Genomic DNA, 92,615 nt, shown 5'->3' on the forward strand with positions numbered 1-92,615 from the left:
AGTTAAAATCTGTTCTTTACTTATTTTAAAAAGTAGTTTTTTACCGCCCCTGCCACCATTGGCATTATCAACTTTTAACCACTCATATTTATTTGAATTTCTAGTTACCGCAAGTCTTAAAGCTCCCTCGCTTACATTATAAACTTGTGCAGCTTCTTTGGTTTCTAAAAAATACATTTATTTTAAACCTTGCGGAAGCTCATTAATAATGCCAAGTTCTAAGAGTTTTTCAAATACGGCTTTAGTATTACCTTTGGTGTTGCGTTCTCCTGTTAATTCTCCATTAATAACCTTAAATAAAGTGATATAATGTAAATTATGTTGTTTAGCAAAAGCCCTAATGTTAATACTATGATTTTTAAAGTATTGCTTCAACATTGATTTTCCTTTATTACTTTAATTTTTTTATAAATAATTGATATTTTTTGCTAAAATATTATTTATAAAATAATTTAAATATTGTAAGTAATTTTACTTAAAAAGTCAAGTATTTTTACATAAATATAATTTTTTTTATAAAGGTTTTTAAAAATCATGGAAGAAAAAGAACAATTGCTTCAAGAAATGATAAGTTTTTACAGGGTTAAAGATAAATATGAACTAGCTAAATATTTTAAACTTTCGAGAGAATCTGCCAATAATTGGCCTAGTAGGCTAAGTAGAAAACAAGTTTTGATTTATGAGAAAGATAAAGAAATCAAAAATTCAAGTAAAAATACTCAAGAACAAGCAATAGATGAAAATATTATTTTGATTCCATTTTACAAAGATAATTCTGTTTCGGCTGGCTTTGGTTCTATAAATTATGAAAGTTCCATTCAATATATCCCTTTTAATAAACAAGAATTAAGACTTATGTTTAATATTCAGGGATTTTTAAAAATAGGTATTATTCCTGTAATAGGCGATAGTATGACTCCCACAATTAAAGAAGGTGAAATGATAGTTTTTCAAGATGATGGATCTATGATTGAAGGAGGAATTTATGTAGTTGAATATCAAAGTGAAGTTTTTGTAAAAAGATTAAGAAAGAGACCTTTATCTTTAATTAGCGATAATAAAGATTATCCGCCTATTACTATCAAAGAAGATGAAGAGATAAAAGTTATAGGTAGAGTAGTTGGAACTTATGAATTAAATTATAGGAGATTGTAGAATGAATAAAATAAAATATATTTTAGGTTTATGGCTTTTGATATTATCTGGATGTAAAGAAAATGAATACAATACAGATACCAAGATAGCTGATATCCAAAACGATATTCATAAAAGTTTTTTTGATAAAACTTATTCTGATAAAGCAGAATTTTACACTAAAATGGAAAAAGCTATTAGTGAAAATATTAGAATCGGAGATCTTATAATTCAAGCTGCTAAAAATACCACAATAGATAAAATTGATCCATCACAATTTAAAGAGTGTGTTTTCTTTGAGGTATGGAATATAAAAAATCCTCAAAGTGCATCTTATGATCTTGCAGCTAAAAGATGTCAAACATTATTTACTTTAGAGTATAACAAAGATATTAAATACTACGATCCTAGCTTTGTAATGGCAAATTTTAAAGATTTAAAAACAGCAGAAAATATTTTAGCAGAAAAAGCAATCAAAGAAGAATTATCTAAGTCGTTTGATTCAACTGATATTAAGAGCTATAAATTTATTGATGGAAAATATCAAATTCTTAATAATGGTAAATATATTTATATTATTCAGACATTTAAAGCAAAAGATGCTATTTTAGGAGATTATACCCAAAATGCACATGTTGTTTTAACAAACAAAGGGAATGTAGCGAGGATAGATTTAAACCAAAATAAGAATTTTAATCTAACTTATATTAATTAAATTTGTAATTTTAAGTTTAAGCTTTATAGAAAAATAAAATTACACCAAAAAGTGTATTTTTATTTTTCTGTGGTGTATTTTTATTTTTCCGCCGACAAAATCCTATTCTGAAATTAAAAATAAAAACGTCATAAGACAAAGCTATGAAGAATCTTGCGGTGCTTCATCTTTAGCAACACTTATCAATATACTTGATGATAAAAAATTAAGCGAACTAGATCTTTTAAAAACCATGAGTGGGCAAAAACTATATACAGATATGGTAAGTTTTGCAGACTTAAATGATGCGGTTAAAAAACTAGGCTATGAAAGCAAATCTTATAGGATAGATAGAAAGAGTTTAGAAAAACTTGCAGGAATTCCTATTTTAGTAAAGATTGAAGATGATCCACGTTTCCCACATTTTGTGGTGATTATAAATCATAGGGGTGATTTTTTACAAGTGCTTGATCCAAGTTATGGAGAATATATCAGTTCTAAAAGACAATTTTTTAGTGTATGGGATAGATATAAAAAAGGAGGATATGCTTTAATCATTGCTCCTAAAAAGAAATTAAAAGAATACAAGCTTAATATACCTAAATCTTTGAATTTTGAAATTGAACCTTTTGGATTTTAATATCAAAATATTAAAATCCTTTAATCAAAAACTCAAACCCTAGTTTGTCCTATAAGATTATTTAATCTATCCATTATAGATCCAACATAAGAATTGATACTTTCACTGCTTGCTTTCCAGCCGTTAGCTTTTACTTGATTAAACTGATTATCAAACCAAGCTCCACCATAACCTATGTGATTTTGCCATTTAATTCCTTTTTCCATTGCATAAATATCTGCGTCAAACCAACCATCTTGTGCGTATCCTTTTAATAAACTTGCAAAATCAACTTTGCCTGTCATGATGTCATCTAAGGAAGCTAATGATCCATCAAAGCTTTCTTTAGCCATAGTTGCTTGATAACTTTCTATTTTAGGATTTAAAGTAGCACTATCTTCTCTTAGTGGCACACCTGTAGATTTTAAAAAACTCATAAATAAATCTTCTTTAGTATAAGTTCCATCTTCATTTTTTGGATAAAATGACATATCAGGATTAAAAGTATCTCTTGCACTGTCTTGATCTAAATTTTGAGTTTGCATACTTTGAGGAGTAAAATTTAATGGCTGCAATCCTGTATTGATACTTGCAATTGTTCCTAATTGTTCCATTTCATCGTATTGCTCTTGGGTGTTGTAATAATTTGTAATTTGCAATTTATCATAATTTTTTGGCATAACACCTATGGTTTTGTCATTACTAGAATAACTTACACCTTTAGGTAAACTATTTAAATCTGCTTCACTAAAACTTGTTTTATTGGTATCGTTAAAAGTATGATTTATAATTTGATTAAATTGATTATAGTATTGTTTAATAGTATTTGCCATATCTATATTATCATAATATTTATCCACACCTAGATATTCTTTTATTTTTGCATTATAAAAGTTATTTTCAGCTACCCTCTCTATCTCATCCAAAGTAGATTTATGTATCTTAAAATCTTTTGGTAATCCTGCAGCCTCATTAAAATCTTCTCCCATATAACCATCTTTATCTACACTATAACCATAGGCTGTATTGGTAGAAGTATTATTACTTATATCTGCTTGTTTGAATTTTAAAGTATAAATAGAGTTTTTAAATTCACTAGATATATCATAATTAGGAGAATTTGTTTTAGTGTAATAGTTTTTATTGATATTATTATTAGTAGAATTTAATACTTCACTTCTTATTAAAGTTTGTGAATTTTTATTTTCTATTTCATTTAACTTAGTGACATTTTGTTTTAAGAAAGTATTGGCAAAATTTATTTTTGAATTTTCTTTACTTTCTTTATTGGCTTTTGCTTGTGAAAGTATAGAGCCATAGTTTGAGTTATCATTGATGCTAAAGATACTCATATTTATTCCTTTGATTTTAGAATTGTTCTGCCTTCAAATCTAAATATCTTATAAATAAATATAAGCAAGAAGTGTTCCACTTTGGATAAGTGGAACGAGAAATAATTTAGTATTGATTTTTGAAATCTTTTAAAACATCATAAGCAGGACTTCCTGCATAAGCCCAAATGTTTGTGCCTGAACCATATTTGCTGGAAAAATATTGTAAATAATAATCTTTTTGATTATTAACATAGCGGTATTTAGCTATGATATAGCCACCGGAGTATCCTAAAGATTTGGCAACTACATCTGAGTTTTGATTAATACTATTATCCATTGCAACATAAGCAGTAGAGCTTAAAGAACCTGCATCATAATCAAAAGCACTATCTCTTTTAAAATAATACCCACCCTTAACATCTTTCATCTCATTCAGACTAAGAACTTTAACACCTGCACTATTATCACTGAGTGCACCATTACTGACTTTAGCTAAAAAATCATCCCCAAAGGCAGAACTTGCCAATAAAGCACCTAAAGCTGTAACGCTAAATAATTTTTTGATCATGACTTCTCCTTTTTGTTAAAGTGTATTTATTTTATCACGATTGATTGTTTAATCAAATTTTTAAAAGTTCTATTTTGTAGAGATTTGAATAATGTTTATAATGAATTTTAGCGTTTTAAAAGTTTTTTATTTTTTAATATGTTTTAATGATGATTGTGTAAATTGGTAATAAATTAAAAACTTAAAAAATCATTCATTCCTTAAAGTATCTAAAACATTGATTTGAGTTGCTTTTTTGGCCGGATAAAAAGACGATAAAGCGATAATAAGTAAAGCCCCTATAATCGTCAAAGTAAAATCCATAACCGACAAATCAAGCGGTAATTTACTCGTCCCATAAACATCAGCCGGTAAGGTAACGATATCGAAATTTCCTAGAAGCCACAAAGCAATAAAAGCAAGTAAAATACCCACTATCATACCACTACCGCCTATAAGCATCCCTAAGGCAAAAAAACTTTTTTTAACCTCTGCTTTGCTTGCGCCTAAAGCAAATAAAAGAGCGATTTCGCTACGACGATTCATAACGATCATTAAAAGAGAACTGACTATATTTAAACTTGCAACCAAGATAATCAGCATCAAAACTATAAAAAGTGCTCTTTTTTCAAGCTTTAAAGCTGAAAAGAAATTTTTATTTTGCTCCCACCATCCTATAACGATATAATCATCTTTTAAATAATTTTTTATTTTTTCCACATCTTTAAAAGCATCATCACTATAAACATGTATTCCATCATAACCTTGATTTTCATTCATTCCAAGAACTTTTCTTAAGGCTTTAACATCAGTATACATATAAGCTTTATCATAAAAAGCAAGTCCAGAAGTAAAACGAGCTTTTACTTTAAAACGTTTAGTTTGCGGGATCAAAGAAAATCCGCTAGGATTAAAATTTGAAAAAATAAGTGAAATCATATCGTTTTTACGTAAGCCATACTCATCCACCAAAGCCGATCCTAAAAGGATATCAAAACCGCTTAAATTTTGATCTTTAATAGCCTTAGCAACGATTTCATTGATCTTAATTTCATCTTTAAAATTGACACCAAAAAGCACCCCGCCTTCAAAGCGATTGTCCCCTTTGGCAACAACTTGAGTGCTGATATAAGGACTAAAAAGCAATTTTGGAAATTGCTTTTTAAGTTCATTAACCAACTCATCATCAACAGGAGCATAAAATTTTGACACAATGGTAATAGGATAATTCATCACAAAAAAACGTTTTTCAAATTCCTTATCAAAACCATTCATGATGGCCATTGCCACAAGCAAAACACAAAGTCCTACACACACTCCTAAAAATGCTAAAAGCATAGATAGATTGATAAAAGGTTGCTCTTTATCAAATCTTAAATATTTAAAAAGTAAATATTTTAAAACGCTTTTATTCAAGCTAAAATTCCTTGTTTTGGACCACTTTTTCCATGGCATTCTTTAAATTTTTTGCCACTTCCACAAGGACAAGGTGAATTTCTAGGAACTTTTTTAAATTCAGGCTCATCAAGCCCATCTTCACTTACTCCAATCTCTACAGAATTTTCAAGAATTTTTTCATTTTCTTTACTCGCTGTATTTTCTAGATCTTTAGCTTCTTCTTGAGTAAATTTAACACTAAAAAGAAGTTTTATACTATCAAATTTGATACGATTCACAAGCTCTAAAAAGAGATTGTAGCTCTCTTTTTTATATTCCACCAAAGGATCTTTTTGATTGTATCCACGAAGACCTATACCTGTTTTTAAAATATCCATTTGATACAAATGCTCTCTCCAAGCATTGTCCAAAACTTGCAAATACAAAATACGCTCGATATTGTGTAATTCTTTTTCATCTAATTTTTCCATTTTTTGATGATAAGATTTTTCTAAAATTTCACTTAATTTATCTTGCATTTCAATGGCATTGAGATTTTCAAAATCGCTTTCTTTGATTTCAGTAGAACATTCATCAAAAATTTTACTTTTCAAAGTTTCAAAATTAAACTCAGTATTATTTTCATCGATCATAAGCTCACTCATCACACTAGCACTATACTCGGCAATATTTTGAGAAATCTTAGCTTTTATATCATACTCTTCATCTAACAATTCATTGCGATAACGATAAATAGTTTTTCTTTGCTCATTAGCCACATCGTCATATTCTAACAAATGCTTTCTGCTTTCAAAATGCAAACTCTCCACTTTTTTTTGTGCATTTTCAACCGCTCTTGTTACAAAAGGAGATTCTATATGCTCACCCTCTTTTATACCCAAGCGATCCATGATCCCTTTCATTCTGTCGCCACCAAAAATTCTTAATAAATTATCCTCTACACTAAGATAAAAACGGCTGATTCCAGGATCACCTTGACGCCCCGCACGGCCACGAAGTTGGTTATCTATGCGACGACTTTCATGCCTTTCAGTTCCTATGATATAAAGCCCTCCTAAAGCTCTAACTTCATCATCTATTTTGATATCAACCCCACGTCCTGCCATATTTGTTGCTATAGTAACAGCACCTTTTTTTCCAGCATCTTGGATAATCAAAGCCTCTTGCTCATGATTTTTAGCATTTAAAACATGGTGTGGAATTCTTTCTTTTACAAGCATTTCATGAAAAACTTCACTTCTTTCTATGCTTGCTGTTCCTATAAGAACAGGTTGTCCTTTTTTGTTGGCTTGTTTGATCTCTTCAATGACAGCTTTAAATTTTTCATTTTGAGTTTTATAAATTAGATCATCTTTATCTTGTCTTTTGATAGGAATATTTGTTGGAATTGAAATAACATCCAAATTGTAAATTTGTGAAAATTCTGTCGCCTCAGTTTGTGCCGTTCCTGTCATACCTGCAAGCTTATTATACATTCTAAAATAATTTTGGAAAGTAATATCAGCTAAAGTTTGGCTTTCTTCTTGAATTTTTACATTTTCTTTAGCCTCTAAAGCTTGATGAAGTCCTTCGCTAAAACGACGTCCTTCGCTTAGACGCCCTGTAAATTCATCAACGATAATAACTTCTTTATTTCTAACAACATAGTGTATATCTTTTTCAAAAAGATTGTGTGCCTTTAAAGCTTGATCAAGTTGATGTGCCAAAATAGCATTGTCAAGACTATATAAATTCTCCACTCCAAAAAGCTTTTCAGCCTTAGCAATTCCTGCTTCTGTGATCAAGATATTTCTATTTTTTTCATCCACTACAAAATCACCTTCAGGCTTAGCAGGAGGCAATACCGCTTCACCTCTTTCCATTTTTTTTGCCACTTCATTGGCTTTTATATAACCATCTAAAGTTCTATTAGTAGGCCCACTAATAATCAAAGGAGTTCTTGCTTCATCGATTAAAATACTATCTACTTCATCTACAATTACAAAATTATGCCCTCTTTGAACCTTTTCAGCCTTTGAAAATTTCATATTATCACGCAAATAATCAAAGCCAAATTCATTATTTGTCCCATAAGTAATATCGCAATCATAAGCTTTTTTATGCTCTAAGTCATTATTTTCAGATGAAAGCACAACCCCGACACTAAAACCTAAGAAGTTATAAATCGCACTCATTTGCTCTGCATCTCTTTTAGCTAAATAATCATTCACAGTTACAACATGAACGCCTTTTCCACTCATAGCATTTAAAACAACAGGCAAAGTCGCCACAAGGGTTTTTCCCTCCCCTGTTTTCATTTCTGCAATCTTACCTTCGTGCAAAACCATACCGCCGATTAATTGCACATCAAAATGACGCATATTTAAAGTTCTTTTACCTACTTCTCTTACTATGGCAAAAACATCATTTAAGATTTCATTTTCTTCTTTTTCACCCTTAATGATTTGCTCTTTAAATTTTAAAAATTCAGCTTTAAGCTCTTCATCGCTTAAATTTTGATATTTAGGCTCAAGCATATTAATCTGTGCCACTCGTTTAAAATATTTTTTTATTTCGCGATCATTTTTTGTTCCAAATATGGCTCTTAAAGCATTTAAAAACATTTTTAAAACCTTTTGCTAAAATTTCAAGCTATCATTATAGCTATTGTTTAATTAAAGTTAGCTAGAATTAATAAAAAATTTTAAGGAAAATAATGAAAAAAATTTTTATATTTTTTTTAATTGCTGTAGTTAAAATTTGGGCTATTGATCTTGATTTTAACACCTATTCAAGCGATTTTACTCAGCTAGTTAAATCCAAAAATTCAACACTTCGTTATAGCGGACATTTTATCATAAGCAAAGATAAAGCATTTTGGGAATATACCGCACCCAATAAAAAAGAAATTTATATCAATAAAAATCGAGTTGCGATCATAGAACATGATTTAGAACAAGTGATCTTTTCAAAACTCGATAACATACCTAATCTTAATCAAATTTTTAAAAATGCTAAACAAATTTCAAAAAATAAACTTTTAGCAAAATATGAAAAAATTGATTACACTCTTATTTTAGATCAAGATAAAATTCAGTCTATTTCTTATAAAGATGAATTTGAAAATGACGTAACAATAACCTTAAGCAATCAAATCAAAAATCCTAAAATTGATCCTAAAATTTTTGAATTTAAAATTCCAAAAAATTACGACATCGTTCAATAAGAAATTATTGAACGTGGCTTAAATTATTATCTAATTTCAAATCAAAACCCATATCTGAATTTTCTTTAGAGATATTATTGCTTGTATTTTTTTCTTTAAAAATTTGTGGTGGATTTTTGATCAAGTCTTGTTTGATTTTTTCCTCAAGTTCTGAAGGATTGATCTTAGGGATATTAAGAGAATCGGGACTGATTTCACCATCATCTTTTTTATCTTCATTATCATCGTCAAAAAGTTGCCCTATTTGCTTTGCTTCAGGTATATTAGGAACGCTGATATTATTTGGAGTTTTAACCTGTGGAACTTCAGGGATGCTTAAATTTTCCAAAACTTTTTTTACTTCATCGCTTGTATTATTTTTTTTAGCTTCTGTGCTCTCTAAAAATCTTTTAAATTCTTCTAAATCAAATTTTTCAACCCCGCTTAAAGATAAAATATAAATATCATCAATATTCATTTTATATTTTTTCTCTATAAATTTTTTCAAAACTTTTTTAAAATTATCCTTGCCAATTTCAGTAAAGATATCCTCATAAAAAAAGCCAGAAATAACAGTATTGATAGAATCAATAAGCTTAAGTTCATTTTCTTTTAAATTTTCTCCTTCAAAATCCAAAGAAATTTCAATCTTTTTTAAAACATTAGCGCCGCTTTTAGAATACAAATCTGTTCTTAACTTAGATATTTCAAGACTTTGTGCATTTAAATTTAAACATAAAAAAATACAAAAAAATACCTTTTTCATTATTTTTCCTTAATGGCTTATATTTTCTAATTCTAGATCAAAAAACAAATGATTTTTGTAAAAATCAATCACATTAACATCAAATTTTAAAATATTTTCAAAATAATTTTCAAATTTTACACCCTTAGTGTAATAAATTTTTAAAGTATCAGGATTGATCGCTCTTGATAATGCCACATAAAGTTGTCCATTTTCAAAAATATGATCTATATCACAAACTAATTTTTCAATACTCATGCCTTGAGATTTATGTATGGTAATAGCATAGGCTAATTTTATAGGGAATTGACTCACACTTGCTAGAGTATTGATAATTAACTCCCCATTATTTTGCTCGATTTCCTCCATAAAAAAAACATAAGGTTCAAGCATGATGTTAATCCCATTATTTTTTATGATACTGATATAAATTTTATCCTCATCATAAATAATATCTTCAATCACTCCTTGCTCTCCATTATAATAATTTTTATCCCAATTATTGATACAAAAAATAACGCGAGCTCCGATTTTAATCTTAAGCTCCTCTAAGATATTTAAACTCTTAATCCAATTTTGTAATTTATCATCTTCTAATTCTTTATTTTCTTTTTGAATTTTAGCCTTAAAACTTACCAAAGGAGTTATTAAACGATCGAGTTTGTTTTCATTGATTTCATTAGCTTTTTTATTAACCCCACAAAGCAAAGTATAATCATCTTCTAATTTTTCTAGTTCCTTTGTATCAATGCACATTTGCTTAAATTGCTCGATGATATTCTCATTTAAAAAACCTTGTCTTATCAAGGATAAATTTTTATAAAATTCTAAATTTTGAGTTCTTTTAGGCTGTGAGAGTTTAACATTTTTAAAATTTAAGTCTTTCCAAAAAAAAGAAGAAAAAGCATAGCAAGAATTTAAAAAAAGAGTCTCTTTTTTTTCTTTAATCACAGGGGGTAATTGAAAAAAATCCCCTACGACTAAAATTTTTCCATCGAATCTTGAATTTTTAATTCTAAAACCTATCATTTCAAAAATATTAGCACTCACCATAGAAATTTCATCGATAATAATAAGATCAATTTTTTTTAAATTCTCATTTAATTTAGCGATTTTTTCTTTTTGTTTGCGATCAAAAACACTAAGCGCCATCATATCTTCACAATAACCCAAACAAAAAAAACTATGCAGAGTAACGCCACCTATATTAAAGGCAGAAAGCGCACTAGAACCTAAAGCAACTACAAATTTACCTTGCTTTCTGTAAGATCTCATTAGATTATTGGTTAAAAAGCTCTTTCCAACCCCAGCGCCACCGCTTAGAAAAACATTGTCATTAGCTAAAATTTTTTCTAGTTTATCAAGCATTATATTTCCTTAGCTTTAATTATAACGATTTTTTGTAAAAGGTTGATTATGCGATATATTTTAGTTTTTTCTCTATTGTTTTTTACAGCTTGCTCCTTTAAAAACCTTACAAATCATTTTAAAGAAAATAAAACAAATTCACATTATGCTAAATTGGAATTTGAACAAAGTGTTGATATATTGCCAAAATTTAATCAAAACATCAGCTTTAACGCTAAAGATTATAAAAAAATGTTTTTTAAACCTTGGCATTCTTCTTTTAAAAACTATAAAAATCAAAATTTATTTTGGGCTTTTCCTATTTATCTTAACCCAAAAAATAAATATTATTTTTTTAATAAACAAGAAATTCCTATCTCTTGGTTTGAAAAACAAATCGATAATGCGAATATAAAAAATATAGGCAAGTTAAATCAAAAGGCTTTAATTATACAAAATACCCTACTTAAAAATATCCCTACCCAAAAAGCAATACTTAAAAATCCTTTTTTAGAAAATGAAGGCTTTCCATTTGATTACGCAAATGATGCGATTTTAAATATCGCTACGCCTGTTTTAATCTCTCATTATACAAAAGATAAACGATACGCTTTTGTATTGAGTGAAGCCGGAATTGGTTTTGTAGAAAGTCAAAATTTAGAGACATTTTCCAACTCTAGAGCAAAAATTTATGAGAAACTCCACTTTATAACGCCACTCAAAGAAAAAGAAGCGGTTTTTAGCAAAGATCATCATTTTTTCTTTGAGACTAGAATCGGTGCTATTTATCCGTATTATAAACAAGATAAAAAATATTTTTATGGAAAGATTGGCTCTAAAAAATATAAAATTTTAAAAAAGGATGTTGCTAAATTTCCTTTAAAATTAAACGATGCTAATTTAAAAAATCAATTAAATCAAATGCTTGGTTTGCCTTATAGTTGGGGTGGATATAATTTAGAAAGGGATTGTTCTTTATTTACTCGTGATGTATTTTCAGCTTTTGGGCTTTATTTACCAAGAAATTCAAGTGCGCAAAAAAATGCTTTTTATCATTTTGATATCAGCATGTTAAACAATAATCAAAAAAAGGATTTTTTAAATCGATTTGGAAAAGCTTATACAACCTTGCTCTACATCCCAGGACACATTATGCTTTATGCTGGAAAAATTACGGATAATAACATAGTAATACATAATATATGGGGGCTTAGAAAAGGAAAAACTCAAAGACTTATTATAGGAGAAAGTGTAATCACTTCTTTAGAGATAGGAAAAAAAGAAATTCTTGAAAAAAATTTATTACTTTCAAGGCTTAAAGAGGTAAGCTTCATCAGTTTAAGTCAAAAAGAAACCGATGAGATAAATAAGTATTTAGCCAAAGATTTATCTAATCGATAAATCTTTTATTTAAATCATGAAAATATTCTATACGCCTATCTCTTAAAAATGGCCACCAACGCCTTACATTTTCACTTCTTGTTTTATCGATCTCTATAACCTTAACGCATTCGTTTTCATTGTCCAACAAGCAAAGCTCTTCTCCTTGAGGTCCAAAAATAAAAGAATTCCCCCAAAATCTTATTCCATCCTCTATTCGGCTTGCGTCTTTTTCAAATCCAACACGATTAATCGCAGCCACAAATAAACCATTAGCAATAGCATGTCCTTTTTGAACCCCTAGCCAAGCGCCAAGTTGCTTTTGCTTTTCTTCTTCCTCATCCTTATCAAACCATCCAATAGCCGTAGGATAAATAAGAATTTCAGCCCCTTGCAAAGCCATCAATCTTGCAGCTTCAGGGTACCATTGATCCCAGCAAATCAATACTCCAAGCTTGCCCACGCTCGTTTGAATTGGTTTAAAACCTAAATCACCTGGCGTAAAATAAAATTTTTCATAAAAGCAAGGATCATCAGGTATATGCATTTTTCGGTATTTTCCAGCTATACTGCCATCTTTTTCAAAAACAACAGCTGTATTATGATAAAGTCCTGCGCTACGTTTTTCAAATAATGAGGTTAATAAAACTATATTGTGCTTTTTGGCTACACTTGACCAAAACTCAATATCTTTTTCATAATCATTGGCGTAATCAAAATAAGCAACATTTTCACTTTGGCAAAAATATTCACTTTGATGAAGTTCTCCTAAGCATATAAGCTCAGCTCCCTTTTTTACTGCCTCTTCTATAAATTCGCAAGTTTTTTGTATTGTTTGTTCTTTATTGGAATGAAATTTTTGTTGCACAAGAGCTATTTTCATTGTCTTTGCCTTTCTTGTTCTTGATCATCATAAGGATCTAAATGAATTTGTATATCCCATTTTTCATCTTCAAACATCAAACGCACATTATTTTCAATCTCGTCTGAAATTTTGTGCGCATTTAAAAGCGAAATTATAGGACAAAAAACCAAATGCACACTTAAATAATTACAATTTGGCGTCCTTCTTGTTTTTAACTCATGATAAGAAATAATCTCTGGATGCCTAGAAATTAAAATACAAATTTGATCAACTTGTTCTTTTGGCAAGGCTTGATCCATTAAAAATGATAAAGCTTTTTTGATAATTTTAAAAGCAGAAAAAGCCGTATAAAGGCTGATTACTATCCCAAAAATAGCATCGATAATATATAAATTTGTAAAATAAATCAGCACTAAAGCAAGCAAGGTGCAAATATTGGTTAAAAAATCACTCCTATAATGCAGGGCATCACTTTCAACGATTAAACTTTTTGTTTTTTTTGCCACATAATTTAAAAAAAGAATAAGAAAAAAGGTTACAATAATGGCAAAAATCATTACAAAGATACTTGAATTTAAATCAATGATTTCTTTTTTGTAATAAATTTTTAAAATACTTTCATAAAAGATAAAAATACCCACACCTACGATAAAACCACCCTCAAGAAGTCCCATTAAAGCTTCGATTTTGGAAAAGCCAAAATTATAATTTTCATTTGCTCTTTGCGCACTCTTTTTTAAAGCCAAAAAATTAAACGCAGAAATTGCAAAATCCATTAAAGAATCAATCGCACTTGAAAGCACTGCAACCGATCCACTCATTAAACCAACTACAAATTTAACACAAGCTAAACCAAGGGCACAAACACTTGCAATAATAGTGGCTTTTTTTTGCAAACTCATCTTAAACCCTTGAAACGATTTTGACAAGAACAATGCAAAGAGCCATTTTGACGCACAAATACTCTCGCATCTACACCCACAATCTTTCGATCAGGCAAAGCCTTAGAAAGCCTTTCAATTACGATATTATCGTTATCATCTTTATATAATGGAACAATTAAAGCATTGTTGACAAAAACAAAGTTTGCATAAGTAGCACCCATTCTACGATTATCATAAAAAAAAGGCTTAGGCAATGGTAATGGCAATAAATTAAATCCTGTTTTTTCAAGCTCTTCTTGCATTTTCTTTAAAGGTAAAAAATGTTCATCTTTTTCATCTTCACAAACGCAATGTGCTATCGTATTTTTATCGATAAATCGAGCCAAAATATCCACATGAGAATCTGTATCATCTCCTTTGATAAAACCATTTTCTAACCAAATAATATGTTTTAATCCAAAAATTTCTTTTAATTTTTGATCGATTTGGGTTTTATCAAGATGGGAGTTTCTATTTGTATTTAAAAGACAATTTGTCGTCGTAAGCATAGCGCCATCGCCATTAAAATCAATACTTCCACCCTCTAAGATCATATCGATTTTTTCAAGTTTTTCTTTAAATTTTATATCAAAAAGTTTAGAATTTACAGCATTATCTAATTCACTTTGAAATTTATTTCCCCAAGCATTAAAAGTAAAATCAAGAGCTTGTAAACGATCATCCTTTAAAATATCTATAGGACCAAAATCCCTTATCCATGTATCATTTGTATCACATTTAAAAAATTCAACGTTTTTTATATCCTTAAAAGAGATAAAATCTTGATCTTGCGGAGCAATCAATAAAACTTTTTGAAATTGACTCACAACCCTTACAAATTCATGATAGCTTTTTAAAATTTCATCTAAATAAGGCTTCCAATCTGTTTTTTCATGTGGCAAAGAAAGGATTAAATATTCTTGCTCACTCCATTCTGGAATTGATTTTATCATTACATACCCTTATTGATTAAAAAATTTAATTGTGTTTTTGAAATAAATTTAAGAAAGTAGCCCAAAAAAGGGCTAAAAATTATTTAAAAAAGATTTTCATTTTGCCGTTATTTAAAACGAGTTTGCCATTTTCATTTGAAATTTTAAAAGTTCCATTGAAATTAGAAAGAAAAGAATTTTCAAAATTCATAACATCCATAGGATGGCAAAGCATTTGAGTTGATGCAGCACGATCTCCGTTGATTTTTATAGCATCGCCATTATTAGCGTATGATCCAAAAAAGCGATTACAACCCGCATAACCGTAAAATTTATCTTTATCAAAGCTAATATTTGGAGTTTCTTCAGCATTCTTAGGGTCAAATGTTTTTCCATCAACAACTATTTTTTCTATTTTTAATTGCTGATTTTGTACTAATTTATTTTGAGTGTTTGCATCAGAAGACACTGAAGTGCTTGCACAACCAGCAAAACAAGCAGCTGCTAAAGTCATTTGTAAAGTTTTTTTCATCTTTTATCCTTTAAATTTGAAATTGCTTTAATTCATTATCAAGATTATGACATACTATTTTTAACTCATCAGCAACTTGAAGTAAAATTTTTGAAATTTCTTCATTTTTTTCACTCGCTTCAACATTTTCTTCCATTCTCATTAACAAATCTTGTATATTTTCTTGACTTGCTTTTATTTTTTGGCTGCATTGATGCACAAGATTCTTTGCATCTTGATTGCAAAATTTAACCTCATTTGCACTATTGGCTAATAAATTAGTATCTTCGTTTAAAGAATAAATTTTTTTAGAATTATCCTTAAGCTCATTAGCCACTTTTTCTATGCTAATTAATAATTCTTTTGTGATAGTTGCAACACTATTTAAAAATTCTTCACTGTTATTTGCAAGCAATCTTATATCTTCAGCAATAACAGAAAATCCTTTGCCATAAGCTCCAGCTCTTGCAGATTCTATGCTCGCATTTAAAGATAAAAGATTTGTTTTATCAGCGATTTCATTCATCATTTGAGTAGCTTTTTGTATATTTTTTGCCTGTTCAACCATATCCGAAATTTTCTTAGCCAAGCTATTTTCACTTTCAGCAAGATCCGTCACTTTTTGTGCCACTGAAAATAATGACTTAAGCATTTGCTCTAATAACTCATAAGATTTATCATTTGCAGTGTTTGCATCGCTTGATAAATTAGCTAATTCTCTTAAATCAGAACCTATATTATTACCAAGATGAAAGCTTGAATCAATTTTTTTGTGATTTAATTCTGTAATTTCATTTAAAGAAGTTGCATTTGAATTTAAAAGAGTGCTTTGGTGTTCTATATTTTTAGAACTCAAACTCGCTTCACTTACAGCTTTATGAGTTTTTTCAATAAATTGATTGATGTATCCACAAGCGGTTGCGATTTCATCATGCCCTTTAATACGAATTCGTGCTTTTAAATTTCCACTGCCTTGAGCCAACTCCTTAGCATGATTTAAAAGCTCTAATATAGGACGTCCCACAACGATTTTTAGTATAAAAAGCACAAAAGCTAAAGTGAGTATTAGAGCAATAGTAAAAATTACAATATAAGCTTGACTTGTTTTTGAGATATCTTTTTCTACATTTTCTAAAGAATGGTATACATCCATAACTCCTATTACGCTACCTTCTTTTACATTTGCATGACAAGTTATGCATGTTTTATTTGCAATCAAGGGGCGAACAAGCCTTAAATGATCTATCCCTTTAATATTTTGCTTTAAGGAAATCAAACTAGGATTAGAAAATTCATCTAAAATAACATTTTCATTAGAAATCAAAGGATTTTTGATATCAAAAAGTTCTATTGTGTCTTTTGATGGATAAATTTTTATATCACTAATCCCTTCAATTCTTTTAGCATGTTCGATTGCCTCTTGAATTTTTTCTGGATCACCCAAATTCATAGCCATTCTCATCGTTTGAAAAACTAAATTGCTAACTGTATTAAGATTTTCTTTGCTGATTTGATTAGCTGTCTTTCTAAAATCAAAACTAACGATAATTTGCATTATCACAAAACTGAACAACAAAACAGCAAAAATTGCTGAAGAGACTTTAAATCCAATGGTTTTAAACATTTTAAACTGCTTTCATAAGTAAAATATTATAAACCATTGTACTTAAAATTATTTAAATTAAATTAAATAATATTTTAATTGTCAATAAATTTTAATGCAAGAAATGTCTCACTCCAGTAAAATAAAGAGCCATAGCATATTCATCTGCAGCTTTTATCACTTCATCATCCCTTATACTTCCGCCAGGTTCAATTATAGCTTTAACTCCAACTTTACTTGCTTCATCTATACTATCTCTAAATGGAAAGAAAGCTTCACTTGCTAAAACACAACCTTGCAAATCAAGCCCCATTTCATTAGCCTTAGCAATAGCAGCTTTTGCTGCATCAATTCTGCTCGTCATTCCCATACCTATGGCCACCATAGCTCCATTTTTAACATAAACAACATTATTTGATTTTGTAAATGCAGCAATTTTCATGGCAATTTCTAAATCTTGAAGTTCTTCCTTACTCGCTTCTCTTTTTGAAACAAGTTTGGCATTTTTAAATTCATCATTGCCCACTTCATCGCTATTTTGATACACAAATCCACCATCTATATGTTTAAAATCATACGCATCAAAACTACGCACTAAATAAGGATTTTCTTGAGTGAAAATTTTAATACGTTTCTTACCCTCAAATACCCCCAAAGCCTCTTTGCTTACATTTGCAGCGATTATCACTTCAACATAAATTTCATTTATTTTTTCAGCCAAAGTTTTATCAAGTGTTCCATTGATCGCAACCACTCCACCATAAGCACTTACATTATCACATTTCAATGCGCTAATATAGCTTTGCAAAAGATTTTCTTTGATTGCAAAACCGCAAGGATTTCCATGTTTTACTATTGTAACTGCTGGAGAATCGCCAAAACTACTGGCTAAATTTAAAGCCGCATTGATATCAGTAAGATTGTTAAAACTAGCTTCGCCTTTAAGGGCTTTAAAATTGGTACTAAAAAAGGAGTCAAACTCATATAAAGCGCCTTTTTGATGAGGATTTTCTCCATATTTGGTATCAAAAACTTTTTGTCCTACTATAAACTTACTTGCTCCAAAACCCCCATTAAAACGTTCATTCATATAATTTGCTATATAAGAATCATAATTTGCCGTATGTTCATAAGCTTTTATCATTAAATTTAAACGGAAATTTTCATCATTTTTTCCACTTTTTAAAGCCTCAATCACCTCTTCATAATCAAGTGGATTACAAATCACCATCACATCTTTATAATTTTTTGCTGCAGATCTAATCATCGCAGGTCCGCCTATATCGATATTTTCTATGATTTCATCAAAATCATCACTCATAATAGTAGTCTTTTTAAAAGGATATAAATTCACACACACCAAATCAATACCTAAAATTTCATTTTCTTTAGCTTGTTTAACATGATTTTCATCATTTCTTTTATGTAAAATTCCCCCATGAATTTTAGGATGCAAGGTTTTTACTCGCCCTTCAAAAAGCTCAGGACTTTTTGTAAAATCACTCACTTCTACAACTTTTATCCCATTTTCTTTTAAAATTTTAAAAGTTCCACCCGTTGAAAGAAGCTCAAAACCTAAATTTTCAAGCTCTTTAGCAAATTCTACTATACCTTCTTTATCACTAACGCTAAGCAATGCTCTCATTTTTTCTCCTTAAATTGCTCATAATTTAATTAATTTATTTTAATATTTAAAGAATAAAAACTAATTTTCCAAATGCTTTTTGATTCTTTCATAGGCTTCGTTTATTTTTTGGAATTTTTCTACTCCTTTTTTGATTTCTTTTTCGCTAACATTATTTGCATTTAAAATATCAGGATGATATTTTTTCGCTAAATTTCGGTATTGTTTTTTTACAGCATTGATATCAGCATTTTTTGGTAATTCTAAAATTTCAAAAGCCTCATCTAGACTTATTTGTTGTTTAGAAGTGTTTAAATTTGAAAAATTATTGATAAAATTCTCTAACTCATTCTGACTTATATCAAAAGCCTGTGCAATTTGTCCTAAAATTTCTTTCTTTTTAGGGTTAAATTCTGCATCAACAAAAGCCATAAAAACAAGCACTCTAAGTACGTTAAAACGCTCACTTTTTGGCAAAGGAACTTCTCTTAAAAAGTCTTTTGCAACCTCAAAAGCATCGTTTAAATTTTCTTTATGCTCATTAAAACTTGCTTTTAAAAATTCTCTTTCTCGCCTATCTTTTGTATTTGCATCTAAAATTTGAGTGATCATATCGGCTTCATCTTGACTGATTCTACCATCACTTTTTGCAATTTTTGCCAAAAGTGCAATCACATAATAATTCATCCTTCTTTTAATTTCATCCATTCTTTCTTCAACCACTCCACGCATAAAGCCTTTTGCAAAACCTTTAACACCGCGTGCGGTAGAATTAAAAAAATCCTGTTTTTCCCAAGTTTTATAATACCAATAAAAAACCAAGATAACTAAAATGATTAAAATTAAACTCATTGAATTTGCTCTTTAAAACTTTCAAAATAAAGATTTTCAAGCTCCTTTTTACTTAAGTTAATCTCATCGAGTCTAAAACAATCCTCATCAGTACTTACGCCTAATTTGTGAGCTTTTATCTTAAATTCTTGAATTAATTGCAAAAATTGTTCTTCACATACTTCATCAACGCCTACTATAACACGACTAAAGCTTTCATCAAAAATCATTTTTTTATCACTAAAGCCACTTTCTAAAATCGCACCTTTTTTAGATATAGCACACATTTTTGCCAAAGTTATAGCAATACCACCCACTCCTACACTATTTGCACATTCAAGCAAGGATTCTTGATTTGCTTTATAAAGAAAATCCCAAAGCATTAATTCTGCTTTATAATCTATATTTTTAAGATTTCCTGCTACTTTTTTATCTTGAATTTTCATCACTAAAGAACCGGCAAAATGACCTAAAGTTTCTCCTAGAAGATAGATTCTAATTCCAGCCTTATCAAAATTTGCTTTTAAAACGCGATTAGAATTTTCTAAAACGCCAACATTTACAATCGTAGGACTTGGATAAATACTCACCCCTTCTGTTTCATTATATAAAGAGACATTACCGCTAACGACTGGAGTATTTAATTCTTTACAAGCTTCCTTAATGCCTTCACATCCTTGCGCAAATTGCCACATCACTTCAGGATTTTGTGGATTTCCATAATTTAAACAATCACTAATCGCTAAAGGCTTAGCTCCTGTACAAGCTACTTTTCTTCCAGCGCTTGCTACAGCAGCACTTGCACCCACTTTTGGATCGATATAATTTAAACGAGAATTGCATTCTATAGCCATTGCTATAGCTGCATTGTTTTCTTTCACGCGTATAACACTCGCGCCTAATTTTCCATCGGCTTTAATTGTATTCGTTTGCACACTTGAATCAAATTGATCATAAATAAAAGCCTTATCATTAACATTTTCATTTTTTATCATCTGAATAAATAAATCTTGTATATCATTTTTTAATTCAAATTGATAATCTTTAATACTATCTAGATATTTTGGCTTACTTATTAGACGATCTAAAATAGGTGCTTTTTCACTTAAAGGCTCAATAGGTATCATTCCCACAAGCTCATTATTCCAAAAAAGCTCCATATTTCCCGTATCTGTTACTTCACCAATCACAACAGCATCTAAATCCCATTTTTTAAAAATTTCTATAACTTGATTTTCGCAACCTTTTTTTGCACAAATAAGCATTCTTTCTTGAGATTCACTAAGCATCAATTCATAAGGCGTCATACCACTTTCACGCATAGGAGTTTTTTCAAGATAAAGCTTCATTCCACTTCCGCTTCGTCCTGCCATTTCAAAAGAACTTGAAGTAAGTCCAGCGGCTCCCATATCTTGAATTCCTACAATCAAATCACTTTTAAAAAGCTCTAAACACGCTTCCATTAAAAGTTTTTCACTGAAAGGATCTCCTATTTGTACTGTTGGTCTTAAGCTTTTATTTTGCTCATTAAAGCTATCACTAGCCATAACAGCACCACCAAGCCCATCTCTACCCGTTTTTGATCCCACATAAATTACAGGATTTCCTACCCCTTCAGCTTTAGCATAAAAAATATCTTCTTGTTTACAAATCCCTAATGCAAATGCATTGACTAAAATATTTCCATTAAAACATTCATCAAAAGAGCACTCTCCACCTATAGTTGGAACACCCATACAATTTCCATAATGAGAAATCCCGCTTACAACACCTTTTACAAGATATTTTTGATGATTTCCATATTTTTCATCATAAATATTTCCAAATTTTAAAGAATTAAGTCCAGCAACAACTCTTGCACCCATAGTAAAAACATCGCGTAAAATTCCACCTACTCCAGTTGCTGCCCCCGCAAAAGGTTCAATAAAGCTAGGATGATTATGACTTTCAACCTTAAAAACCGCTGCCATATCTTGACCGATATCAATTACCCCGGCGTTTTCACCAGGACCTTGGATTACCCAAGGGGCTTTGGTTGGAAAACCATTAAGGTATTTTTTACTTGATTTATAAGAGCAATGCTCACTCCACATAGCAGAAATAACGCCTAATTCAAGTAAATTAGGTTCTCGTCCAAGAATTTCTAAAATTTGATCATATTCTTCATCGCTGATTTTATGTGCTTTTATAATTTCTTTATCCATTTTATTACCTTTCATTTTCCTAAACAAAAATTACTAAACATTTCATCTAAAATCTCATCTCTTTCAAAATCTTTAGTAAATTTAGAAAGTTCACCTATTGCCAAATTTAATTCAAATGCAAAAAGCTCTAAAGAACTTTCTTGTAAAAGATCTTTTGCTCTTGATATAGCCTCGCTTGCAATTTTACAAGAATTAATTAACTCTAAAGAACTTACCATGGTATCTTCAGCATCAAAAGAATCGAGATATTTTTCTAATTCTTCTTTAAGCAAATTAATATCATTTTGAGCACTAAGTTTTATAAAATCAATCTTCTGACTATTTTCAAAAACCTCACACAAGTCAGTTTTGTTTAAAATCCAAAATACTTTTTTATCACTATTTTGCAATAAATTATAAATTTCTAAATCTTCTTTATCTTCTTTCCTAGAAGAATCAAAAACAGCTAAAATAATATCCGCATCTTTTAAACTTTTTTTGCTTAATTCCACGCCTATTTGTTCTATTTCATCTTTACTTTCCCTAATACCTGCTGTATCGATAATACGAAGCAAATAAGAACCTAATTTAAAATTTTCTTCTATAGTATCGCGAGTTGTTCCCGCTATATCTGAAACTATGGCTCTTTTATAAGAAAGTAAAGCATTTAAAAGAGAAGATTTTCCAACATTTGGCTTACCTACTATAGCTATTTTAAAACCTTCTATAAGTCCTTTTTTACTTTGAGAAATTGTATAAATTTCTCTTAAAATTTTAGCATTATCTTGACACATAAGATTAATTTGCTCCAACAAATTAGGTGGCAAATCATCATCAGCATAGTCAATACTTGTTTCCACAAAAGCCAAAGTTTTAACCAAATCAGTGCGAATTTTTTCTAAAAGTTCTCCTAAATCACCTCGCATATTTCTTGCGATAACTTTAGCTGCAAGAGCAGACTTTGAAACGATTAAATCTTGTATATTTAAAGCCTTTAAAGGAGTCATTTTTCCATTTAAACACGCTCTTTTGCTGAATTCTCCAGCTTGAGCCAATCTAGCTCCTAAATTTACAAGTTCATCAAGCAAAATTTCACTCACGCTAAAACCACCATGAGTTTGAAATTCTACTATATCTTCACCTGTAAAGCTAAAAGGGGCTTTAAAATATATAAGTATAGCCTCATCTAAAAATTCATCTTTGTGATTATAAAGCTTAATAAAAGTAGCATAACGCGGAATCAATTCTTTTCTTTTGCTTATTTTTAATGCAATTTCTAAAGCTCTTTCTCCACTTAATCTTATAATGGAAATCGAACCTATTCCGTGTGCTGTTGCAATTGCTACTATAGTATCATTCATCTTTTTTCAAAAAATCATTTATAACTATAAATCTTTGATCATTATTTTGCTTAATACCTACATATTTATGCGGAAATTCACTTCTTAGTCTCTCTAGGGCAATTTTAATCAAAACACCATCCAATGGCTTTGTTTGACCGCTTCCATAAATTTTAATTTTTTCAACAACACTTTGAAGATAACCTTGCATACCTTGAATTTGATCCTCTAAAAAATGAGATATTTCAAGACGCACTAAAAGATTATATCTTGAATTAATCCAGCTATGCAAAAGATAAGAAATAGCTTTATAACGATGAGCTTCTTTTCCGATAAGCAAAGCTGCATCTTCACCATCTAAATGGATAAAAATGCTTTCTTCATTATACATTTTTAATTCTTTTAAAGAAATATTAAAACAAGTAGAATTAAGTAATTTTTCAAGTTGAATTTTAATTTCATCTAAAATATTTTGTATATTTCTAGTATCTTTGCTTTCACGATGAAAACTATCAAAAATCTTGTCTTCTTTTACAATATAACTTTCTTTAGGTTTTGTATTTTCTATTTTAGCATTTTTAATATTCTCTTTTTTTTCTTCCGCTTTTTCACAAAATTTTTTTTCTCGAATTTTATTCGTTTGAGAATTATTTTTTGGATGTTTTTTAAATTGTTTTTTCTTACTTTCAACCTCAATAATAATATTTTTACGACCAAAGCCTAAAAAACCTTTTTTAGGAAGTTGCACAATAGTATATTCTAGATCAACAACTGAACAATCTAGACTTTTAGAAGCTTCAATCAATGCTTCTTCAAGATCTTTAGCTTCGACTCTCATTTTTTTTGCACTCCATTTTACTTTTTATGATGCTCTTTAGCAAAAATTTTATTGATAATTAGTTGCTGGATAAAAGAACAAAGGTTGTTAACAAACCAATAAAGAGTAAGTCCTGCAGGGAAAGTTACAAAAAAGAAAGTAAATATCACAGGTAAAAATTTCATAATCTTAGCCTGCATAGGATCTTGAATTGTCATCGGCGTAACGAGTTGTTGTACAAACATTGTCGCTCCCATTAAAATCGGAAGAACAAAATAAGGATCCATAACTGATAAATCATGTATCCAAAATATCCAAGGCGCAGCTTTTAATTCAATAGCATTTAATAATACGCGATAAATTGCAAAGAAAATCGGAATTTGTAAAAGGATAGGCAAACATCCACTCATAGGATTTGCGCCGTGTTTTTTATAAAGTTCCATCATATGAATATTCATTTTTTGAGGATCGCCCTTATAGCGTTCTCTTAGCTCTTTCATTTTTGGAGCCAAATCTTTTAATTTATTCATAGAAATCATAGATTTGTAAGTTAAAGGGAATAAAATAAGACGGATAATTAATACCATTACAACTATAGACCAACCCCAATTCCCTATGTGGTTATGCAAGAAATTTAAAAATACAAACATTGGTTTTGCAATAAAGGTAAACCAACCATATTCAACCACAGCCTCAAGACGAGGATCTATACTTTCTAATATAGCATGCTCTTTAGAACCTATATAACCGCCTGCTTCAAATTTATTATCACTAGAAGCAAAAACTAAAGGATTTTCATGAGTATCTTTTCCTATGGTCACGCTTAAAGGTTTTTCAAAATTATAAAAAAATGTAGCATAATACCTATCAAACGCTGATATCATCCAAATATTTTGCATATTCTCTTCTTTATCCACTTTTCCATCTTCAAAAGTATGGATAGTTTCTTTATCATTCATAGCCAATGCCCCATGCACTGTATAAGTATCAACCGCTACATCAGGGCGAGAACCTGGGCTTATAAAATAATGACTGTTTTTATTAAGACTAACTTCGATTTTATAATTTCCTAAAGGATAAAAAGTGATATTTTTTTCAACAATCAAACCAGAGGAAAGTTTCTGAGTAAGTTTTATAGCTTTGCTACCATTTTCATCTACAAAAAGCTCTTTAAGATCTGAACTATAAGGCGTTTTAAAAGCCTCAGCATTAATAGCTTCATCACCAAAACGCATCTCTAAAGGATAAGGAAAGCTATTTTTAGGAACTAAATTAATAAATTCACCATTTTCATTTTGATATTTTTTATCTTTAAGATAAAAACTTGAAATTCTACCCAAAGCATCAATTTTAGCCTCAAAATGATCGCTTTTAACATCAGCTATAATCTGATTTTGTAAAGCATTCTCTTGAATTTCTACAGGTTGAGCGTTATGCTTTGGTGCATTAAATTGTGAATTGGTTTCAACTTTTGTGATATTTTGATTTAATTTAGGAGGATTTTTTGGTATAAAAAAATAATCATACACAATAAAAAATAAAAAAGAAAGTACTACAGCTAAAAGCACACGTTTTTGCTGAAAAAAATTATTTGTATTATTCACTAGCTTATCCTTTTAAATATAATTTTGACAAAATAAAAAGTTTTATCATTATAGGGTATGTAAAAATAGCAAAGTTTTTTTTGCGATAAAAAAATCGGCTTAAAGCAAAAATTGTAAGAAGTTATTTTTTTTGTGATTTTTGGATAATCAAATCCACCTTTAAAAAAAGGATTACATTTTAAAATTCTCACAAAGGTGAGATAAAAAGCTGAAAAAAAATCTTTTTTTTGAAACTGCCAATAGGCGTATTCCGAACAAGAAGGATGAAATCTACATACAGAAGGCTTAAGTGGGCTTAAAAATTTTTGATAAAATAACAACAATTTTAAACATGCTATTTTAAACATTGTAGCTTTTTCAAACCCCATTTTAAGCTTCTCTCTAATTTAGAAAAAGAAAATTGAGTGATTTCACTTTTTGCGACAAAAATATACTTTCCATTATAAATTTCTGTTTCGATTTGAGAAAATAAAGCTCTTAAAATACGCTTGGAACGATTTCTAATCACTGCTTTTCCAACTTTTTTACTTGCAACAACTGCCACTTTTTGCTCATTGCATTTGAGATAAAAAATAATAATACCATCGCAATACCATTTTTTTCCCAATTTATATACAGCTGAAAATTCTTCATTTTTGCTGATTTTTTCAAAAAATTTCACACAGCGAGTCTTTTTCTACCTTTAGCACGTCTTGCATTGATTACCTTGCGACCATTCTTGCTTTTCATTCTTACGCGAAAACCATGAGTGCGTTTTCTTGGAGTACCATGTGGTTGATAAGTTCTTTTCATTGTTAAAATTTCCTTAATTTTATTTTTGAAAATAAAGAATAAAAGTAAATTATACCTCAATCTTACTTATAAATTGCTTTTATAAATAAGATTAATTTTTTTTTGCTAAATTTTTAAAAATAATTCAATATTTTTAAATTTATGATTAAAAATTAATGTTTAAGTTTGTATTCAATGATAAGAAGTTTATACTATTTAAAAGCTATGGGATATAATTTTACAGATAAACCTAGTCATATTCAACCAAAAATAAAAAATTTTGAAAATTTAAGATCAAATATACAAAAATGCAATCTATGTCATTTTTCAAAATTCCGTCGTTTTACTTTAATGGAAAATCAATTAAAACCGGTTAATTTAATGATCTTAGATACCTTTGGACAAAAGATTGAAAATGAAAATGGTTATATCTTAGAATCAAAAAAAGGTAAAACATTACAAAGTTACATTTATAATATCTTAGGGCTTAAAAAAGAGCAATTTTATTTTTCATATCTTTTGAAATGTTTTTCTAATGGAAAATTTGATGATTTTTCGCTACAATCTTGCTTACCATTTTTTTGGAATGAGGTAGAACTGCTTCAACCCAAATTCGTTCTTTGTTTAGGAGAATATGCTTTCAATAGCTTAGGATTTTCTGATTTTAACGCCCTAAGAGGAGAAATTTTCACCCATAAAAATTTCTTTTTTATGGCAAGTTTTAATCTTGAATTTATAGAAAAAAATCCAAGTTATAAAAAAGACTTTATGGAAGATCTAAAAAAAATTAAAGGATTTTTATGAAAAAAATATTATTGATCTTGGGATTATGTTTTTGCTTTCTTGCAGCTAGAGAGCAACGATTAGTAGATATACCACCTTCTGAAAATTTTTATCCCAATCTAAGCACTCAAGAATGCGGGATAAATTGCCTTTTTGATCTTTTAGAATCCAGACTTTATCTTAGTTTTTTAAGCGAATTTAGCGATCAAAAAGATCAATTTTTATCCAACGTTTATGCAAAACTTTTAAATTCTATTACAGATTTTGATCAGGCTGTGCAAAAAATTACAGCAGTAAAACTAGCTATTATTATTCCAGAAAAAACGATTAAAAGCTATTCTAGCACCATTGTAAATTCTAGCATTGCTTATCTTTTAAGACAAAGAGCAGATATTAAAGTTAAAGTATTTTTAATAGGCACAGAAGATGAAAACAAAATACGCCAAACCTTTGACCAAATAGAAACCCAAGGCTATCAATATATTATTGCAGCTTTTACTTTAAAGGGCGCTTCTGCCCTTAAAGACTATTCTAAAAATATGAAAATATTTATCCCAACTCTTCATAAAAATTTTGCCCCAAATTTAAATCAAAATATAATTTTTGGTAGTATAGATTATGATGCTCAAATTATGGCTCTTTTGCAAAAAGCTAACTCAGATATAGCAATTTTTGGAGATAATTCCATATTATCAGATAACTTAAATACGCGTATATTACTCGATAGTAAAAATCAAAACGCAAGAATTTATAAAGTTGATGGAGAAAAGCTTGATTTTTATAAATTACTAAGATCTCAAGGAAGTCTCAATCAAGCTTCTATTTTTTTCAATACACCTTTAGTAAAAACAGCGCTTACAAGTTCTCAATTACGCGTTTATAATATATATCCTTATGTATTATTATCTACCCAGATTAATTACAATCCTGCATTTTTGAATCTTACTCAAGAAGCTGATAGAAAAAATTTTATTATTGCAAATTCCATTAACAATCATGACGATAATTTATCTTATTTAAATGAAATTTTCAACCAAAATATAGATTATAATTGGGTAGCTTACGCAACAGGCATAGGAGTTGATTATTTTTATACCAATTTCTTAAACCAAGAAAGTAAAAGTATTTTTGATGAAAAAATTGAAGGCTCGCAGGTTTTATATAAAGTCCATCTGATGCAAAGTGTTAAATCAAATTTTGAAGAATTAAAATAATTCTTCAAAAAGCTTTTTGATTTCTGGCTCCATTCTGGCAGGTTTTTCTTTTTTAATATAAGCAAGAGTCCCAATAAGTTTAAAAATCTTGTCTTGATCCTTATAAATTTCTTGCAAAATTTCCACAGAAGCGTTTTTAATTTCTAAAATTTTTGTTTCAACTTCGATCATATCTCCAAGCTTAGCGGGTTTTATAAAATTACAATTTGCTTTTATAAGCAAAAAATGCCCATTAATAGCATCAAATATCAAAGCTTTTTTAGAAAATAAAACTTCACTTCTAGCTCTTTCGCAAAATTTTAAATAATTACTATGATAGACCACTCCACCAGCATCTGTATCTTCATAATAAACTCTTATTTTCATTCTAATCCTTTTTTTATATCTAAGTTTTTATTTTACCAAGAAAGATAAAAAGTAAAAAATTTTAATCAAATTTTACACCTTCTCTTTGAGAATAAATAAATCTTATGCTTAAATGATTTACCTACCTTTGATTTATTCTTCATTGATACTTTTCTCCTTCATATTTCTCATCGCTTCTTACAAAAAAATTACCATTTATAAAATAATGTAAAGAAGATCCAACTCCGACACCTTTGTAGCTTATACTTGTAAATCCTCTTCTTTCATTTCCAAATAAACCATAATTTGTTTGACTAAACATAAATCTAGTATAATTTTTGCCCTTGCAAAACATAATAAGCACTCATACCCATATAAGGTTTTACTTTTTTATAATTTTCTTCTCCCATATATTCTTTAAGTTTATCTTCATAATAAGCAAATTCAAGTTTATCTTTGAAACCAAAATTAGCTTTGCCTTTATATCTATAATCACTACGATAATATTTACAACCACTAGAAAGAAAAGATTTGAGGAAATAATTTATCAATAGCTTCAGAATCTTCTCCTGATTTTAATTGCCCCACTTTAGTTCTAAATTTATCATTGTCTCCTAATTCACTTCTTTTCTTCTCTATTTCTAATATCTCTTCTCTTACTTTTCTATCAAAAACATAAAATCTACCATAATTTTTTGAAAGAATTTCTAATTCTTTTTCTTCTTTGCTTTTTATTAAAGCGCAAGAGTTTAAAAATACTAAAGCTAAAATTACTAAAATGATTTTCATTTATAGTCCTTGGTTTTTAAGAATATAATAAGTTGCATAAATTTTTATGGTTCTTGATTGTATTTTTATAAATAATCAGAGCGCTTTTTTTATATCTCTTTTTAGATATTTTCGCTTTTTTCTAAAACTGCAAAATACTCCATTTCAAGTGTTTCTAACTCTTCTTGCGCCTTTTGCAATTCCTCATAAAGTTTATTAATACCTATATTTTGATAAACACTAGGATTTGACAAATCTTTATTCAATTGCTCAATTTTTTTTTCAATGATTTCTATTTTTTCTGGATGATTATTTAAAATTTCATTTTCTTTATAGCTTAATTTTTGGTTTTTTTTCTCTTTTTGATTGCTGTTTGAAATTGATTCAAGACTTAAGGTGAAATTATCAAATTCGTGTAATTCTTTTTCATTTTCAAGATATTCTGTATAAAGAGTGTGTAAAATATTGATCGAAGAATTTCCCTCAAAAGCGTAAATTTTATTTGCAATCTTATCAACAAAATATCTATCATGAGATACAAATAAAATCGCCCCTTCAAAATTTAACAAATACTCTTCTAAAATATTAATCGTTGAGATATCTAAATCATTAGTTGGCTCATCAAGTACTAAAATATCATAAGTTTGAGTAAAAAGTAAAGCCAAAGCTACTCGATTTTTCTCTCCTCCACTTAATACAGAAACATTTTTATCTAAAAATTCTTTAGGAAATAAAAAATTTTTCAAATACCCATAAACGTGCATATTTTTATCTCTTACTTGAACCCTATCTCCACCATTGGGGCAAAAAATCTCAAGTAAAGTTTTATCTGAATTTACCAAATCTCTAGCTTGATCAAAATACCCTATCTTAATTTCCCCTCTTTTAATCTCTCCATCATCTTGCTTAATTTGCCCTAAAAGCATTTTTAAAAAAGTAGATTTTCCACAACCATTTTTTCCCACTATGGCTATACGCTCTCCTTGTAAAATACGAGCCGAAAAATCTCTAAAAAGTATTTTATCTTCTATGCTTTTACTTACCTTTTTAATCTCAAATAACATTTTTTTTCGATTCATTACTTTATCAGTATTAAAATTAAGCGTAGATCTTGAAATTTCAAGTCTTAAGCGTTTTATAGCTCCTGGATTTTTTTTAGCTTCCTCTCGCATTTTTAGAATGCGCTCTTTTCTTCCCTCATTTCTTTTTAGCCTTGCTTTAACACCACGCCTTAACCATTCTTCTTCACTTTTTAATTGCTTCAATAAGGTCTCATGGCTCTTAGTAAGACTTTCTAAAATTTGTGCCTTTCTTTCAAGATAATTTGCATATCCTCCTTTAAAAACACTTAATTTTCCATTTTCAATTTCTACACACTTATCAGCAATAGCATCAATAAAATAACGATCATGTGAAATAAAAATAACACACATTTTAGATTCTTTTAGCAAATCCTCTAAAAAACTCGTCATATAAACATCTAAATGATTTGTTGGTTCATCGAGCAATAAAATATCAGGATTTTTTAATATAAGTATACAAAGCCCTACCCTACGTATTTCACCACCACTTAATGTACACACTAAACGATCAATGTATTTTAATAAATCAAATTCTTTTAAAACACGATTTATCTTAGCTTCTATGTTCCAAGCATCTTTGCTTTCTATTAAAGCCATAATCAAATCCATTTGTTTTAAATATTCTTTATTTTCTGGATTTTTTTCTAATTTTAAATAGAGTTTTTTATACTCTTCTAAAGCGGTATAAATTTCTGAAAGCTCCTGTTTAATAGCATCTCCAACACTTAAATTTGCATGAAAATTTACATTTTGAGAAAGCATTGCGATACTTTTTCCATTTTGTCTTATAACGCGACCACTATCTAAATTTAAAACACCAAAAAGCACCTTTAAAAAAGTGGATTTTCCTTCTCCATTTTTACCAATAATCGCTATTTTTTCACCATCATTAGCACTAAAATTCGCTTCATTTAAAACAATTTTTTCATCAAATCTTTTATTTGCATCAATTAAGTCAATAAGCGCCATTATAATATTTCCTAGAAAAATAAATCAAATATTGAAAATAATAAATTAGAGCCAAATCTCTTTAGCTTGGGCATTAATCTTGTATTTTTTTAACTCTTTAATAATTTCATCTATAAATTCTTTATTGCCAGTATCTAAAAAAATTTCCGGACTACCGCTAGATTTTAATAAAAAATACTTCACATCAAAAGATTTTAAAGTTTGCTTTAAACAAAACACTGAATAGATATCATTTTTGTCTATAATAAGTTGATAATATTTACTTTTTTCTTTTAAATCACTAGTATCAACATCAATATAAAGATTAAATTGCTCTGCCGCAGGAGTGAAATTTTTACTTGGCCATTTAGCGAGTTCTTCTTGCCAAGTAAAATTCTTATTATTATTTTGTTTGTTATCTTTTTCTATATTTGCATTATGAACAATTTCAGGAATAAAATTTGAATTTGCTTTAAATTTATAAATTAATATCAAAACCACTATAAGCAAACTAAGAAACAATACGCTTAAAATGCTTATAGTTAGATATTTTTTTATCATTAAGCCAATTGATCTCTTATGATATCACCTAAGGTGATTTTATCATTATCATTTATCTCATTTAAAACTTCGCGTTCTTTTATTTTGACTAAATTTTTAACACTTAAACGAATTCTATTTCTCTTTTCATCCATGAAAACAATAGCTGCTTCAATTTCATCATCTATTTTTAAATTTTCTAAAGTCGAAATACTAATATCTTCTTTATGAATAAGTGCATCAACATTTTGACTAAGTTCTACAAAAATGCCAAAATCTTTAATATCGCGAATTTTTCCTTTAACAATATCTCCAACTTTATGATTTTTGGAATATTCTTGAACAGGAGACTCACAAAGTTCTTTCATACTAAGAGAAATTTTTTGATTTTCTGTGTCTATTTTGATAATTTTTACTTTAATTTTATCACCGACTTTAAATTTATCTTTACATTTCTCGGTTCTTGACCAAGAAGCATCTTCATTGTGCAATAAGCCCTCAATCATACCAAGATTTACAAATGCCCCAAAAGCAGTTATTAAAGTAACTTCACCTTCCAAAATATCCGATAATTTATATTTTTTCAAAAATTCATCAAAAGGTTTTAAAAGTAAATTTCTTAACGAAACTCTTAAACGTCTTTCTTCAGAATTGATCTCGATAACCTCTACATCAATTTCTTGTCCTTTGCTTATATAATCTTTTGGATTTTTAATATTCTTATCCCAAGAAATTTCACTGATATGCAAAAACCCTTCGATATCATTACCCAAATCTACAAAAGCTCCATAAGGTTCTATATTCGAAACGACAACTTTAATCGTATCACCCACCTCAAGACTATCTTTTATTTCGCTCCAAGGATCAGGCAAGGCTGCTTTAATGGATAAAGAAAGGTGTTTACGTTCTTTATTATAACTTATAACTTTAACTGGAACTTTATCGCCCTCTTTGTAAAAAAGACTTGGATTTACTGGGCCCTTATAAGAAATTTCACTATAGTGAACCAATCCATCAATTCCACCTACATCAACAAACATACCATAGGTGGTGATTTTTTTAACTAAACCCTCAATCACTCCTTGTTCTTGAACGATATTACTGATCAACTCTTTGCGTTTTTTTCTTTCATCGTCTAAAGTTTTCTTTCTAGAAACAATGATGCTTTGTTCTTCATGATCGATTTTAATAATCTTCACTTTAAAGGTTTTACCTAAAACGTTATTACTCTCTTTAAAACCATATTGAGATTTAGGTAAAAAGAATTCAATATCATTGTCATCAATAACGATAAGCCCTCCTTTGTTTTTCCCAACAACTTTAACGTTAAATATATTTTCAGAATCTTCTTCTTTATAATTTTTAATAAATTCAATCGCTTTTTCTTTTCTTAAAGCTTTTTTATGAGATAATAAAGATCTTCCCCCATAATAACCCACTACAGCAACTTTAATCTTATCTCCAGTTTTAAACAATAATTGTCCATCGTTATTTTGAATTTCAGCAAGTGGCAAAATTCCTTCAGATTTTCTACCTATATCAACATAAACTTCATCATTCTTGATCTCTACGATCACTCCCTCCGCCATCGCCTCTTCTTTTGATCTATCAAAAGCATCTAAAAGTTGCCCAAAATCTTCTTCCTCAAGAAAATCATCTAAACCACTTTGAACTTTATTGTTCGCCTCAATCATCACTGTCCTTTAAAATAATTTTTAAATTTCCTCATTCTAAATATTAAAAATTTAGCTTTTGTTAATTTTTCTAAATTGTAGTTTTATTTAGCTTTTAAAAAAATAAAATATTGTGCTTTAATCAACAAAAGTTTTAATTTTAGCAATTACCTTATCTATAATCCAATCTGGAGTGCTAGCACCTGCACTAATTCCACAATGTTTTTTATCTAAAAACCATTCTTTTTTCAATTCTTCTTCTGTCTCAATAAGATAGCTATTTTCACAATGCATTTTTGCTATTAAAAAAAGTTGCTTGGTATTGGCCGAATTCTTACCGCCTACAACCACTACCACATCGCTTTTTGCAGAAAGCTCTTTAATGGCATCTTGATTTTTAAATGTTGCGTCACAAATGGTATTAAAAACCCTAACCTCTTTAACCCTTAGCATTAAAAAATTAACTATTTCCATAAAATGTTCAGGTTTTTTAGTTGTTTGACTTACTACAGCAATCTTATTTGGCAACTTAATATTTTCAAGTTCTTTTTTATCTAAAACAACGTAAGCTTTTGTGCTTACATAGCTTTTTACGCCTTTAACCTCTGGATGATTTTCATCACCAAAAATAACGACTTCATAACCTTCATCACTCATGCGTTCGCAAATTTGCTGAGGCTTTGTTACAAAAGGACACGTTGCGTCAAAAATTTCAATGTTTCTTTTTTTTAGATCAGCCAAATCTTGCTTTGTGATACCATGAGTTCTTATAATAGCTTTTTTTTCATCACTTAATGCATTAATATCCTCTAAAGTTTTCACATTGAAATCTTTTTGCAAACGCAAAATTTCTTCATTGTTGTGTATAAGTGGACCTATAGTCGCAGCATCTTTAATTTGCTCTGCTTTTTTAATTGCTCTTTTTACCCCAAAACAAAAACCATAGTTTTTGGCTAATTCAATAATCAATTTTTACCCCTAATCTTTTTAAAATTTCTATAAAATTTGGAAAAGAAGTTTCAATGCATTCAAAATCATCAATTTCCATTCCGCAAACCATACCCAAAATAGCAAAACTCATAGCAATACGATGATCTTTATAACTTTTTATTTTAGCTTTATTTACTTTTCCACCTTCTATCTTAAAACCATCTTCGAATTCCTCAACCTTAATCCCGCAAAGTTTTAAATTTGAAACTATAGCATGAATTCTATCACTTTCTTTAACCCTAAGTTCCTGTGCATTTTTAAGTATAGAAATTCCATCTGCTAAGGCAAAAGCTATAGCTAAAGCAGGAATTTCATCTATAAGCCACGCTATATTTTCTTTAACTTCAATTCCTTTTAGTTTACTAAAACTCGCTTCAATCTCTCCTATACTTTCAAAATGATTTTGAGTGATTTTTATTTCTATTTTAGCTCCCATTTTTTGTAAAATTTTATAAGCTTCTATGCGAGTAGAATTTAATAAAACATTGCTTATTTTTATTTTTGAATTAGGGATAATTATTGCTGCAAGTACAAAATAAAAGGCTGAAGATGGATCGTTAGGAATTTCAATATCTTGTTCTTGCAAGGGCTCTTTTAAATTTGATATTTCAATTTTTAAACCATCCTTACTTATTTTTAAAGGAGCACCCATTGCTTTTAACATATTCTCACTATGATTTCTACTTAATTTTGGTTCTTTAAATACAGAATTTCCATTTGCATTTAAAGCCGATAAAATCATAGCTGTTTTAACTTGGGCTGATGAAATTTGACTATCATAATTAAAAAAAAATAATTTTTGCCCCTCTATACAAATTGGCGCTAAATTTGCATCCTCTCTGCCGTATATTTTTGCTCCAATATTTTTAAGAGGATTACAAATTCTTTTCATAGGGCGATTATTTAAAGATGCATCTCCACTTAAGACAAAAAAACCAGAAATTCCTGATAAAAATCCTATCATTAAACGCATAAGGGTTCCGGAATTCCCGCAATATAATATATCTTTAGGGGATAAAATTTTTCTAGGCGGAATTATGCTTATATTTGATCCATAAATCTTAATTTCAGCGCCTAGTTTTTTTAAGATTTCAAGCGTATTTAAAGTATCTTGAGCTAAGAGATAATTCTTAGCTTTATTTTCTTTTTTTGTTAAAAGCGAAAAGATCGCGAAACGATGAGAAATGCTTTTATCGGCTGCAATATCTGAAATTTCTAGTTCAAAGCTATCAGATAAAGCATGGATAATCATCTTAATTCAAGACCCATTTCTTTTAACTTCTGTATAATCTTATCCATGCTTTCTACAATTTGATTATCTTCTAAAGTTTTATTCATATCTCTAAAAACGAAGGCTATGGTTAAACTACAAAAATCTTTAAGATTCTCATCACTATATAAATCCACCAACCTAAAATTTTCAAGTATTTCTAAATTTAATTCTTCTATAGCTTTTTTAATGCTCTCATACTCATATCCTTTAGGAACCAATACGCTAAGATCTCTATTTACAGCAGGAAATTTAGAATAATTTTTAGCAACCTTTTTCTCTTCTTTGATGAGATCTAAATTTAATTCACAAACATATGTTTTCATTAAGTCTTTTTCATTTTCTAATTTCAAATGCAAACGACCGATAAAACCTATATTTTTATCATCTATAAATATTTCTGCTTGTTCATAAGGACTTAAAAAACCATAATGAGAAAACTTGAGTTTAAAATCACCTATGATATTTTTAATATCTAAAAGAAAATCATAAAAATTCACTAATCTTGGTTTAGCTTTATTTGCGATTTTAGGCTCTTCCTTATAACCTGAATACACAAAAGCAATTTTATTGATTTCCTCTGTGTCTTTAGAAAAAATAGAACCTGATTCAAAAAGTTTAATGATTTTTTTTGAATTTTTTGTATTTAAACTAACAGCACTTAACAGATGATTTAATAAAGTCGTCCTTAAAGTATTTAACTCATTGGTTATTGGATTTAAAAGTTTTATTTTTACGGTATCAAATCCTAAATTTTCAAGCTCTTCACTATTGTCTAAAACATAATGCAAACTTTCAAAATAGCCATTATTTACAGCATTTTTTCTTAATTCTAAAAGTTTTTTATAAGAAAAATAAGTCGGATTAAGGCGATTTTTTTCCAAAAATTCTAAATTTTTTGAAACTATATTGTTAATCCCTATCATTCTAACGATTTCTTCGCAAATATCCGCTAAATTGCTTATATCTGGTCTGTGCATAGGAACTTCAGCATTTATTAATTTATCATCTAAAAGTATTATTTTAAAACCTAATTTTTTCAAAATATTCAAAATATCATCTTTATCAATATCTTGACCTATGATATTATTAATATGATCAATATTTATAGAGATGGTTAAAAGCTTTTTATCAAGTAAAATTTGCTGAGAGGAGCTATATATACTCAAATTAGAATTTTGCTTAAGAATATTAAGTAAGAAATCCATTCCTAAGTATAATTTAGGCTCGCTCCCCCTAAAGCTTCTATAAAAAATTTTCTCATCTTGTTTTTTATAATTTAATTTTGCATTGGCTATTATATTAGGATCTGTATAATTAGCTTCAATAATTACTAGCTTGGAATTCTCTTTGATTTTATATTCTTCTTCTTGATAAAATCCACTGATGCTTAAAGTTTTATTTTGGCAAGAAATTTTTGTTTCACCTGAACTTTCTTTACTTAAATTTAAAGTGATTTCTTCATTTTCTTTAGCAAAATTGCTTAAATCATAAGCATTAAACAAAACACCCGTTGAATGCATAGCATAATTTAATAAATTTTGTATAGGATTTTTTTCTAAATTTTCAATTTGAGCCAAGCGTAAAGAAATGATCAAATCTAGTTGCAAACCATCTTTAACCTCTATAGCTCTATAATTATAAAAACTATGCAAATCTTTTTGCGCATTAAGACGCAAAACTCTTCCTATACCTAACACATTTTCATTCTCTTTGAAAGATTTAGACTCTTTTAAACTTAAATTAAAAGCTACGGCTAAATCTCGCGCTATTCCATATATACTAAAACAATCTCCTCTATTTGGAGTTAATTCAACTTCAATCAATACATCATTAAAAATTTCATATGAATTTAACTCTTTTCCAAGCTCTAAAGCACCTATGCTTTCGTCTAAAACCATAATGCCTTCATTGGTTTTACCAAAACCTAATTCCAAGCTCGAACAAAGCATACCATGAGAATCCACTCCTCTTAGCTTAGCTTCTTTAATTTCCATTCCATTTGGCATACGAGCACCTTTAAGCGCCACAGCAACATATTGCCCTTGTTCTACATTTTTAGCGCCACATACAATTTGCAAGATCTCATTTCCAACATCTACTTGACAAATGCTGAGTTTATCGGAATTTTCATGTTTTATTTTCTCTTTTACAAAACCCACTACAACTTTATTAGGAGCTTTTAAATTGCAAACTTTATCAACTTCAATGCCTATAGAATTTAACTTAAAAACAATTTCTTCAGCGCTTATACCCCCAAGATCTAACCAATCGCTTAACCAACTTTTAGTAATTATCATCTAAATTGCTCCAATAATCTTAAATCACCTTCAAATAAAGATCTCAAATCAGGAATTTGATGTAAAAGCATAGCAAAACGCTCCACCCCAAGACCAAAGGCATAACCACTTACATTTTTATAACCTATAAAATTAAATACATTAGGATCAACAATTCCACATCCTAAAACCTCTAACCATCCTGTTTGTTTGCATACCCTACAACCACTTCCTTTGCAAAATACGCAAGAAATATCCACTTCAGCCGAAGGTTCAGTGAAAGGAAAAAAACTAGGACGAAAGCGAATTTTTACGTCATCAAACATAAAATGTAAAAAATCTTCTAAAATACTTTTTAAGTGTGCAAAGCTTACTTTTTGTCCTTCTTCTACAACTAGTCCTTCTATTTGATGAAACATTGGAGTATGAGTTATATCAAAATCTCTTCTAAAAACCGCACCAGGTGCTATCATTCTAATAGGAGGTTTTTGGGTTAGCATCGTTCTAATTTGTACTGGTGAAGTTTGAGTCCTCAAAAGTCTTTTATCATCAAAGTAAAAAGTATCTTGCATATCTCTAGCTGGATGAGATTTTGGCAAATTTAAAGCCTCAAAATTATGAAATTCATCCTCGATTAAAGGACCTTTTTCTATACTGAAATTCAAACTTAAAAAATATTCTATGATTTTATCCATAGTGCCCATTACAGGGTGTAAGGCACCTTTTGTTACATTTTCATCAAAATAATTAAAATCAAGCACATCTTGTTTCATTTTTTCTTCAAGTGCAAGATTTTCTAAAATTTCAAATTTAGCCAAATAGGCTTTATTGAAAGCTTCTTTTTCTAAATTTAAAGTAGCAGCTAATTCTTTTTTAGCATCGCCTTCTAAATTTTTAAGCTTTGAAAAACTCTCGGTTAAAACACCTTTTTTACCAAGAACTGAAATTCTAAGTGCCTCTAAATCATTTAAATTATTACACTCTTCAACTTGTTTAATAAAATTTTGCAATTTTTACCCCAATCAAAGTGAAATCTGATTTTAATTTTATTAAAAAGTATTTTAAATTCAGCATAAAAATTAAACTTTTAGAGATATAATTCTAAAAAATTATTAATATTAATACAAGGATAATACATGCAAGAAAAAACAGTTTTTGAACTTATAGTTGAAGGTAAAATTCCATGCAATAAAGTTCTTGAAAATAATGATTTTCTAGCTTTTCACGATATCGCTCCAAAAGCTCCTATTCATGTGCTTATTATTCCAAAAAAACATTTTAAAAATTTTCAAGAATTTGATCCAGAACTTATGGCAAAAATGACAAGCTTCATCCAAGAATTAGCTATATTGCTAAATATTCATGAAAGTGGGTATAAACTGATAACAAATTGTGGAAAAGATAGCGGACAAGAAGTGTTTCATTTGCATTTTCATATGCTTGGAGGTTTTACAACCCCACAAAAGCAATAAATTATTTTACCAAAGGCACCAACATCATCTCATATAATTTATCATAAATTTCATTAGAGCATAGATGTTTTGCTAATTCTAAACCAAAAAGAATAGCTGTTGCAGGACCTGCTGAAGTGATGATATTTTTATTAGCGACTACAGCTTGATTAATACGAGTACCATTAAGTCCAATCTCACAACCTGGATAACAGGTGAATTCATCTTTTAAAACTCCTGCAGCATTTAAAACTATAGGAGATGCACAAATAGCAGCGACAATTTTATTATTATCATGAAGTTTTTTAATGATATTTAAAATTTCGTTTGACTGTTTAAGATTATTCATACCTTCATATCCACCCGCTAAAGCAATAGCGTCAAAATCCATATGCGTAATGTCTTTTAGCAAATAATCAGCCTTAATAATAACATCGTGAGATCCTTTTACAAAAAGATCAGAATTTAAAGAAGCCGTAATCACTTCCAAATCCCCACCCACTTCTTTAGCACGTCTTAAAACATCAACTACGCTTATCAATTCAGTCTCTTCAAATCCTTGTGCCATTGGAACTAAAATTTTTTTACTCATTATCTCTCCTTATTTTATATTTTTGAAATCTTTTTTCTTTTTCTTTAGCTTTTTCACTCATTTGACGATTAAAACCTATAATTAAAAAAATCATAAAAAAGACAAAAAAAGCTACAAAAATAAAATCTAAAATTGACATATATAAGCCTCCTTTAAAAATCCTAACATAATTTTATAAATATTTAAAGAAAAATCAAAGATAATTTTATAGAATTTAAGTTTTTGAGATTATTTTAAGGGGTGATTGACTTTGAATCAGAAAAATATCAGAATTTTTGTATTTCTTGTCATTATAATTTTATGGGCTTATTTTTCTTTTCCTATTGAAATTTTACAAATTAAAAATTCTAATGGAGAAATAAGCTATGGTTATACAGCTAATGCAAATGCTTATTTAAAAAGCTATGGCATCACTCTTTTACTTACTGTTTGTGCCGTTTTTATCGGGATAATTGTTGGCTTTGGTTTAGCTATTTTAAGATTTTTTAATATTAAAGTCTTAAATTTTATTATCGATGAATATATTGATATTATTCGTGGAACCCCTGTTATTTTACAACTTATGATTTTCTCTTTTGTGATTTTAACTTTTATTGATAATCTATACGCAGCTATTTTCGCTTTAGGGTTAAATAGTTCTGCTTATATCGCAGAAATAGTTAGAAGCGGGATTAATAGTATAGACAAAGGACAAATGGAGGCTGCTCGCGCTATGGGACTTAATTATCAAACCTCTATGAAAGAAATTATCCTTCCACAAGCTATAAAAAATATTTTACCTGCCTTAGCGAATGAATTTATTTCTTTATTTAAAGAAACTTCCGTGGTTGGTTTCATCAGTGTTATTGATATTACCATGCAAAGTCAAAGTTTGCAAGCAATTTTTTATAATCCTAAACCTATTATATTTACAGGCTTAATTTATTATATCAGCGTTAAAATTTTCAGTTATTTTGCTAAAAAACTTGAAACTAGGATTAATAAAAATGATTAAAATAAAAAATTTACATAAAAAATATGGTAATTTAGAAGTTTTAAAAAATATCAATACTGAAATTTCACAAGGCGATATTATAGCTATTATAGGGCCAAGCGGGAGTGGAAAAAGTACTTTTTTACGTTGCATCAATAGACTAGAATTAGCCAACAGTGGAGAAATTTTTATCAAGGGTGAAAATATATTAGATCCCAAAACAGACATAAATAAAATACGTCAAAAAGTCAGCATGGTTTTTCAGCATTTTAATCTTTTTGCCAACAAAACCATTATGCAAAATTTATGCCTAGCCCCTGTAAAAACTAAAATTTTAAATCAAGAAGAAGCCATCAAAAAAGCTAGAAATTTACTTAAAAAAGTTGGACTTTGCGATAAAGAAGACGTCATGCCTCACCAACTTTCAGGTGGGCAAAAACAACGCATAGCTATTGCAAGAAGCTTGATGATGAATCCAGATATTATTTTATTTGATGAACCTACTTCAGCACTTGATCCTGAGATGATAGGAGAAGTTTTAAATATTATGAAAGATCTTGCAAAAGAAGGTTTAACTATGCTTGTAGTTACTCATGAAATGGGTTTTGCTAAAAACGTTGCTAATCGAATTTTTTTTATGGATAAAGGAAATATAGCGGTTGATAACACCCCTAAAGAAGTTTTTGAACATCCAAAAAATGAAAGATTAAAAGAATTTTTAAATAAAGTTTTAAATCACTAAATTTAATCAGTCTTGAAAAACAAGACTGACTAGCTCCAGCATTCTGCATTTTTTATATTTAATTTAGAAGCGCTAAAATGAGGATCTTTTTTTGCTTTTTGCTGCGCATTAAAATCTTTCAATGCTTTATTAACAATACCGCCTAAAAGCAATAAAGAAATAATATTTGTCGTTGCCATAAAAGCCATTGTAAGATCTGCTAAACTCCAAGCAAGCTTTAAATTCATTTGTGATCCTATAAATATCATAGCTACAGCACTTATTCTAAACAAATTCATTATAAATTTAGAATTTGTCAAATATTTTACATTGGTTTGTGCATAATAATAATTTCCAATTAATGATGTAATAGCAAAAAGAACAATAGCAATGGTAACAAAATGAACTCCAAATCCTCCATAATATTCCCTCATAGCTTCTTGCACCAAAGGCATACCATCTCCTATATTACTTCCGTGGAAATTTAAATAAGCCATAGAAAAAAGTACTAAAAATCCAGAACTAGTACAAACAACAACATCAATCAATACTGAAAAAGATTGAATAATACCCTGTTTAACGGGATGACTAGTAAGAGCTGCTGCTGCTGCATTTGGAGCAGATCCCATTCCTGCTTCGTTTGAAAAAAGCCCTCTTTTTATCCCTATAACCAAAACCGAACCAGCAAAACCACCAAAAATAGCCTTAAAATCAAAAGCACTCAATAAAACCATATGAATTACAGAAGGAATTTTATCAAAATTAATCAAAACCGCAATGATTGCAAGTAAAATATAAGCCATAGCCATAAAAGGAACAATTACAGAGCTTATTTTACCGATTTTTGTATGATGAGAAAAAAACATCCATGAGCCAAAAATTGTCAAAACAATACCAATAACAATAGGCCAATAACTTGAGGTAAAATCTGTTGGTGAATTTGGATTAAACATATTATAATATATTTTAAAAGCTGATGTCATTGTTTGACTTTGCAAACCATTAAAACCATAAGCATAAGTAATGATTAATATAAAAGCAAAGAAAGATCCAAAAAAATGCGAACCTAAGGCTTTTCTTATATAATAAGCAGGGCCTCCTTTGAAACCACCTGTTTCATCTTTGGATTTATAAATTTGAGCTAAAGTACTTTCTGCAAATGCTGAAGCTCCACCAAAAAATGCCATAATCCACATCCAAAATAAGGCTCCAGCACCGCCTGTTGTAAGCGCATATGAAATTCCTGCGATATTGCCTATCCCAACCCTAGAAGCCGTTGATATCATCAAGGCTTGAAAAGGTGAAATATGCTCTTTAGAACTTTCACCATTTCTTTCAGTTAAAATTGAAAATACGGATTTGAGCATACGAAATTGCACAAAACCTGTTAAAGAACTATAATAAATTCCACAAATAATAAGCAAAATAACCATTATTGTATCTGTATAAGGAGTAATGTATCCTAAATAATTTATAATTTTTTCACTGAATGAAATATTTAAATTTTGCTCTCCCATATATGTCCTTTCATCTTTATTTCAATTTACTTTAACATATTTTTTATGAAAAACACATTTACTTATGAAAAAATATAATGAAAAAATATAAATTTGTTACGCTAAGAAATAAAATGTTGAAAATTTTGTCTTAAAGCCTCATAGGAAACAATGCCAACACTGGTAGCTAAATTTAGGCTTCTTCCACAAGATTTCATTGGAATAGTGATGGCATTTTCCCAATTAATTTGCATAAGCTCCATAGGCAAACCATAACTTTCACTGCCAAAAAATAAAAAATCATTTTCTTTAAATTTAGCGTCAAAATAAGATTTTTTGCTCTTTGTTGTGGCAAAAAAGAAACGATCTTTAAATTTTAAATTTTTATCTAAAAAAAGTTCCAAATTTTCCCAAACTACCGGTTCTAATTTTTCCCAATAATCAAGCCCTGCTCTGCGAACAGCCTTTTGAGAAATATCAAAAACGGTTGGTTTAATAATATGAAGTTTAAAACCAGCATTATAGCACATCCTTCCTATACTCCCTGTATTTTGAGGAATTCTAGGATTAACCAAAACTATATTGAACATTACACTAAAATCCTTGGAATATCTGGATGAAGCCTAACTAAAATTTCATATGAAATTGTATTGAAAAAATCAGCCCAAATATCAGCATCATTAAAGACACAAATTTCCTCGCCACAATCTTCACAAGAAAAACTATCCATTGAGATTTTGCCTAAAATATTTTTATGATTTGCTAAAGTTAAATTGCCTTTTCCATTGTAGCGAAATAACCCATCAGCATAGCCTAAATCATAGGTAGCAATTTTTATTTTTTTATCCGTACTAAAAGATCTTCCATACCCTACACTTTGACCGGAATTTAAAATTCTTTCACTTAATTTATGAGCATAAAGACTTAAAATTTTTTTCAATCTTTCATCTCCATAGCCAAATTGAGCAATTCCTATTCTAAAAAATTCATCTTTAGGAATATCGTGAGCTCTAAACAAAGCCGCTGAATTAAAAGAATGAAAGATTAAATGATTATATTTTTTTTGCGCCAACATTTTAGCTTTAGAAAATTTTTGTTTTTGGATAAAAAAACTTGCATCCATCTCATCAGCACTTGAAAAATGAGTGAATATTCCTTCTAAATTTAATCCTGCTTCATCAATTTTTAAAAAAGCATCTTCTATATTTTCCACAAAAACGCCATTTCTATGCATTCCTGTATCTATCTTAAGATGAATTTTTGTGCCGATTTTATATTCTTTAACCTTAGAAATTTCATTTAAAGCGTATATAAATTGAGAATTTTCATTTCCATTAGGTTTGTGTGAAAGTATTAAAATTTTTTTAAATAAATCTTGAATTTCATAAGCTTCTTTTTCATTTTTAACCGCAACAAAATCAATACCAAATTTTTTAGGGATAGGAGCTAGTATTTTAGCTCCATGCCCATAAGCATTATCTTTAAAAACACAAATTATTTTCGAAGGATCTCCAACTTTTTGGATAATTTGTTTTAAATTATTTTCATATAATTTTTGATTTAGTTTAATAACAGACATAAAATCATTGCTCTGCTAAAATTTTCATTTTTCCTTTATCGTTTAACTTAACATATAAAATTTTATTACCTTTAAATTGATAATTTTTTGTATAATAATCTTCATAAAAAGAAATTCTATACATAATTTCATTATTTAAATTTGGATAAGGGCTGATATTAATATCTGAAAACCGTATCTTTTTGTTCTCTTTGCGAGAAAAAATAGCTTTTTTCATAGAAGCAAATTCTTCAAATTTCATTTTATCAAAACGTTTAAACTCATTTTGGTCGTAAAATCCTAAATAAGAATCTATATTATTATTCGTCCAGGCAGATTTCCAGGCAAAAAGCTCCGCAAATAAAGAAGCAATTTCCTCTTTTTTCCCTCTAATATTATCCTTTTCTTCGGTCATTACAAATACTTTTTTATCTTGAACTACTTTGGCAAATTTTTCAAGATTTTCATTAAACAAAGCGATACAACCCTTTGTTTTAAACTCATCAATTCTAGTGCCATCCAAAGGATAACCATGTATCCAAATTCCACCACCTGTTTTTCCTTGCACTTTATCCAATAAATTTGGATAAGTTGTTGCAAAAGCAAAAGGACCGTAGTAAGGATCGCCTGGATTAAATTTTTTTCCTAGCTCATAAAAACCTACAGGGGTTTTTAAATCGCCCTCAACTTTTTTATCTCCCATTAAACCTGTAATAATTGACTTTTGCTCAAAATCTTTTTTAATTTTTCCATCATCATAAGAATATACGCGAAGAATTTTATCAGTTTTATTCGCAAGAACAATATCGACCTTATCACTATAATATCCAAGAGAAACATTTTTATCTGCTATTTCAGACAGCCAAAAATTTTTATCCATTAACTCTTTTTCAATCTCTACCCCAACGGCATCTAAACCCTGATCTAAATAAATCTTAACTAAGTCAGAAGCTTTTATTATAGATACACCCAAAAAAAATAAAATAAGAAATCTTTTAAACAATATATTTTCCTTAAACTTAAATATTCACATTAATATTTTGCTAGAAATTCTTAAAGTGAGATTATATTGTTTTTTTCTTAAAAAATCATAATTATTAAAAATAAGAATTGAATAATTTTTACAATAAATAATATTTAATTTTTTAAAATATAATTCAAAAAAAACATTTTATTTTAATTTTTAGGGTGTATTTTCATGAAAAAAATATTTTTTATTTTAATTTTTGCCTTAATACTTTTAGTATTGTATTTTATTCTTAACCATAACATTTCAAAAAAAGAACCCAGAATTAATACTTTAAAATCTTTAAATTGTGATTTAAATATTAATGATTGCGCTTATACACTTAAAGATAAACAAATAATTATTTCTCTAAATCCTAAGCCTGTTAAATCTTTACAAAATACTAAATTACTCATTAAAAATCTTGGAACATATGAAAATTTAGAATTGAAAATTTACGGATTAAATATGTTTATGGGGGAAATCAAACCAAAAATTTACCAAATCAATAAAACAGACTATGAAAGCCAATTTATACTTTCTTCTTGCTTTATGCATACGATGCGATTTAGAGCAGAATTGGTAGACAATAACAAAAGCCTATTTTATTTTGATTTTGATTTAAAAAGATAAAAAAGGATTAAAAGGCTAGAAAATCTAGCCTTTATTTTATTTCTTTTTTTTGCCGCTAGCTTTAGCAACAGCTTCTTTAAGGTTTTTACCTACTTTAAATTTTGCAACTTTTGTTGCAGGAACTTTAATAGTTTTTCCAGTGCTCGGAACTCTTGCTTCTCTAGCAGCTCTTTCAGCTGTTGAAAAAGTACCAAAACCTATAAAACTAATACTATCGCCTTTTGCTAATACATCTGTAATTGTAGCAATAACTGCATCAGTAGCAGCCGTAGCATCTTTTTTTGTTAGCCCAGCAGTTTGAGCAACTTGAGAAATAAAATCTGCTTTAGTCATAAAAGCTCCTTTTTTTATTTATTAAAACACCATATTCTAGCATATTAATCCAAGAATATCAAGTATTAAAGTAATTTTTTTTAGCTTTTTTAGCTTTATAAAACTCAAATTCACCGCTGTTATCAATTTCATTACCAATTTTTTCATAAAGCTTGTAATAATATTTTACAAATTCCTTGCATTCTTTTTCTATAGGCATAAAAACTTTATTCTCGATTAAGCAAAAACGATTTAAAAATTCTTTTGCATCCAACTTTAACGTATAATGTTTAGCCAAATCATAATAAATTTGTAAAACAAGCAATTTAAATTTTTCATAAAATTCCAAATTAAAATTAATTTTTAATCTATCTTCAAATTTTAAAACTCCACTTTTAAAAAGTAAAGAAAGATGTATTAAACCTTCGGTATAATAAGGTTGCACCTCATCAACTTTTTGCCAAGCTATAAGAGAAATTGCTCTTTTAATAAGTTCATGAAAAACCGGTAATATAAGCTTTTTATCTTCATGAAAGAAGAAATTTATCAGTCCTCCGGTTGTTGCCTTGTATTCTTCTATATTTTTAAAAAAACCACTTTGATTCATCTTTTTTTCACTATCACTAGCAATAAAAAAGATATGACCAAATTCATGCCCTATGGTTGAAATTTCATAAACACGTTTCCAAATATCCTCTTTAAAAAAAAGAATTTCTCTACCATAATCTAAAAAATCCTTCTCAAAAACCTCACTTGCAATTTTCATAAAAGGTCTACTTAAAGTATTTTCATAAACAAAATTTAAAAATGCAAAAATTTTCTTTCCTGTTACATTGCTTACAAATTCATCATTAGGAACAACCTGTGCAGAGAATAAACCTTTAAGCTCAGCTCCATAAAAAATCATAGGTGTACAAATATAAAGCTGTGTTTTATCTATATTGTTAAGCACTTCTTTTTTTAAATTTTCATCTTCGATATTTATATTTTCATATACTTTTATAAAACTTTCCTTGATTTCATTACTGAATTTTAAAGCATCAAAATCACTTTCATCTTCCAATCTTATATCCCACTCCAAGGCAACGGCATGTGTATAGTGATCTTCATAATACTCCAAAGGATGCCCAACCTGCAAAGGTGACTTAACTTTCATCCAGGCAAATTCTGCTTCTTGCCACGATCCAATGATTTTATCTTCATCCTTTTGGCAAAAAGCATTTTTTAATTTTTCAAAATACTCCACATAAGCTAACTCATCCTCTTCTTTGGCGATATTTTTTAATTTTTCTATCATTTTTTCAAAAGCAAATTCAAGCTTTAATGTTTCATTTTCAAAAAATCTTGCATAAGGAACAAATTTCCATAAATTTCCTATTCTTACAAGCACTCCATAGCTTCTTTCGCAAATTTCTCCTTGAGGGGTGATTTGATATAATTTATTTTTATGTAAAAAATCAATAGCATCATCAAGATTTGGAAATTGTGATGCTAAAATTTTATTATTTTTTTCTATAATTTCTTTAGTCCAAGAAATTTCATAAGAATTTATAACTATTCCTATTTCATGAACTCCTTGAATTAAAATTTCATAGAATTCATTCAATAACTTTTTATCCACAATTTCATCAATAAGTTCTTGATGTTCTTTTTCATAAAATTTTCTAATTTCCTCATAAAATTTATGTTTTAATTCTGCAATTTTTTCTTCTTTTAAAAAATTCTTTTTCCATTCTTGAACTAAATTTTCTTCTTTTAAATCAACCAAACGTCTAAGAATAGCCACAAAAGTACTTTTTTCCTTTTTTAATTCACTAAGATTAAGTAAATGCTCGAAATATCCGTCCCATGAGTCCGAATCCAAAAATTCATAAAAAATATTGATGTTTTCCTTACGTTTTTTTACAAGTTTTGCCACTTCTTTAAAATTATTCATTTTTTAGTTTCCTTTCTTTACTTTATTGAATTATAATTTATTATTTAAAATAAGGAGTAAAAAATGAAAGATATGGGCGAACCAAAACTTAAAATCGTTGCTATGCCTAAAGACACAAACTCAGCAGGTAATATTTTTGGCGGTTGGATCTTATCACAAATTGATACAGCAGGTGTAATAGCAGCAAGAGAACTTTCTCCTGAAAGAGTTGTAACTATTTCTATGGAACAAGTTGTTTTTAAACAACCTGTATTTGTTGGAGATATAATCTCTTGTTATGCAAAAGTAGTAAAAGTTGGAACAACCTCAATACGCGTTGAAGTTGAAGTTATCGCACAAAGAGTGGATGAATTTGGTTCAACTATATGTGTAAATGTAACTTCTGCTACTGTTACTTATGTAAGCGTTGATAGACGAGGAAATAAAAAACCTATAAGTGAAGAACTAAAAAGAATTCATGGCTTTTTAAATGCCTAATTTTGTAAGATAAAGACTTTATCCTTAGAGATTATCAGCATTTATTTAAGCCACCGCTATTATACTTTTTTTCTAAGTAATCCTTAAAAAACTCCCCTCTTGTTTTGGGAGTTTTTTCTGGATGTGATTTTTCCATATGCTCCAAATATTTATCATAACTCGAAAGTCCCACTAAGGGATGAAAAAACCTTTCAGTTTTTTCATAAATTTTCTTAAACTTGTTTAGCATTTAATGAGTTAAGATCAACATAAGGACTTTCTTTTAATGGAATTTTGATTTTTCCTATACAAATTCCTATACAAGAAATGATAACCAGTAAGGTTGTAAGCATAAAGAATATACATAAAACTGCATCTAAAACATTTCCAAACCAAGAATGAGATAAATTAGAAATTTGCCGTTCTTTTTCTTGTATTTGTTTTTCAAATTTTATTTGATTTTCTTGACTTGATTGTTGCTTTTGAGATTTAATTGATGCAATTTCATTTTCTAATTTTTCAATAGCCTTTTTATTCATTTGAGCTGTAGCGATATGGCTAACGGTATTTTGAATTTTTACTCCTTCTTCATAAGGTAATATCTTTTGAATACCTCCATAAAGGGTAGCGATCAATACAAAAGTTGCTGGAGCTAAAGTAACCCAAAGGAATTTCTTTTTGCCCATTTTTGCAAGAATAGCACTCACTAAAAGCAATGACATACCGGCTAACATTTGATTGCTTACTCCAAAAAGTGGCCATAAAGTATAAATTCCTCCATTAGGATCGATAGCTCCTTGATACAAGAAATACCCCCAGCAAGAAACACTGATAATAGTAGCTAATAAACCAGCCCAAACGTTATGGATATTTCCCAAAGGTTTATAAACATTACCTAATATATCTTGAATCATGAACTTAGAAGTTCTAGTTCCTGCATCAACAGCTGTTAAAATAAATAAAGCTTCAAATAAAATCGCAAAATGATACCAAAATCCCATAAATTCAACACCACCAAAAATTTTATGCAAGATTAAAGTCACTCCTAATGCAAATGTTGGCGCCCCACCTGTTCTTGATAGTATAGTTTGCTCACCTATATCTTTAGTTAACTGCGTAATTTCTTCTGGAGTCACCAAAAATCCCCATTCGCTAATCACCTTAGCCGCATGAGCTAAATCAGTACCAATTAAAGCAGAAGAAGAATTAACAGCAAAATAAATTCCAGGATGTAAAATACAAGCACAAATTAAAGCCATAATAGCCACGCCGCTTTCAGCAAGCATAGCGCCATATCCTACAAATAAAGCATGTTCTTCATTTTCTAGCATTTTTGGACTTGTACCGCTTGAAATTAAAGCATGAAAACCACTTATAGCCCCACATGCTATAGTGATAAATAAAAATGGAAAAATAGAACCCGCAAAAACAGGACCAGTTCCATCAAGGTACTGATAATTGATTTTTGGCATTAAAAAATCAGGTGCAACAAATAAAATTGCTAAAGCCATTACAACAATAACACCCATTTTCAAAAAAGTCGCAAGATAATCTCTTGGTGCCAAGAAAAACCAAACTGGCAATAATGAAGAAACAAAACCATAACCCATAATCATAAATGCTAATGTAGGTTGATCAAAAGTAAAAAAATGTGCCAAAGTTGGATTAAGAGAGACATCATGTCCATAATGAATAGAAAGAAGCAATAAAATAAATCCAATAATCGAAGCTTCTCCTACTCTTCCTGGGCGAATAAAACGCATATAAATTCCCATAAATATTGCTATAGGAATAGTCATTGCTATAGTAAATAATCCCCAAGGAGAATTGGCTAAAGATTTCACAACCACCATAGCCAAAATAGCAATGATAATAATCATGATTCCAAAAATAGCAAGCATAGCAACGCCGCCAGTAAATTTTCCCATTTCATCCTTGATCATTTCTCCAAGACTGCGCCCTCTTCTACGCATAGAAATAAAAAGAACTAAAAAATCATGCACAGCTCCAGCTAAAACCCCACCAACTAAAATCCAAATCATAGAAGGCAAATAACCCATTTGAGCTGCTAAAACAGGGCCTACCAAAGGTCCAGCTCCAGCAATAGCAGCAAATTGATGACTGAATAAAACGATTTTATTTGTTGGAACAAAATTTTGTCCATCATTTTCTATTTTAGCTGGAGTAGCTCGATTTTTATCAAGCTCAACAACTTTAAAAGCAATAAAACGTCCATAAAGTCTATATCCTATCATATAAATACAGACGGCTGAAACAACCAAATAGATAGCCGAAACTTTTTCGCCATTTTGCAAAGCCAAATAGCAAAAACAAGCAGCACCCAATAAGGCAATGAAAAACCATAAAATTTTTTTCAACACTTTAGCTCCTTTTTAAAATGAAAAATAAATTATAATAAATAAAATATTAATTTATTTTAAATTATTAAGGAGATGAAAAATATTTTTATAAAATTTAGAGAGTAATTTTGTAGAAAAACCTATAGATTTAAATCTATAGGAAATTTTTTAAAGAAATAAAGAATTCACACTCTCGTTATGATAAACTCGACGTATCACTTCAGCAAAAATTGGAGCCACACTTAACACTTTAATATTTGGAAGTTCTTTTCTTAAAGGAATAGTATCGGTCACCACAAGTTCATCTAAAACACCATTTTCGATTCTATCATAAGCAGGACCACTTAAAACCGCGTGAGTACAGCAAGCCATTACTGATTTTGCCCCTTTATCTTTTAAAACTTCTGCTGCCTTTACAATTGTTCCAGCAGTATCTATAATATCATCTACTAAAACAACTTCTTTGTCTTTTACATCACCGATGATATTCATCACTTCACTTTCATTAGCTCTTTCTCTTCTTTTATCAACTATAACAATATCAAGACCTAAATGCTTAGCCACGCTTCTTGCTCTAGCAATACCACCAATATCAGGACTTGCAATGATAGCATCTTTAAAATTTTTGCTTTTAATGTAATCATTAAAGACTATGCTTCCATAAAGATTGTCTACTGGAATGTCAAAAAAACCTTGAATTTGTCCAGCATGCAAATCTATAGTTGCCACACGGTTAATCCCTGCAGTTTGAATTAAATTTGCAACCAATTTAGCAGTAATAGGAACCCTAGGATTAGCTTTTCTATCTTGTCTTGCATAACCAAAATATGGAACAATAGCCGTAATAGAATTTGCACTTGAGCGTTTTAGCGCATCAGTTAAAATCAAAAGCTCCATAAGATTATCATTTGTTGGAACACAAGTGCTTTGTATTATAAAAACATCTTTTCCTCGAACACTTTCATCAATTTGCACACTAATTTCACCATCGCTAAAACGCTTAATACCTGCATCACTTAAGGGCAAGGAAAGATATTTTGAAATTTGCCTTGCAAATTCTACATTTGCTGAACCTGAAAAAATTTTATAACCTCTCATAAAATAACCTTAATATTTTTAATGATAATAATCAAGAAGTTGATTTTAATAAAACAAATGTTAAAAAATCCTAATATAAACCAGAAAAACTATATTTTACCCTTAAAATCATAAAAAATCGTGATAAAAATTAATTTTAGATTTTTTCATAATAAGTTCCATGCGATGAAAAAACTTTCTTAAAAAAAATATTTTCTGGAACTAAATCCGCATTTCCAATATACAATCTCCCTTTATCTGATAAAATTCTATGAAAACGCTCCATAAGCTTAATCTTTGAATCATAATCAAAATAAATTATCATATTTCTTGAAACTATAATATCAAATTTATTCAATCTTAAAAATTTATCTTCAAAAACATTGCAAAGCTCAAAATTACATCTGCATAATTCTTGTTTATTTATGGTAAAAATTTCTTGATTATCATGAGTAAAAAATCGTCTCTTTTCACTCTCGCTTAAACGATGTAACGTTCTTCCTTGATATTGACCCATTTTTGCTTTTTCAATAACATTTGAATTAATATCAATTCCTGTAATGGATAAATCTTTTATAAAATTTTGGGCTGCCAGTATTGCCATAGAATAAACTTCTTCTCCACTAGAACAAGGTGCACTTAAAATATTAACATGCTTCTCGAGGCTTTTGACATAAAAAATAATCTCTCTCAGTTGAGCCAATTCTCTTAAAAAATAAGTTTCACCTATGGTAATAAAATCTAAAGTATCTTGCTTAAGTTGTCTATTAATTTTAAGTTTGCCCAAAAACTCAGCAAAACTTTTTGCTTGAGTTCCTGAAACAAATTTGGATAACTTTAAAGCTAAGATATTTCTTTTTTCATTTAAATCTATACCGCTGATTTCATTGATGATTTGAATAAACTCGTTTAATTCTGATTCTGTAGGATTAATTTTTTCTTTCATAATCAAAAACCCACCCCTATTCTATAAAATTTATAATTTCTTGTTTGATTTCTTTTAAGCTCATAGGTCTTAAATTAGGATTCATATCTTTTGCTTTTTTAGGCATACCATAAACAATACTGTCCGTTTGATTTTCACACAAACATTTTACTCCAACTTTATATAATTCAAACAAACCTTTAGCTCCATCATCACCCATTCCGGTTAAAATAATTGCAAGAATTTTATTTGTTTTAACCAAAGGAATTGCAGAATGAAATAATAAATCAACACTTGGCTTAAAACTTGTAACAACATCTTTCCAATTTGCTATAAGATTTAAATTTCCTGATAAAGTAGTATTTTTTTGACAAATATAAATTTTATTTGTCAAAACTTCTCTATCATTTAAAGGAGCCACTTTGCTCAAAGCTTCTTTGTCAAACTGATTAATAAATGATGGAATAAAACTAGCACTCATGTGCTGCGCTATAACCACAGCTGTATTTTTTATATCCACATCATTTAAAAGAAACTTTAATTGATTAGGACCTCCCGTAGAAGATCCTATAAGTATAAGCTTCATTTATTTCCTTAAAAATTTTAATATGTTATAAATTGATTAGAAAATTTATTCTATAATTTTAACATATATAAATAAAATAAAAACTTAGTCTGAAATTTATTTTAAAAAGCTATTTTTATATTTAATTATGTTAATATTATTTATCGCAAAGATATTATTACTAGGTTTGTATTATGCTTAAAGAAAAAATTTATATCGCTAGTGATCATGCCGGTTTTGATCTCAAACAAAAAATCTGCACCTATCTTAAAGAAAAAAATATAATCTTTGAAGATCTAGGAACAAATAATGCTCAAAGTTGTGATTATCCCGATTTTGCACATTTATTAGCTTCTAAAATAGACTCGAACTGCTTTGGAATCTTAATTTGTGGAACAGGTATTGGAATTTCTATCACCGCTAATAGACATAAAAATATCCGTTGTGCTTTATGTCATGAAAGCTTGAGTGCAAAATTATCCAGACAGCATAACGATGCAAATGTGTTGGCTTTGGGCGGGAGATTGATTGGATTTGAAATGGCTATTAATATAGTAGAAAATTTTATACAAACTCCATTCGATGGAGATAGACACATAAGAAGAATACAAAAAATCGAGGTGAATTAACAATGTTTACAAATTGGTTTGTTTTAACTATTCTCATATGCGCAACACTTTATCTTGTTGTAATGCTACTCTATTATAAAACTTTATTAAGCAAGGAGAAAAATTCTAAAGACTTTATAAAAACAAATCTTGACGACACAGAGATTATCATTAGAAAACTTCAAGTTCAACTTCAACGTAGTTTAGGCAATATAGATATTTTAACCGAAGAATTAAATAAAATTAAAACCGACTTAAGCTCTTTAAGAACAAGAAATTCTCAATATCGTTTAGAAAATGATAAATTAAGACAAAGAATCAAAGAATTAGAAGCAAAAATCGAGGCATTATTATGAAAAAACTTACCGAAGAAGAAAAAAAATTTTTATCCCAAAGTATACGAGTTGTTCCAAATTTTCCAAAAGAAGGAATTATTTTTAGAGATATTACTACTTTATTAAACAATAAAAAAGCTTTATCTTTTTTACTTGAACATTTAAGCGAACGTTACAAAAGCATGAAATTGGATTTCATAGCTGGAACAGAAAGTCGTGGTTTTATTTTTGCGGCAATGCTTTGCGCAAAACTCAATCTACCTTTTGTGCCAATTAGAAAACCTAATAAACTCCCATCATCTGTTTTTAGCTGTGAATATGAATTAGAATATGGCACAGATAAAATAGAAATTCATCAAGATGCTTTTAAAAATATAAAAAATGCAAAAGTTTTACTCATAGATGATTTAATCGCTACTGGAGGCACAGCTATCGCCTCCTTAGAGCTAATAAAACAAGCAGGGGGCGAGTGTATAGAATCTTGCTTTTTAATCAATTTAAAAGACTTGGGTGGAATGAAAAAATTAGAAAAATATTGCACAGCTTATAGTGTGTTAGATTTTTAAGGAAAACAAATGAAAAAATGGCTTAAATTATTTACTTTTACGGTTTTAATCGCTATTGTAACCTATATTATTTACAACTTTACAAAAAACGATTTTTCTTTAGAAGATTTTATTATAAAAATTTGGAATGAGCACGTTGAAACTTGGGGTTACTTGATACTCTTTTGCTGGAGCATCTTAGAAGGAGAACTTGGACTTATTTTAGCTGGAGTTGCAGCACATGATGGAAAAATGGATGTGATTTTAGCTATTTTTGTAGCAGGGCTTGGAGGATTTGTTGGGGATCAAATTTATTTTTATATTGGAAGATATAATAAAAAATATATTCAAAAGAAACTTCGATCTCAAAGACGAAAATTTGCTGTAGCACATCTTCTTCTACAACGTTTCGGTTGGCCTATTATTTTCATACAACGTTATATGTACGGATTTAGGACAATCATTCCTATGAGTATAGGTATTACAAGATATAGCAGTAAAAAATTTGCTATTATAAATCTTTTGAGTGCATGGATTTGGGCTACCATCACTATACTTTTAGCATGGTATTTTGGCAGCTTAATCCAAACTTTTCTCCACTGGTCAAAAGAATGGATTAAAGAATACTGGTATCTTGCTGCTATTATTATCATTGCCTTTTTATCAGGAATCATTTTCATTTTTAAACGTATAGAAAAAGCAATACTAAAAGAAAGGAGAAAAAAATAATGCAATTTATTTTTGAAGATAAAAAACTAAATTCTATTAAAGCTGATTTTGAAGTTATTTTTATTCAAGATAAAAATTTAAAACCATATAACGAAGAAAAAAATTTTTTCAAATTAAATAATTTTAAAGGCGAAGGTGTGCTATTAGATACAAGAAATTCTAAGCTTTTTGTAGAATTAAAAAGTCTATCTTATGAAAATATCAGACTATGCTTTTTTAATATTTATAAAAATTTAGAAAAACTAAATATTAAAAGTATTAAATTACCTAGTGTTATTGGGGATTGCACTGTAAGAAGTTTTTGTTGTTTAGTAGAAGGTGTGCTATTTGGAGCCTATAATTTTAATAAATATAAAAAAGAAAAACAAACAAGCACGCTTGAAAAAATTATTATCTCAAGTCAGGAATTAAACGATAAAAAATTTGATTTAAGTGAAGCTAAAATAGGTTTAGAACGCGGACAAATTTTAGCCAATGCCGCTAATTTCACAAAAGATATAGTCAATGAAATTCCTGAAATTTATACACCTTTAAAGATGGCTGAAGATGCACAAAAATTAGCCAAAGATCATAAAAATATCTCTTGTAAAGTTTATGATGAAAAATTCCTTATGAAAGAAAAAATGAATGCTTTTTTAGCTGTAAATAAAGCTTCAAACATCCCTCCTCGTTTAATCCATTTAAGCTATAAAGCTAAAAATTCCAAAAAAAGAATAGTCTTTGTAGGAAAAGGTCTTACTTATGATAGCGGTGGTTTAAGCTTAAAACCTTCTGATTATATGGTAACAATGAAAGCTGATAAAAGCGGTGCTGCTGCTGCAATGGGGATCATTAAAGCTGTATCAGAGCTTAATTTAGATCTAGAAATTCATTGCATCTTGGGTGCAACAGAAAATATGATAGGCGGAAACGCTTACAAACCAGATGATGTGTTAATTTCTCGAGAAGGAGTCAGTATAGAAGTAAGAAATACTGACGCAGAGGGTCGTTTAGTATTAGCTGATTGTCTTTCATATGCGCAAGATCTAAAACCCGATCTTTTAATTGACATGGCTACCCTAACAGGTGCGTGTGTGGTGGGTCTTGGAGAATTTACTAGCGGTATCATGGGTAATAATGAAGATTTGCAAAATGAATTTTATCAAAGCTCTAAAAAAAGCGGAGAATACGCAACGATTTTACATTTTAATCCTTATCTTAAAGATCTAATTAAATCCAACATCGCTGATGTTTGCAATGTTGCATCAAGCCGTTATGGCGGTGCGATAACAGCAGGACTTTTCTTGGATAAATTTATACGACAAGAATACAAAGACAAATGGCTCCATCTTGATATAGCAGGACCTGCTTATGTGGAAAAAAATTGGGGATATTCAAATTTTGGTGCTAGCGGTGCTGGTGTTAGAATGTGTGTTAATTTTTTAATTCATCTTTTAAGGAAAAATAAATGAGTCTTTCAGTTGGGATAGTAGGACTTCCAAATGTTGGAAAATCAACAACTTTCAATGCTTTAACTAAAGCACAAAATGCACAAAGTGCTAATTATCCTTTTTGTACAATAGAACCTAATAAAGCGATGGTAGAAGTTCCAGATACTAGACTTAATGAACTTGCAAAAATTATAAATCCAGAAAGGATTATACACTCTTTGATTGAATTTGTAGATATAGCAGGACTCGTAAAAGGAGCCAGCAAAGGCGAAGGCTTGGGAAATAAATTTCTTTCTAACATACGCGAAACTGAAATGATTTTACATATAGTGCGTTGTTTTGATGAAGAAAATATAACCCATGTTGAAGGCAAGGTAGATCCTATAAGAGATATAGAAATTATCAATACCGAGCTTATTTTAGCAGATATTGAGCAACTCAATAAAAAAATAGAAAAGCTTGCCAAAGAAGTTAAATCAAATCAAAAAGGCGCTAAAGAAAACTTAGAACTTGCCAATTTATTATTAGAGCATCTTAACAAAGGCTTGCCAGCTAGTTCTTATCCGGATAGGGAAAATGAATCTTATAAGAATTTAATCAAAGAATTAAGATTGCTTTCTGCAAAAGAAGTCATTTATGGAGCCAATGTTGATGAAGAAGGCATCAGTGAAGATAATCAGTATGTAAAAGATTTAAGAGAATATGCAAAAAAAAATAATCATGAAGTCATAAAGCTTTGTGCAAAAATTGAAGAAGAATTAGTTAGCTTAAGTGATGAAGAAAGTCGCGAATTCTTAAATTCTTTAGGTGTTAGCGAAAGTGGACTTGATCAAATCATACGCACAGCTTTTTCTAAACTTGGACTTATTAGCTATTTTACAGCTGGAGTTATAGAGGTGCGTTCTTGGACTATAAAAAAAGGATGGAAGGCACCAAAAGCAGCAAGTGTTATCCATAATGATTTTGAAAAAGGCTTTATAAAAGCTGAAGTGATTTCTTATCAAGATTATATAGAACATGGTGGAGAAACAAAAGCTAAAGAAGCTGGAAAATTAAGACTTGAAGGAAAAGATTATACTGTAAATGATGGAGATGTGATGCATTTTAGATTTAATGTTTAGATTTCCATCTAAACATTAAATCTTTGGACCAAATTTACTAAATTCTAAGCCCTCTTTAACATCTTCATAGCGTTTAAAATTTGCTATAAACATTTTTGCAAGCTCATTTCTTTTTAAACAATATTCTTCCTTGTTTTTCCAAGTATTAATAGGATTTAAAAGCAAACTATCAATTCCTATAATGTTTTTAGGGATAGCCAAATCAAATACTTCAAAATTTTCAAATTCGCAGTTATTAATACTTCCATCCAAAATCGCATTAATGCAAGATCGAGTAGTCTTAATGCTCATTCTTTGTCCTACTCCATAGCTTCCACCAGTCCAACCAGTATTGACTAAAAAAACATTCACGCTATACTGATCAATTTTTTCTCCTAATAATCTCGCATAGACAGTAGGATGAAGTGGCATAAAAGGTTCACCAAAACAAGCTGAAAATGTAGCTTGAGGCTCTGTAATTCCACGCTCTGTTCCTGCTACTTTTGCAGTATATCCGCTTAAGAAATAATACATGGCTTGTTCTTTGCTTAATTTACTAATAGGAGGTAAAACTCCAAAAGCATCCGCACTTAGAAAAATAATATTTTTAGGATGCCCTGCTTTTAAAGTTGGCTCATGATTTTTGATATGATTTATTGGGTAAGATACCCTTGTATTTTCAGTCTTGGTTGCATCACTATAATCAACGCTTTTATCTTCTTTTAAAACCACATTTTCTAAAAGCGCATTTCTCTTAATGGCTGCATAGATTTCTGGCTCATTTTTAGGATCAAGATTAATAGTTTTTGCATAACAACCCCCTTCAAAATTAAACACACCCTCATCATCCCATCCATGCTCATCATCTCCGATTAGTTTTCTATTAGGATCTGTTGATAAAGTTGTTTTTCCAGTTCCGCTTAATCCAAAAAATAAAGCCACATCTCCTTTTTCTCCAACATTAGCGCTACAATGCATTGAAAGTTTGTTTTCAAGAGGTAACCAGTAATTCATCATAGAAAAAATACCCTTTTTCATTTCTCCACCATACCAAGTTCCGCCAATAACAGCAACATTTTCCTCTATGTTGAACAAAACAAAAACTTCGGAATTTAATCCATCTTTTTTAAACTCATCATTACTGCATTTGCAAGCATTATAAACAATAAATTCGGGATTAAAATTTTCTAATTCTACTTGATTGGGTTCAATAAACATATTTTTTACAAAATGGGCTTGCCAAGCCACTTCAGTTACAAATCTTACAGCTTTTCGACTTTTTAAAGAAGCTCCACAAAAAACATCTTGCACATAAATATCTTTTCCATTGAGTTGTTTTTTAGCTTTATTTAAAAGTTTGTCAAATAAATTTTTTGTTATAGCTTGATTTACCTTACCCCAAGCTATATATTTACTTGAAGGCTCCTGATTGACAAAATATTTATCTTTTGGGCTTCTTCCGGTAAAAATACCCGTATCAACACTAAAAGCACCACTTTGAGTGCATTGTCCTTCTTGATTAATATTTTCATGCTCAAACAATTCTTCATAACTTAAATTATGATAAATTCTACCCGTATTTTCTAAACCCAAATTTTCTATTTTGTTCATTTTTTATCCTTTAATTGTTTTTATAAGTCGCAATCATTTGACCTTCACTAACACTATCACCTACTTTTATATTGATCTTTTCAATCACTCCATCTTTAGGTGCGCTAACTTCAATTTCCATTTTCATTGCTTCTAAAACAGCTACAACTTGACCACTTTTAACTTCAGAATTTTCATCGATATGAATTTTAAAAAGCGCACCTGAAATTGGAGCTTGAATTCCTTGATTAGAATCAATGTTTTGAGTATTATTTTGCACCTTTTTCACACTTTTAATTTCCACTTTATCATCAAACCCAGAACTCACTTCAACAAAGTATTTATTTCCATTAACCTTTACTGTAAAATGATTTTCATCTATATTTTGCTTAGGTGGTGTTGAATCGTTTTTACGTATATTGATTTTAGCTTCTCCTTTTAAAAAACTTATTCCTTTTTCTTTACACGTTGCTACGATAAAAATATTTTCATCATTTACTTCAATATTTTCTTTTTCTAATATGTTTTTAAAATAAGATATTCTTTTTGTTTCATCTTTATCTGCTAAATCAATCGCTAATTCTTTTGTTGGCTCTAATCTAAGTTGCTCTGCTGCAAGTTTTACAACTTCATCATCAGGTTTAACTGGTGTTTTTCCAAAATAACCGAGAACCATTTTACCGTACCCTTCAGCAATTTTTTTCCAAGGACCAAACATGACATTATTGAAAGCTTGTTGAAAATAAAATTGTGAAACAGGAGTTACTGAAGTGCCAAATCCACCTTTTTCAACAACTTCACGCATTGCCTTAATCACCTCTGGAAAACGATCTAAAACATTATTATCTCTCATCATTTGCGTATTGGCAGTTAAAGCCCCGCCTGGCATAGGCGAAAAAGGAATTAAAGGATTAACCTTACCTGCTTCAGGAGGCAAAAAATAATCTTTAAGACAATCTTTTAAAATTTCTTCATATTTTAAAATTTTCTCCTCATCCAAACCACCCAAATCATAATTTTTTCCTTTAAGCGCATGCATCATAGTTAAGATATCAGGCTGTGAAGTGCCTCCGCTAACAGGAGCCGCAGCTAAGTCAATACCGTCAACACCTGCTTCTAAAGCTGCTAAATAACAAACCACACTCACTCCAGCTGTTTCATGAGTATGAAGTCTTACATGGGTATTTGAAGGCAAAATTCTTTTTGCCATTTTAATCGTTTCATAAATTTTATTAGGATTTGAAGTTCCACTTGCATCTTTAAAACAAATGCTATGAAAGGGTATTTCTGAAAGTAAAATTTCTTTCAAAATCTTCTCATAAAACGGCACATCATGAGCCCCACGACATCGTGGAGGTAAATCCATTAAAGTGATACAAATTTCATGTTTTAATCCATATTTAACAATGCATTCTGCGCTAAATTTAAGATTGTTAATATCATTTAAAGCATCAAAATTTCGAATAGTTGTTGTTCCGTGCTTTGCAAAAAGTTTTGCGTGCAATTCCACAAGCTCTCTGCTTCCAGTATCTAGAGCAACAGTATTAACTCCTCTTGCTAAGGTTTGCAAATTAGCATTTTTACCCACAACTGAACGAAATTTATCCATCATATCAAAGGCATTTTCATTAAGATAAAAATATAAACTTTGAAATCTAGCTCCACCGCCAAATTCAAAATGACTAATCCCTGCTTCTTTTGCAGCTTCCAAGGCAGGTAAAAAATCTTTTGTTGAAATTCTGGCTCCATAAACTGATTGAAAGCCATCTCTAAAACTCGTATCCATTACATCTATAAATTTTTTAGCCATGCTTTTTCCTTAGGCATTAATATCAATGTATTATACAAAGAAAATAATAACATTCTACACATAATAAACAATAATAAAATAAAAAATTATTTAATATAAAAAATCAGATTAAAAAGCAAAAAAAAGAATTTATTGAGTAAATTTTTACTCAATAAATTAAAATTGTATATAAAATCCTATAAGTTTTGTTACCAAAACTACCAAAACTGCCAAAGGTGATATAAATCTTACAAAAATATACCAAATTTTAAAAAATATACCTCTCATATAAGGTTTAAATAAAATTTCCAAAGTTTCTTTTTTAATTACAAAGCCAACGAAAATTGCAATTAAAATTCCACCCAAAGGCATAATAATCTTACTAGAAAAACTATCTAATAAATCAAAAAAACTCATCCCTAAAATTTTAAACTGCGTAGCATCTAAAGAAGATAAAATACATAAAATGCCCAAAATATATACAAAAATACCTATTAAAGTTAAAGCTTTTTTGCGACTCATTTTAAAGGTATTAATCAAATAAAAAGCTGAAGGTTCTATCATGGAAACAGCTGAAGTAATACCGGCAAACACCAAAGAAATAAAAAAGGCTGCCCCAAAAATATGTCCAACTAAACCAAGTTTTTCAAACAAAGTAGCCAAGGAAACAAAAACAAAACCTGGGCCTTGTTGATTAGGATCATATCCAAATTCAAAAATAAAGGTAAAAACAACAAGACCCATTAAAAGCCCTGCCAAAAGATTGATAAAAATAATATTTAAAGTACTTGTGATGAAATTAGTTCGATCTGGCAAGCTTGCAGAATAAGTGATAATAGTTCCAACCCCTAAAGATAAACTAAAAAAGGCAAGCCCTAAAGCTTCAAGGGTGTTTGAAATATTGATTTTATGAAAATCAGGAATAAAAAGGAATTTTAAAGCTAAGACAAATCCATCTTTACTCATTGCATAAATAAGCATTAAAATTAATAAAATAAACAAAGAAGGCATCATCCAAACATTCCATCTTTCAATACCATTTTTAATGCCTTTAGAAACAATATAAAAAATAACAAAAAACACTAAAGTAAAGCAAATAAATTGACTTAAAAAATCATGAGCAGTAAGATTTTCAAATTCGATTTTGCTTAGCTCTAAGCTATTTGGCAATTGTCCAATCACGCTCAAATAAGCATATTTTACCACCCATCCGATCACCAAAGCATAAAAAGATACAATTAAAATTGAACCTATCATGGTAAAACCTACAAAAGACCAAGCTTTTTTATATTTAGGCGCTAATTTTTTATAAGCATTAACTGGATCTTTTTCGCTGATTTTTCCAATACTTAATTCTGCTAAAAAAATAACAAAACCCACCCCTAAAGTTAAAATAATATAAAGCAAAATAAATGCAGATCCTCCACTTTGTCCTACAAGAGTTGGAAATTTCCATGCATTACCCAAGCCTACAGCCGAACCTGCAACAGCCAAAATAAAACCTATTTTTGAAAATTTAGAGCTCAAAATACAACCTTAAAATATATTTTAAAACGCTTATTAAAGCAAAAAAAGTTTTAATCTTTTATGAAAGAATATAAATTTACATAATTATTTCAATAAAAATAAAGATAAAACATGATAGCATTTCGGAATTAATTTAAATCTTTAATTAGGTATCAAGTAGGGATACGCAAGCCGAAAGTATTTAATCTCAAAGATTTAAGATAAAAAATTTTATAATATAAAGGTATTTTATTATGAAAAAAATATTTTTTCTATTTTTAGCTTTTTCAGCGGTAGCTTTTGCAGCTGAAACAAATAATTTGGTAGAACAAGAGGCTATGAATACATGGATTAAAGCTTTTTCAGTTTTAGCTGCCGGTTTAGGATTAGGTGTTGCCGCACTTGGTGGCGCTATCGGTATGGGAAATACAGCTGCAGCAACTATAGCAGGAACAGCTAGAAACCCGGGTCTTGGACCAAAATTAATGACTACAATGTTTATTGCTTTAGCTATGATTGAAGCGCAAGTAATTTATGCACTTGTTATTGCTCTTATAGCGCTTTATGCAAACCCTTTTATAAAATTTATTCCTGCATCTTAAAAAATAAAAGCCCTATTTTGGGCTTTTGTGCGGTTATGGTGGAACTGGTAGACACGCCATCTTGAGGGGGTGGTGCGCTCAGCGTGTGCGAGTTCAAATCTCGCTAACCGCACCATTTATTTTATTTTTCACTTCTTTTGATTTTTTTTAATTCTTTTTATCTTACTATAAAATAGGCTTTTGATAAGTGATGGATTATTTTGGATTATCTTTAATTTATTTTAATTTATTATACTTTACAAATATTTTTTATTGACTTTGTTATTGACTTTATTAAATTTTATTATTGACCTTATTGACCTAAAGGAATAAAAGTGCTAAATGATACTAAAATAAAAGCTTTAAAAGCTAAAGATAAAAAATACTATATTGCTGATTTTGATAATTTGCTTCTTTGTATTTACCCAAGTGGTAAAAAAACTTTTATGTTTAATTATAAATGTCCTAAAACTCTAAAATACAAAAGGATAACTTTAGGAGAATACCCTACTCTAAGTCTTGCAAATGCAAGAAGTCAAAAAGATAAATTAAAGATTAATCTAATAGATAATGAAAGCATACATGAAAAAACCGACATCACATTTAAACATTTGGCACTTGAAAAAATGGAGCTTAAAAAATTAGAACTAAGCGAAAAAACTTATAAAAGCTATATGAGTTATTTACGAAGATTTGCTTTTGGAATTTATGGAGATATTGTATTAGACAAACTCCAAATCAAAGATATTTTAAAAAGTTTTGAAAAATTTAGAAAAGAAAATATAAAAGAAGGTGCGGATAAATTTTTTACTCTTTTAAATGAAATTTTTAGATATGGAGTAATGAAAGAATATATTAAAAATAATCCTATGGTAAATTTAAATAGAAAAGATCTGCTTATAAATAAAGCAAGTAAAAATCATGCCACTATCTTAGAAATTAAAGAAATTAAAACGTTAGTAAATGATATAGTTAATTATAAAGGTTTTATTAATGTCAAAATTGCAGCCATGTTTTCTCTACTTACAGCACAAAGAAGTTTTAGTATAAGAAGTTCAAAATGGGAAGATATTGACCTAGAAAATGGCATGTGGTATATACCGCAAGAGGATATGAAAATGAGAAGAGCACATACTATACCTTTAAATTCTCAATGTGTATATATGCTTAAAAAATATAAAGAAATGAGTGTTGATACTGGATATTTATTTTATAGCTTAAGAAGCAAAAGTGAAATTATAAGTGATAATACAATTAGATCTATGTTTAGAAGAATGGGGTATTCAAATGATGACTTTACCCCGCATGGTTTTCGTGCTATGTTTAGCACTCTAGCACATGAAAATAGAGATAAACATGGTATGAGTAGCGATATTATAGAACTATGTTTAGCTCATGTAGAAAAAAATAAGATTAAAGCCGCATACAACCATGCTTTAAATTTAAAAGAAAAAACCATTCTTATGCAGTGGTGGGGAGATTATTTAAATGAGATTGCAGATTTAAATCGACAAGTCCGAAATCTTTTTTTATAAAATTTTCAATATCTTGTTTTGGATATAATCCTGGACAATTTCTATGTTGCTTAAACTCTCTAAATTTACCTTGTTTCGCATATTTATGAACTATAGGTTCTTTTACATTTAAAATTTTTGCCACTTCTTTTCTAGTATAATAATCTCCAATATCAAGTTTAATCATGTTTTTCTCCTTTCTCTAAATCAAAACCTAATTTTGCAATGATTGCTTTTTGCTCTTCATAAACTAAAAAATTAGAAATCAATACTAAAACATCACCGAAACAAAAGCGATTATAGCTCGTGCTTTGTTCTAGTATCTTGATCTCTAAATTATCACTTGATTTTTCAAGTGAAGCAGTTATTTTCCAATTTTTTTCGATAATTTTTGACACCTCATCTTTTGCCCCTTGCGTAAAAACTTTATCATCTCTTAGAAGTAGCATTTCTTTTATGCTTTGTTCTAATAACTCCCTTGTATTTGCCAACTCTTTTTCTAAAGTCAGTCTTGCTTTTTTATATTCATTAAATTCTTTCATGTTTTTTCCTTTTTATATTTTTATTTTTCCATACTAAATAAACATTCCTTTATTGTTAAGCCATAAATTTTTACAATTAAAGGAATAACAGCGTTACCTAAAGCCTTAATTGCGTCCAAAACTTTGGGTAACCCATCATCTGTTCGTATATCGACACAATCAATTTCATAATCTTTTTCATATCTTCTTTTTCTATACAAGCTATATAAGGATATAATCTCTTTTGATGGCATTTGTGGCTTTTCATTTGAGTAGAAATAGAAAAATTCTTTATGCAAAAAGCGTCCGATGCTAAGGGAGTCGGTAGAAAAATATTCTTTATTCCAACAAATAATATAAGCTCGTTCTCTTTTATGCGCGTATCCAAAGGACTTAGCACATAGTATTTGCCACCAACAATCATACCCGATTGCTTGAAGCTCTTTTGTAAATTCTTCTCTAATATTATCTCGCCGAATAAGTTCTGAACTATTTTCAAACAAAATAAATTTTGGTTTTGTAAATTTGATGATTCTAACAACCTCATAAAATAATCCGCTCCTTTCTCCATTAAGTCCTTTTTTCCGTCCGGCTATACTTAAATCTTGGCAAGGAAAACCAGCTGTAATTAAATCAATTTCTATATTCTTAAAATCTTTTTCATTAAGATACTTAACATCTTCAAAGACACAGCTTTGATTAAAATTTTGTCTTAAGATTTTTTGACAATAAGGATCGCATTCACAAAAATATAAAGTTTTAAATAACTCATTATCTGCCATTTGTAAACCTAAAGCAAAACCACCAATACCACTAAATAAATCTAAGTGATTAATAACACTCATTCTAAAAGCTCCTCGTTTTCTTTGTTAAATTCCCCTTGTTTTTCAAGCTCGTTAAGCTCTTGTTCTAGTTTTTCCATTTTGCATTCCTTTCAATAAATTTTCTAGTTTTTCTATGCCACGTTCTAAGACTTCTTGCTCTTCCTTTGTTCTTGCTTTGCTTTCTTGTATATTTTTAGCTTCTATAGCATAAAATACAAAGTCTATACGCTTATAAAAGTCTAGTTTGGTTTTATAAAGTTCTCTTAGTCTTTTTAAAATATTTTCTTTTTGTCTTTGAAATTCAGCTATTAAAAAAGCACTATTATAAAAAAAACAAAGTTTTCTTTCTTTTTCATGTCCTACTATTCGAACATCAATTAAGCATTTATTTAAATCGCCCTCTAAAACAAGTTTTGCTAAATCATTAGCTTCTAAGATCCACGTTACACTCATTTAGCACCTCATAGTATAGGTTTTGCTTAATTCTCTGGTGATTTTTTCTACTTTAAAAGCGGCTTCGATTTCATTATCGCAAGCAGGACACATTCCTTGTAAAGTTACACTTTGCCCTGCTTCTGCGGTGCAAGTTTGCAAATGAAAACCATTACTTACAGCAAAGACAAGATGGCAATGTTCGCATTCTAAAAATCCTTTAAAAATAATTTTTGTTTTCATCATTTCTCCTTAACTTGCTAAAGCATAAGGTTTGAAGACCTTAGCCCAACGTGGATTATTTAAATATTTAGTTTGTTCTAATATCACTTCTATATTAAAATGCCAAATTCCAATCATTCTTAAATAATCTTGCATAAAATCAAAGGCTTCATTGACATCGCTTTCTATACAATCTAAAAATTTATTTTTAAGCCTAAATCTTAGCTCCAATCTTTTCCATCTTGTAAATTCTGGCTTTAATTTCTCTTTGTGATAGTAAGTCTGTTTTTCGTATTTATCATAGATTAAAACACGTTTTAGATTGTAGTATTTGCTTTTGGGTGAATTGACATAAATACTTGTTTTATAAGCGTGAATCTCTCCATCGATTTTAAGTTTTTTAAATCTGTTAGCATGTTCGTATTCTCTTGCTTTAGATACTGCTAAATTATCATCAAAATCACAAGCGATATCTACGCTATAAGCTTTAAATCGCTTGATCATTTTACTTAGGATTTTCCACACCTCAGATTCTATTTGTTTGCTTGGTTGGTAAAGCCCATTAAATTGAACTTCTATATAAAAATCTTTTGATTTTTTATTCTTTTTAGATAACTCAAAACAATCTTTTGAGTGATTAAGGATAATCATCGTATTTGAAAGACTTTTATTTCTTGGCTTTAAGTTAATATAACGCACCTTAAAAGGATAACGTTTATCGTTTGTTTTTAGACTTTTAAATTTTTCTTTTACAAATTCATCGATACTTTTGTTTCTTGTTGTACTTCGCATTTTTTCAAACAATCCCCACTTTTTAAGGTATTTGTAAAAGGTTGTTTTTGGGATAACAAAGTGGAAGCTATCGTATCCTGTGCTGTATTGCATAAAATATCCTTTTCAAATCCTTTTTTCATTATAAAGCCATTGCTACTTATCTTTACAAGTGCATAGCCACGCATTGCTAATTTTTCTATAACCTTTGCCATTTGTGCTTTTCTCAAAGCATCATTGTCTTTTTGTAAGGGCTTAAAACTCATTTATTTCCTTTTTTTTAGACATTAAATAAGTGTTTAAGGTTTGTGAAAATGTCCTAAACACTGTTATTTAATGGGATTTGTTGTTAAATTTGTTTTCTTTTGTTAAGCCTAAATTCTAAGAGTTCAAAAGCAAACTTTCCTAAATCTTCATTTGTTTGCTTGATTTTAGTTTGCAATTCTTTTATGGTTGTTTCTAGCCATAGGTAAAGCTCTAAATCTTTAAAAACAAATAAATCGTATTTAGCAAATTCTGTTTTTAATCTCTCATAATTTTCTTCTGATATATTTTTAAGCTTAAAAAGCTTTGCCTTAGTCTTTTTGTGCTTTTGTTTTTCTATTAAAAGCTGATATTTCAAAGCTTTTATTTCGTTTTCTAGATGTTGCATTTAACTTCCTTTTTTGGTTTATAGATACTTGATAAGCTTCTCAAATATGTTTTAATAATAAATTATAACTTATTTAAGAAATAAAGTCAATATATTTTTATATATTTTATAAGTTTTTAGTAGAAAATTTATTTATTAAAGAAGTGATTATTTAGAAATATCCTTTATAATCTCTTTCAATAGATTAAATTGCTTAAGCTGTTTCTTAAGCTCTAAGGTCTCTAAATATAAATTAATGGCTACTTCTATTGTTTTGCTTATTTCACCAGTAGAAGCATTTTTATTTAAAGTGGCTTCGCTATATCCAATCTTTTCTCCAAGTTGTTTATAGGTAAGTCCTAGTTCTTTACAGGTTTTCTTGATAAGATTATCATTTTTTGCCATTAATTATCCTTTTCTCAAAAAACAAATTCTACCAAAACATACTTAAGTTTTAACTATCATTCAAAGCTTTTATTTCGTTTTCTAGGTATGGTTCGTTACTCATTTTTATTTCCTTTACTAATCATCAATGCTATATAAGCAAGTAAAACCACCTGTAAAACTTCTAAAATTTCACTCATTTTAAACTCCTTATGCTAAAATAAGAGTAGGCATAATGTTAAAGGTGGGGCAAAAGCCCCTTAGTTAAATCCAAGTTTGGATTATTTTTGAGATTAGATAAACAAGTATTGCGACTTTGATTAAAAAATCTAACCTTTGCATTATGCTTACTCCTTTCTTTATATATTTATAAATGCTAATTTTCTTAACATTTATAATTAAATTATACAAAGTATCTTATTAATTGATGCTTAAAATTGATAATTATTTTTGCGTTTTGGTAGAATTTTTGTTAAGTTATTTAACAATTAAATATTCTTGAAAATAGTTTTAATCGTTTCCCAATCTTTAAGTTGTTTTTTAAGTTCTATAGTTTCTTTTAATAAATTTATAGCAGCGGAAGTTTGCTCACTAATCTTTCCACTTGCAATAGTAGCCCTTAAACTCGGCTCACTCCAGCCTAATTTTTGTGCTAAATCTTTATAAGTAAAATTATTTTCCTTGCAAAATTCCTTAATTTCCTGTGCTGTCATTTAAAACCTTTCTCAAAAAACAAATTCTACCAAAACATACTTAAGTTTTAACTATCATTCAAAGCTTTTATTTCGTTTTCTAGGTATGGTTCGTTACTCATTTTTTACTCCTTAGTTTAAAAACAACTATTAAAAGTAAAACTGCTATAATCAAGTCCAAAATCACGTCTAAAACTTCCATTTTTTACCTTTCTTTTGTAAAATTGAAGTAGGAGTAAAACTTATTTTTACCTGTGGGGCTTTAAGCCCCTTGACTTATCTTTTTACCATTTTGTAAAGTAGATAAATCGTAATCAACTTAACGATGGCGGTCGTTAAATTAATCACACAGATAAAAACTTCCATTAGTTTTACTCCTTTCTTTTATTTCAAAAGTAATTTATTTTTACTTTTGATAACACAATTATAACATAATAATTACTAATTGTCAAGGTTATAATAATTTATTTTTATTTTTTGTAGATAAAGAAGTAATTTAAATTTACTTTGTGGATTAATTTTCGTTAATCCACGCTTTAAAGTCTTTTTTGATAGCTTCTGCTTTTTCTAATTTTGCTTCTAGTTCAAAAATTTTTTTAAGCATATTGATAGCGTGTGCCATTTGAAAACTTATTTTTTCTGTAGAAATGGCATTTTTTACTGCACCTTCTCCAAAGCCGATTAGCTCTGCTAACTCTTTATAAGTTAAATTTCTTTCCTTGCAAAAATCCTTAATTTCTTGCGCTGTCATTTTTACCCCTTGATTAGAAAAACTTATTAGCCAAAGAAAAAGCTAAGCTTATACTTTGTTTTATAGCTTCTTCATCTGCTAATTTTATACTATCTCTAAGTTTATCACCTAAAGTTTTATTATTTTGTAATGTTTTTGGGATTGATTTTAAAATTTCTAAAGATTTAAGAGTTAATCTTACACCAAAAAAACACTCAAATCCTAAAGTTTTTACCTCTTCATTAAAACTTATAAAATCAAAATCTCTTAATGCTATAATCGTTTCATAGACAAATTTTACATCTTCTTTGGTTGCATCACTATCCTTGATAAGGTCTTTTAAAATATAAATATCTTTTTTTATAGGAAAGCTTTCGAGTAAAATAGCTAATACCTTTGCACTATAAAAATCAAATTTTTCTATATTGCTTTGCATTATATCACCTCTTTTCTTTTTCCTCGCAAACAAAATAAACTTTTACATTCTTATTTTTATTGATTAAAAGAATTTGTTCGTGTAAATTTTCAAAAGGACTTTCTAAATTGTCATAAAATTTCAATCCACATACAGGACAATTTTTAATACTATTGTGAGTATCTATAATGATTTGCGTTTCACAATTTTTGCACTCTAATTTAAACTTTTTTATCTTAGCGATTTCTTGTTCCATCACATTCCTTTTTACAAACAAAATAAAATTCTGCATTTTTATTTTTAGTAACACTTTTGAACAATTCAGTTAAAATTTCAAAGGGATTATATCCTAAATTTTCATCTATAAACTTTATTCCACATTGCGGACAAGTTTTAATAACATTGCCTATTTTTGTAATGATTTTTGTGTCGCAATTTTTACATTTTATTTTTAATTCTGTGATTTTTTTTAAATTCTTATCCATATTTAAACCTTATTTTATTAGCTCAAAAATATAACTAATGGTATTTTTTAAAATTTCATTATTCGTTTTGTGGGAAAAATTTAAAATCCTATCTGCTAAACTTTCCCTACTTTGGATACTTTTTGGTGTGGCTCTTAATACACTTAAACCTTTAGCACTCAATCTAACTCCTAAAAATGCACTTGGACTTATTGTTTTTGTTTCTATTTTTATAAGTTCTAATTCTTCAAGGTATAAAATACTATGATAATATATTTTATCTAAGCCTGTAGTATTTTTTTCAAGTATAAGATCTGAAACTACAATATCACTCTTAAGTGGAAAATTTTCAAGTAAGATTTTAAAAACACGACCGACGCATATATCAAAATGTTCTAAATTATCCATAATTTTACTTTTTTCAAATTTTACAAAAATTAATTTTATCAAAATTTTTAAGCAAATAAACTTCTCTCTATGTGTTTAAACATCACCTCATTTGCACTTTTGAAAAATTCTTTTTTAATCTCAAAGCCGTATGCTTTTCTATTTAAATTCACAGCAGCTAAAAGAGTGCTTCCACTACCTGCACACGGATCGATAACCACATCTTCTGTATCTGTAAAAATACTTATAAGTCTTTCTAAAAGCTTTACCGGTTTTTGTGTAGGATGGATTTTTGGAATGTCATCATCTTTGATCCAATCCATACAATTATAAATCATCTTACCGTCGTTGTTAAATTTTGGCAATTTTTCCCTATAAAGGATTAAAGCATATTCACAATTTCCAACGATTCTCATATTTGCTTTTAAAACTTGAGATGAGCTTTGTTTTCTAAAGACTAGATTTATATAATGATTAAAGCCATATTTTTTGGCTACGTCTATAAGCATAGCTTGTTGCTCGAAAGAACAAAAGACAATCATACAAGGACTTTTACCACATTCTTTGGGTTCTTTTATAAGCATTTTAGAACAAAAATGCATGAATTCACTTACTCTAAAATCATTATCTGTATCAAAAAAAGCTTTATTTGCTTTTTTGCTTTCTCCATTTTTATGATCCCCATTGATATACCATTCAGGACTTGATGCATAAGCGTTGTTTCCTAAGTTATAAGGAATATCAGCAATGACTAGCTGTGCTTTGGGTATATTGTATCTTTTGAAATTTTGAAAATGATCGTTATATAATTGTGGTTTAAACATTCTATTTTCCTTTTTTTATTTCATCACATCAGTTTTAAAAACAGCTAAGTTTCTTTAACCTGCTTTTAAAATGGACTTTAATACTGCGATTTGCCCCTTGCCTGTTATCTTGGTTGTGCTTACAAGGCGATCGCCTTTTATTGTGCTTATAGTGGTTTCACTTACTTTAAAAAGTCCTTGTTCGATGTATTTTTGGTAAGGTTTATTGTCGTTCATTAGAAAGCCTTTTTCACGTAAAATTTTAAAAAGTCTTTTTTCTCCAATTTCTAAGTGATTTTTTTCATGTAAAATTTTTGCATAATCTCTTATTAAAATTGCATCATTGCTATCTTTTATGCGATTTGCAAAGTGAATTAAGGGTGCGTTTTGTTCGGCTTTTTCTTTTAAAGTTTTGTTTTCAAGCTCTAATCTTTGAGCTTCCAATGCAAATTTTCCGGCCTCTAGTAAAGCTTCGGCGTAAGTTTGTGGAACTTTTAAATTTTGTTTTTTGATTTCATTTTCTAAGTATTCTAATCTATCGATTATTTTTGCTCTTAGCTCCACACTATAACCACTCACTAAAATCAATACTTCTCTTTTTGGTAAGCGGTAACACTTGTAAAACTGCTTATTTTGTGGGTTTTGGTAGGTGTCCTCAAATTTGGAGACACCCCCTTCAACCACTTTTTCTAAGTAAGTTTCTATATCTCTTGTAACGTTAAAGTGTTCTTTTCCTGTAAGCTCTGCGATTTCTAAAGATGTTAAGCTTATTTCTTTGTTTTTATCTTTTTTAAAAAGTTCTAAATTCATTTTTTATCTCCTTTTTAGTGTTTAAATGGAGGCTTAAAAAGAAATTTAAAGAATTTTGCAATGCACACACTAACTAAAGGAATAAAAAAATTAGGAGAATTCTCATAAGCCCCCATTTAAACACTAAGCCAAAACTTAAGACCTGCATTCGAAGTTAAATAACTTCTGGAATTTTGGCGATTAACAAAGACTTTTTTAAGTCCCACTTTCCCAGCCGTCGCCCTGGAGTGTAATAAGTAAAAGAACGCACTAGCTTTTTAAAAGCTAGTGTAGAAGAATCTTTATAAGCTTTTGGCGATAAACGCAACTTGATTAAAAACCCTTTAAGCACACTTTAAAATGTGCTTAATGAGGCTTTTACGCTGCCTCAATTTCTTCTAGTAAAGCTTTAATCTGTGTAATAGCTCTTTCGTGAGCTTCCTTGAAAGTTACATTTTTTTTATACTCATCCTTTAAAGCTTCAATTCTTTGAATCAATCTCTCATCATCTCTTATGCCAAGTTTTAAAAGTGCGATTTCTACTTTTGAATTACGCTTGGTTGGAGTAGTAAGCCATACGTATAAGGTTCTGTCTTTAAGATCTAGTTTCTTTTCTATCTCGACTATGGTTTTAACATCTAAAATTTGTTTGATTTTTTCTTCTAATTTCATTTTGTCATCCTTAAAGAAATAATAGTTTTTTCAAAAAGTCCATCGCTAATCGCTTCTATGCTTACCTCATCGTTTTGATGTAAAAAATTAAGTGCTTTTTCAAATGTTTCATCGCTAAAATTGAAACATTTTCTAAGTTCTTCTTTTTCTTCTGTTTTTCTAAAACTCAAAACATCTAAAATTGATTTTGCTTCTATCATTTGCTAACTCCTTGTTTTGGTATTTCTTAAGACTGGTTTATTTGTCCTTTTTATAGTGATTAAACGCTAAAGCCGTTAAAAAACCTACTACAAAAAAACAAGCTAAAATTACATCTTGCATTTTCTACCTTTTTTATCTACTTTAAAGGCTCCTTTAACTACACTTTAATTCACACAAAAAACAAAGGAGCCATCAAAATGGACAATTTAGAACAAAAAATAGCCAAACTCGAACAAAGAATTTCTTTACTTGAAGATTGCTTTCTGCATTTTGGCAATAAAGCATTTGAATAAATTAACAATCTTCGTTATTTAAGAGATGATCAAAAACAAATCCTCTCTTTGGCCATAGACCTTATTTGTGAAACCACAAAAAAAGAATTTGATTCTAATCATGTGTTACTTGATCTAAATTCGACCAAGGTAAAAGCTGATAACTCTTAAAGCTTATTGATATAGTAGTGCTTAGCATATTTGCGCTACTACATATAAGCATTTCAAATGCCTTATTTACATCTTTAACTCCTTTTTTCATAGCTATTACTTCTAATTCTTCAACTATTTTTTCATCTAACTCAAAAGCAACGACATCTTTAGTCTGACCTGTAATTTCCACATAATAAAACTTCCACATTCGTTTAACACAAGCTTCCAATATTCCTTCTTTAGTTACACCATAAGCAATAGCTACCAATTCTAATCTTTGAGCTAAAACTGCATTGATATAAATAGTTCTAGTTTTATTTTTTTGATGTAATCTTTCATTTTCTGATTTTTTGCGTAACTTTTTAAAAAAAGGTAAAACCATATCTATAGATATAGATAAAAAATTTTTTAACCCTTTATCTTGTTCTAAAACATTATTTTGATAACCTGTTGTGGTTGGTATTGGCTCTAGCTTATTCATGCTAGATAATATTGATTGGATGATTCGCATTTTATTTCCTTTGAGTGCAACTTTTGTTTTTAATTTAAAACAATTTGCAATTAACTTTTTTAAATTGTTGGTGTTATTATATAGTTATTTTATTTATATGTCAAGTATAAAAATAAATATTTTAGCTATATATTTTTATGATACAATTTCTAAAAACATTAAAAAGGAACTAAAATGAAAGAAAATATTTCATACGAAAACTATGAAAAGAATTTGAAACTACAGCTTGAAAGCAAAAGAAAGGATTTGGATATTCAATTAACAAGTGTAATTCCTGGGCAATTTCAAACTATAAAATTATACATGTGGCTTTGCACTCTTATAATAGCTGGCAATATTACTATACTTAATAGTTATATCAAAATAACCCACATAAGTATATTTGTTATTATTCTCTTTGGTGGTTCAATTGCATCTTTAGGATACTCTGTCTTCTTTTCCTTAATTGCATTAAAAAGTAATAACATGATAGCTTTTCCACAAGATCAGTATGAAAAGATGTCTAAATTAAATTCTGACAATTTAGAACATACAAATGGAATTAATGCCATGATATCTTCTGTATTAGATGCTTTTAATAAAAACAACAAAATCATTAACAATATGAGTGAAGATATCAATAAAATTTACATCACTCTTATTATTGGAGCTATTGTATCTTTTTTTGCTATAATAGCAAGTGGCACACAAATTGTAACAGGAGAAATAATTATGTCAGATAATAAAGAAAAAATAGTAAAGCCAACCCCACAAACTGGAACTACTAGTCCAATTATCCCAAAAACTAGAGGAGATAAACCTCAGCAAGAAAAAAAATAATTTTTAAGGCCTATGTGCCTTAATCAAACAAAATATAACACCCAAAAAAGAAAAACGCAAGTATAAACCAAAACTCCATTTTTCAGCCTTTTAAATTAAAATAATATAAGTTTAAATTAAAACTTGGCATACTTATTGCTTATGTTTTAACCAACGATTTATTTTTTTTATTTTATTGGTGTTATTATATAGTTATTTTATTTATATGTCAAGCTATTTTTAAATTTTTAAAGGTGTAAGCTTATGGATGATTACAAAGATCTTGTTAAAGAAATGAAACTATTTTTTAATGTAAAAAGTTTAGAAGATGTAGCAGAAAGACTAGGCAGAGAAAGAAGCACAGCTATAGGCTGGAGACAAAGAAAAAAGATCTCCTCTTCTGCTTTGGTTGAATTTAACGCTCTTAAAAATAAACAAAATAACTATAATATAAAATCCACAGATACAATTTCAATACGTTATTTTCCTGACATTTACGCAAGCGCAGGATTTGGCAATGCAAATGAAAATGAAAATTTTCAAATTATCAACGTAGATAAAACTTTTTTAACTGAAGTTTTAGGAGTGCCTTACAAAACTCAATATGATATGATTAAAATTTATGGTGAAAGTATGGAACCTTTTATACAAAATGGCTCTTTTATCATCATAGATACCACTAGAAATTCACTCGATAAAATAAGAAATGGCGATGTAGTAATTTTTCGTAATAGCAATAATGAACTTTTTTGCAAACGCATTCTTAAAAATGCTTTCGATGATGATATAGTTATTAGCAGCGATAATTTTAATTTTGGAGATAAAAAGGTAAAGAAGAGTGCTTTAAAAGATCATGTATTTATAGGCGCGGTAATTTGTTCTTGTAATGCAAAGATATTTTTAAATCAAATTGAAAGGGTATAAAACAAATGAAAAAACTTATAATCTTATCCTTACTAGCAACTCTAGCTTTTGCTGATTATAATCAATACAAACCAAGCGAAGAGTTTGCTAAGTATTTTACGATGCAAAATTGCTCGCAAGTTTTAGACAAATTCTATTATCTAAATTGTTATGATTATGGTTACAAAGGGACAAAAGCCGTAGCTTATAGATTAGAAGCGGATAATTTAAAAGGCGAACAAATCAAAAAACGCCCACGCTTTGAAGATGATACAAATATTCCTAAAAAATACCGCACTACATGGAGTGATTATAAAAACAGCGGTTATGATAGAGGACACACTCTTTCTAATGCTTCAATGAGAAAAACAACTCAAGCACAAAGAAGCACTTTTTTGATGAGCAATATTACTCCACAAAATCCACAAATTAACCAAAGGATTTGGAATAAGATTGAAAAACGCGAAAGACAACTAGCTTTAAAACTCGGAAGTTTAGAAGTTTTAAATTTAATCAATTATGATAATAATCCACAAAGAATAAAAAACAATATAGCTATTCCAAGCTATTATGTCAAGATCTTAAAAGGTGATAATTTTAAAGAATGTTATCAAGTGCCAAATCATAAAGTCGATGATGAGAGTATAAGAAAATATAAGGTTGATTGTGATAGATTTTAATCGTTTTTAATGACATAAATTGTTTTATTGTAAATTAAAAAAAATAAAAATAAAATAAGCTTTTTTAAATTATTTAAATTAAAAGGAGTAAAAATGGAATTTTTAGGCTTGGCTTATTTTATTGTCGCTATTTTGGCAGCTGTTAATATCTCTAGCGATGCGAAACAAAGAAATATGAGTGGCTTATGGTGGGGTATTGGTGCCTTTCTTTTAGGAATATTTGTATGGATTTTATACATCGCAGTTAAAGAACCTTACAAAAGAGAACAAAAAATGTCTAAAATGAGAGATTTGGAATTTTTAAGAGGGCTAAAGGAAAAAGGTGTTATTAGCGAAGCCGAGTATGAAAAACACAAAACAGAAGTTCTAGAATGGATGTAATGAGGATTAATCCTCATTCAACTCCTTAATCTTATTTATTTGTATCTCACACTGCTTGTATTTGTAAAAAAGCAAAGAATAAGCATTTATAATATCAAGTTCATTTTTTACTTGTGGTTTTTCAAGGGGGCTTAGGGTTAGTAGTTCTTTTGGAATTTTCACCTTTTGAATTTGTATTTTGCTTACTACTTGTTGTGTTGTCGTCCCACAACCAATCAATGACATCGTTAAAAAGCTTAGTAAGATTGTTTTCATTGCTTTTGTAGATATATTCTTTAACATAATGTATCCTTTCTTTGATCTGATTCTTTTGGTTATTGCTTTCATTTAAGGCTTTGAGTTCTAGCTCGTGTCTTTGGGTAAGTTCTTTAATTTTTGCTTGATTATTTTTATTAATTTCTAAAGCCAAAGCTAGATCGTTTTGACTTTTTTCTAATCTTACCTTAGTGCTATCAAGTCTTAGATATAAATAACCAGATAAAATAGCCATTAAAGCTAAAGCGATATAAAGTTTTACATTGCCAAATAAAAAGTTAAACATTTGATATTTAAGAAGTTTAAGTATAATTTCAAAGGGTAGATGCCAAAGGTGGCTACCCTTTGGCATCAATCACGCCCAGAAAGGCGGTGATTTATGTGTCAAGTAAAATTATAGTTATAATTATACTACTTTGTATAATTATAGTCAAGTGTTCTTAACATTTGATTCCCCTTTAAAAAGGGGAGCTATAATTTCCCTTTGGCTTTAAACTTCTTTACTCCTTTCTAAAAAATTATGGATAAGTCCATCTGGCTTTTTTACCTCTAGTGTCAATATGCACAAAACCACCAAAAGGATTTTCAAAATTATGTTTTATAGCAATTCCAAAAGGTTTATTGCCATATTTTTCTAAAACGTATTGATGCACTTCTTCAGTTTTAACACCTTTAACCACAAAATCAGCCGCACTGCCGATGGTGTGTTGGCTTTTAGCAGCCCCACCTACTTTGGCATTGTGTTCTTTGCAACGATAACCGCTATTTATGATAATAGGTGCGTTGTAATGCTCTCTGATCTCACAAAGCACATCAACTAATTCATCACTTGGAACGCCTTTTGGTAATTCACATTTACCGCATTTGCATTTAAATTCACTTTCTTTAAAGTATTTGTTTTCTTTCATTTTAGCTCCTTGTTATTGGTTTAATTTTTCTTTAAAATTAAATAAAAAAGCATAATCTCCATATGCATCTGCTTCTTGCATAATTCCTATATAATCTTTAGTCTCTATAATCTCTCCTGAGGCTTTTGTTATTATTTGCATGGTTACATTTGAGATTTCTACCTGACCATAATAACCTGTTCCTTTTGCAAATAAATTTAAAGGCATGGTCTCTGTATTAAGTTCTATTTCGACTTTGCTTTCTAAAGAATTCCAAAGGCAGCATTGATCCGCTCCACCTTCATATTTTTTGAAAATGTTTGTGATACAGTGATATCTCGCATCATCATAAATACCACTTGTTTTTACCTTGCCCTTTAATTGATTTTCTAAAGGTTCTTGAAGTTCTTCTACTTCTTGATAATCACACACATCCAAACCTTTTCCATCTTTTATAATCAAAAAAGCACCCTCGTTTAAACCTTTTATGATTTGATTTGTTGAGGCAAAACCATTTTCAAAACCTATTCTTAAATCGCTTAAACAGCCACCATACTGACCGCTCTTTTTTACTCTATCGAAAGTAATAATGACTTTTTTTTCTAAATTGCTAGAAACCTCATCGCCTAATAAATTAATCCATTTTGTAAGGTTTTGTTCGTCCTTTTCAATACAGAGCCAAATTTGCTTTTTAGAACCATCATAACGGATAATTAAATCATTTACATTTGCTTTTGTAAGTGCTGTTGGAGGTTTGGAAGAAAAATTTATTTTTTGATTTAAATTTAAATCTTCTATTATCTCTTTGATCATAGTTTTAAGCTCTTCTTTACTAGGTGCTTTAAAATTTAAATCTTTTAGTTTCTCTTCTAATTCATCTTCTTCAATAAAAGCTTTTTTTGACAACACCTCATCGATGACTTTTTTTATACTTTCTTCACTCGGCGTTATTCCATTTTCAAAAAGATCTTTTAAAATTTCTAAAGCTTCGCTAAAATCCTGATTAATTTTTTCTGTTTTTGTAACTATTTCTTTTAAATCTAAACTCATCTTGTCCCTTTCATTAAGCATTTTATTTTATGGAATAAATTACAAGCATGGTAAAAAACAAAGCATTTAAACTTAGAACATCCAAGTAATAGCATTGCTTCTTTTAAAGCAAGATCAGCAAGTTTGTAATCTTTTCTTGAATTTGCTTTTTCGCATAGGTAATCATGTATCACACAAGCACTAAAATACTCACTTTTAAAAGGTGGGTAAAAACTCCAAAATATACGCGGAATACTTGCTCCATCTGTTTTAAAGCCTTTTGGCACTATGCCATTAAAACTAGGTAAAGAAAAGGTATAATCATTAATCACTTCAAACCTATCTTTGTCATAAGGTTTTACACAAACTCTTTTTAACTCATTTTTCATTGTTAATTTCCTCTATTTTTAGATATTTACTGGCTATTTTTTTAAATTTTTCAATAAAAATATTGTAAAAATCCATTTCTTTGATATCTTCTTTTTTTCTAATGCTTTGTATGCTGATTAAAAAAGCAAAAAATTCTCCAATGGTTAAAAAGCTGAAAGAATAATCGACTAAATAATAAAAAACGCTGATTTGTTTAGCCATAACCGCTAAAATAAAAGGGATAAAAAATACTAAAGTTTTACTTAAAATATCCGTGGTTAAAAAAGCCCTAATATTTTTATTTAAAGCCAATGTTTTAATAATAGCAGCAATACCACTAAATGTAAAAACTATAAGCAAAACTATAACCTGTGCAACCTCGATTTTAAGATAAGCTAAAAATTGATAGACTAAAGCTAAAATAGCACTTCCAAAAATTAAAATAAAATTAGCGTTATTTTCTAAATTATTCATTCTTTATTCTCCCATTGTATTTTTTTCAACTCTTCTAAAGAACTCGCATTTTTAACTTCATTTCTAAGAGAATCATTTTTAAAAATAACCTCTTCAGTATATTTTGCAATACTGGTGCCAAATTCTAAAAATTCACTTGCACTAAAGATAATAATTTGATTATTCTTATCAATCCAATTAATATTTTCTAGAGTTTTTTGATTAAGTTGTGCTAACATAATTTCACTTACTTTGCCACTTATGTTGATTTTGGCATCTGTATCAATTTGAAAAATGGTATTTTTATAAGGCATAAATAAAAGCTTTTCTTCTTTAATAGCTTTTAATTCTTCTAATTTTAGTTCTTTTAATTCTTCTAATGATTTTTCCTTGATCTCATAAGAAATAACATAAAGATTATTTTTTTCATCGTAGTTTTTAATTTGATGAAGTTCTTGTGTTTTTTCATCAAAACTTGGTATTTTTTCCTCTTGAACTCTAGCAAAACCAAGCTCTTTCAAAAGCTTATCATCACAAGCACTTAAAAAATAAGTATCTTGTGTGTCAATTTCCCCCTCTTCACTTTGTAATTTTACATCTTTTAAAAAAATCTCATCGTATTTTAAACTTTTATTTTTTATATCATAAAACATATTCTTCCTTTCTTAGTTCCAATATAAAGTTAGCTTTGCTCTTGGATTTATTCTATCGCCATCGCTTAAATTCCATCCTGTTCCTGCATTTGCACTTCCGCTTTGCCAAGAGCTTAACATTATTTGTAAATTATTGATATTTCCAAAATTGAATTTTTTTTCTACTTTGATTTTTGCATTAGCGGTATAGTGTGTGCTTAAACCATGCAAATCTACGCTAGAACCAAAATTATTCCATGTTATAGCTATGCTATTTTGAGAGGTTTTGTTGGACATATTGCCGGTTGTCCAAACTTCTCCTAACATAACTACTTCTTTATTGTTAATGCTCGATGGCAATACCACTGCTTGCTTATAAATCATATCTATGTTTAACATATAATTATAATTTGCAACTCCACCTCCTATAGATGAAGGTAAATTTACAACTACGCCATTATTACAAAGAAGAGCTGGAGTCATTTTAAGTCCTTACTAATCTTACATTTGTTGAACTTATGCAAAAATAAGCAAAGGTTTCCGTGCCATTAAAGCCACTTTGTGCTATTCTAAATTTAAAAGGCGCATTAAAAACATTTACATTTTGACAATTATTTATAGTGATTGTTCCACTTTTTCCTACTCCACCAAAATTAGCCACCCCTATTTTTGTTCCTGCATTTGCTGTAAGTATAAAATGTTGAGCTTGGCTTAAATCTAAGTTTATACTACTGGTTGTGCCAAGGTTTTTAATCCCACCACCATAATCTACATACCTTTTTCTAGCGAGATGTTTATCATTTATAGGATCAACTTGTGATGTAATAGCTTGAGTAAAAGTTTTATTGCCTTCTATAATTTCATCACCTTCTAAGCTTACTTTTGTTTTAAGGATTTCATTAAGCATTTTTTGACTGACTAAACTTTTATCTTTTTGTATTTGTTCTAACTCATCTTGTTTTGATTTTAAATCTTCTTGAACTTTTGCTATTTCTTGTTCTAATTCTGTCTTTTTTTTATTAAGTTCATCTACATTTTGTGGTGGATTTTCCGACAAAGCTTCTTCGATTTGTTTTTTAATATTTTCTAGTTCTTCTTGTTTGTCACTTAAATTTTGTTCTAAATCCTTAATTTCATTTTTGCTCGTCTCTTCACTCTCATCTTCTTTTTTCAAATCTCCTATAAGTGAAAGTATAAAATCTATATTCTCTTTTTCCTCATTAAACCATATATAAGCATTTATTTCTAGCTTATCTTTTAATATCCAAGCCGTGTTATTTGTAACTCTTGCATAAATGAAATACTCCTCACCCTTTTTCCATATTTCGCCCAATTTGGGTTCTTGTGGTTCTTCGTCACTTTCGTATGTAGGCACATATTCGCTAGGATTTTCTGGAGATGTCCAAGAATTACCGCTTGTAGTTTTAATAAAGACAAAATATTCACCTGTGCTTGTTTTTTTCCAAATATCACCAAGTTGTGCCTCTTGTGGTGCATCTTCTTGATTAAAAGCGGGTTCTAAGTTTTGAGGCAAGGCAGGGTTTATCCAAGCTTCATTTTTTAATACCTCTTCGCAAAGATAAAACTCACCAACTTTTAAATTATTATCATCTGTAGGTTTAAACCATATATCGTTGATTTTTCTTTCTTGTGGTCTTTCTTTTTGAAAAAAAGTGATTTGCGGATTTTTAATAAATTTAAATATTTTAGCTTCACTGGGTTTAAACCAAGTTTCATTTATTTTTGGATCTTTTGGCTCTTCATCTCCTACATAATTAAAAGGATAAACCACTTTTTGATAAAGTTCCTTAAGCATATCAAGCTTTTCACTGCTTAAATTTTCATAGCTTTGTAAAGCTTTATTTACCTTTTCATCAAAGGTGTTTAAATTTTCCAAAATGTGCTCATCTATCCTATCTTTTGAAGCATAAAGCCATTCCCTTATAGCTGCAACATCTTTAACCGCTTGACTTAAAGTTGAATAAAGTTCCACACTTCTTATTTTTGAGCTATCAAGCATTATTGCCTCCTTTTAAAGTTAAATTAATTTCGTTTTGAGAATAAAGTATATTTGTAATATTGTCTAAAGCCTTTGTGCTTATTTTTATATCTCTTCTTTGCTCTTCTAAACTTAAATTTACATCCTCTAAATTTAGATTTTCTTCTTTTCTTAACTTAATAAGACCTCTTTCCATAATAAAACGTTCCAAGCTTAAACTATGAGCTAGACTTTGGGAAATAGCAATATAATCAGCTCCTGCACCATTATCGTTTAATCTTTCTATTATTTCAAAACCTTTATTTTCTATCACTTGCAGACACTCATCGGTAAAATCTTGCAATCCTTTTTTAGCTTTTTCTTCTAAAGTGTTTTGAAAATCTTTTAAAAAATTTTCTACTTTTAAAGTATTTAAATTTGTTTTGCTGTCTATTTGATTGAGTGCTAGATCTGTATAAGAAACCATATTAGAATTTAATTGATTCAAATAAGCGCTTAACATATTTACATCTTTTATAAAATCATTAAGTTCTTTAGAAAAAGGGACAAGCGCTCTAACAAACTTATCTGCATCTTTATCAAAATCTACAGGATCTGATATATCTGGTGCTTTTGGTAATTCTGTAATTGAAATATTTATTTTCATTGCAATCTCGCCTTAATTTTTAGAAATTGTTTATTTTGATCTGTATCTTGTATGCTTAAAATTTCATATTTTTTTTCTCTAAAAACTATAAAATAAGAAAAGTCAAGCTCTAAAAATCTAAGTTCAAATTCGTGTGTAGCAATTTGACTTACTCCATCGTCTAAATTTTTGCTTTCTACGCTTAGATTTTTACAACTTGCATAAACTTCTTTAAAAAGCAATTCTTGAGTAAAATCAAGTTCATTAAATTCATTTTTACTTTGCTCTTTTTTATAAATTTTAATTCGATGCTTAAAGGTATTTGCTTTCATTAAAAAAATGCCACCTTATATCTACTTACTAGTGCGTTTGAAATTTTTGGCATACTTGCACCATCAAATGCCATTAAAACATAATTTTTAAGCCAAAGTTTTATATCTTGTGGTAATTCTTCATAGCCCAATTTTACATCCATCTTTCCACTTCCTACGCAATAAAGAATGTTTGAATTGGTTCTAAATTCTGCATTAAAATTAGCATTAATTAAGGTGTTAAAAGGTGCCAAAATCACTCTTTCATTGTAAAACTCAATCCTGTAAATATTAGGGATTAAAATACGATTTGTTCTTGTTTGAAATTCGCTTATTCCTGCTTTTAGAAATTGTTTTAAATTGTCATCAAAAACATCGCTATCTAATCTCAAAAAAGTTCTGAGTTCTTCTACCTTGATAAGTTCGTTTTCACACTCTTCTAATACCTTAATAATCATTTATTGCCTTTGCCCGAGGCTTTTGTGGAGTTTTTAGTTTCTTTAGCCTCTTTATTTTCTTGGACTTCTTCTTCATTTGTTTGATCTAGTTCTTCATTTTCTAGTTCTTGTTCTTCTTGGACTTCTTCATTTTCTAGTTCTTGTTCTTCTTGGACTTCTTCATTTTCTAGTTCTAGATTTTCTTGTTCTTCTTTATCATCACTTGAAACGAAATCAACAATGCCTTTTTCTTTCAGTCTTAAGGCTTCACTGAGATTTAGTAAAGCCTCGTCGCCTTTTTTATAAAACACGTTACCGCTAAGGCAAGTTAAAAAAATAACTTTTTTCATTTTTTACCCTTTAAGCTGGACAAGAAATTTTACAAACTGCCAAATCATCCATAAGTTTTGCATCAAGTCTTAAACGAACTTTGATACCTATAAGATCATTTTGTGCGTAAAGCTCATTTAATCTTGTAAAACTCATGTTTGAACGATCCCAAATTTCATAAAAACTAAAATCTCCAAAGAAAGCAGGAATTTTGTTAGCTCCAAATCCATCCAAAGCGGAACAATACACTACTTTTTTACCTAATATAGTGTCATATCCTCCAGCACTCAAAGCAGGTAACCATAAAGGACGCCCATCGTTATCGGTAAGCTTATAAACCCCTTTCATAAAATCATCGCTTACAAGCCAACAAGCATTTTTTCTATAAGCACTATCTAGATTAAAAAAAGCATCAATTAAATCATGGCTTGTAATGCCTGAATTAGAAGCAAGTTTGAATTCATTTGTAGCTTTGATTAAGCCAGTTGGTTTTTTGTTTCCATCTCCTCTTATAAAGGCATCTTCTTCAGTCTTAGATATCTTTTCGGCAGCTTTTCTAACTATAAAACTTTCAAGATTTGAAATATTATCACTTAGAAGTTCTTCGCTAATCTTGATAATTCCACCGAGTTTATAAGCTCCTATGCTTAGCTTTGTAAAATTTGCTGATACTTCATTAAAAGTTGCCATTTCATCAATCCAAGAAAAATCACCCATTCCATCAAATACAGGTATTGTTTGATTGCTTGAGCTTTTTTGTATGGTTGCTATTTTTCTAATCACACTTAAATCTGTAAGTTTTTCTCTGATCTTACTTTGTAAAACAGTAGGAACTAAAACCCCGCCTTTTTCTGCGGTAGTCTCATTAAGAACGTCTCTTTGTAAATTTTGATCTATAAGACCATTTCTTAGATAATTCACAAAAGAACGCATATATTCTTCTTCATTTGCTTGTCTTTGTTCTTGTGGATTTTCTGTTAAAGTTGGACTAATGACTTGATTTAAATATTTTTCCCTTTCAGCTTCGGCCTCCAATCTTGAAAGCTCGTTTCTTTTTTCTTCAAAATCCTTAACTAAAGATTCATATTTAGCATTTTCTTCAGCACTAAAGCTTCTTTGCTCATTTTTGGCTAAATTAGATAAAGCCACCATTTGTTCATGAATGTTTCCAATTTCTTGTCTTAATTTTTGCATTTTTATCTCCTTAAAAAATCGATTTTCCTAAAAGTTCTATTTCTCTTTCTCTTGCTTCTGTTAAGGCTTTAATTTTTCTTTTTTCATTATCCTCTTCGAAACGTTTTTTAGCGTTTTTATCCGCACCTTTCCAAACTGCACTAAGCTCAAAAATATCAAATTCAGTTACAACAACTCTTTTAGGTGTGCTTTGTTTATCGATATTGTGTTTTAAAATGCGATATCCAATGGATACATCGCTTAAGATTCCATCTTGATATTTTTTAAAGATTTCTTGACTTTTTTCATCTTTAGCAAATACGCAATCACAAACAAGCTCATCATTTTCTATCCTTATATTTTCAATTCTAGCAATGGCATTATCCACACTAGGATTATGATCTTTAAAAAGAGTTTTTAGTCCTTCAAATTTTGCTCCTTTGACGTCTAATTCTTCTATATAATCTCCTAATTCCCAATCAAAACGCTTACAAGCGTTAGAATTAGAAACCATAACAAAACTTAAAGTGTTATTTTCTTCGCTTATGTTTCTTAATCTTGCAGCATCAGCTCTAATAAAATTCATTCTAAAATCCTTATTTTGTAGATTTTAGAAATTTTAAAAAAAGTTTGAGGCGTTAAAGTGCGTGTTAGAGTTTTTTTTGTATTCTTTTAAATTAATCCTTGTATATTTAGCTTATATTGGACATAATCTTCAACTTCTAAAGGTGCGGAATAATCTTTTAAAATTCCAAAAGTAGTTAGCTTTTTAAATCCTAATTCACTTTCATCACCTATAAATAAAGCTTTAACATTATAGATTTCAGATATTAGCTCATCATAATAATCAAAATCTTTTTTTTGCACAGCTACGACAAATTCTAAATATTTTGCTTTCTTACCTGAAACGACGTTAGTGATACCCCATTCATTTGTTGAAGTTTTTGAGTAGTTTAAATAAGTGCTGCTTGCTGGATAAATTGTAATTCCTGCAAATTCTTTTTTTCCTATAAGCAAACATCCCAAATTCGCACCTTTCTTGTTGGGATAAAATTCGATCGTCAAATCTCCTCGTATTGCATAAGGTAAAAAAACAAAATCATCTTTATTGGTTTTAAAATTGCTAAAAAAGAATTCCCACCAAGTTTTTGATTTTTTATGATACATATTTTTTTCGTAAATAATTTTGCCATTTTCTGCAATAATTTTAATTTTTGCCATATCGATATTTAAAAAAGCCAAAGTGTCATAAACCCCATCTATTTTTAATTGAATACTCCAAGCTTTGTCGCACTTTGTCTGTGTATTTACCTCATCATCAAAAAAAGCATTTTCATTTATAGGAGCAAATTTGACCCATTTATCAAAATAAACATCGGGTTCTTCGTGCGTATCTTCATCACTTGCGCTTACCCAAATAAAGCCTTTAAATTGAACTTTTTCATCGATCTTGTATGTTTTTTCTTTATCCCATAAAGGTGTCTCATCTTTAGTTGCCAAATTTTGCAAAACTTTAAATTCTAAGGGTTTTACTATAGTCATATTTTTCCTTTTAGATATTTTCTGCTATTTCTCTTGTTTGTTTGGTTAAAATGCTTAAGTCCATATTGGATCTTTGAACGCTTTTATTAATATTGTCTGTTTTTGAAATGATTAAATCTAATTTTTCTCTCAAACTTTCAAAACCATTTTCTATAGCTTTTTCAAAGGCATTTCCTATTTTGTCAAAAACTCCGCTTGTATCTATTTTCAAACCTTTTCCATTTTTTAAAGGAATGATTGCTTCTGGATAGCCATTTTCTCCTATTAAAGCATTTGTTGGCTGTGTAACTATACCTCCATCCGCAAAAGCCTTTCTGTAAGGATTGGTTATAGTTTGATTTAAATCTTTGTCTATGCTACTTTGATTATTTTGATATTGTAAAAGTGCATATTGTAGATTTTTTATTGTTGCTTCAGTTAAAGTTGATCCTTCTTTAATGGATTTAATTGTTTCTTGTAAATATTTAGAGATTGGACTATTTTCCCCTAAATACTCTATCATTTTTTTGATTTCTGTTTCACTTTGTTCTATTAATTGTTTTTTATATTCTTTCAACTCTTCTAAAGTCATTGAGCTTGTATCTTTGATGGTTTCTTGTAATTTTTCTTGTAATTTTTTATTCTCTTCTGTGATTTTTTTAATTTCTTCTTGTATAGAATTAAGATCAGCTTCTCCGCCTAAATCTTTCATTTCATTTGCCATTTTTAACATCTCTAGTTGATAAGAGGCATAATCACTAGCAGAACTTTTAATTTCATTAGCCTTTGAAGTTGCGGCATTTTGTAATGCACTAAAGGCTGAAGAACTAAAATTTTTTTCTTTGTAAGCTTTTTGTGCTTCTTTTAAATATTTATCATAATTTTTACTGATGCTTTCACTTGTTCCTATGGTTTGATTTATAAGATTGGTGCTAAAATTTCCTAAAGAACTTAAAATGCTTTGTTGCGAATTTAAAGTTTGTAATAAAGTATTGTTTTCGTTAAGTTTTACCTGTGCGTATTCTTTTGAATTCTCATCTTTTTTTTCATAAGCTGCGATGAGTTTATCCACCTCAGCTAATTTGTTTAAATGTTCACTTGAGAAAATTAAACCTCCTTGTGCATCCATATTTTGTTTAAATTGAGTAATTATTTCTACTAACTGCTTTTTAAGCTCTGTATTTCCTGTGCTTAAAAAATTATTTAATCCATCATATCCCAAAGATAAAAGTTTATCATTTGCACTAAAAATATCACTTAGTATTTCTTTTTCATTATCGCTTAAATCATTTTTTAAACCCTGCATTATAGTTGCATAAGAATTCATTAAATTATTGATTTGAAAAATATTGCTAGATATTCCATTAGCGCTTAAAAAATTTTGGTTAATTTGCATAAGTTCTTGCGTTTTTGAAATAATAGAATCAAGCAAATTTTTAACCTGTTCTTCTGCTTGATTAAAAATTTGAATTAAATTTTGCCAAGTTTCTAAATTTTCAGGGCTAAAATCTTGTCTCAAACTTTCATTAAAAGCTTTATTGAGTTGCTCTACGCTCAATTGTGCTAAATCATTAAAAGAATCTTCTTTTAGATTGAATAATTCAAAACCACCGGTTACATTACGCATGGATGTTTTTAAAGCATACATAGTATCATCTAATGCTATTTTTGCAACTTTTGCCGGATCATTTTTATACATTTGGCTTAAAATGCCAGATTGCATTTGCAAAAAAGTTGCAAATTGATTAGATAATTGTTGTGCATAACTTATATTATTTTTTTTAGCTTCATCTTGTATTGCACTAATTTGAGTATTAATTTTTCCCCAATCTGTAATATTTAAAAAACTTGATAAAAGAGCATTTGGAAACACAGTATCAAATAAAGAATTATCCGCATATTTTCCAGCCGCAATTTCAAATTTATCTAAGTTAGCATTTAATTTTATAAGCGTAGCGTATTGATTCTCAAGAACTTTATTGATTTGCTTGATTTTATCATCTGAAATATTAGAATATTCAGTCCAAGATTTAGAAGAAAACCAACCTTTCTTTTTATAATCCGTATATCCTTGTAAGTTAGAATTTGTAAAAAAATCATTATATTTTATATTTTCCCAAAGTTGCAAACCACTTCCTGTTACTTTGGTTTTTCCAAAAATACCACCAATTACTGATCCTAAAAGACCCCCTACTATAGTTCCAATGCCAGGTAAGATTAAAGAGCCTAACGCTCCACCAATCGCACCGCCTGTTCCTGCATGAGTATCTGCTTTAAAAAGCCAATCACCTAAACTTCCTATACCATAACCTAAAAGCCCACCCATAGCAGCATTAGCAACCAAACCACCCGCATATCCAAGTCCGCCACTTAAACCAAAAGAAAAGGCACCATTAGCACCACTTAAGCCCATCCCTGCTAAGGATGCTCCAGCGCTAAAATTTCCACTAAGTCCGATTAAATTTGCAAGGTAAGCTGATGAATTTGCTAAAAGATTACTTCCAAAAGTTCCGATTGAATTTATATAACTTTGTAAGTTTTCAAATAAAGAATGAAAACCATTTCCTACGCTATCTATTATATTTGAACTTGAACTTTCAATTGTAGTGCTTATATCACTTGACCCTAAAAAGTCGCTAAAACCATCCGCATTTAAAGCATCACTAAAGTTTGCATTTTCACTGCCTCCAAACCAATCCATCACTTTATCATAAGTAGCATTTGCCTTATCTATCCAATCTCCGCTTACAACGCCTTCTAATTTATTTGCATTATCTATAATATTAACCACGTCGTTAAAAGCACTATTTCCTTTTTCTATAGTGCCTGTTTTATCCATAACTACCTCAACACCATTAACCACACCTTGATATTTGCCATCATCATTTAAACTTAAGCCTTGATCTTTTGCAAAATCTACAACAGAGCTTAAAACATTACTCTTTTGCGTTGTGCTAACCGCTCCGCTAAAACTTGGCATAAGCCCACCTAAAACTCCAGCTCCAGCTTTGGATAAAAACCCGCTAAGAGAAGAAATATAAGGGCTTAGAAAATCTTGTAAAATCGTTTTTCCTAAATCCTTAAATAAATCCTTTAAATCTTTAATCTTTCCATTAATAAAATCAAAAAAACTGCTTTCTATGGTTTTTTGCATGTTTGCAATCATTTTTTCATAATATACCCTTGTATCATCCATGGCATTTTTAGCGTCTTTGTTGATTTGTAAATAGCTTTCTTTGTTAGCCTTAATCATTTTGTCAAAATCTTCTTCTTTGATAAGATTTTCGTTTAAAAGCTGAGAATATTTTTCACGCAAATCAATTTCTTTTAAAGCCCAAGCTTCTTGTTTGTTTCCTATGCTTTCATAGTATTCTAGCATTAAGTTTTTTGTTTCGTTAAAATCCTTATTGGATTGATCTAAATCGAGTTTGATTTTTAGGCTTTCTTCTGCTTGTTTGATTTTATTTTTATCTAGTCCTAATTTTTTCCATTCTTTTAATTTTTCATTGATTTCACTTAATTTTTTATCATATTCACTCATTCCAATTTGTGAAATTTCTTTTAAGGCTTCGTTTTGTTCTTTGAGACGTTCTACCCATTTTTGATTGGCTAATTCTTTTTCTTGTTTTAATCTTTGTTCTTCTTGTTTGTTAATATATTCTTCATAATGCGTTCTTTGTGCTACTAAAGCGTTATATTGTTCTAATTTTCTTGCATCTTTATCCCAATTTGCTTTCTCTGTAATTTGCTGGATAGTTTCTCCTATAAGTTCGTATTGCAATCTTAAATTTTTAGCTTGTTCTTCTGCACTTGGTGGGATTTGTAATCCTTTTAAGCTTTCTATCGCTTTTTGAACACTGGCGGGTAAATTTTCTATGCTTTCAAGTTTAAA

At 29.2% G+C, this 92,615-nt stretch carries 109 protein-coding genes, 1 tRNA gene and 1 pseudogene; 25 read left to right on the plus strand and 86 right to left on the minus strand.

The window, feature by feature from the left end; all coding sequences use genetic code 11:
- Positions 1-177: 177 nt before the first annotated feature.
- The gene (locus H2277_RS01920) at positions 178-378 is read right to left on the minus strand and encodes a hypothetical protein (protein ID WP_075395225.1); all 201 of its coding nucleotides are present in this window, start codon (positions 376-378) and stop codon (positions 178-180) included.
- A 156-nt stretch (positions 379-534) separates the two neighbouring features.
- On the opposite strand from H2277_RS01920, the gene H2277_RS01925 reads away from it, so the two are divergent.
- The 3 genes and pseudogenes from H2277_RS01925 to H2277_RS01935 all read left to right on the plus strand — a co-directional run.
- Positions 535-1,155: a S24 family peptidase gene (locus H2277_RS01925; RefSeq protein ID WP_220549541.1), complete on the plus strand. Its 621-nt coding sequence runs from the start codon at positions 535-537 to the stop codon at positions 1,153-1,155.
- A 1-nt stretch (position 1,156) separates the two neighbouring features.
- A complete protein-coding gene (locus H2277_RS01930; RefSeq protein ID WP_337200721.1) occupies positions 1,157-1,849 on the plus strand; it encodes a hypothetical protein in 693 nt (230 codons plus the stop codon).
- Positions 1,850-1,946: 97 nt separating this feature from the next.
- Positions 1,947-2,468 (plus strand): annotated as a pseudogene (locus H2277_RS01935) (C39 family peptidase); the annotation flags it as partial.
- A 32-nt stretch (positions 2,469-2,500) separates the two neighbouring features.
- Here the strand turns inward: H2277_RS01935 and H2277_RS01940 are convergent.
- The 4 genes from H2277_RS01940 to secA form a co-directional block, all read right to left on the minus strand.
- Complete coding sequence (locus H2277_RS01940; RefSeq protein WP_407928552.1) at positions 2,501-3,799, minus strand: Cj0814 family flagellar-dependent secreted protein; 1,299 nt, start codon at positions 3,797-3,799, stop codon at positions 2,501-2,503.
- Between the two features lie 106 nt (positions 3,800-3,905).
- The gene (locus H2277_RS01945) at positions 3,906-4,349 is read right to left on the minus strand and encodes a hypothetical protein (protein WP_337200722.1); all 444 of its coding nucleotides are present in this window, start codon (positions 4,347-4,349) and stop codon (positions 3,906-3,908) included.
- A 189-nt stretch (positions 4,350-4,538) separates the two neighbouring features.
- Complete coding sequence (locus H2277_RS01950; protein ID WP_337200723.1) at positions 4,539-5,744, minus strand: ABC transporter permease; 1,206 nt, start codon at positions 5,742-5,744, stop codon at positions 4,539-4,541.
- A complete protein-coding gene (gene secA, locus H2277_RS01955) occupies positions 5,741-8,329 on the minus strand; it encodes a preprotein translocase subunit SecA (protein WP_337200724.1) in 2,589 nt (862 codons plus the stop codon). The genes H2277_RS01950 and secA overlap by 4 nt, the downstream gene beginning before the upstream one ends.
- Before the next feature lie 92 nt (positions 8,330-8,421).
- On the opposite strand from secA, the gene lolA reads away from it, so the two are divergent.
- Positions 8,422-8,931, plus strand: coding sequence for a LolA-like outer membrane lipoprotein chaperone (gene lolA / locus H2277_RS01960; protein WP_337200725.1), 510 nt, complete (start codon positions 8,422-8,424; stop codon positions 8,929-8,931).
- Between the two features lie 4 nt (positions 8,932-8,935).
- On the opposite strand, the gene H2277_RS01965 is transcribed toward lolA, so the two are convergent.
- Both H2277_RS01965 and H2277_RS01970 read right to left on the minus strand, forming a co-directional pair.
- Entirely contained in the window at positions 8,936-9,676 is a 741-nt protein-coding gene (locus tag H2277_RS01965; protein ID WP_337200726.1) for a hypothetical protein, read from the minus strand.
- A 9-nt stretch (positions 9,677-9,685) separates the two neighbouring features.
- Entirely contained in the window at positions 9,686-11,023 is a 1,338-nt protein-coding gene (locus H2277_RS01970) for an AAA family ATPase (RefSeq protein WP_337200727.1), read from the minus strand.
- A 48-nt stretch (positions 11,024-11,071) separates the two neighbouring features.
- On the opposite strand from H2277_RS01970, the gene H2277_RS01975 reads away from it, so the two are divergent.
- Positions 11,072-12,403, plus strand: a complete 1,332-nt coding sequence (locus H2277_RS01975) for an SH3 domain-containing protein (RefSeq protein ID WP_337200728.1) — start codon at positions 11,072-11,074, stop codon at positions 12,401-12,403.
- On the opposite strand, the gene H2277_RS01980 is transcribed toward H2277_RS01975, so the two are convergent.
- From H2277_RS01980 to rpmH, 14 genes are all read right to left on the minus strand, one after another.
- A complete protein-coding gene (locus H2277_RS01980) occupies positions 12,393-13,265 on the minus strand; it encodes an N-carbamoylputrescine amidohydrolase (RefSeq protein ID WP_337200729.1) in 873 nt (290 codons plus the stop codon). The genes H2277_RS01975 and H2277_RS01980 overlap by 11 nt on opposite strands.
- A complete protein-coding gene (locus tag H2277_RS01985; protein WP_337200730.1) occupies positions 13,262-14,149 on the minus strand; it encodes a cation diffusion facilitator family transporter in 888 nt (295 codons plus the stop codon). The genes H2277_RS01980 and H2277_RS01985 overlap by 4 nt, the downstream gene beginning before the upstream one ends.
- Entirely contained in the window at positions 14,146-15,123 is a 978-nt protein-coding gene (locus H2277_RS01990; RefSeq protein WP_337200731.1) for an agmatine deiminase family protein, read from the minus strand. Before H2277_RS01990 ends, H2277_RS01985 begins: the two co-directional genes overlap by 4 nt.
- Positions 15,124-15,202: 79 nt before the next feature.
- A complete protein-coding gene (locus tag H2277_RS01995; RefSeq protein WP_337200732.1) occupies positions 15,203-15,634 on the minus strand; it encodes an META domain-containing protein in 432 nt (143 codons plus the stop codon).
- A gap of 10 nt (positions 15,635-15,644) precedes the next feature.
- Positions 15,645-17,237, minus strand: coding sequence for a methyl-accepting chemotaxis protein (locus H2277_RS02000; protein ID WP_337200733.1), 1,593 nt, complete (start codon positions 17,235-17,237; stop codon positions 15,645-15,647).
- A 91-nt stretch (positions 17,238-17,328) separates the two neighbouring features.
- On the minus strand, positions 17,329-18,861 hold the full coding sequence (gene purH, locus H2277_RS02005) for a bifunctional phosphoribosylaminoimidazolecarboxamide formyltransferase/IMP cyclohydrolase (protein WP_337200734.1): 1,533 nt from the start codon (positions 18,859-18,861) through the stop codon (positions 17,329-17,331).
- 60 nt (positions 18,862-18,921) lie between these two features.
- Complete coding sequence (locus tag H2277_RS02010; protein WP_337200735.1) at positions 18,922-19,692, minus strand: DnaJ family molecular chaperone; 771 nt, start codon at positions 19,690-19,692, stop codon at positions 18,922-18,924.
- Complete coding sequence (gene purL / locus H2277_RS02015; protein WP_337200736.1) at positions 19,689-21,875, minus strand: phosphoribosylformylglycinamidine synthase subunit PurL; 2,187 nt, start codon at positions 21,873-21,875, stop codon at positions 19,689-19,691. Before purL ends, H2277_RS02010 begins: the two co-directional genes overlap by 4 nt.
- Positions 21,876-21,886: 11 nt before the next feature.
- Positions 21,887-23,215, minus strand: a complete 1,329-nt coding sequence (gene mnmE / locus H2277_RS02020) for a tRNA uridine-5-carboxymethylaminomethyl(34) synthesis GTPase MnmE (RefSeq protein ID WP_337200737.1) — start codon at positions 23,213-23,215, stop codon at positions 21,887-21,889.
- Positions 23,208-24,032, minus strand: coding sequence for a Jag N-terminal domain-containing protein (locus H2277_RS02025; protein WP_337200738.1), 825 nt, complete (start codon positions 24,030-24,032; stop codon positions 23,208-23,210). The genes mnmE and H2277_RS02025 overlap by 8 nt, the downstream gene beginning before the upstream one ends.
- 17 nt (positions 24,033-24,049) lie before the next feature.
- Positions 24,050-25,615 carry a membrane protein insertase YidC gene (gene yidC, locus H2277_RS02030; RefSeq protein WP_337200739.1) on the minus strand — a complete coding sequence of 522 codons (1,566 nt, stop codon included), beginning with the start codon at positions 25,613-25,615 and terminating at the stop codon, positions 24,050-24,052.
- Positions 25,615-25,962, minus strand: a complete 348-nt coding sequence (yidD, locus tag H2277_RS02035) for a membrane protein insertion efficiency factor YidD (RefSeq protein ID WP_337200813.1) — start codon at positions 25,960-25,962, stop codon at positions 25,615-25,617. Before yidD ends, yidC begins: the two co-directional genes overlap by 1 nt.
- A complete protein-coding gene (gene rnpA / locus H2277_RS02040; protein WP_337200740.1) occupies positions 25,950-26,276 on the minus strand; it encodes a ribonuclease P protein component in 327 nt (108 codons plus the stop codon). The genes yidD and rnpA overlap by 13 nt, the downstream gene beginning before the upstream one ends.
- Positions 26,273-26,407 carry a 50S ribosomal protein L34 gene (gene rpmH, locus H2277_RS02045; RefSeq protein WP_087723277.1) on the minus strand — a complete coding sequence of 45 codons (135 nt, stop codon included), beginning with the start codon at positions 26,405-26,407 and terminating at the stop codon, positions 26,273-26,275. The genes rnpA and rpmH overlap by 4 nt, the downstream gene beginning before the upstream one ends.
- A 174-nt stretch (positions 26,408-26,581) precedes the next feature.
- On the opposite strand from rpmH, the gene H2277_RS02050 reads away from it, so the two are divergent.
- Together H2277_RS02050 and H2277_RS02055 are read left to right on the plus strand one after the other, a co-directional pair.
- A complete protein-coding gene (locus H2277_RS02050) occupies positions 26,582-27,190 on the plus strand; it encodes a uracil-DNA glycosylase family protein (protein WP_337200741.1) in 609 nt (202 codons plus the stop codon).
- A complete protein-coding gene (locus H2277_RS02055; RefSeq protein ID WP_337200742.1) occupies positions 27,187-28,383 on the plus strand; it encodes a hypothetical protein in 1,197 nt (398 codons plus the stop codon). Before H2277_RS02050 ends, H2277_RS02055 begins: the two co-directional genes overlap by 4 nt.
- Here the strand turns inward: H2277_RS02055 and H2277_RS02060 are convergent.
- The 11 genes from H2277_RS02060 to pheS form a co-directional block, all read right to left on the minus strand.
- On the minus strand, positions 28,375-28,749 hold the full coding sequence (locus tag H2277_RS02060; RefSeq protein ID WP_337200743.1) for a YbgC/FadM family acyl-CoA thioesterase: 375 nt from the start codon (positions 28,747-28,749) through the stop codon (positions 28,375-28,377). The genes H2277_RS02055 and H2277_RS02060 overlap by 9 nt on opposite strands.
- A gap of 139 nt (positions 28,750-28,888) precedes the next feature.
- Entirely contained in the window at positions 28,889-29,050 is a 162-nt protein-coding gene (locus tag H2277_RS02065; RefSeq protein WP_337200744.1) for a hypothetical protein, read from the minus strand.
- A 4-nt stretch (positions 29,051-29,054) separates the two neighbouring features.
- Positions 29,055-29,279, minus strand: coding sequence for a hypothetical protein (locus H2277_RS02070; RefSeq protein ID WP_337200745.1), 225 nt, complete (start codon positions 29,277-29,279; stop codon positions 29,055-29,057).
- Positions 29,245-29,517, minus strand: coding sequence for a hypothetical protein (locus H2277_RS02075; protein WP_337200746.1), 273 nt, complete (start codon positions 29,515-29,517; stop codon positions 29,245-29,247). Before H2277_RS02075 ends, H2277_RS02070 begins: the two co-directional genes overlap by 35 nt.
- A 101-nt stretch (positions 29,518-29,618) precedes the next feature.
- A complete protein-coding gene (abc-f, locus tag H2277_RS02080; protein ID WP_337200747.1) occupies positions 29,619-31,547 on the minus strand; it encodes a ribosomal protection-like ABC-F family protein in 1,929 nt (642 codons plus the stop codon).
- A gap of 45 nt (positions 31,548-31,592) precedes the next feature.
- Positions 31,593-32,087: a hypothetical protein gene (locus H2277_RS02085; protein WP_337200748.1), complete on the minus strand. Its 495-nt coding sequence runs from the start codon at positions 32,085-32,087 to the stop codon at positions 31,593-31,595.
- On the minus strand, positions 32,087-33,760 hold the full coding sequence (locus H2277_RS02090) for a 30S ribosomal protein S1 (RefSeq protein ID WP_337200749.1): 1,674 nt from the start codon (positions 33,758-33,760) through the stop codon (positions 32,087-32,089). The genes H2277_RS02085 and H2277_RS02090 overlap by 1 nt, the downstream gene beginning before the upstream one ends.
- Positions 33,761-33,877: 117 nt before the next feature.
- On the minus strand, positions 33,878-34,708 hold the full coding sequence (locus H2277_RS02095) for a 4-hydroxy-3-methylbut-2-enyl diphosphate reductase (RefSeq protein WP_337200750.1): 831 nt from the start codon (positions 34,706-34,708) through the stop codon (positions 33,878-33,880).
- A complete protein-coding gene (gene aroA, locus H2277_RS02100) occupies positions 34,698-35,981 on the minus strand; it encodes a 3-phosphoshikimate 1-carboxyvinyltransferase (protein ID WP_337200751.1) in 1,284 nt (427 codons plus the stop codon). Before aroA ends, H2277_RS02095 begins: the two co-directional genes overlap by 11 nt.
- Positions 35,978-38,299, minus strand: coding sequence for a phenylalanine--tRNA ligase subunit beta (gene pheT / locus H2277_RS02105; protein WP_337200752.1), 2,322 nt, complete (start codon positions 38,297-38,299; stop codon positions 35,978-35,980). The genes aroA and pheT overlap by 4 nt, the downstream gene beginning before the upstream one ends.
- Positions 38,296-39,288: a phenylalanine--tRNA ligase subunit alpha gene (gene pheS / locus H2277_RS02110; protein ID WP_337200753.1), complete on the minus strand. Its 993-nt coding sequence runs from the start codon at positions 39,286-39,288 to the stop codon at positions 38,296-38,298. The genes pheT and pheS overlap by 4 nt, the downstream gene beginning before the upstream one ends.
- 126 nt (positions 39,289-39,414) lie before the next feature.
- Here pheS and H2277_RS02115 point away from each other — a divergent pair, with 126 nt between their 5' ends.
- On the plus strand, positions 39,415-39,750 hold the full coding sequence (locus H2277_RS02115; RefSeq protein WP_137624329.1) for a histidine triad nucleotide-binding protein: 336 nt from the start codon (positions 39,415-39,417) through the stop codon (positions 39,748-39,750).
- A gap of 1 nt (position 39,751) precedes the next feature.
- Here H2277_RS02115 and H2277_RS02120 read toward each other — a convergent pair whose 3' ends face one another.
- On the minus strand, positions 39,752-40,321 hold the full coding sequence (locus tag H2277_RS02120) for a DJ-1 family glyoxalase III (protein ID WP_337200754.1): 570 nt from the start codon (positions 40,319-40,321) through the stop codon (positions 39,752-39,754).
- Positions 40,314-40,460 (minus strand): hypothetical protein, encoded by a 147-nt coding sequence (locus H2277_RS02125; RefSeq protein ID WP_337200755.1) that lies wholly within the window; start codon positions 40,458-40,460, stop codon positions 40,314-40,316. Before H2277_RS02125 ends, H2277_RS02120 begins: the two co-directional genes overlap by 8 nt.
- Before the next feature lie 111 nt (positions 40,461-40,571).
- On the opposite strand from H2277_RS02125, the gene H2277_RS02130 reads away from it, so the two are divergent.
- Entirely contained in the window at positions 40,572-41,315 is a 744-nt protein-coding gene (locus tag H2277_RS02130) for an amino acid ABC transporter permease (RefSeq protein ID WP_337200814.1), read from the plus strand.
- Complete coding sequence (locus H2277_RS02135) at positions 41,308-42,036, plus strand: amino acid ABC transporter ATP-binding protein (protein WP_337200756.1); 729 nt, start codon at positions 41,308-41,310, stop codon at positions 42,034-42,036. The genes H2277_RS02130 and H2277_RS02135 overlap by 8 nt, the downstream gene beginning before the upstream one ends.
- A gap of 29 nt (positions 42,037-42,065) precedes the next feature.
- On the opposite strand, the gene H2277_RS02140 is transcribed toward H2277_RS02135, so the two are convergent.
- The 4 genes from H2277_RS02140 to H2277_RS02155 form a co-directional block, all read right to left on the minus strand.
- Positions 42,066-43,532 carry an alanine/glycine:cation symporter family protein gene (locus tag H2277_RS02140; protein ID WP_337200757.1) on the minus strand — a complete coding sequence of 489 codons (1,467 nt, stop codon included), beginning with the start codon at positions 43,530-43,532 and terminating at the stop codon, positions 42,066-42,068.
- A gap of 101 nt (positions 43,533-43,633) precedes the next feature.
- The gene (locus H2277_RS02145; protein ID WP_337200758.1) at positions 43,634-44,101 is read right to left on the minus strand and encodes a tRNA (cytidine(34)-2'-O)-methyltransferase; all 468 of its coding nucleotides are present in this window, start codon (positions 44,099-44,101) and stop codon (positions 43,634-43,636) included.
- Positions 44,101-45,090, minus strand: coding sequence for an alanine racemase (locus tag H2277_RS02150; RefSeq protein WP_337200759.1), 990 nt, complete (start codon positions 45,088-45,090; stop codon positions 44,101-44,103). Before H2277_RS02150 ends, H2277_RS02145 begins: the two co-directional genes overlap by 1 nt.
- A 4-nt stretch (positions 45,091-45,094) precedes the next feature.
- A complete protein-coding gene (locus H2277_RS02155) occupies positions 45,095-46,072 on the minus strand; it encodes a murein L,D-transpeptidase family protein (protein WP_337200760.1) in 978 nt (325 codons plus the stop codon).
- A 195-nt stretch (positions 46,073-46,267) separates the two neighbouring features.
- On the opposite strand from H2277_RS02155, the gene H2277_RS02160 reads away from it, so the two are divergent.
- Complete coding sequence (locus tag H2277_RS02160) at positions 46,268-46,708, plus strand: hypothetical protein (RefSeq protein ID WP_337200761.1); 441 nt, start codon at positions 46,268-46,270, stop codon at positions 46,706-46,708.
- A gap of 36 nt (positions 46,709-46,744) precedes the next feature.
- On the opposite strand, the gene H2277_RS02165 is transcribed toward H2277_RS02160, so the two are convergent.
- Positions 46,745-47,041, minus strand: a complete 297-nt coding sequence (locus H2277_RS02165; RefSeq protein ID WP_200279360.1) for an HU family DNA-binding protein — start codon at positions 47,039-47,041, stop codon at positions 46,745-46,747.
- 58 nt (positions 47,042-47,099) lie between these two features.
- Positions 47,100-48,956 (minus strand): invasion protein CiaB, encoded by a 1,857-nt coding sequence (gene ciaB, locus H2277_RS02170; protein WP_337200762.1) that lies wholly within the window; start codon positions 48,954-48,956, stop codon positions 47,100-47,102.
- Positions 48,957-49,019: 63 nt separating this feature from the next.
- Between ciaB and H2277_RS02175 the strand changes: the two genes are divergently transcribed.
- Complete coding sequence (locus H2277_RS02175) at positions 49,020-49,433, plus strand: acyl-CoA thioesterase (protein ID WP_137624340.1); 414 nt, start codon at positions 49,020-49,022, stop codon at positions 49,431-49,433.
- A 34-nt stretch (positions 49,434-49,467) separates the two neighbouring features.
- Here the strand turns inward: H2277_RS02175 and kcuS are convergent, their stop codons facing one another.
- The 5 genes from kcuS to H2277_RS02200 form a co-directional block, all read right to left on the minus strand.
- A complete protein-coding gene (kcuS, locus tag H2277_RS02180) occupies positions 49,468-49,662 on the minus strand; it encodes a KCU-star family selenoprotein (protein ID WP_337200763.1) in 195 nt (64 codons plus the stop codon).
- Positions 49,646-51,793: a carbon starvation CstA family protein gene (locus tag H2277_RS02185; RefSeq protein ID WP_337200764.1), complete on the minus strand. Its 2,148-nt coding sequence runs from the start codon at positions 51,791-51,793 to the stop codon at positions 49,646-49,648. Before H2277_RS02185 ends, kcuS begins: the two co-directional genes overlap by 17 nt.
- Before the next feature lie 147 nt (positions 51,794-51,940).
- Positions 51,941-52,870 (minus strand): ribose-phosphate pyrophosphokinase, encoded by a 930-nt coding sequence (locus tag H2277_RS02190; RefSeq protein WP_337200765.1) that lies wholly within the window; start codon positions 52,868-52,870, stop codon positions 51,941-51,943.
- A 136-nt stretch (positions 52,871-53,006) separates the two neighbouring features.
- Positions 53,007-53,795: a CheR family methyltransferase gene (locus H2277_RS02195; protein WP_337200766.1), complete on the minus strand. Its 789-nt coding sequence runs from the start codon at positions 53,793-53,795 to the stop codon at positions 53,007-53,009.
- Positions 53,796-53,811: 16 nt separating this feature from the next.
- Entirely contained in the window at positions 53,812-54,360 is a 549-nt protein-coding gene (locus tag H2277_RS02200; protein ID WP_337200767.1) for a chemotaxis protein CheB, read from the minus strand.
- A 173-nt stretch (positions 54,361-54,533) separates the two neighbouring features.
- Between H2277_RS02200 and rpiB the strand changes: the two genes are divergently transcribed.
- From rpiB to ychF, 6 genes are read left to right on the plus strand one after another with little or no spacing between them, the layout of a single operon-like run.
- Positions 54,534-54,968, plus strand: a complete 435-nt coding sequence (gene rpiB / locus H2277_RS02205; RefSeq protein WP_337200768.1) for a ribose 5-phosphate isomerase B — start codon at positions 54,534-54,536, stop codon at positions 54,966-54,968.
- A 2-nt stretch (positions 54,969-54,970) separates the two neighbouring features.
- On the plus strand, positions 54,971-55,303 hold the full coding sequence (locus H2277_RS02210; protein ID WP_337200769.1) for a hypothetical protein: 333 nt from the start codon (positions 54,971-54,973) through the stop codon (positions 55,301-55,303).
- Complete coding sequence (gene apt / locus H2277_RS02215; protein ID WP_337200770.1) at positions 55,300-55,848, plus strand: adenine phosphoribosyltransferase; 549 nt, start codon at positions 55,300-55,302, stop codon at positions 55,846-55,848. Before H2277_RS02210 ends, apt begins: the two co-directional genes overlap by 4 nt.
- A gap of 9 nt (positions 55,849-55,857) precedes the next feature.
- Positions 55,858-56,556, plus strand: a complete 699-nt coding sequence (locus tag H2277_RS02220; RefSeq protein WP_337200771.1) for a DedA family protein — start codon at positions 55,858-55,860, stop codon at positions 56,554-56,556.
- Positions 56,556-58,007: a leucyl aminopeptidase gene (locus tag H2277_RS02225; protein ID WP_337200772.1), complete on the plus strand. Its 1,452-nt coding sequence runs from the start codon at positions 56,556-56,558 to the stop codon at positions 58,005-58,007. The genes H2277_RS02220 and H2277_RS02225 overlap by 1 nt, the downstream gene beginning before the upstream one ends.
- Complete coding sequence (ychF, locus tag H2277_RS02230) at positions 58,004-59,107, plus strand: redox-regulated ATPase YchF (protein ID WP_337200773.1); 1,104 nt, start codon at positions 58,004-58,006, stop codon at positions 59,105-59,107. The genes H2277_RS02225 and ychF overlap by 4 nt, the downstream gene beginning before the upstream one ends.
- 15 nt (positions 59,108-59,122) lie before the next feature.
- Here ychF and pckA read toward each other — a convergent pair whose 3' ends face one another.
- From pckA to H2277_RS02245, 3 genes are all read right to left on the minus strand, one after another.
- Positions 59,123-60,697, minus strand: a complete 1,575-nt coding sequence (pckA, locus tag H2277_RS02235; protein ID WP_337200774.1) for a phosphoenolpyruvate carboxykinase (ATP) — start codon at positions 60,695-60,697, stop codon at positions 59,123-59,125.
- Between the two features lie 10 nt (positions 60,698-60,707).
- Entirely contained in the window at positions 60,708-62,486 is a 1,779-nt protein-coding gene (locus H2277_RS02240; RefSeq protein ID WP_337200775.1) for a biotin/lipoyl-containing protein, read from the minus strand.
- A gap of 156 nt (positions 62,487-62,642) precedes the next feature.
- Positions 62,643-63,992, minus strand: coding sequence for a sodium-dependent transporter (locus H2277_RS02245; protein ID WP_337200776.1), 1,350 nt, complete (start codon positions 63,990-63,992; stop codon positions 62,643-62,645).
- A gap of 233 nt (positions 63,993-64,225) precedes the next feature.
- Between H2277_RS02245 and H2277_RS02250 the strand changes: the two genes are divergently transcribed.
- The 3 genes from H2277_RS02250 to H2277_RS02260 all read left to right on the plus strand — a co-directional run bounded on the left by H2277_RS02250 (position 64,226) and on the right by H2277_RS02260 (position 66,087).
- Positions 64,226-64,573, plus strand: coding sequence for a F0F1 ATP synthase subunit C (locus H2277_RS02250; protein WP_337200777.1), 348 nt, complete (start codon positions 64,226-64,228; stop codon positions 64,571-64,573).
- A 29-nt stretch (positions 64,574-64,602) separates the two neighbouring features.
- Positions 64,603-64,688 (plus strand) — tRNA-Leu (locus H2277_RS02255).
- 199 nt (positions 64,689-64,887) lie between these two features.
- Positions 64,888-66,087: a tyrosine-type recombinase/integrase gene (locus tag H2277_RS02260; protein WP_337200778.1), complete on the plus strand. Its 1,200-nt coding sequence runs from the start codon at positions 64,888-64,890 to the stop codon at positions 66,085-66,087.
- Here H2277_RS02260 and H2277_RS02265 read toward each other — a convergent pair.
- The 21 genes from H2277_RS02265 to H2277_RS02365 all read right to left on the minus strand — a co-directional run bounded on the left by H2277_RS02265 (position 66,014) and on the right by H2277_RS02365 (position 75,940).
- Positions 66,014-66,253, minus strand: coding sequence for a helix-turn-helix domain-containing protein (locus H2277_RS02265; RefSeq protein ID WP_337200779.1), 240 nt, complete (start codon positions 66,251-66,253; stop codon positions 66,014-66,016). The genes H2277_RS02260 and H2277_RS02265 overlap by 74 nt on opposite strands.
- A complete protein-coding gene (locus H2277_RS02270) occupies positions 66,246-66,608 on the minus strand; it encodes a hypothetical protein (protein WP_337200780.1) in 363 nt (120 codons plus the stop codon). The genes H2277_RS02265 and H2277_RS02270 overlap by 8 nt, the downstream gene beginning before the upstream one ends.
- A 20-nt stretch (positions 66,609-66,628) precedes the next feature.
- On the minus strand, positions 66,629-67,432 hold the full coding sequence (locus H2277_RS02275; protein ID WP_337200781.1) for a DNA (cytosine-5-)-methyltransferase: 804 nt from the start codon (positions 67,430-67,432) through the stop codon (positions 66,629-66,631).
- 51 nt (positions 67,433-67,483) lie between these two features.
- Entirely contained in the window at positions 67,484-67,864 is a 381-nt protein-coding gene (locus H2277_RS02280; RefSeq protein WP_337200782.1) for a hypothetical protein, read from the minus strand.
- A complete protein-coding gene (locus H2277_RS02285) occupies positions 67,865-68,086 on the minus strand; it encodes a hypothetical protein (RefSeq protein ID WP_337200783.1) in 222 nt (73 codons plus the stop codon).
- Between the two features lie 9 nt (positions 68,087-68,095).
- Positions 68,096-68,857, minus strand: a complete 762-nt coding sequence (locus H2277_RS02290; RefSeq protein ID WP_337200784.1) for a hypothetical protein — start codon at positions 68,855-68,857, stop codon at positions 68,096-68,098.
- Complete coding sequence (locus H2277_RS02295; protein ID WP_337200785.1) at positions 68,815-69,102, minus strand: hypothetical protein; 288 nt, start codon at positions 69,100-69,102, stop codon at positions 68,815-68,817. The genes H2277_RS02290 and H2277_RS02295 overlap by 43 nt, the downstream gene beginning before the upstream one ends.
- 83 nt (positions 69,103-69,185) lie before the next feature.
- Positions 69,186-69,488: a hypothetical protein gene (locus H2277_RS02300; RefSeq protein ID WP_337200786.1), complete on the minus strand. Its 303-nt coding sequence runs from the start codon at positions 69,486-69,488 to the stop codon at positions 69,186-69,188.
- Positions 69,489-69,635: 147 nt separating this feature from the next.
- Entirely contained in the window at positions 69,636-69,872 is a 237-nt protein-coding gene (locus tag H2277_RS02305; protein WP_337200787.1) for a transcriptional regulator, read from the minus strand.
- 467 nt (positions 69,873-70,339) lie between these two features.
- On the minus strand, positions 70,340-70,564 hold the full coding sequence (locus tag H2277_RS02310) for a hypothetical protein (RefSeq protein WP_044261582.1): 225 nt from the start codon (positions 70,562-70,564) through the stop codon (positions 70,340-70,342).
- Between the two features lie 493 nt (positions 70,565-71,057).
- Positions 71,058-71,294 (minus strand): hypothetical protein, encoded by a 237-nt coding sequence (locus H2277_RS02315; protein ID WP_052805367.1) that lies wholly within the window; start codon positions 71,292-71,294, stop codon positions 71,058-71,060.
- 13 nt (positions 71,295-71,307) lie between these two features.
- A complete protein-coding gene (locus H2277_RS02320; RefSeq protein WP_337200788.1) occupies positions 71,308-71,709 on the minus strand; it encodes a hypothetical protein in 402 nt (133 codons plus the stop codon).
- 4 nt (positions 71,710-71,713) lie between these two features.
- Positions 71,714-71,944: a hypothetical protein gene (locus H2277_RS02325; protein WP_002787283.1), complete on the minus strand. Its 231-nt coding sequence runs from the start codon at positions 71,942-71,944 to the stop codon at positions 71,714-71,716.
- Entirely contained in the window at positions 71,925-72,173 is a 249-nt protein-coding gene (locus H2277_RS02330; RefSeq protein ID WP_044261585.1) for a hypothetical protein, read from the minus strand. The genes H2277_RS02325 and H2277_RS02330 overlap by 20 nt, the downstream gene beginning before the upstream one ends.
- 9 nt (positions 72,174-72,182) lie before the next feature.
- A complete protein-coding gene (locus tag H2277_RS02335; protein WP_337200789.1) occupies positions 72,183-72,560 on the minus strand; it encodes a hypothetical protein in 378 nt (125 codons plus the stop codon).
- Between the two features lie 47 nt (positions 72,561-72,607).
- A complete protein-coding gene (locus tag H2277_RS02340) occupies positions 72,608-73,363 on the minus strand; it encodes a site-specific DNA-methyltransferase (RefSeq protein ID WP_337200790.1) in 756 nt (251 codons plus the stop codon).
- A 54-nt stretch (positions 73,364-73,417) separates the two neighbouring features.
- Complete coding sequence (locus H2277_RS02345; protein ID WP_337200791.1) at positions 73,418-74,152, minus strand: phage regulatory protein/antirepressor Ant; 735 nt, start codon at positions 74,150-74,152, stop codon at positions 73,418-73,420.
- 154 nt (positions 74,153-74,306) lie between these two features.
- The gene (locus H2277_RS02350; RefSeq protein WP_337200792.1) at positions 74,307-74,459 is read right to left on the minus strand and encodes a hypothetical protein; all 153 of its coding nucleotides are present in this window, start codon (positions 74,457-74,459) and stop codon (positions 74,307-74,309) included.
- 50 nt (positions 74,460-74,509) lie between these two features.
- A complete protein-coding gene (locus tag H2277_RS02355; RefSeq protein WP_044261589.1) occupies positions 74,510-74,803 on the minus strand; it encodes a hypothetical protein in 294 nt (97 codons plus the stop codon).
- Positions 74,800-75,003 (minus strand): hypothetical protein, encoded by a 204-nt coding sequence (locus H2277_RS02360; RefSeq protein WP_044261591.1) that lies wholly within the window; start codon positions 75,001-75,003, stop codon positions 74,800-74,802. Before H2277_RS02360 ends, H2277_RS02355 begins: the two co-directional genes overlap by 4 nt.
- Positions 75,004-75,391: 388 nt before the next feature.
- Positions 75,392-75,940, minus strand: coding sequence for a hypothetical protein (locus H2277_RS02365; protein WP_337200793.1), 549 nt, complete (start codon positions 75,938-75,940; stop codon positions 75,392-75,394).
- Positions 75,941-76,114: 174 nt separating this feature from the next.
- Here H2277_RS02365 and H2277_RS02370 point away from each other — a divergent pair, with 174 nt between their 5' ends.
- From H2277_RS02370 to H2277_RS02385, 4 genes are all read left to right on the plus strand, one after another.
- A complete protein-coding gene (locus H2277_RS02370) occupies positions 76,115-76,759 on the plus strand; it encodes a hypothetical protein (protein ID WP_337200794.1) in 645 nt (214 codons plus the stop codon).
- A 243-nt stretch (positions 76,760-77,002) separates the two neighbouring features.
- The gene (locus H2277_RS02375; protein WP_337200795.1) at positions 77,003-77,662 is read left to right on the plus strand and encodes a S24/S26 family peptidase; all 660 of its coding nucleotides are present in this window, start codon (positions 77,003-77,005) and stop codon (positions 77,660-77,662) included.
- Between the two features lie 5 nt (positions 77,663-77,667).
- Positions 77,668-78,321, plus strand: coding sequence for a DNA/RNA non-specific endonuclease (locus tag H2277_RS02380; RefSeq protein WP_337200796.1), 654 nt, complete (start codon positions 77,668-77,670; stop codon positions 78,319-78,321).
- Between the two features lie 93 nt (positions 78,322-78,414).
- Entirely contained in the window at positions 78,415-78,702 is a 288-nt protein-coding gene (locus H2277_RS02385; protein WP_337200797.1) for a hypothetical protein, read from the plus strand.
- Positions 78,703-78,708: 6 nt separating this feature from the next.
- On the opposite strand, the gene H2277_RS02390 is transcribed toward H2277_RS02385, so the two are convergent.
- From H2277_RS02390 to H2277_RS02470, 17 genes are all read right to left on the minus strand, one after another.
- Positions 78,709-78,927, minus strand: coding sequence for a hypothetical protein (locus tag H2277_RS02390; RefSeq protein ID WP_337200798.1), 219 nt, complete (start codon positions 78,925-78,927; stop codon positions 78,709-78,711).
- On the minus strand, positions 78,824-79,243 hold the full coding sequence (locus H2277_RS02395; RefSeq protein WP_337200815.1) for a hypothetical protein: 420 nt from the start codon (positions 79,241-79,243) through the stop codon (positions 78,824-78,826). The genes H2277_RS02390 and H2277_RS02395 overlap by 104 nt, the downstream gene beginning before the upstream one ends.
- Before the next feature lie 232 nt (positions 79,244-79,475).
- On the minus strand, positions 79,476-79,865 hold the full coding sequence (locus H2277_RS02400; protein ID WP_337200799.1) for a D-Ala-D-Ala carboxypeptidase family metallohydrolase: 390 nt from the start codon (positions 79,863-79,865) through the stop codon (positions 79,476-79,478).
- Positions 79,866-79,877: 12 nt separating this feature from the next.
- Positions 79,878-80,894: a hypothetical protein gene (locus tag H2277_RS02405; RefSeq protein WP_337200800.1), complete on the minus strand. Its 1,017-nt coding sequence runs from the start codon at positions 80,892-80,894 to the stop codon at positions 79,878-79,880.
- Positions 80,891-81,262: a DUF1353 domain-containing protein gene (locus H2277_RS02410; RefSeq protein WP_337200801.1), complete on the minus strand. Its 372-nt coding sequence runs from the start codon at positions 81,260-81,262 to the stop codon at positions 80,891-80,893. Before H2277_RS02410 ends, H2277_RS02405 begins: the two co-directional genes overlap by 4 nt.
- Positions 81,252-81,716: a hypothetical protein gene (locus H2277_RS02415; protein WP_337200802.1), complete on the minus strand. Its 465-nt coding sequence runs from the start codon at positions 81,714-81,716 to the stop codon at positions 81,252-81,254. Before H2277_RS02415 ends, H2277_RS02410 begins: the two co-directional genes overlap by 11 nt.
- On the minus strand, positions 81,713-82,348 hold the full coding sequence (locus H2277_RS02420) for a hypothetical protein (protein ID WP_337200803.1): 636 nt from the start codon (positions 82,346-82,348) through the stop codon (positions 81,713-81,715). Before H2277_RS02420 ends, H2277_RS02415 begins: the two co-directional genes overlap by 4 nt.
- 12 nt (positions 82,349-82,360) lie before the next feature.
- On the minus strand, positions 82,361-82,810 hold the full coding sequence (locus H2277_RS02425; protein WP_337200804.1) for a hypothetical protein: 450 nt from the start codon (positions 82,808-82,810) through the stop codon (positions 82,361-82,363).
- Position 82,811: 1 nt separating this feature from the next.
- A complete protein-coding gene (locus H2277_RS02430) occupies positions 82,812-84,347 on the minus strand; it encodes a hypothetical protein (RefSeq protein ID WP_337200805.1) in 1,536 nt (511 codons plus the stop codon).
- Positions 84,340-84,972, minus strand: a complete 633-nt coding sequence (locus H2277_RS02435) for a hypothetical protein (protein ID WP_337200806.1) — start codon at positions 84,970-84,972, stop codon at positions 84,340-84,342. Before H2277_RS02435 ends, H2277_RS02430 begins: the two co-directional genes overlap by 8 nt.
- Complete coding sequence (locus H2277_RS02440) at positions 84,969-85,283, minus strand: head-tail adaptor protein (RefSeq protein ID WP_137622057.1); 315 nt, start codon at positions 85,281-85,283, stop codon at positions 84,969-84,971. Before H2277_RS02440 ends, H2277_RS02435 begins: the two co-directional genes overlap by 4 nt.
- The gene (locus H2277_RS02445; RefSeq protein ID WP_337200807.1) at positions 85,283-85,720 is read right to left on the minus strand and encodes a hypothetical protein; all 438 of its coding nucleotides are present in this window, start codon (positions 85,718-85,720) and stop codon (positions 85,283-85,285) included. The genes H2277_RS02440 and H2277_RS02445 overlap by 1 nt, the downstream gene beginning before the upstream one ends.
- Positions 85,717-86,049 (minus strand): hypothetical protein, encoded by a 333-nt coding sequence (locus H2277_RS02450; RefSeq protein WP_337200808.1) that lies wholly within the window; start codon positions 86,047-86,049, stop codon positions 85,717-85,719. The genes H2277_RS02445 and H2277_RS02450 overlap by 4 nt, the downstream gene beginning before the upstream one ends.
- A 10-nt stretch (positions 86,050-86,059) precedes the next feature.
- A complete protein-coding gene (locus H2277_RS02455; RefSeq protein WP_337200809.1) occupies positions 86,060-87,223 on the minus strand; it encodes a phage major capsid protein in 1,164 nt (387 codons plus the stop codon).
- Positions 87,224-87,233: 10 nt separating this feature from the next.
- On the minus strand, positions 87,234-87,788 hold the full coding sequence (locus H2277_RS02460; RefSeq protein WP_337200810.1) for an HK97 family phage prohead protease: 555 nt from the start codon (positions 87,786-87,788) through the stop codon (positions 87,234-87,236).
- Between the two features lie 86 nt (positions 87,789-87,874).
- Positions 87,875-88,744 (minus strand): hypothetical protein, encoded by an 870-nt coding sequence (locus H2277_RS02465; protein ID WP_337200811.1) that lies wholly within the window; start codon positions 88,742-88,744, stop codon positions 87,875-87,877.
- A 10-nt stretch (positions 88,745-88,754) separates the two neighbouring features.
- Positions 88,755-92,615, minus strand: a 3,861-nt coding sequence (locus tag H2277_RS02470; RefSeq protein WP_337200812.1) for a hypothetical protein, incomplete at its 5' end; no start/stop codon positions are given.

It is taken from the genome of Campylobacter sp. W0014, assembly GCF_020135975.1.
Taxonomy (GTDB): domain Bacteria; phylum Campylobacterota; class Campylobacteria; order Campylobacterales; family Campylobacteraceae; genus Campylobacter_D.

Excerpts from the sequence above, each read along its gene's own strand:
- H2277_RS02360 (WP_044261591.1), bottom strand. The coding sequence starts at position 75,003 with ATGATAGAAGCAAAATCAATTTTAGATGTTTTGAGTTTTAGAAAAACA.
- H2277_RS02365 (WP_337200793.1), bottom strand. The coding sequence starts at position 75,940 with ATGCGAATCATCCAATCAATATTATCTAGCATGAATAAGCTAGAGCCA.
- H2277_RS01990 (WP_337200731.1), bottom strand. The coding sequence starts at position 15,123 with ATGATAAAATCAATTCCAGAATGGAGTGAGCAAGAATATTTAATCCTT.
- purL (WP_337200736.1), bottom strand. The coding sequence starts at position 21,875 with ATGGATAAAGAAATTATAAAAGCACATAAAATCAGCGATGAAGAATAT.
- H2277_RS02120 (WP_337200754.1), bottom strand. The coding sequence starts at position 40,321 with ATGAGTAAAAAAATTTTAGTTCCAATGGCACAAGGATTTGAAGAGACT.
- H2277_RS02400 (WP_337200799.1), bottom strand. The coding sequence starts at position 79,865 with ATGAAAGAAAACAAATACTTTAAAGAAAGTGAATTTAAATGCAAATGC.
- H2277_RS02340 (WP_337200790.1), bottom strand. The coding sequence starts at position 73,363 with ATGTTTAAACCACAATTATATAACGATCATTTTCAAAATTTCAAAAGA.
- H2277_RS02220 (WP_337200771.1), top strand. The coding sequence starts at position 55,858 with ATGAAAAAATGGCTTAAATTATTTACTTTTACGGTTTTAATCGCTATT.
- H2277_RS02435 (WP_337200806.1), bottom strand. The coding sequence starts at position 84,972 with ATGAAAATAAATATTTCAATTACAGAATTACCAAAAGCACCAGATATA.
- H2277_RS02160 (WP_337200761.1), top strand. The coding sequence starts at position 46,268 with ATGAAAAAAATATTTTTTATTTTAATTTTTGCCTTAATACTTTTAGTA.
- H2277_RS01920 (WP_075395225.1), bottom strand. The coding sequence starts at position 378 with ATGTTGAAGCAATACTTTAAAAATCATAGTATTAACATTAGGGCTTTT.
- H2277_RS02420 (WP_337200803.1), bottom strand. The coding sequence starts at position 82,348 with ATGTTTTATGATATAAAAAATAAAAGTTTAAAATACGATGAGATTTTT.
- H2277_RS02010 (WP_337200735.1), bottom strand. The coding sequence starts at position 19,692 with ATGAGTTTAATTTTAATCATTTTAGTTATCTTGGTTTTTTATTGGTAT.
- abc-f (WP_337200747.1), bottom strand. The coding sequence starts at position 31,547 with ATGGCGCTTATTGACTTAATTGATGCAAATAAAAGATTTGATGAAAAA.
- H2277_RS01925 (WP_220549541.1), top strand. The coding sequence starts at position 535 with ATGGAAGAAAAAGAACAATTGCTTCAAGAAATGATAAGTTTTTACAGG.
- H2277_RS02380 (WP_337200796.1), top strand. The coding sequence starts at position 77,668 with ATGAAAAAACTTATAATCTTATCCTTACTAGCAACTCTAGCTTTTGCT.
- H2277_RS02320 (WP_337200788.1), bottom strand. The coding sequence starts at position 71,709 with ATGCAAAGCAATATAGAAAAATTTGATTTTTATAGTGCAAAGGTATTA.
- H2277_RS02425 (WP_337200804.1), bottom strand. The coding sequence starts at position 82,810 with ATGACTCCAGCTCTTCTTTGTAATAATGGCGTAGTTGTAAATTTACCT.
- H2277_RS01995 (WP_337200732.1), bottom strand. The coding sequence starts at position 15,634 with ATGAAAAAAACTTTACAAATGACTTTAGCAGCTGCTTGTTTTGCTGGT.
- H2277_RS02090 (WP_337200749.1), bottom strand. The coding sequence starts at position 33,760 with ATGATTGAGGCGAACAATAAAGTTCAAAGTGGTTTAGATGATTTTCTT.
- H2277_RS02430 (WP_337200805.1), bottom strand. The coding sequence starts at position 84,347 with ATGCTTGATAGCTCAAAAATAAGAAGTGTGGAACTTTATTCAACTTTA.
- H2277_RS02285 (WP_337200783.1), bottom strand. The coding sequence starts at position 68,086 with ATGAAAACAAAAATTATTTTTAAAGGATTTTTAGAATGCGAACATTGC.
- H2277_RS02085 (WP_337200748.1), bottom strand. The coding sequence starts at position 32,087 with ATGATAAAAAAATATCTAACTATAAGCATTTTAAGCGTATTGTTTCTT.
- H2277_RS01945 (WP_337200722.1), bottom strand. The coding sequence starts at position 4,349 with ATGATCAAAAAATTATTTAGCGTTACAGCTTTAGGTGCTTTATTGGCA.
- lolA (WP_337200725.1), top strand. The coding sequence starts at position 8,422 with ATGAAAAAAATTTTTATATTTTTTTTAATTGCTGTAGTTAAAATTTGG.
- H2277_RS02195 (WP_337200766.1), bottom strand. The coding sequence starts at position 53,795 with ATGAAAGAAAAAATTAATCCTACAGAATCAGAATTAAACGAGTTTATT.
- H2277_RS02150 (WP_337200759.1), bottom strand. The coding sequence starts at position 45,090 with ATGTCTGTTATTAAACTAAATCAAAAATTATATGAAAATAATTTAAAA.
- pheT (WP_337200752.1), bottom strand. The coding sequence starts at position 38,299 with ATGATAATTACTAAAAGTTGGTTAAGCGATTGGTTAGATCTTGGGGGT.
- H2277_RS02065 (WP_337200744.1), bottom strand. The coding sequence starts at position 29,050 with ATGTTTAGTCAAACAAATTATGGTTTATTTGGAAATGAAAGAAGAGGA.
- H2277_RS02410 (WP_337200801.1), bottom strand. The coding sequence starts at position 81,262 with ATGAAAAATGAGTTAAAAAGAGTTTGTGTAAAACCTTATGACAAAGAT.
- H2277_RS02415 (WP_337200802.1), bottom strand. The coding sequence starts at position 81,716 with ATGAATAATTTAGAAAATAACGCTAATTTTATTTTAATTTTTGGAAGT.
- H2277_RS02440 (WP_137622057.1), bottom strand. The coding sequence starts at position 85,283 with ATGAAAGCAAATACCTTTAAGCATCGAATTAAAATTTATAAAAAAGAG.
- rpiB (WP_337200768.1), top strand. The coding sequence starts at position 54,534 with ATGCTTAAAGAAAAAATTTATATCGCTAGTGATCATGCCGGTTTTGAT.
- H2277_RS02225 (WP_337200772.1), top strand. The coding sequence starts at position 56,556 with ATGCAATTTATTTTTGAAGATAAAAAACTAAATTCTATTAAAGCTGAT.
- H2277_RS01930 (WP_337200721.1), top strand. The coding sequence starts at position 1,157 with ATGAATAAAATAAAATATATTTTAGGTTTATGGCTTTTGATATTATCT.
- H2277_RS02460 (WP_337200810.1), bottom strand. The coding sequence starts at position 87,788 with ATGAATTTTATTAGAGCTGATGCTGCAAGATTAAGAAACATAAGCGAA.
- H2277_RS02175 (WP_137624340.1), top strand. The coding sequence starts at position 49,020 with ATGAAAGATATGGGCGAACCAAAACTTAAAATCGTTGCTATGCCTAAA.
- H2277_RS01980 (WP_337200729.1), bottom strand. The coding sequence starts at position 13,265 with ATGAAAATAGCTCTTGTGCAACAAAAATTTCATTCCAATAAAGAACAA.
- kcuS (WP_337200763.1), bottom strand. The coding sequence starts at position 49,662 with ATGCTAAACAAGTTTAAGAAAATTTATGAAAAAACTGAAAGGTTTTTT.
- aroA (WP_337200751.1), bottom strand. The coding sequence starts at position 35,981 with ATGATTATCCATGCTTTATCTGATAGCTTTGAACTAGAAATTTCAGAT.
- H2277_RS02390 (WP_337200798.1), bottom strand. The coding sequence starts at position 78,927 with ATGTCATTGATTGGTTGTGGGACGACAACACAACAAGTAGTAAGCAAA.
- H2277_RS02270 (WP_337200780.1), bottom strand. The coding sequence starts at position 66,608 with ATGAAAGAATTTAATGAATATAAAAAAGCAAGACTGACTTTAGAAAAA.
- H2277_RS02290 (WP_337200784.1), bottom strand. The coding sequence starts at position 68,857 with ATGCGAAGTACAACAAGAAACAAAAGTATCGATGAATTTGTAAAAGAA.
- H2277_RS02465 (WP_337200811.1), bottom strand. The coding sequence starts at position 88,744 with ATGACTATAGTAAAACCCTTAGAATTTAAAGTTTTGCAAAATTTGGCA.
- H2277_RS02060 (WP_337200743.1), bottom strand. The coding sequence starts at position 28,749 with ATGAAAATAAGAGTTTATTATGAAGATACAGATGCTGGTGGAGTGGTC.
- ychF (WP_337200773.1), top strand. The coding sequence starts at position 58,004 with ATGAGTCTTTCAGTTGGGATAGTAGGACTTCCAAATGTTGGAAAATCA.
- H2277_RS02165 (WP_200279360.1), bottom strand. The coding sequence starts at position 47,041 with ATGACTAAAGCAGATTTTATTTCTCAAGTTGCTCAAACTGCTGGGCTA.
- H2277_RS02240 (WP_337200775.1), bottom strand. The coding sequence starts at position 62,486 with ATGGCTAAAAAATTTATAGATGTAATGGATACGAGTTTTAGAGATGGC.
- H2277_RS02295 (WP_337200785.1), bottom strand. The coding sequence starts at position 69,102 with ATGAGTTTTAAGCCCTTACAAAAAGACAATGATGCTTTGAGAAAAGCA.
- H2277_RS01985 (WP_337200730.1), bottom strand. The coding sequence starts at position 14,149 with ATGAGTTTGCAAAAAAAAGCCACTATTATTGCAAGTGTTTGTGCCCTT.
- H2277_RS02145 (WP_337200758.1), bottom strand. The coding sequence starts at position 44,101 with ATGTTCAATATAGTTTTGGTTAATCCTAGAATTCCTCAAAATACAGGG.
- H2277_RS02375 (WP_337200795.1), top strand. The coding sequence starts at position 77,003 with ATGGATGATTACAAAGATCTTGTTAAAGAAATGAAACTATTTTTTAAT.
- H2277_RS02345 (WP_337200791.1), bottom strand. The coding sequence starts at position 74,152 with ATGAATTTAGAACTTTTTAAAAAAGATAAAAACAAAGAAATAAGCTTA.
- H2277_RS02450 (WP_337200808.1), bottom strand. The coding sequence starts at position 86,049 with ATGAAAAAAGTTATTTTTTTAACTTGCCTTAGCGGTAACGTGTTTTAT.
- H2277_RS02335 (WP_337200789.1), bottom strand. The coding sequence starts at position 72,560 with ATGGATAATTTAGAACATTTTGATATATGCGTCGGTCGTGTTTTTAAA.
- H2277_RS02300 (WP_337200786.1), bottom strand. The coding sequence starts at position 69,488 with ATGCAACATCTAGAAAACGAAATAAAAGCTTTGAAATATCAGCTTTTA.
- H2277_RS02140 (WP_337200757.1), bottom strand. The coding sequence starts at position 43,532 with ATGGGAGAGCAAAATTTAAATATTTCATTCAGTGAAAAAATTATAAAT.
- mnmE (WP_337200737.1), bottom strand. The coding sequence starts at position 23,215 with ATGAATGATACTATAGTAGCAATTGCAACAGCACACGGAATAGGTTCG.
- H2277_RS02000 (WP_337200733.1), bottom strand. The coding sequence starts at position 17,237 with ATGTTTAAAACCATTGGATTTAAAGTCTCTTCAGCAATTTTTGCTGTT.
- H2277_RS02310 (WP_044261582.1), bottom strand. The coding sequence starts at position 70,564 with ATGACAGCACAGGAAATTAAGGAATTTTGCAAGGAAAATAATTTTACT.
- pckA (WP_337200774.1), bottom strand. The coding sequence starts at position 60,697 with ATGAACAAAATAGAAAATTTGGGTTTAGAAAATACGGGTAGAATTTAT.
- ciaB (WP_337200762.1), bottom strand. The coding sequence starts at position 48,956 with ATGAATAATTTTAAAGAAGTGGCAAAACTTGTAAAAAAACGTAAGGAA.
- secA (WP_337200724.1), bottom strand. The coding sequence starts at position 8,329 with ATGTTTTTAAATGCTTTAAGAGCCATATTTGGAACAAAAAATGATCGC.
- H2277_RS02025 (WP_337200738.1), bottom strand. The coding sequence starts at position 24,032 with ATGAGAGTCGAAGCTAAAGATCTTGAAGAAGCATTGATTGAAGCTTCT.
- H2277_RS02250 (WP_337200777.1), top strand. The coding sequence starts at position 64,226 with ATGAAAAAAATATTTTTTCTATTTTTAGCTTTTTCAGCGGTAGCTTTT.
- yidD (WP_337200813.1), bottom strand. The coding sequence starts at position 25,962 with ATGTTTAAAATAGCATGTTTAAAATTGTTGTTATTTTATCAAAAATTT.
- H2277_RS01975 (WP_337200728.1), top strand. The coding sequence starts at position 11,072 with ATGCGATATATTTTAGTTTTTTCTCTATTGTTTTTTACAGCTTGCTCC.
- H2277_RS02125 (WP_337200755.1), bottom strand. The coding sequence starts at position 40,460 with ATGTCAATTTTAGATTTTATTTTTGTAGCTTTTTTTGTCTTTTTTATG.
- H2277_RS02115 (WP_137624329.1), top strand. The coding sequence starts at position 39,415 with ATGCAAGAAAAAACAGTTTTTGAACTTATAGTTGAAGGTAAAATTCCA.
- H2277_RS02385 (WP_337200797.1), top strand. The coding sequence starts at position 78,415 with ATGGAATTTTTAGGCTTGGCTTATTTTATTGTCGCTATTTTGGCAGCT.
- H2277_RS02055 (WP_337200742.1), top strand. The coding sequence starts at position 27,187 with ATGAAAAAAATATTATTGATCTTGGGATTATGTTTTTGCTTTCTTGCA.
- H2277_RS02210 (WP_337200769.1), top strand. The coding sequence starts at position 54,971 with ATGTTTACAAATTGGTTTGTTTTAACTATTCTCATATGCGCAACACTT.
- H2277_RS02135 (WP_337200756.1), top strand. The coding sequence starts at position 41,308 with ATGATTAAAATAAAAAATTTACATAAAAAATATGGTAATTTAGAAGTT.
- H2277_RS02370 (WP_337200794.1), top strand. The coding sequence starts at position 76,115 with ATGAAAGAAAATATTTCATACGAAAACTATGAAAAGAATTTGAAACTA.
- H2277_RS02405 (WP_337200800.1), bottom strand. The coding sequence starts at position 80,894 with ATGAGTTTAGATTTAAAAGAAATAGTTACAAAAACAGAAAAAATTAAT.
- purH (WP_337200734.1), bottom strand. The coding sequence starts at position 18,861 with ATGAGAGCATTGCTTAGCGTTAGTGATAAAGAAGGTATAGTAGAATTT.
- H2277_RS02190 (WP_337200765.1), bottom strand. The coding sequence starts at position 52,870 with ATGAGAGGTTATAAAATTTTTTCAGGTTCAGCAAATGTAGAATTTGCA.
- H2277_RS02265 (WP_337200779.1), bottom strand. The coding sequence starts at position 66,253 with ATGATTAAACTTGATATTGGAGATTATTATACTAGAAAAGAAGTGGCA.
- H2277_RS02050 (WP_337200741.1), top strand. The coding sequence starts at position 26,582 with ATGATAAGAAGTTTATACTATTTAAAAGCTATGGGATATAATTTTACA.
- H2277_RS02330 (WP_044261585.1), bottom strand. The coding sequence starts at position 72,173 with ATGGATAAGAATTTAAAAAAAATCACAGAATTAAAAATAAAATGTAAA.
- H2277_RS02325 (WP_002787283.1), bottom strand. The coding sequence starts at position 71,944 with ATGGAACAAGAAATCGCTAAGATAAAAAAGTTTAAATTAGAGTGCAAA.
- H2277_RS02200 (WP_337200767.1), bottom strand. The coding sequence starts at position 54,360 with ATGAAGCTTATACTTATAGGATCTTCTACGGGAGGTCCTAATCAATTA.
- H2277_RS02455 (WP_337200809.1), bottom strand. The coding sequence starts at position 87,223 with ATGCAAAAATTAAGACAAGAAATTGGAAACATTCATGAACAAATGGTG.
- H2277_RS02280 (WP_337200782.1), bottom strand. The coding sequence starts at position 67,864 with ATGAGTGTAACGTGGATCTTAGAAGCTAATGATTTAGCAAAACTTGTT.
- H2277_RS02445 (WP_337200807.1), bottom strand. The coding sequence starts at position 85,720 with ATGATTATTAAGGTATTAGAAGAGTGTGAAAACGAACTTATCAAGGTA.
- H2277_RS01970 (WP_337200727.1), bottom strand. The coding sequence starts at position 11,023 with ATGCTTGATAAACTAGAAAAAATTTTAGCTAATGACAATGTTTTTCTA.
- H2277_RS02275 (WP_337200781.1), bottom strand. The coding sequence starts at position 67,432 with ATGAGTGTTATTAATCACTTAGATTTATTTAGTGGTATTGGTGGTTTT.
- H2277_RS01940 (WP_407928552.1), bottom strand. The coding sequence starts at position 3,799 with ATGAGTATCTTTAGCATCAATGATAACTCAAACTATGGCTCTATACTT.
- H2277_RS02075 (WP_337200746.1), bottom strand. The coding sequence starts at position 29,517 with ATGAAAATCATTTTAGTAATTTTAGCTTTAGTATTTTTAAACTCTTGC.
- H2277_RS01965 (WP_337200726.1), bottom strand. The coding sequence starts at position 9,676 with ATGAAAAAGGTATTTTTTTGTATTTTTTTATGTTTAAATTTAAATGCA.
- H2277_RS02355 (WP_044261589.1), bottom strand. The coding sequence starts at position 74,803 with ATGAAATTAGAAGAAAAAATCAAACAAATTTTAGATGTTAAAACCATA.
- apt (WP_337200770.1), top strand. The coding sequence starts at position 55,300 with ATGAAAAAACTTACCGAAGAAGAAAAAAAATTTTTATCCCAAAGTATA.
- H2277_RS02305 (WP_337200787.1), bottom strand. The coding sequence starts at position 69,872 with ATGGCAAAAAATGATAATCTTATCAAGAAAACCTGTAAAGAACTAGGA.
- H2277_RS02395 (WP_337200815.1), bottom strand. The coding sequence starts at position 79,243 with ATGTTTAACTTTTTATTTGGCAATGTAAAACTTTATATCGCTTTAGCT.
- H2277_RS02315 (WP_052805367.1), bottom strand. The coding sequence starts at position 71,294 with ATGACAGCGCAAGAAATTAAGGATTTTTGCAAGGAAAGAAATTTAACT.
- rpmH (WP_087723277.1), bottom strand. The coding sequence starts at position 26,407 with ATGAAAAGAACTTATCAACCACATGGTACTCCAAGAAAACGCACTCAT.